Raw genomic sequence first — 115,343 nt, forward strand, 5'->3', positions numbered from 1 at the left:
AGGACCAGGTCGAGGACTACGCGAAGCGCCGGGGCCTGCCGCTCGGCGAGGTGGAGCGCTGGCTGCGCCCCAACCTCGCCTACTCGATCGACTGACCGGCGATGCGGTCGGCAGTGCTACAGATCGGCGCGGGTGACCAGGGCCCACTCGTGATCGTCGTTGGCCAGGCAGTCGGTGAGGGTGATCGGTGCCGCGGGACGGCCGGGACCGTTGCCGAACACGTCGAGGCAGAGTCCTTCGTCCGTGTGGATCAGGCGGTAGTAGCGGAATCCGCCGGCGGTGAGCTGTGGCTGCAGCCGGAACTCCTGGTTGTCCAGCGGGTCGCAGTTCAGCACCACGACGTCCACACCCGCCTCGACCGCGCCGGTCCCCTCCGCGTCGAGGCACCGGCCGGCCGTGGTGTCCCGGATGAGGTAGAGCTGGTTCCCCGAGGCGTCCTCGCCCGTGGGCACGAACACGAACTCCTGGTTGTCGGCGGCGTCCTTGATGCAGACGTCGTGAACCACCGGCTGCTTGTTCTTCCCGGCCCCGGTTCCGTCCAGGTCGGCGCAGTACCCCGTCTCGTAGTTCCTGAGGAAGAACGGCCCGTAGCTCGCCGCGGTGACATCGGCGGCCGCGACCGGCGGCTGCCCGTCCGGAGCGGACGTCGTGACCTTCGGCTTCGGGCTCTTCGAGGAGGGCTTCGGCGCCGGCGACCGCGTGGCCGGTGGCGTCACGATCGATGGCTGCGGGGAGGAGGCCATGACGGCGGCCGGGGAGGTGGGGCCGGCGACGGCCGGCACCGGGTTCTCCGGCGACGCGCCCGCGGTGACCTGTTCGTTCTGGCCGGTGTTCCGGTAGACGGTGAAACCCGCCCCGCCCATCAGGGCGAGTGCCAGGACGGCGACGGTTCCCGCGAGCACCGGCACCGCCCGCTCCCGCCGTGGGGCCAGCGACGCGGGCTGTGGTGAGGCGGGCTGTGGTGAGGCGGGCTGTGGTGAGGCGGGCTGTGGTGACGCCGGCGCTGGTGGCAGCGAGATCGACGGGAGCTGTGGCGAGGTGGCCAGGAGCTGGTCGAGCAGCTCCCGGGCGGTCGGCCGGGCCGCCGGATCCTTGGCGAGCGACCGTTCCACGAGTGCGCGCAGCGGACCGTCCGCCAGCCCGTCGAGCACCGGCGGCTGGGTGAGCATCTTCGCGAGCGTCGCCATCGGCGAGTCGGCCGTGAACGGCGGCCGCCCGGTCCCGGCGAACGCGACGACACAGCCCCAGGCGAAGACGTCCGCGGCCGGGGTGAGCGGCGTGGCGGGCTCGTCGAAGCGTTCCGGCGCCATGTAACCGACGGTGCCCATGAACTGCCCGGTCCGCGTGTGCTGGGTACCGGCCGCCGTCATGGCCCGGGCGATACCGAAGTCGATCACCTTGGGGCTGCCGGGCGCGAGCAGTACGTTGCCCGGTTTGAGGTCGCGGTGGATGACTCCGGCCTCGTGGATGACGGTCAGTGCGGTGGCGATGCCGACCGCTACCGCGTGCAGGTTCGCGGCGGTCAGTGGGCCCTTCTCCCGGACCTCGGCGCCGAGCGTGGGGCCGTCGACGTACTCGACGACCAGGTAGGGCTGGGGTGCGTCCGGGTCGGCGTCGAGGACCTCGGCGGTGCAGAACGGCGGTACCTGCCGGGCGCGGGCCACCTCGCTGCGGAACCGCCGCCGGAACTCCTCGTCGTGGGCGAGCGCGGGGTACACGACCTTGACCGCGACCAGCCGCCCGTCCCGGCCGCGCGCCAGGTAGACGACGCCCATGCCGCCCGCACCCAGCCGGCCGAGCACCTCGTACTCGCCGACCCGATCGGGGTCACCCGCCTGCAACGGCCCTGACCGCGATCCGCCCTGCTCGCTCAAACCTGCTCCACGAATTGAAATGCCTGGTCAGGGCTGTTTTTCGAAAGGTTATCCGATGGTGTCGGAGCAGGAGCCTAGCCTATGTGGAGAGTTGCCCGCTCTGGGTCGAGGTGTAGGCCCTTTCGCCGAGCCTGTTCGGCTGTGGGAGACCTGGGGCGGTCAGTCAGGAAGGTGCGGGGCGCGGGAAGGTGTCCAGCAGGCTGGACGGCATTTCAGGCGGGTTCCCGTCGGTGGGTGGCCGCCAGGTGGACCAGTCCTGGGCGAGCGGGCCCTCGCGGGCTTCGGCGAAGGCGACCGCGCGCTGGCGAGCCTGGTCGATCCGGTGGTGTTCCGCGTCGTCGATCAGGCCGAGGCGCCGGGCCTGGTCGTACTCGTCCTGGTCCTTCCAGTGCCATCGGCCGTCGGGGCGATGATCAGGTCGAGCAGGAGGTCGAAGGTGTCGATGCCGTGCGGGGTGCGGGTCACCGGGCGCTCGAAGTTGAGCTTCCAGTAGGCGGTGCCGGCGGTGATCGGCTGGTAGTACTGGAGGTTGAAGTCGGGGTCGAAGCCGACCCAGGTCAGGACCGCCGTGTCCTGCCAGATCCACTCGCCGAGCGTCCAGTTTCGGGCGGCGAGGTCGGGGATGGCCTGTTTGCGGACCGATACGTCGCCGGTGCGGAACCAGTCGATCCAGGTGGTCGGCGAGTAGGTGCGGGTGCCCGGCCAGAGCACGAACTGCAGGTGGGTGCCGTCGTCGGCCAGGACGCGATGACCGGCGGCGGTCCACACGCGGCCGTCGAGCATGTCACGCCGCGCGATCGTGCTCCCGGCAGGGAAGCGCGGGGAGGTCATGACCTAATCAGTACAGGTGTGTGACGTCGTGACGGAAGAGTGCGCTCGCCGCGCTCTGTCCTGTGTGGGGGCGGTGTGCGCACACGGACGGTGCGAGTGGGGCGATGCGTGCACGCGATCGACCGGGAGAAGGGGCGGTAGGCGACCACGATCCGCGACCGTGTGCTCGCGCAGCCGCCAGAGGGGCGCCGGAACGACTCGATCAGTGATCGAGGACACCCGCCGCCCCGGCCAGCCATGATCGTGAGCTCGGACGGCCCGCGGCATCCCCTCGGCGATCGCGAGAGCCAGGTCCTGCTCTTCGGCGTCCGCCTCGGCGGCCTCGTCGCGGCCGGCCTGCTCGGCGGCGGTCGCGGTGGCCTGATGCAGCAGGATGTCGCCGCCCCACGCGGCCTGCCGTGCCGGGAGGCCGCCGGTCAGCAGCAGCCCGACGATCGTGTCGAGCAGCCGCAGGTAGTGCGGGCCGCAGGGGCGCGGCGTCAGCACCGAACACGATCGTGGCGAACATGTTCGTCAGTTGCCCAGGAGCGCCTTGGAGACCTCGTCCGGGTGGGTCAGCAGGGCCTCGTGACCGCCGGGGACCGGGATCGGCTGCACCCCGGCGCGGGCGGCCAGCTCGGCCCCCGGTGCGGCCAGCGCGGTGTCCTTCTCGGCCAGCACGTACGTGATCGGCACGCCGAGGGTGTCCACGCCGGGGAGGTCCTGCGCGTCCAGCATGTAGCCGCCGGGCTGCGGCATCAGCTGGTCGAACACGACCCGCTGCAGCGCCTCCGGCTGGCCGGGCATCAGGCCCTGCGCGAACGTGCCGAAGTCGATGCCGATGGTGCCGTCGGGGGCGGCCGCGATCGCGTCCCGGACGAAGCCCTCCATCGGGCCCATCGCCGCGGCCATCGACTCGCCGGGCCGCGGGATGAACGCGCTGAAGTAGGCGATGCCGGCCAGCCGGTCGCCGAGGCGGTGCGCGGCGCCGGTGATCGGGATGCCGCCCCAGCTGTGCCCGACCAGGACGACGTCGCGCAGGTCGCGGCGTTCGACCGCGGCCACGATGTGGTCGACGGCGTCGGTCAGCCGCAGTCCGGCCGGGTCGTCGCCCAGGCTCAGGCCGGGCATGGTGAGCGCGGTGGCGCCGTGGCCGGCGGCGTGTACGCGGTGGCCCACCGGGTGCCAGGACCAGCCGCCGTGCCAGGCGCCGGGGATGAAGACGTAGTGCATCGGACCTCCTCGTAAGAGTGCGGCCAGACCGTAGCATGTTGATCAGAGTCGACTCTGATGAACAGAGTCGCCTGCGGCTGATCTATGATCGACCGCATGCCCACCGCGTCGTCCCCCGTCAACCGCCGGAGTGAGTACGCGCGGATGACCCGCGAGGCGATCCTCGACGCGGCCCGCTCGCTCTTCATCGAGCAGGGCTACTACGCCACGAAGGTGGAGCAGATCGCCGAGGCGGCCCGGGTGGCGCCGGCGACCGTCTACGCCGTCGGCGGCGGCAAGAGCGGCCTGCTCCGTACGCTGATCGAGACGAGCGTGCACTCCACCGAGAACGGCCGCCTGCTCGCCGAGATCGAGACCGCCACCGACCCCGGCCACCTGATCGCTCTGGTCGTCGCCGCGTCACGCGCCCGGTTCGGCCAGTGGTCCACGCTGATGCGCCAGGTCGTCGCCGCCGCACCGCAGGAACCCGCCGTCCGGGAGGCGATGGAGATCGCGCACGACGGGCTCCGCAACGGCCTGCGGGTGACCGCCGACCGCCTGGCCGCGCTGGGCGCCCTCCGCGACGGCCTGGACGCCGCCGAGGCGTCGGACATCCTCTGGCTCTACCTCTGCAACGCCGCCTACTTCGTCCGCGGCGACGACCTCGGCTGGTCCCTCGACAGGTCCGAGGCCTGGCTCACCGCCGTGCTGCGCCGCGAGCTCCTGGCTTCCTGACGTACGCGTCAGAGCTTGCGGATCTCCACGTCGAGGAAGGCGACGCTGGTGTCGTGGTCGCGCTGGTCGTCGGTCTCCAGGCCCAGCTCGACGTGGCCGGTCCGCAGGCGCTCGCCGGTGACGGCGGCCTTGCAGAATGGGGTGCCGTCCACCGAGACGGTGGCCACGGCGTCCTCGATGGTCAGGTCGACCCGGTGCTCGCCGCCGTCGGAGAAGGCCGCCGAGTGGACGGTCGCGAGGGTGGCCCGGTCGTCGTCGGAGTCGCGGGAGAGGGTGACCTGTTTCGGGCAGAGGAACAGGTTGTAGCCGAGGGTGTCGGTGACCCGGCGGAAGCCGATCCAGGCGCAGCTGTGTGGCTCCAGCAGTGCGGTGGTGACCGAGATCGACTGGTCGCCGGCCACCTGCTGCGCGGGTCCGGGGCAGGAGTTGGCGTTGGTGTCGCGGGTCGTGGCGACCATCCGGCCGCCGGTGAAGGAGCAGGTGCCCAGCTCGTCCTCGGCGCTCTCCCACCAGCCCTGCTGGTTCAGCCGGTCGCCGATCAGCAGGCGGCCCGCGGGTGCCGGGGAGGAGGACGTGGACGGGGTGGGCGGCGCGGACCGGGCGGGTGAGGCGGTGCCCGGTGCCGGAGTGGCCGCCGGTGGCGGGGCGGGTTCCGCGTTGCCGGTCAGGGCCACGACGGCGGCCAGGCCGAAGATCGCCACGGCCGCGGCGGTCATGGTCAGGCCCCGGCGCCGCCCGGAGTCCTCGACCCGGTGTGCGCCCCGGGCCCGGACCGCCTGGGCCGCGCGCTGCAGTTCCGGATGGCCGGTGAGTCCCGCCGCGCTGTGTGAACCGGTGTCCAGCAGCAGGTCCAGGAGCTGTGCCGCGGTGGGGCGGGCCGCCGGGTCCTTGTCGAGCGCGCGGGCCACGATCTCGCGCAGCGGGGACGGCAGGGTGCCCAGCTGCGGCGGCTGGGTGAGGATCCGGGCGGCGGTCGCGGCGGGGGAGTCGGCCGAGAACGGGGTGCGGCCGGTGCCGGCGTACGTGATCAGCACGCCCCAGGCGAAGACGTCGGAGGCCGGGCCGACGCCGGGCTCGTGCTCCGCGAAGCGCTCCGGGGCCATGTAGGTCACCGTGCCGACCATCTGGTCCGTGCGGGTGTGGCCGCTCGTCGCCTCGAACGCGCGGGCGATGCCGAAATCGATCACCTTCGGCGAGCCGAGGGCGAAGAGCACGTTGCGCGGCTTGAGGTCGCGGTGGATGACGCCGGCGCCGTGGATCGCGGTCAGGGCGGTGGCCACGCCGATCGCCACGCTGTACAGGTCACCATCGGTCAGCGGGCCGCGGTCGTGGATCACCTCGGCCAGGTCCGGGCCGTCCACGTACTCGACCACCAGGTACGGCGTGGCGTGCTTCGGGTCGGCGTCGAGGACCGCGGCCGTACAGAAGGAGGGTACCGCCCGGGCACGGTCGACCTCGTTGCGGAAGCGGCCCCGGAACTCGGCCTGACTCGCCAGCTCGGGACGGATTATCTTGACGGCGACGAGGCGTTCGTCGCGGCCGCGGGCCAGGTAGACGGCGCCCATGCCGCCGGCGCCGAGACGGCCGAGCAGCCGGTAATCGCCCAGCTCCACAGGGTCGCCGGGATGCAGTGGATCAATGGGCATGGGGCCGTACGGTACCGGCGCTCCCTGGAAGACGGAAGTCGATGGACCGTTCAGTCGGCGCCCGCCCTCCGGACGGACCGTACGCACCGTGATCGAACCCTTGCTAGCGATCTTTAGTTTGGTTAGCCTACCCTAAGCAATGATCGACACTAGTGATTGCGTCTGGCCGTGACGGCCTGAGGAGGTCCAGTGCGGCGGATGGTGCTGAACGGCAAAATCCATCGAGCCACGGTCACGCAGGCGGATCTGCATTATGTGGGATCTCTGACGATCGACGCGGATCTGATGAAGGCCGCGGACATCTGCGAGGGCGAACGCGTGCAGGTCGTCGACATCACCAACGGCGCGCGCCTCGAGACGTACGCGATCACCGGTCCTGCGGGCAGTGGGGTGATCGGCGTGAACGGCGCGGCGGCACACCTCATCCACCCGTCCGACCTGGTCATCGTCATCACCTACACGATGCTCGACGACGCCGAACTGGCTGTTCACACGCCCCGCGTCGTGCACGTGGACCGGGACAACCGGATCGTCGCGCTCGGCACCGACCCGGCGGAGCCGGTACCCGGAGAGGCCGGTCAGAAAACCGGCACCGTACTCGCCCGAGGGAGAGAGAAATGACCAATCCTTTCGACGACGAGGACGGCGTCTTCCTGATTCTGGTGAATGAAGAGAATCAGTATTCCTTGTGGCCGGAATTCGCCGAGGTGCCAGCCGGATGGCGCATTGTTCACGGTCCCGCCGACCGGGCCGGGGCGCTCGCGTACGTCGAGCGGCACTGGGTCGACATGCGTCCCCGCAGCCTGATCGAGGCCATGGATTCCGGTAGCGGTGAGTGACGATCCGGGTGGCCGCCGACTGCCTTTGACCGCTGCTCAGCACGGCGTCTGGTACGCGCTGCGCCTCGACCCCGGCACCACCGCGTACGACATCGGTGGCTACGCCGACGTGCGCGGCCCGCTCGACCCGGACCTGCTCGAGACGGCCTGCGCGGCGGTGGCCGGCGAGGCGGGGGCGCTGCGCGTCCGGTTCGACGACACCGGCCCGGAGGTCGTCCAGATCATCGACCCGGAACGCCGGCCACCGGTCTCCCGGGTGGACCTGAGCGGCGGTCCCGGCCCGGAGGAGGCCGCCCGCCGGTGGCTGCGCGAGTGGTTCACCGTGCCGCGCGACCCGGTCCGCGATCCGCTCGCCGAGTTCGCGCTGCTCCGGCTCGCACCGGACCGGCACTGGTGGTGCCCACGGGGACATCACCTCGTGCTCGACGGGTACAGCATGCCGCTGCTCTGCGGGCGGATCGCCGAGCTCTACACCGCCCTGCTCGAGGAGCGGACCGCCAGACAGAGCCCGTTCCGGCCGTACGAACTGCTCGTCGCGGCGGAGCGGGAGTATCCCGGGTCCGGGGCGTACGAGAAGGATCGGCTCTTCTGGCATGAGCGGCTCGCCGGGAGCGCGGCGGCGCCGACCCTGAGCGGCCGGGGTCCCCTGCCGCCCGGGCCCGTCCACCGGCGGACGATCCGCCTTCCGCGGGCCGCCACGGGCGCACCCGGCTCCTGGGGCGAGCGCACCGTCGCCGGGCTGGCCGGGTACGTCGGGCGGCTCACCGGGGCGCGGGAGCTCTGCCTCGCGGTGCCGTTCGCCGCCCGGCAGGGCGACCTGCTGCGGATCCCCGGGCACACCGCCAACGTGCTGCCGCTGCGCCTGGCCGTGCTGCCGGAGGCCACGCCGGGTGAGCTCACCGCCCTGGTCGCCGTCGAGCTGGCCGCCGCCCGGCGCCATCAGCGGTACCGCGGCGAGCAGCTGGCGCGCGAGATCGGGGACCGGTCCGGGCCCGCCGTCAACATCAAGTTCTTCGACTACCGGCTCGCGTTCGGGCCCGCCGAGGCGGTGCTGCAGAGCGTCGCCGCCGGGCCGGTCGACGACCTCACGCTCTCGGTGCGCCAGGACGGCGACGATCTCGTCCTCGACCTGGACGCGCACGCCGGTGCCTACACGGCCGCGGAGACCGAGGGCCACCTGCGCGGGCTCGGCGAGTTCCTCTCCGGGGCCGCGGACTTCGGGGGTACGGCGGGGGTCCGCGGCACCGGTGGGCACGCGCACGGACGGGTCCTCCCGGATCGTCCGGTGCCGTTCGCGGCGGCGTTCGCGGCCCAGGTACGGCGTACGCCCGACGCCGTCGCCCTGCGGGACGGCGCCCGGAGCTGGACGTTCGCGGCGCTGGACGCGGCGGCCGGGGCACTCGCGGGCGCGCTGCGCGAGGCGGGTGCGGGACCCGAGCGGCTGGTCGCGCTCGCGCTGGAGCGGTCGGCGGAGGTGGTGATCGGGATGCTCGCCACCGCGCGCGCCGGCGCCGCCTGGCTACCCCTCGACCTCGGACAGCCCGCCGGGCGGCTCGACCGGCTGCTGCGGGACGCCCGGCCCGCCGTCGTGCTGACCGCCGACCCGGCCCGGCCCGCCGTCACCCCGCCACCGGGTGCCGTCCCGCTGGCGGCCGGCGCGGTCGCCGGTGAACCGCCGGAGCCCGCGCGGGCGGCCCGGCCGGAGAACCTGGCCTACGCGATCTACACGTCCGGGTCGACCGGGGTGCCCAAGGCCGTGCAGGTGACCCAGCGGGGACTGGCCGCCCTGCTGGCGGGGCATCGGGACGGGATCATGGCGTCCGTGCCGGCCGGCCGGCGCCTGCGGATCGCGCACACCGCGCCGCTCACCTTCGACGCCGGGCTCGACCCGCTGCTCTGGATGATCGCCGGGCACGAGCTGGTGCTGGTCGGCGCGGAGACCTACCGGGACCCGGCCGCGCTGGTACGGCTCGTGCGGGCCGAGCGGATCGACTACCTGGACACCACGCCCAGCCACCTCGCGCTGCTGCTCGACGCCGGGCTCCTCGACGGCGGGCACCGGCCGTCGGTGCTGGTCTTCGGCGGGGAGGCGGCGCCGGGATCGCTGTGGGGGCGGTTGCGGGACGTCCGGGCGGTCAACGCGTACGGGCCGACCGAGTACACCGTGGACGCCCTCCAGGCCGTGGTGGCGGAGAACCCGCGGCCGGTGCTCGGTGAACCGGTGGCGGGGGCGCGGGTGGTCGTGCTCGACTCCCGGCTGCGCCCGGTGCCCGAGGGCGGCGTCGGCGAGCTGTACCTCGGCGGCCCGGGGCTGGCCCGGGGCTACGCCGGGCGGGCCGGGGAGACGGCGGCCCGCCTCGTGGCCGATCCGCACGGCCGCGGGCGACTGTTCCGGACCGGGGACGTCGTGCGCCTGCGTATCGGCGGTGGACTGGAATACCTGGGCCGCTCCGACGACCAGGTGAAGATCCGGGGCTTCCGGGCCGAGCCGGGGGAGGCCGAGGCCGTGCTGACCGGGCACCCCGGTGTGCGGCAGGCGGTGGTACTGCCCCGGCGGACCCCGGGCGGGACGGTCCTGGCCGCGTACGTGGTGGCCCGGGACGGCGAACCGGGTGACCTCACCGGGTACGCCCGGGAACGCCTTCCGGACTACCTGGTGCCGGCGACGATCACCGTGCTGGACGCGCTGCCGCTCACGGTGAACGGCAAGCTGGACGTCGCGGCGCTGCCGGAGCCGGGCACCGACGGCACGATCGGGCACCGGGAGCCGGCCACCGAGGCCGAACGGGTGGTCGCCGGACTCGTCGGCGACGTGCTCGGTGCCGCGACGGTCGGTGCCGACGACGACTTCTTCGCGCTCGGCGGGCACTCGCTGACCGCGGCGCGGCTGGCCGGGCTGATCCGGGAGCGGTTCGGCGTGGAGATCGATCTGCGCGCGGTCTTCGACGGGCGTACGGTGGCGGCGCTCGCCCGTACCGTGGAGAGCGCCCGCGGATCGGAGCGGCCCGCCCCGGTGCCCCACGCGGCGACGGGACGGGTGCCGCTGTCGGCGGCGCAGCAGCGGTTCTGGTTCGCGCACCGGCTCGATCCGGCGGACGCGGCCTACCACATCCCGTTCGTGATCACGTTCGACGGCCTTGTGGACGCCGACCGGCTGGCCGTCGCGCTCGGCGCGCTGCTGGCCCGGCACGAGACGCTGCGGACGCTGGTCGCGGAGGACGCCGACGGCGCGTGGCAGCGGGTCCTCGAACCCGGCGATCCGCTCCTCGCCGGCGTGCTGCGGGTGGGATCCGATGACCCGATTCGTGAGCCCTTCGATCTCACCCGGCAGCCGCCGGTCCGGGCCACCCTGCTTCGTGGACCGGAAGTGGACACCCTCGTGCTGGTCGTGCACCACATCGCGGGCGACCAGGGTTCGGCCCGGACGATGCTGGCCGACCTGGGTGCCGCGTACGCCGGGGCCGCGCTGGAGCCGGTGCCGCTGACCTATCGCGACTACACCGTCTGGCACGCCGAACTGCTGGAACACGCGTCGCTGGCGAGCACCCAGCTCGACTTCTGGCGGGACGCGCTGGACGGGCTGCCCGACGAGGTGTCGCTCGCCCGGAACCGGTCCACGGACGGTCCGGGGCCCGGTGGCGAGGTGACGGCCGAGGTCGGCGCGGCGGCGCATGACCGGATCCGGCGGCTCGCGCGGGAGCGGGGGGTCACCACGTTCGCGGTGCTGCACGCCGCGGTGGCGATCGTGCTCGACGCGTACGGCGCCGGTCCGGACCTGCCGCTCGGCACACCCGTCGCCGGCCGGCCCGATCCGGCGCTGGACGACCTGGTCGGGTGCTTCCTCAACACCGTGGTGCTCCGGACCGACCTCGGCGGGAACCCGACCGCCGGCGAGCTGCTGGACCGGGTGCAGCGGGTGGGGGTGGCCGCTTTCGCCCATGCCGATGTGCCGTTCGAGCGGGTCGCCGACGCGCTCACCCCGCCGCGCGTGCCGGGCCGCCACCCGCTTTTTCAGATCATGATCGTTCACGAGTACGCCGTGGCCGAGGTGCTGCGGCTGGGCGCCGTCAGCGGACCGGCCGTGCTGACCGGGACCGGCGCGGCCAAGACCGATCTCGTCGTCAAGCTCGCCGAGCGGCCGGACGGCGGCGGGATCGCGATTCGCCTGGAGTACGCCACCGCCTTGATCGACCGGGCGCTGGTCACCGGGATCGCCGCGGCGCTGCGACGGGTGCTGACCGCGTTGCCGGACCGGGTGGCGAGCCCGATCTCCCGGCTCGGCGTGCTGCCACCCGGGCTCGTCCCGGACGCCCGCGGGCCGGACGTGCCGCTCTCCCCGGCCACGGTGCCGGAGCTGTTCAGTGCCGCGGCCGCCCGGCACCCCGGCCGGGTCGCGCTGGTCGACGACGCGACCGGCGAGCAGCTCACCTACGCGGAGCTGGATGCCCGGATCGAGCGGGCCGCTGACGAGTTGCGCGAGCGTGGCACCGGGCCGGGGGAGATCGTCGCCGTTCGGCTGCCGCGGTCGGTGGAGCTGGTGGTCTCCGTGTACGCCGCCCAGCGGGTCGGGGCCGCCTATCTGCCGCTCGATCCGGAGCAGCCGGCGGAGCGGACCGCGGACATGCTCGACGACGCCCGGGCCGTCCCCGGGGTGGGGGACGCGGCGTATGTCATCTTCACCTCCGGGTCGACCGGGCGGCCCAAGGGTGTCGTGGTGCCGCACCGTGCCGTCGTCAACCGGCTGCTCTGGATGCAGGACGCGTATCCGCTCGGCGCGGACGACGTCGTACTGCAGAAGACGCCGTTGACCTTCGACGTGTCGGTGTGGGAGCTGTTCTGGCCGTTGCTGACCGGGGCGACGCTGGTGCTGGCGGCGCCGGACGGGCATCGGGATCCGGCGTACCTGATCGGGGTGATCCATCGCCGAAGGGTGACCACGCTGCACTTCGTGCCGTCGATGCTGGCGGCGTTCCTGACCGATCCTGATGTGCGCTCGTGTGAGGGCGTGCGCCGGGTGTTCTGCAGTGGCGAGGCGCTGCCGGCCACGCTGGTCGCCCGGTTCCGTGCCGCGCTCCCCGCGGAACTGCACAACCTCTACGGGCCGACCGAGGCGGCGGTGGACGTCACCGCGTGGCGGGTCACCGGTGCCGACGTGCCGATCGGGCGTCCGGTCTGGAACACCGGGGTGCACGTCCTCGACCGGTTCCTGCGGCCGGTGCCCGAGGGGGTGGCCGGGGAGCTCTACCTCAGCGGCGCGCAGCTCGCCGACGGCTATCTCGCCCGGCCGGGCCTGACCGCCACCCGCTTCGTCGCCTCGCCGTGGCACGTGGGCAAGCGCCTCTACCGGACCGGCGATCTCGCTCGCCTGCGCTCCGACGGCGCTCTCGACTACCTGGGCAGGACCGACGATCAAGTCAAGATCCGTGGGGTACGGGTCGAGCTGGGCGAGGTCGAGGCCGCGCTACGGCGTCACGCCGGGGTTCGCGAGGCCGCGGCCGCCACCCGGGTGGACGACGCCGGGAACGTGCGGCTGACCGGCTTCGTGGTTCCGGCTCCCGGGGTGACACTCGAACCGGACGAGGTGCGGGGGTTCCTGGGCACCGTGGTCCCGGCGGCGCTCGTGCCGTCGGCGGTGCGGGTGCTGGACGCGCTGCCGCTCACGCCGAGCGGAAAGCTGGACCGGCGCGCCCTGCCCACGGCGCCGCCACACCGTTCGGCAGTGCCGGTCACCGTCGGGCCGGTCGCCGTCGGGCCGGTCACCGTCGGGCCGGTTTCTGCCGGGCCGGTCGCCGTCGGGCCGCGGGGTATCGCGGACAGCGCCGAACAGGTCGTGCGGCGGGTCTTCGCGCAGGTGCTGGAGCGGGACGACGTCGACGGGGAGACCGGGTTCTTCGCGCTCGGCGGGGACAGCATCCTGGCGATCCAGGTGGTCAACCGGGTTCGCGCCGCCGGACTGCGGATTCAGGTGCGCGACGTGTTCACGCATCAGAACGCCGCCGCGCTTGCCGCCGCCGCTTCACCGGTGACGGCCCCGGCGGCGGGCGCGGTGGTCGCCGCGGCGGAGGGCGTCGTCGAGCTGACGCCGATCATGCACCGGCTCCGGGAACAGGGCGGGCTCGACGACGCGGTGCAGACCGCGAGCATCGGGCTGCCGGCCGGTACCGGACTCGACGCGCTGACCGCCGCCGTACAGGTGCTGCTGGACCGGCATCCGATGCTGCGGGCACAGCTGATCGTCAGCGGTCACGGGCACTGGACGCTCAGCGTGCCGTCGAGTGCGGACGCGGTCCCCGCCACCGACCTGGTCCGGGCCGGGGAGCGGGTCGCCCCCGATCCGCGGCGGGGCCACACCTCGCGGTGGTGCCTGCTGTCCGACGGCGGCACCCGGGTCGTCGCCGGCGTTCATCACCTCGCGGTCGACACGGTGTCGTGGGGCGTCATCGAGGCCGAGCTGCGGGCGGCGCTCGCCGGGGAGCCGCTGCCGGCCGTCTCCTCGGTGCCGTTCCGCGCGTGGGCCGCGCGGCTGCGGGAGTCGGCCGCCGACCCGGGGGTGCTCGACGAGTACGGCTACTGGCTCGCGGTGGCCGCCGACCCGCTCCCGAACCTGCCCGTTGCGACCGCGCGGGACACGGCCGCGCGGGACACGGCCGCGCGGGACACGGCCGCGCGGGACACGGCCCCGGCGGAGCTGCGGGTGCCGGGCCGGGTCTTCGCGCCGCTGTGGGAGTGGGCGGCGCGCCGGCACCGGTTCACCGGGGAGGATCTGCTGCTCGCCGCGGTGACGCTCGCGACGGCGGCGGCGCGCGGCGACGACCGTGACACCTCCGTCCTGATCGAGCGGCACGGGCGCGACGGCGACGACGTCGCGGGGACCGTCGGGTGGTTCACCACGCTGTATCCGGTGCGGGTACGGCCCGGCGGCTCCCCGGTCGCGGTGTTGAAATCGGTCAAGGAGGCGTTGCGGGCGGTGCCGGGGGCCGGGGCCGGTTTCGGACTGCTGCGCTATCTCAACCCACAGACCTCGGCCGGGCTCGCGGCGGCGGGCGAGCCGGACCTGCTCGTCAACTTCCTCGGCCACCGCTCCGGCGCGCTCGACCTCGACGGGTCCACCCCGGCGGATCCGGTGGAGTTGCTCGCCTACACCGTGGACGGCCCGGACGGGCGGGAACTGCGGGCGGTGCTGATCGGGCCGGCCGACCGCGATCTGGTCCGGTACCGGGACGCGCTGGCCGAGGCGTTCGCCGCGCTGGCCGGCGAGGTCGCCGCCGACGAGCCCGGGGGGCGCACGCCGTCCGACCTGACCCTGCCGGGGCTGGCGCAGTCCGACCTGGACGACCTGGACGCCCACGAACCCGGCTGGCTCGACGTGCTGCCCGCCACGCCGTTGCAGGAGGGGCTGACCGCGCTGGCCGAGGCCCGCTTCCGCGACGGCGGGACACACCCGGACGTCTACACCGTCCAGCTGCGACTCCGCTTCGCCGCGGTGGGCGGCGCCGGGCGGATGCGGGACGCGGTGGGTGGCGCCGGGCGGATGCGGGACGCGATGGGTGGCGCCGGGCTCGATGCCGGGCGGATGCGGGACGCGGCGACGGCGGTGTTCGGGCGGCACCTCGGGCTGCGGCTCGGGCTGCGGCCGCTCGCCTCCGGGCGGGTGGTGGCCGTACTGCACCCGGCCGGACCGGTGGACGTCGCCGAACACCGGCTCGACGAGGCGGGGCTCGCGGCACTGGCCCGGCGGCGCCGCCACGAGCCGTTCGACCTGGCGCGGCCGCCGCTGTTCCGGTTCGACCTGGTCGCCGGGGCCGAGGGCGGCGAGACGCTGATCATCACCGGACACCACGCGGCCTGGGACGGGTGGTCGGCGCCGTTGCTCGTCGGCGAGCTGCTGGCGGTCTACGCGGGACGGGAACCGGGGCCGGACGGGTCGGCGGCGCACCTGGCCTACCTGCGCGAGTTCGCCCGGCGCGATCCGGCCGTCGACCTGGCGGCCTGGCGGGACCTGCTCGGCGGGACGGCCGGTCCGACGCTGCTGTGCCCGGCGGCCGCGGCGGCGGGTGCCGCACTGCCCGCCGAGATCCGTGCCGAGTTGCCGGAACCGCTGGTGGACGCGCTGCGCCGCCGGGCCGGAGCCCGCGGCCTCACCCTCAACACGCTGATCCAGGGCGCGTGGGGGATCCTGCTGGCCGGGCGTACCGGAGAGCGGGACACGGTGTTCGGCGTGACCGTGTCCGGGCGGCCACCGCAGCCGGACGGACTGGACCGGGCCGTCGGGCTGTTCGTGAACACCGTGCCGGCGCGCTGCGAGATCCGGGCCGGGGACACCGCCGGGGACGTGCTGGCCCGGCTCCAGGATCGGCAGGCCGCGGCGGCCGACCATCACCGGGCCGGGCTGGCCGGGATCCAGCGCGCGGTGGGGCGGGGGACGCTCTTCGACACCCTGGTGGTGTTCGAGAACTATCCGCTGGACGAGGCCGCGCTGCTCGGACCGGCCGGCGGCGCGGAGCTGGGCCTGGTCGCGATCGAGGCCGACGACGCCACCCACTACCCGGTCACGCTGACCGTCTTCCCCGGCGAGCGGATCGGGCTCGCGCTCGGCTACCGCGCCGACGCCCTCGACGAGCAGGGCGCGCGCGGGCTGCTCGACGACCTGCGGGACACCCTGGAGACGTTCGCGGCGGGCCTGAACGCACCGCTGCCCACGATCCGGCTCCTGGCTGGTCCTCACGGGTCGGTCGGGGCCCTCGAGACACCCGTGGGCACCAGCCAGGAGGGTGAGGTGCGGCTTCTGGCTGGCACTCAGGGGTCGGTCGGGAGCCCCGACACACCCGTGAGGACCAGCCAGGAGGGGGAGGGGGGCGGGCGGGTGGCGGAGGTGCTGGCCGGGCTCTTCGCCGAAGTGCTGGAGGTGCCGGACGTGCGGGTGGGGGACGGGTTCCTCGCGCTCGGTGGGGACAGCATCCTGGCGATCCAGCTCGTGGCGCGCGCCCGGGCGGTGGGGCTGCGGTTCACGGCGGCGGACGTCTTCGAACACCGGACGGCGGCCGGGCTCGCGGCCGTCGTGGCCGGGAATGAGGCCGTGGCGGCCGGGGGTGGCCGGGAGCCGGTGCGGGCGGCGGCGGTCAGCTTCGCCGGGGCGCAGGTCACCCCGATCGTGCACTGGCTGCGGGAACGGGGCGGGCCGGTGGGTACGTACTGCCAGCGGATGGTGCTGCGGCTGCCCGCGGACGCCACCGGGGAGCGGCTGGTCGACGCGGTCCAGCGGGTGCTCGACCGGCACCCGATGCTGCGGGCCCGCCTCGACGGCGCGGGCCTGTCGGCGCCGCCGCCGGGCAGCGTCCGGGCCGGGGAGCTGTTCACCACCGTGCGCGGCGCGGCGGACGTGGAGGGGGCGACCGGGACGGCGGCGCGGGAGATCGATCCGGCGGCCGGGTCCTGCACCCGGTGGGTGTGGTTCGAGCGGGACCGGCAGCTGCTGGTGGTGGCGCATCACCTGGTCGTCGACGGGGTCTCGTGGCGGGTGCTGACGGCGGACCTGGCGAGCGCCTGGCACGGCACGCCGCTGCCGCCGATCGGGACCGGGTACGACGAGTGGACCCGGCTGCTGGCGGCGGAGGCCCGGACCGGGCGGCGCCGCGCGGAGCTGGATCACTGGCGTCAGGCGCTGCGGGCACCGTCGCCCTTCCCGGGACTGCGGCTCGACCCGGGACTCGATGTCGCCGCCACCCGGCGTGAGCTGAGCTTCGCCGTCGAGGGCGCCGGGGACGAGGGCGTCGAGGCGCTGCTGCTGGACGCGCTGGTGCGGGCGCTTCCCGGGGACGGTCGGGCGCGGGACGTGGCGGTGCTGCTCGAGGGGCACGGGCGGGCGGACGACGTCGTCCCGGCCGATCTCAGCCGGACGGTCGGGTGGTTCACCACGATGTATCCGGTACGCGTCGGGCCCGGTGCGGAGGCCGCCGCCGCGCTCGCCGCGGTGCCGGACCGGGGGATCGGCTACGGGCTGCTGCGGTACCTCGATCCCGGGCCCGGGGCCGGGCTGCGGGAGCTGGACGAACCGCAGGTGCGGCTCAACTACCTCGGGCGGTTCACCGCGGGCGGCGGGCGGGCGTTCGCTCCGGTCGATGCCGCGGACCCGGTCGGGGGCCATGTCGACCCGGCGCTGCCGATCCCCGTCGCGATGGATGTCACGGCCGTCGGCGGCGCGAACGGCCTGATCGTCCGGGTGGCCTGGGCCGGTCGCCACCTGGACGACGACACCGTGCGGGCGTTCGCCGACCGTTTCCGGACCGCGCTGGGCGACGCGAAGAAGGACGTGCCGGGTGACGGGGAGAAGGACGTGCCGGGTGCCGGGGAGAAGGACGTGCTGGTGGAGATCGGGGACGACGAGCTGGACGAGCTGTGGAGGAACGGGTGAACGGGATCGAGGACGTCCTGCCGCTCTCGCCGTTGCAGCACGGGCTGCTGGTCTGGGGGGCCTACGGGGCGGCGAGCACCGGGGTCTACACCGTGCAGCGCGCGTTCGGCCTGACCGGGGAGCTCGAACCGGGCGTGTTGCGCAGCGCCGGGGAAGCGGTGCTGCGCCGGCATCCGAACCTCCGTGCGGCCTTCCGGTTCCGCAGGAGCGGTGAGCCGGTCGCGCTCGTACCCCAAGGAATCGATCTTCCGTGGCGGGAGGAGGACCTGCGTGACGTCGCGGAGGCGGGGGTGCGTGCCGGGCGGCTGGCGGCGATCGCGGCCCAGGAGCGCGAGCGGGCGTTCGATCTCGGACGGCCGCCGCTGCTGAGGTTCGCGCTGGTGCGGACCGGGGACGCGGACTGGACCCTGCTGCTCACCTTTCACCACATCCTGCTGGACGGGTGGTCGGTGCCGCGGCTGGTCACCGAGCTGTTCACGCTCTACGGCACCCGGGGGGACGACGCGGTGCTCGGGAAGCCCGTACCCTATCGCCGCTATCTGACCTGGTTGTCCACAATAGACAGCGAAGTGTCGGGAAAGCGCTGGCGGGAGCAGCTCGCCGGGCTGGACGGGCCGACGCTGGTGGCGCCCGGCGCGGACCTTCGGGCACGCGGCGAGCCCGCCGAGATCACCCGGTGGCTGAGCGAGGAGGAGACCGCGGCGCTGCGGGCGGCGACCCGGCGGCTGGAGGTCACCGCCAACACCGTGCTGCAGGTCGCCTGGGCGCTGCTGCTCGGTGAGCTGACCGGCACCGCCGACGTCGTCTTCGGACTGACCGGTTCCGGACGCTCACCCGAGCTCGCCGGGTCCGCGGAGATCATCGGGCTGCTGATCAACACGGTTCCGGCGCGGGTGACGCCCCGGGCCGCGGAGAGCCTCGGCGAGCTGCTGCGCCGGGTACAGCGGGAGCAGGCGCGGCTCCTCGACCACCAGCACGTCCGCCTGGCGGAACTCTCCGGCGGCGGCGACCTGTTCGACACGTACGCGGTCTTCGAGAACTACCCGCTGAGCCGGGACGTCCTCGACGACCTGGGACGCCGGGCGGGGCTGCGGGTGCACACGGTCGAGGCGACCGAGGCGAGTCACTACCCGCTCGGCGTCATCGCCACCCCGGGCGACCGGCTGCGCCTGGACGTCCGCTACCGGGCCGACGCGGTGCCGGCCGTGCTCGCGGAACGGGCCGCGCGCCGCCTGCCCGAGCTGCTGCGGCTGATCGTTACGCGGCCCGGCCTGTCGTACGCGAAAATGCCGTTGATCTCCGAGGAGGAGCGGGACGACCTGCTGATCTCCCGCAACCGGACATCGCCGGACCCGGCTCCGGTGGACTTCGCCGGGCTGGTGGCCGGTGCGCCGGACGACCTCGCCGTGGCCTGCGGGGACGAGCGGCTGACCTACGGCGAGCTGCACGCCCGCGCCGGGCACGTCGCGGGCCGGCTCGCCGCCCGGGGCCTCGGCCCGGAGCGGGCGGTGGCGGTCGCGATGCCCCGCTCGGCCGGGCAGGTCGTCGCGATGCTGGCGGTGCTGACCGCCGGTGCCGTGTACGTCCCGGTCGACACCGACTATCCGGCGCAGCGCGTCGACTACCTGCTCGCCGACGCGCGGCCGGAACTGATCATCACCGCCGAGCTGCTGGCCGAAGTGGAGAAGGAGCCGCCCGGCGAGCCGGCGGGCGGCGCGATCCGGCCGGACCACGCCGCGTACACGATCTACACCTCCGGGTCGACCGGCCGCCCCAAGGCCGTCGTCGTCACGCACGCCGGGCTGCCGGCGCTCGCCGCGACCCTGGCCGGCGCGTTCCGGCCCGGCCCGGGGGACCGGGTGCTGCAGTTCGCGTCGCAGAGCTTCGACACCTCGATCTGGGAACTGCTGATGGCCCTGTCGACCGGGGCGGCGCTGGTCATCGCGCCACCGGAGCGTCGGCTCGGCGCCGAGCTGGGCCGGCTGCTCGCCGAGGAGCGCGTCACCCACCTGACGCTGCCGCCGTCCGCACTGGCCGAGCTGCCCACCACCGCCGTGCCACCGGGCACGGTGGTGATCGTGGCGGGCGAGGCCTGTCCGCCGGAGCTGGCCCGGCGCTGGGTGACGGCCGGGCACACGCTGTTCAACTCGTACGGGCCGACCGAGACCACCGTGGACGCGACGCTCTGGCGGGCCGGCGACCCGGCCGCGCTGGACGGCGCCGCGCTGCCGATCGGCACGCCGGTCGCCGGGAGTACGGCGTACGTGCTGGACCCGCTGCTGCGGCCGGTACCGGCCGGGGCCGTCGGTGAACTGTACGTCGGCGGCAGTGGCCTGGCCCGCGGCTACCGTGGTGCGCCGGGGCTGACCGCGAGCCGGTTCGTGGCGAGCCCGTTCGTCCCGGGCGGGCGTCTCTACCGCACCGGCGACCTGGTGCGGTGGCGCTCCGACGGGAACCTGGAGTTCCTCGGGCGCGCCGACCAGCAGATCAAGATCCGGGGCTTCCGGGTCGAGCCCGGCGAGGTGGAGGCCGCCCTCGTCGCGCACCCGGCCGTGGCGTCGGCGCTGGTGGTCGCGGCCGACGACGCGGTGGTGGGCCGCCGGCTGATCGCCTACGTGACGCCCGCCGACCCGGGGAACCCGCCCGGTCAGGGCACCCTGCGGGAGTACGCGGGCCGGGACCTGCCCGACCACCTGGTGCCCGCCGCCGTCGTGGTGCTGGACGCCTTCCCGCTCACCCCGAACGGCAAGGTGGACCGGGCCGCCCTGCCGGACGCGGTACCCACCGTGACCACCGTCCGCGCCGACGGGTCACGGCCGCGCGAGGAGCTGATGTGCGGGGTCTTCGCGAGCGTGCTGGGCGTGCCGTCCGCCGGGCCGGACGACGGCTTCTTCGAGCTCGGCGGGCACTCGCTGCTCATCGCCCGCCTGGTCGCCCGGGTCGAGGCGGTCTTCGGCGTCACCCTGTCGATGAGCGACGTCTTCGAGGCGCCCACCCCGCGGAGGCTGACCGGGCTCCTGGACGGCGGGACACGCCGGCCGCCGCTGATCGCCACCGGACGGACCGGGCCGCAGCCGCTCTCCTACGCCCAGCGCCGCCTCTGGTTCCTGCACCGCCTCGACGGGCCGAGCGCCGTCTACAACATCCCGGCCGTGCTGCGCCTCGACGGCGACCTGGACGTGGCGGCGCTGCGGGCGGCGCTCGACGATGTGGTCACCCGGCACGAGAGCCTGCGCACGGTCTTCCGGACCGGTGACGGCGAGGGAGAACAGAAGATCCTTGCGGGGGTACGCCCCACGTTCACCGTCACCGAGAGCTCCGACGAGGACCTCGACGGGTCGCTCGCCGCGGCGGCCGGGTACCGGTTCGCGCTGGACGCCGAGATACCGATCCGGGCGCACCTGTTCGTTCTCGGACCGCAGTCGTACGCGCTGCTCGTGCTCCAGCATCACATCGCGGGTGACGAGTGGTCGGTCGGCCCGTTCTTCGCCGACCTGCGCCGCGCCTACGAGGCACGCCGCCTCGGCCGGGCGCCCGGGTTCGCGCCGCTGCCCGTCCAGTACGCCGACTTCGCCGCCTGGCAGCGTGACCTGCTCGGCGACGAGGGCGACCCGGAGAGCCCCGCCGCCCGGCAGATCGAGTTCTGGCGTACCGCCCTCGACGGCAGCCCCGAGGAGCTCGCGCTGCCGTTCGACCGGCCCCGCCCGGCGCTCGCCTCGTACGCCGGCGACTACCACCGCTACGACATCCCGGCCGAGGTGCACCGGGGGCTCCTGGACCTGGCCCGGGCGTACGACGTCACGCCGTTCATGGCGGTGCAGGCCGCGGCGGCCGCGCTGCTGACCCGGCTCGGCGCGGGCGACGACCTGCCGCTGGGCTCGCCGATCGCCGGGCGCGGCCAGCCCGAACTCGAGGACCTGGTCGGCTTCTTCGCCAACACCCTGGTGCTCCGGGTGGACACCGGCGGCGATCCCGGCTTCGGTGAGCTGCTCACCCGGGTACGGCGCGCCGACCTGGCCGCCTTCGATCACGCGGACGTGCCGTTCGAGCGGCTGGTCGAGGTGCTGCGCCCGGCCCGCTCGCTGGCGCGCAACCCGCTGTTCCAGGTGATGGTCACCCACCAGCACCGGCTCGACATGGACCTGTCGGTGGCCGGGCTGACCACCACGGCGCTGCCGTTCGGCCTGGACACCGCGAAGTTCGACCTGACCTTCAGCTTCTTCGGCGACGACCGGGGCGGGCCGCTGGGCGCCGGGATCGAGTACGCCACCGAGCTGTTCGACCCGGCCACCGTCGCCGGGCTGGCCGACCGGCTGACCCGGCTGCTCACCGCGGTGGTGACCGACCCGGACGCCCCGATCGGCGACGCCGACCTGCTGGACCCGGCCGAGCGGGCCGCCTTCACCGCGCCGCCCGCCCTCCCCGCCACCGCCGTGCCTCTCGTTCCGGAGCTGTTCGCCGCCGCGGCCGCCGCGCATGCGGACCGGGTCGCGGTGGCCGACGGCGATACCGAGGTCAGCTACCGGGAGCTGGCAGAGCGGGTGGGACGACTGGCGGCCGGGCTCGCCGCGGCCGGGGCCGGACCGGAATCGATCGTCGCGCTAGCCGCGCCGCCCTCTGTCGATCTCGTCGCCGCCCAGCTGGCCGTGCTGCACGTGGGGGCCGCCTACCTGCCGCTGGATCTCGGCTACCCGGCCGAGCGGGTCGCGCTGATGCTCACCGACGCCGCGCCGATGCTGCTGGTCACCACGGCGGCGGCCCGCGACGGCCTGCCCTGGACCGGGCCGGTGCTGTCGCTGGACGGGCCGCTACCGGCAGGGGACGCGGTCGCTCCGGTGCGGTCGCCGCTGCATCCGGCGTATGTCATCTTCACCTCCGGGTCGACCGGGCGGCCGAAAGCGGTCCTCGGCACCCACGGTGGCCTCGCCGCCCGGCTGGCCTGGGGGCAGACGGCGTTCCCGCTCAGCACCGCGGACACCGTGGTCGCGAAGAGCTCGCCCGCGTTCATCGACGGGAGCACCGAGCTCCTCGGCCCGCTGATCGCCGGGGCCCGGGTGGTCCTGGCCGACGCGGAGACCCGCCGGGACGTGCACGCCCTGGCCGCGCTGATCGAGCGGGTGGGCGCGACCCGGCTGACGGTCGTACCCAGCCAGCTACGGGCGCTGCTCGCCGAGGCACCCGATCGGCTCGGTGCGGTGCGGCACTGGATCTCCAGCGGCGAGCCGCTCACCGCCGACCTGGCCGGACGGCTGCCCGGGGGAACACTCACCGACCTGTACGGCTGCTCGGAGGCGAGCGGGGACAGCCTGGCCCGGCCGTCCGTGTCGGACGCCGGGTTCACCGTCACCGTTTCCGGTACGGCGGCGTACGTGCTGGACCGGCGGTTGCGGCCGGTGCCGCCCGGTGCGACCGGGGAGCTCTACCTGGCCGGGGCGGGGCTGGCACGCGGGTACCGGGACGCCGGGCTGACCGCCGCCCGGTTCACGGCCAGCCCGTTCGGGCCGCCCGGCACGCGTCTCTACCGGACCGGTGACCTGGCCCGGCGGCTTCCGGACGGCGGGATCGCGCTGCGCGGGCGGGCCGACGGTCAGGTCAAGATCCGAGGGGTACGGGTGGAGCCGCGCGAGGCCGAGTCGGTCCTCGCGGCCCAGCACGGGGTGGCCGAGGCGGCGGTGGTCGCCCGGACGTCGGCGGTGGGGGAGACGGAGCTCGCGGCGTATGTCGTACCCGAAAAGGGTCTTGATCTGGCTGATCTGAGGAAGGCGCTGCGGCGGGCGCTGCCGACCGCTTCGGTACCCGCCGCGGTGATCGCGGTGGAGCGGATGCCGCGGCTGCCCGGTGGGAAGACGGACCGGCGGGCACTGGCCCGGCTCGGCGGCGGGGCGGACGACGCCGTGACCGATGCGGCCGGTCTCGGTGTGCGGGAGCAGCTGCTGGCGCAGGTGGTCGCGGAGGTGCTGGGCCGGGCGGTGGTCGGTGCCGATCAGGACTTCTTCGACCTCGGTGGGCATTCGCTCGCGGCCACCCGGCTGGTGTCCCGGATCCGTGCGGTCTTCGGCGTCGAGGTGCCGCTGCGGGCGATCTTCGAGGCGCCGACCGTTCGTGATCTGGCCGACCGGCTCGGCGGCGCCCCGGCGCGCCCACCGCTGCGGCCGAGGGAACGTCCGGAAAGGATCCCTCTCTCGTACGCGCAACGGCGGCTCTGGTTCCTGGACCGCCTGGACGGGCCCGGCACGGTGTACACGATTCCGCTGCTGGCCGAGCTGCGCGGGCCGCTGGACGTGCCGGCGCTGCGGGCGGCCGTGTCCGATGTCGTCGCCCGGCACGAGAGCCTGCGCACGCTGCTGGTGGAGTCGGACGGCGAACCCCGGCAGCGGATCCTGGACGTCGCGCCGGACCGGTTCACCCTGCATACGGCCGGTTCCGCCGACCCGGAAGAGCTGGCCGGGCACCGGTTCCGCCTCGACGCCGAGCCACCGGTCCGCGTCGACCTGATCGAGACCGGGCCGCAGCGGTGGCTGCTTCTGATCCTGCTGCACCACACCGCCGCGGATGCGCTGTCGACCGGGCCGCTGATCGGCGACCTCGCCCTCGCGTACGCCGCCCGCCTCGCCGGCCGCGCACCCGCCTTCACGCCGTTGCCGGTGCAGTACGCCGACTACACGCTCTGGCAGCGGGACCTGCCCGGCTCGATCGACTACTGGCGTGGGCGGCTGGACGGCCTCCCGGACGAGCTGGCCGTCCCGGCCGACCGGCCCCGGCCCGCACTGCCCGGCCACCGGGGCGGCACCGTCAGCGTGCCCCGCCCGCCCGGTGTGGACGACCGGGCCCGGCAACTGGGTGCCACCCCGTTCATGCTGCTGCAGGCCGCCGTCGCCGCGCTGCTGTGCCGGCTCGGCGCGGGCACCGACATCCCGCTCGGCGCACCGGTCGGCGGGCGTACCGACCCGGTGCTCGAACCGATGGTCGGCTTCCTGGTCGACACCGTGGTACTGCGGACCGACGTCTCCGGCGATCCGACCCTCGCGGAGCTGGTGGCCCGGGTCCGCGACGCCGACCTGACCGACTTCGCCCACGCCGACGTGCCGTTCGAGCGGCTCGTCGAGGAGTTGCGGCCGGCGCGTTCCCGGGCCCGGCACCCGCTCTTCCAGGTGATGGTCAACCAGTACCGGGCGGAGGTCGCCGGGCCCCGGCTGGCCGGGCTGGAGAGCACCCCGGTGGCCCGGCCGCCGGAGACCGCCAAGTTCGACCTGAGCTTCCTGCTGGAGGACGACGCGATCTCGCTGAACTACGCCGCCGACCTGTTCGACCCGGGCACCGCGGAGGTCCTGCTGCGCCGGCTCGGCATGCTGCTCTCCGCTCCCGACACCTCGCGGCGCGTCTCCGCACTGGACATCCTGCTGCCCGGCGAGCGGGACGCCCTGGACGAGCGGAACGCCACGGGTCATCCGGTGCCGGACGAGACCGTGGTGGACCGGCTGCTCGCGGCCGATCCGGACGCGACCGCGCTCGGGACGCTCACCTACCGTGAGCTTGCCGCGCGCAGCGGTGCCCTCGCCACCGCGCTGCGGGCACGCGGCGCCGGGACGGGCTCGGTGGTCGGCGTCCGCATTCCGCGCGGCGTGGACCTGGTCGTCGCGCTCTGGGGCGTCCTGCGGGCCGGGGCCGCGTACCTGCCGATCGACCCCGACCACCCGGACCGCCGCGCCGACCTGGTCGCCGAGGATGCCGGGGCCCTGCTCGTGCTCACCGAGCGTGAGGTGCGGGACTGGTCGGCCGGGCCGGTCGGGGAGCTGCCCCGGCCGACGGCGGACGCGCCCGCGTACGTCATCTACACCTCCGGCTCGACCGGGCGGCCCAAGGGCGTGGCGGTGCCGCACCGGGCGCTGACCAACCGGCTGGCCTGGATGCAGGACGCGTTCCGTCTCGTACCCGGCGACCGGGTCCTGCAGAAGACCCCGGCCACCTTCGACGTGTCGGTCTGGGAGCTCTTCTGGCCGGTCTACGCGTCGGCGGAGCTGGTCCCGGCACCGCCGGGCGCGCACCGCGACCCCGGGCACCTGGCCCGGCTGATCAGCACGGCGGGCGTCACGATCTGCCACTTCGTGCCGTCGATGCTGCGCGAGTTCCTGGCCGTCCTCGGCGAGGGGGACTGCCCGAGTCTGCGGCTGATCGTGGCCAGCGGGGAGACGCTGCCCGGGGAGGTCGCGGCCGACTGCCTGCGGCGGCTGCCGGGTGCACGGCTGCACAACCTGTACGGGCCGACCGAGGCGACCGTGGACGTCACCGCCGCGCGGGTCACCGGTGCCGACGTGACCATCGGGCGGCCGATCTGGAACACCCGGGCGTACGTGCTCGACCGGTGGCTGCGGCCGGTGCCGGACGGCGTACCGGGTGAGCTGTACCTGGCCGGGGTGCAGATCGCCCACGGCTACGTGCGGCGGCCCGGGCTGACCGCGCAGCGCTTCGTGGCCTCACCGTTCGGGGACGGGGAGCGGCTCTACCGCACCGGTGACCTCGCCCGGTGGCGGGCCGACGGGACGCTCGACCACCTGGGCCGCACCGATCATCAGGTCAAGATCCGGGGGCTGCGGGTCGAGCCCGGTGAGGTCGAGGCCGCGCTCACCGCCCTGCCCGGGATAACCGCGGCGGTGGTAACCGCTTTCGGGCAGAACCTTTCCGGGTACGTGATCGCGGACCGCCCGATCGACGTTCCCGCGGTACGGGAGGCGCTGGGTGCGTCGCTGCCCGAACACCTCGTGCCCGCCTACCTCACGGTGCTCGGCGAACTGCCCCGGACGAGCAGCGGCAAGGTGGACCGTGCCGCGCTGCCCGCACCGGTGGTCACCCCGGCGCCCGGCGGGGTCGCGCCGCGGGGGCCGGGCGAGGAGGTGGTCGCCGGGGTCTTCGCCGAGCTGCTCGGGGTGGCCGGGATCGGCGGCGGGGACGACTTCTTCGCGCTCGGCGGGCACTCGCTGCTCGCGGTACGCCTGGTCGCGCGACTGCGGACCCTGTTCGGGGCGCAGCTGGCCCTGCACGACGTGTTCGACGCGCCGACCGTACGGGCCCTCGCCGCCCGGGTCCGGACCGCGCGTGAGCGTCCGCCGGTCCGGCCCGCCGTACGCCCGGATCCGATACCGCTCTCCCCCGCCCAGCAGCGGCTCTGGTTCCTCGACCGGATGGACGGGCCCGCCGCCACGTACAACATCCCGTTCGCGGCGCGGATGCGCGGGCCGTTGGACCTGGCGGCGCTGCGGGCGGCCGTCGGCGACCTGGTGGACCGGCACGAGATCCTGCGGACCGTCTACCCGGAGGGGACCGGCCTCCCGGTGCAGCGGGTGCTGCCCACCGTCGGCGTGCCGTTCGCCGTCGAGAGCGACGCGTCGCCGGCCGAGGTGGCGTACCGGCCGCTCCGGCTGGCCGAGGTGGCGTACCGGCCGTTCCGGCTGGCCGAGGAGCCGCCTCTGCGGGTGCACGTGTGGGCGGACGGGCCCGGCGAGCACGTGGTCGCCGTCGTGGTGCACCACATCGCCGCCGACGAGTGGTCCGCCCGGCCGCTCTTCACCGACCTCGCCCTCGCGTACGCCGCCCGTCGTGCCGGGCACGCGCCGCGGTGGGCGCCGCTGCCGGTCCAGTACGCCGACTACGCCCTCGGGCAGCAGGAACCGCCCGGTGACCAGCTCGCGTTCTGGAGCGCCGAGCTGGCCGGGTCGCCCGCCGAACTCGCGCTGCCCACCGACCGTCCCCGGCCCGCCGTCGCCACCCACCGCGGGGAGACCGCGCGCCGGCCGCTGCCACCGGAGACCGCGGACGCGATCCGGGCTCTGGCCGCCGCCCGCGGGGTCACCGTGTTCATGGTGGTCCAGGCCGCCGTCGCGGTGCTGCTGCGCAAGCTCGGTGCGGGAACCGACGTGCCGCTGGGCACCCCGATCGCCGGGCGCGCCGACCCGGCCCTCGACGACCTGGTCGGGTGCTTCCTCAACACGCTCGTGCTGCGTACCGACGTGTCCGGGGATCCGGGCTTCACCGCGCTGCTCGACCGGGTACGCCGTACCGACCTCGCCGCGTTCGCCCACGCCGACCTGCCCTTCGAGCGGCTCGTCGAGCATCTCGCGCCGGAGCGGTCGCTGTCGCGGCACCCGCTGTTCCAGGTGGTCGCCACCCACCGGTACACCGACGAGGAGGGGTTCGGGCTGGACGGGGTCACCGTCACGCCGGAGCCCACCGGATTCGACGTCGCCAAGTTCGACCTCACCTTCGTGGTGGCCGAGCAGCCCTCCGGCGCGATGGACCTGGAGCTGACCTGCGCGCTCGACCTGTACGACCCCGGGCACGCCGCGCGCCTGCTGGACCGGCTCGCCCGGGTGCTGGACGCCGTGCTCGCCGACCCGGAGCGGCCGATCAGCCGGGTGGACGTGCTGGACGGCGCCGAGCGGGAACGCGTCCTGTGGGACTGGAACCGGACCGGGCGCGACGTGCCGTACCGGGACCTCGCCGGGCTCTTCGAGGATCAGGTCGCGATCCGGCCGGGCGCACCGGCGCTCGTGGACGGCGACCGGATGTTCACCTTCGGAGAGCTGGACGCGGCGGCCAACCGGCTGGCCCGGGTCCTGATCGCCCGCGGCGCCGGAGCCGAACGGCTGGTCGCCATCGTGCTGCGCCGCTGCGCCGCATGTGTGGTCGCGGTGCTCGCGGTCGCCAAGACCGGCGCGGGCTACCTGCCGGTCGACCCCGACCACCCGGCCGCCCGGGTCCGGGACGTGCTCGCCGACGCCCGGCCGGTGCTCGCCGTCGCGGCCCGTGCGGCGGACGTACCGCTGGAGGGTCTCGGCGTGGTGGCGGCGGCGGAGGCGTGGGGGGACGGCGACGCGACCCGTCCCGCCGTCCCGGCCGTGCATCCGGAGTCGCTGGCGTACGTCATCTACACCTCCGGGTCGACCGGCCGTCCCAAGGGCGTGGCGATCCCGCACGCCGGGCTGGCCGACCTGGTCGCCACCATGTCGGGCGGTGCGCGCAGCGGGCCCGGAAGCCGGCTGAGTCAGTTCGCGTCGTTCTCGTTCGACGTCTCCGTCGCCGAGCTGGCGATGAGCATCCTCAGCGGCGGAACCCTGGTCCTGCTCCCCGAGCACGCCCGCGCCGGTGCGGAGCTGGTCCGGTTCGCGGTCGCCCAGCGCCTCACCCACCTGGTGATCCCGCCGTCGGTGGTGTCGTCGCTGCCGGTGGAGGCCGACCTGCCGCCCGGCGTGACCCTCCTGGTCGGCACCGAGGCCCTGCGGCGGGATCTGCTGCGGCGGTGGGCGCGCGGCCGGGTCTTCGTGAACTGCTACGGGCCGACCGAGGCGACCGTCAACGCGACGCTCTGGGAGGCCGACCCGGAGTGGCCCGGCGCGGTGCCGCCGATCGGGCGGCCGGACGTGAACCGCCGTGCGTACGTGCTGGGACCGGACCTCGCGCCGGTGCCGCCCGGCGTGACCGGCGAGCTCTACCTCGGCGGATCCGGGCTGGCCCGCGGATACCGGGACCGGCCCGCGCTGACCGCCGGCCGGTTCGTCGCCTCGCCGTTCGGGGCGGGGGAGCGGCTCTACCGGACCGGCGACCTGGCCCGGTGGACGCCCGGCGGTCTGCTGGAGTACCTCGGCCGGGCCGACGACCAGATCAAGGTCCGCGGCCTGCGGATCGAACCGGCCGAGGTCGAGGCGGTGCTGCGGGACCAGCCGGGCGTCGCGGCGGCCGCCGTCGCCGCCCGCCCGGGACCGGACGGCCGCGATCGCCTGGTCGGCTACCTGGTGCCCACCGGGTCCGCCTCCGGGCCGGCCGACGGTCTCGCGGCCGTCGGCGGGTCGCTGGACACTCTCCCCGACGCCGTCGCGCGCGGGGCCGCAGCCCGGCTGCCCGCCGGGCTGGTGCCCTCGGCGTGGGTGGTGCTCGAGGAGCTGCCGCTGACCGTGGCGCGCAAACTGGACCGGGAGCGGCTGCCCACACCGGATGTCGTCACGGGAAGCGCCGGTTCCGCCGAGGGCACGGCCGACCCGGTGGAGGCGACCCTGGTCGGGCTCTTCCGGGACCTGCTCGGGCAGGACGGGCTCGGGGCCACCGACGGGTTCTTCGCGCTCGGCGGGGACAGCATCCTCTCCATCCAGCTGGTCGCCCGGGCCCGGGAGCACGGGCTGCGGTTCTCGCCGCGGGACGTCTTCGAGCATGCGACGCCCAGGGAACTCGCGGCGGTCGCCGAGTCGGCCGGTGCTGCCGCGCACGATGCGGACGGTCTCGGGGAGATGCCGCTGACGCCGATCATGCGGGCGTTCGTCACCGATCACCCTGCCGTCGACAAATTCGGTCAGGCGCTGCGTCTGAGCCTGCCGCCGGACGTGGACGTGGCCGCCCTGCGGGTCGCGCTGGACGCGGTGGTCGAACGGCATGACGCGCTGCGCGCCCGGCTCAGCGAGGACCGGGAACGGCTGGAGATCCCGGCGGCGGGGGCCGGGGCCGGCCTCACCGTGGTGCGGGAGCTGACCGATGACGTGCTCGGCGCGGCTCGGGCCGGGCTGGATCCGGGTGCCGGGGTGATGCTGCGGGCGGTGCTCGGCGAGCGCGGTTCGGGCGAGCGCGGTCCGGGCGAGCGCGCGGAACTGCTGCTGCTCGCCCATCACCTCGTCGTCGACGGGGTGTCGTGGCGGATTTTGATCGGCGATCTGGAGGACGGGTACCGGGACGCGGTCGCCGGGCGGGTGCCCCGGTTGCGGGCGGTGCCGACCGCGTTGCGTACCTGGGCGCGGGCCCTGCCGGGGATCGCGCGTACCCGGGCCGGGGAGGTCGGCTACTGGCGTGGCGTGCTCGGCGCGGTCACCCCGGCACCCGGCAGCGGGACGCTCGACGACGTCGACCGGGTCACCGTCACGGTCGCGGCGGAGGAGGCGGGGCCGCTGCTCGGGGCGGTGCCCGACCGGCTGCGGGCCCGGGTCGACGACGTGCTGCTGGCCGCGCTCGGGCTGGCGCTGGGCGCATGGCAGGGACGGGCCGGGGTGGTCGATCTGGAGGGGCACGGGCGTCGGCAGGAGCTGGTCGAGGGGGCGGATCTCACCCGTACCGTCGGCTGGTTCACCACCGTCCATCCGGTGCTGCTCGCCACCGGCGACGTGGGTCTCGACGAGGCCGAGTCCACGCCGGACGCCGCCGCCCGCGCGGTGACCGCGATCCGGGAGCACCTCGGCGCGGTGCCCGACCGGGGCTTCGGCTACGGGCTGCTGCGGCACCTGGCCGCCGATCCCGCTCTCGTCACCGCGCCCCGGCCGTGGGTGGCCTTCAACTATCTCGGCCGTCTCACCGACGCCGGGTCTTCGTCTGCTGCTCCTGCCGCCGGGTCTTCGTCTGCTGCTCCTGCTGCCGGGGATCGGGAGTGGCGGGTCGACGGGGGGATCGGCGGCACCGTCGACGGTCATCGGGTGGCGGCGCACGCCCTGACAGTGGAGATCACCGCGATCGGCACCGAGTTGCGGGTGGTTTTCGCGTACGTCCGCACCGCGCTCGACGAGCCGACCGTGCGATGCCTCGCCGACCTGTGGCAGCGGGCCGTCCACGCCGTGGCACGGGCCGCCGAGGCACCGCGGCGCCTGAGCCCGGCGGACGTCCCGCTGACCGGTCTCGACCAGTCCCAGCTCGACCGCATCCAGGCAAGGTGGTCCGCCCGATGAGCACCGCGATCGCTGACATCCTCCCGCTGTCGCCGCTGCAGGAGGGCCTGCTCTTCCTCAGCGGGTACGCCGGCGACGACGGCCCCGACCCCTACGTCGTGCAGCTGGTGCTGGACCTGTCCGGTCCACTCGACCCGGCCCGCCTGCACCGGGCCGCCACCGCGCTGCTGGCCCGGCACCCGCACCTGCGCTGCGCGTTCTGGACCGAGGACGTCGACCGCCCGGTCGCCATCGTCCCGGACCGCGCCGACCCACCCTGGACCGAAACCGACCTCTCCGAAACCGACCCGCCCGCCGTTACGTCCCCGCCGTCCCCGCCGTCCCCGCCGTCCCCGCCGTCTCCGCCGTCCTCGTCGTCCTCGTCGTCTCCGTCGTCTCCGCCCTCCATGGGGGATGCGGGGGATGCGGCGGCGGGGGCGGCGGAGGCGATCGCGGTGCGGGAGCGGGCCACCCGGTTCGACCTCGCCGACCCGCCGCTGTTCCGGTTCCACCTGCTGCGCCTGGCCCCGGAACGGCACCGGCTGCTGATCACCGGGCATCACCTGCTGCTCGACGGCTGGTCGACGGCGCCGCTCATCGCCGAACTGCGGGCGCTCTACCGCAGCGACGGCGACCCGGGGGCGTTGCCCGCGCCCGCGCGCTACCGGGACTACCTGGCCTGGCTGGCGAAACGGGACCGGTCCGCGGCCGCCGAGGCCTGGCGCGTGGCGCTCGGCGGGGCCGTGTCGTGCACGCCGTTCAGCGCGGCGACCCGGCCCGGTGCCGGAACGCTGCGGGCGTCGGCCGTGGTCGACGGCGCGGAGGTCATCGCGCTCACCCGCGAACTCGGCGTCACCCTCAACACCGTCCTGCAGTGCGCGTGGCTGATCGTGCTCGCCGGGCTGAGCGGCACCGCCGAGGCGATCACCGGGCAGGCGGTCTCCGGGCGTCCCGCCGAACTGCCCGGCGCCGGCGACCTGATCGGCCTGCTGCTGAACACGGTGCCGGTCCGGGCCCGGCTGCGCCCCCGCGAGACCGTCGCCGACCTGCTGCGGCGGCACCAGTCCGACCAGGCCGCGCTGCTCGACCACACCCACCTCGACCTGGCCGCGATCCAGGCCGAGGCGGCCCAGGGCGACCTGTTCGACAGCCTCCTGGTCGTGCAGACCTTCCCCTCATCGCTCCCGGCTGGTCCTCACGGGCCTGTCGAGGCCGCCGAGACACCCGTGAGCGCCAGCCAAGACCCGGTGGCTGGCGCTCAGGGGTGTGTCGAGGGGGGTGAGGGACCCGTGAGTACCAGCCAAGACCCGGTGGCTGGCGCTCAGGGGTGTGTCGAGGGGGGTGAGGGACCCGTGAGGGCCAGCCGAGAGCTGGTGGTGACGGCGGTGGCGGGGCACGACGGGTCGCACTATCCGGTGATGCTGACCGCGGCGCCGGGTGAGGGGCGGCTGCGGCTGGAACTCAAGTACCGGCCGGGCGCGCTGCCGGGCGACGACGGGCCGGCGCTGCTCGACCTCCTCCTGCGCGTGCTGGGCCGGATCACCGCCGATCCGGGTGGTGCCACCGGCGCGCTGACCCTGTCGGCCGGGCGGGCGGAGCTGTCCGGTGGGCCCGCCCTCCCCGGCGACCTCGCCGAACTGCTCACCGTCCGGGCCGCGCTCACCGTCGACGGGACCGAGCTCTCCGCCGCCGAGGTGAACGCCCACGCCGACCGGGTGGCCGCCGCCCTGCTGGCCCGCGGTGCCGGGCCGGAGACCGTGGTCGGGCTGGCCACCGGCTACAGCGCGGGGCTCGTCGCGGGCATGCTCGGCATCCTGCGGGCCGGGTGCGCCTTCCTGTCGCTCGACCTGGACCAGCCCGTTGCCCGCCTGCGCCACATGATCGACGTGGCCCGCCCCGCCCTGCTGATCACTTCCGGTCCGCTCGACGTTCCCGTGCCGCAGCTCGACGTCACCGGCCCATTGATCAATTCCGGTCCTCAGGCCGGTGCCGCCGCCCCGGGGAACGCCGTGCCGGGGAACGCCGTGCCGGGGAACGCCGTGCCGGGGAACGCCGCGTACGTGCTGTTCACCTCGGGATCGACCGGTGCCCCGAAAGCGGTGGTCGGCACCCGTCGTGGCCTGGCCGCCCGGCTGCGCTGGATGGTCGCCGCCGAACCGCCCGCCGCGGGGGACGTCGTGCTGGCCAAGAGCTCGATCGCGTTCATCGACGGCACCACCGAGCTGCTCGGCGCGATCGCCGCGGGCATCCCGGTGGTGCTGGCCGGGCCCGCCGAGCGCCGTGACCCGTACGCCCTGGCCGAGCTGGTGGCGAAGCACCGGATCACCCGCCTGACCGGGGTACCCACCCTGCTGCGCGCCCTGGCCGAACAGGTCGGGGAGTCCCTCGCCTCGATCCGGCTCTGGATCTCCAGCGGTGAGCCGCTGACCGGCGCGCACACGGCGGCCCTCGCGGCGGCCCGGGTGATGAACCTCTACGGCTGCTCGGAGGCGAGCGGCGACAGCACGGCCCAGCCCGACGCCCGGAACCGGCCCACGCTCGGTGCACCGATCGCGGGGACCGCGCTGCGCGTACTGGATGCCTGGCTGCGGGCGGTCCCACCGGGGGGTACCGGCGAGCTGTACCTGGCCGGTGCCGGGCTGGCCCGGGGCTACCGGGGCGATCCCGCCGGTACCGCCGCCCGGTTCGTCGCCGATCCGGAGGGCGCGCCCGGTGACCGGCTCTACCGCACCGGGGACCTCGTCCGGGTGCTGCCCGGCGGGGTCCTGGAGTTCGCCGGGCGCGCCGACGACCAGGTCAAGGTCCGCGGCTTCCGGATCGAACCGGCCGAGATCGAGGCCGTCCTCGCCACCGCTCCCGGCGTGTCCGCGGCAGCGGTCGCCGTCCACGACGGCCGCGTCGTGGGCTATCTGGTCGCCGCGGCGGGGGCTTCGATCGAGATCTCCCGGGTACGTGACCACGCCGCCCGGTCCCTGGCCGACCACCAGATCCCGGCGTTCCTCGAGGTTCTCGACCGGCTGCCGGCCACCCCGACCGGCAAGGTGGCCCGCCGTGACCTGCCCGCCCCGGACCGGTCGCGGCTGGCCGGGGCGGACCGTCCGCGTACCCCGGACGAGCGGACCCTGGCCCGGATCTTCGCCGAGGTGCTGAGCCTGCCCGCGGTCGGCGTGCACGACGGCTTCACCGAACTGGGCGGTGACAGCATCCTCTCGATCCGCCTGGTCAGCCGGGCGCGGGCGGCCGGGATCGCGCTGACCGCCCGCGACGTGTTCGAGCACCGGACGGTGGCCGCGCTGACGGCGGCGGCCCGGTTGCGTACGGCGGAGGGCGACGACGGGGGCGAGGCCGCGCTGACCGCCTGGCGGGACCGGCACGCCGCGCTCGCCCGGGACGCGGAGGACGTCCTGCCGCTGACCCCGCTGCAGTCCGGCATGGTGTTCCTGTCGGGGTACGACGACGGCGACCAGCCCGACGTCTACACCATGCAGCTCACCCTGCGGATCCGTGGCCACGTCGACGCGGCCCGGCTGCACGCCGCCGCGAACGCCGTGGTGGCGCGGCACCCGGCGCTGCGGGCCGGGTTCACGCACCACGAGGGCGAGCCGGTGCAGGTGATCCACGCGGGCGCGGCACCCGAGTGGCTCAGCACCACCGCGTCCGAGGCGGAGTTCGCGCGGCTGCGCGCCGAGCGCCGGGAGCGCCGGTTCGACCTGGCCCGGCCCGCGCTGCTCCGGCTCGACCTGGTCCGGGTCGGCGACGAGCACCGGCTGGTGATCACCAACCACCACCTGATCCTGGACGGCTGGTCAGTGCCGTTGCTGGCCCGCGAGCTGTTCGCCACGTACGCCGGGATCACCGGCGGCCGTGCCCCGGTCAACGGTCACCGGGAGCATCTGCGCTGGCTGGCCGCCCGGGACCGGAGCGCCGCCGAGACCGCGTGGCGTGCCGCGCTGGACGGGCTGGCCGGTCCGACCCTGCTGGCCGGGCCCGCCGCCGACGCCCGGCCGAGCGCGGGTGGCGCCCGCCTGCTGCCGCTGCGCCTGCCCACGGCGCTCGCCGCCGATCTCGCCGGGCTGGCCCGGAGCAGCGGGGTCACCCTGAACACCGTCCTGCAGCTGGCCTGGAGCGTGGTCCTGGCCCGGGCCACCGGCCGCGACGATGTGGTCTTCGGGGCCACCGTCTCCGGCCGGGACGCCGGGTTCCCGGAGGCGGAGCAGACCCTCGGACTGCTGATCAACACGGTGCCGGTCCGTGTGCGTCTGGGGCGCGGGGAGCGCGTACGGGAAACTCTCGATCGTCTGCAGCGTGAGACGGCCGCCCTGCTGGAACACCGCCATGCCGGGCTGGCCGAGGTGCTGCGGTGGAGTGGGCAACGGGAACTCTTCGACACGCTGCTGGTCTTCGAGAGCTTCCCGGTCGACGAGGCGGGGCTGCGGGCGGCCGAACGGTCCGCGGGGCTCGAGGTGGCGGCGCTGGCCGGCGAGTCGGTGACGCACTATCCGCTGACGCTGACCGTGCTGCCCGGCGACGACCTGGACCTGGTGCTGGAGTACCGGCCGGATCTCTTCAGCGAGCAGGCCGCGGCCGGGATCGGCGAACGGCTGCACGCGGTCCTCGACGCGATGGTCGCCGGGCCGGACCGGCCCCTCGCCGCGCTGCCGTCGGCCGCCGCCGCGGAGCGGGACCGGGTGCTCGGTGCCTGGAACGACACCGCGACGACGGCGGACGGGCCGCTGCTGCCGGAGCTGTTCGCCGATCGGGTACGCCGTCACCCGGGTGAACCGGCGCTGGCCGGCGACGGCCGTACCTGGACGTTCGCCGAGGCCGGAGCCGCGGTGGACCGGCTGGCCGGCGCGCTGCGGGCGGCCGGAGCGGGCCCCGAGGAGATGGTGGCGGTGCTCGCGTCGCGGACCCCGGAGGCGATGATCGCCATGCTCGCGGTGCTCGCCGCCGGGGCCGCCTACCTGCCGGTCGACCCCGCCTACCCGGCCGAGCGGATCCGCTGGATGCTCGGCGACGCCCGCCCGGTCGCGGTGCTGCATACCCCGGACGTGGCACCGCCGCCGTTCGCCGGTCCGATTCTGGACACGAACGCCGACGGCGGGACGGCCGGGCCGGTGCCGCTGGACCCCGGGCATCCGGCGTACGTCGTCTACACCTCCGGGTCGACCGGCACCCCGAAGGGCGTGGTGATCCCGCACGGCGCGATCGCCAACCTGTACCGCAGCCACCGCCGCCATCTGCACGAACCGGCCCGGCGCCGGGCCGGGCGGGACCGGCTGCGGGTGGCACACGCGTGGCCGTTCTCGTTCGACGCCGCCTGGCAGCCGCAGCTGTGGCTCTTCTCCGGCCACGCGGTGCACGTGGCCACCGACGACGAGCGCACCGACCCGGGCGCGCTGGCCGCGCTGATCCGGGATCGCGGCATCGACTTCATCGAGGTCGCCCCGGCGATGCTGGCGGCGCTGGACGAGCTCGGCACGTTCGACGGCGAGCCCCGGCCGGTGATGGTCGGCTTCGGCGGCGACGCGGTGGGGGAGCGGCAGTGGCGGCGGCTGGCGGCGACGCCGGGGCTGGACGCGGTCAACCTCTACGGGCCGACCGAGTGCACGGTGGACTCCCTCGCCGCGTTCGTCACCGAGGCGCCGCGTGCGGTGATCGGGCGGCCGGTCGACAACGCGCGCGCCTACGTGCTCGACGCGAACCTGGCGATCCTTCCGCCCGGCGTCCCGGGCGAGCTCTACCTGGCCGGTTCCGGTCTGGCGCGCGGCTACCTCGCCGCACCGGGCGTCACGGCCGCGCGCTTCGTCGCCGATCCCTTCAACCCCGGAGGGCGCCTCTACCGTACGGGAGACATCGCGCGCTGGACGGCCGACGGCATCATCGACTACCTGGGCCGGGCCGACGACCAGGTGAAGATCCGCGGCTACCGCGTCGAACTGGGCGAGGTCCGCGCCGCGCTCGCCGCCCACCCGGACGTCGCGCAGGCCGAGGCCGCGGCCGCCGAGGTGCCGCCCGGGTCGGGCCGCCGGATCCTGACCGGTTACGTGGTGGCCCGCGACGGGCGGGCGCCGGACCCCGCCGCGCTGCGGTCCTGGCTGGCCGGGCGGCTGCCGGAGTTTCTGATCCCGGCCTCGGTCGTGCCACTCGCCGCGCTCCCGCTGACCGGGAACGGCAAGGTGGACCGGGCCCGGCTGCCCCTGCCCGAGCCGGACGCCGCCACCGCGTACCGGGCGCCGCGGACCGTCGCCGAGACGGTGCTCTGCGACGCGTTCGCCGAGGCGACCGGGGTGGCCCGGTCCGGTCTGGACGACGACTTCTTCGCGCTCGGCGGCGACAGCATCGCGACGCTGCGCCTGGTGGCGCTCGCCCACACGGCGGGTGTCGCGCTCTCCCCCCGGCAGGTCTTCACCCACCGCACGCCCGGCGCGCTCGCCCGCGTCGTCACCACCCTCGCCCGCAGCGTCACCACCCCCAGGGAGTCCGCATGAATCCGATACCCGACCCGCACGTCACCCGGCGGCGGCTGATCGCCGGCAGCATCGTGACCGGTGTCAGCGGCGCCGCGCTGCTCGGCAACCGGCAGTTCCAGGAGTACCTCGCCGGTGATCCGGCCGCCGCCGCGCCGCGGCTCGTCCCGGTGGCCGACACGGTCCGGCTGCCCGGCCGCAACACCCCGTCCGGGCCCGGCGCGGGCAGTGTCGCGGGCACGTCGGTGACCGCGCCGGACTACCCGACGCCGCTGGAGCCGTACCGGGACGCGCTGCCGGTGCCGCGGGTGCTGCGCCCGGCGAAGGACGGCCGGCTGACCGTGCCGATGCAGGTCGCGAAGCACCGGTTCCACTCCCAGCTCGGCACCTCCACGGTGTGGGGTTTCGGCGGCACCGTGCCCGGCCCGACGATCGAGGTGCACACCGGGCAGCGGACGCAGATCCGCTGGGTCAACGCGCTCTCCGGGAGGATGCCGCTGCGCGCCTGCGCCCCGCCGATCGCCTGGGCCGACCCGCCGCTCTGGGACCGGCCCGGCCGGGACGGCGCCCCGCTGCTGGAGGACGTGTCGAACCTGCCGCCGTGGACCGTGGTGCACCTGCACGGCGCGGAGACCGGGATGGACAACGACGGCTGGCCGGAGGCGGGGATCCCGCCCGGGCAGGCCCAGCTCGCCGAGTACCCGAACGCGCAGCGGGCCACCGCGCTCTGGTACCACGACCACGCGATGCCGATCTCGCGCTGGAACACCATCGCCGGGCTCAGCGGCCTGTACCTGATCCGGGACGACACCGAGGCGGGGCTGGCGTTGCCCGGTGGCCGGTACGAGATCCCGCTGCTGCTCTGCGACCGCAACTTCGACCTCGACGACGCCGGGCGGCTGGTCCCGGTCCAGCTCTACAAGACCGTGCTGTACGCCACCGAGCCGGAGCTGCAGGCCACCTCGTTCTCCGGGCCGTTCACCACGGTCAACGGGGTGATCTGGCCGCACCTGGACGTGGAGCCGCGCGCCTACCGGTTCCGGATCGCCAACCTCTCCAACGTACGGCCGTATCACCTGACCCTGGCCCTGGAGGACGGCACACCGGTGCCCGAGGGCGCGATCCGGCTGATCGGCACCGACGGCGGGCTGCTGGCCGCGCCGGTGGTCACCGGTACGGTCAGCGTGCTCGCCGCCGAACGGGCCGACGTGCTCATCGACTTCGCCGCGTTCCGGGGCCGCCGCCTGGTGCTCGCCAACGCCGACTACGACCCGGGGCCGTGGCCGCAGGTCATGCAGTTCCGGGTCGGCGGCGGCAAGCCCGTCACCGTCGCGCCGCCCGCCGTGCTCGACGCGAGATTCCCGAAGCCCGCGACCCCCTCGGCCCGGCGCATGATCATGTTCCCGCCGCTGGGCACCGGGCAGATCGAGCAGTGGGAGATGGCGGAGACCGCCTCGCCCGGCGGCCCGCTGCCGATCGACGGGATCGTGCAGGTCAAGGGCGCGGACGCGGTGGTCCGGACGTACCGGAGAACGGCTCGTGGTTTTCATGATCCGGCGACCTTCATGGTCAGGACCGGGGACTGGGAGGAGTGGACCTGGATCAACCTGGACGTCGGCGGCTGGCCGCACCCGCAGCACGTGCACGCCACCCACTTCCGGGTCGCGCGGCGCGATTACTACGACGTCGCCGACAGGTGGCGGTTCTTCCTGGACGACGCGGGCCGGACGATCGGCGGCGGCACGGTCACCCCGATCGAGTACGTCGAGGCGCTACCCGCGGCGGACTCGGACGCCGGGTGGAAGGACGTGGTCTCGGTGAACAACGGCGAGGCGGTGACGATGACCGCGCACTTCGCGTACAGCGGCCGCTTCCTGCACCACTGCCACATGCGCGACCACGAGGACATGGGGATGATGCGCCCGTTCGTGGTGATGCCCGCCGAGGTGATGAAGATCGAGGACCAGGCCGGGCATCCGATGGAGAACCCCGGGCACGGCGGGCACTGATCGGCAGCGGTCAGCTGCGGCGCCAGTAGCCGCAGAAGTAGACACGGTCCTTGGCGAATCCGCGATCGGTGCACAGGTGGCGCCGGACGGTGGTGACCATCGCGGATTCGCCGGCCAGGAAGGCGTACGGCGTACCGGGCGGCAGGTCCAGGTCGCGGACGGTGCGCAGGGTGAGGTCGCCGGCGCCGGGCTCGGTGTCGCCGCGGTGCAGCCAGTGGAGGGTGGTCCCGGACGGCGCGTCGATCGGGATCTCGCAGTCCGGGCCGGTCACCTCGATCAGCGCGATCGCGGGGACGTCCGGGGGCAGTGCCTCCAGGGCGGCGGCGATGGCGGGCAGCGCGGTCTCGTCGCCGACCAGCAGCTGCCAGTCGGTGCCGGCCGGTGGGGCGTACTCGGCGCCGTCGCTGAGCACGCCGATCCGGTCGCCGGGTGTCGCCTTCCGCGCCCAGGCCGAGGCGGGGCCGTCGTCGCCGTGCAGCACGAAGTCGATGTCCATCTCGGCCTTCTCCGGGCGCAGCTCGCGCACCGTGTAGTTGCGCACCACCGGCCGGACCTCCGGCTCCATCGCCTGCACGGCGGGGTACCAGCCGTCGGCACCCTCCGGCAGCAGCAGGGCGGCGCCGGGGCGGGGCGGCAGGAAGATCCGGACGAGATGGTCGGGCCCGTCGTAGCCGAAGTCCTCCAGTCCCGGGCCGGTGAGGGTGATCCGGGCCAGGTGCGGGGTGAGCGCGCGGACGGCGACGACCTCGGCGGGCAGCGGGCGCCGGATCAGTGTCATGAAGACGCTCCTCGATGGACGGACTGTTCCTCCCGGAATCTAGTTAGGTTAGCCTGACCTGACTAGATCGTGTGGCGTGAGCGGTTGCGAGAAGGGGGAACGAGTGACCGCGCTCGATACAACGCGAACCCGGGGTGGCGCCGTGCTGCTCCCCGGACTCCTCGTCGCGATCGCCGTGCTGGCCGTGACGGCCGTGCTGAGCGTGGCGGTCGGCGCCAAGTCGATCTCCCCGTCGGTGGTCCTCGACGCGCTGCTGCACTACCGGCCGACCGATGACGATCACCTGGTCGTGCACACCATGCGGCTGCCGCGCACCGCGGTCGGGCTGCTGGTCGGCGCGGCCCTCGGCGTGGCCGGCACGGTCATGCAGGGCATCACCCGCAACGCGCTCGCCGACCCCGGCCTGCTCGGCATCAACGCCGGCGCCGCGCTGCTGCTGGTCGTCGGGATCAGCGTCTTCGGCGTCACCAGCCTCACCGGGTACGTCTGGTTCGGCTTCGCCGGGGCCGCCGCCACCGCGGTCGTGGTCTACGCGATCGGCGCCCTCGGCCGGGACCGCGCCACCCCGGTCAAGCTGGCCCTCTCCGGTGCCGCGGTCAGCGCCGCCCTCGCCTCGGTCACCACCGCGATCCTGCTCAGCGACAGCGACGCGTTCGACCGGCTCCGGCTCTGGCAGGTCGGCTCGCTGGCCGGCCGGGACGCCGCCCTGATCGGCCAGGCACTGCCGTTCCTGCTGGCCGGGGCGGTCCTCGCGATTCCGTGCGGCCGGCTGATGAACGCGCTCGCGCTCGGCGACGACGTGGCCCGCGGGCTCGGCCAGAGCGTCGGCACCGCCCGGGCGCTCGGCGCCGCCTGCGTGGTGGTGCTCTGCGGCACCGCGACCGCGCTGGCCGGGCCGGTCGCCTTCGTCGGCCTCACCGTCCCGCACATCGCCCGGGCGATCACCGGGCCCGACTACCGCTGGATCCTGCCGTACTCGGCGGTGCTCGCCCCGGCGCTGCTGCTCGCCGCGGACGTGCTCGGCCGGGTGGTGGCCCGCCCCGCCGAGATCCAGGTCGGCATCGTCACCGCGGTGATCGGCGCGCCGGTCTTCGTCGCCCTGGTCCGCCGCCGCGACCTGGTGGAACTGTGAGCGCCCTGACGCTGCCCGAGGCGGTCGCCCGGGTCCGGACGGTCCGGCACCGCGGCGCCCGGCGCGCGGTGATCGTCGGGATCCTGCTGGTCGCGCTCCTGGCCGGGCTCTTCTGCCTGGCCCTCTCCACCGGCGCGTTCCGCATCCCGCTCCCGGCGGTACTGGACACCCTCGCCGGGCACGGCACCCGCCGGGACACCTTCGTCATCCGGGGCGTACGCCTGCCCCGGGTCCTCTGCGGACTGCTGGCCGGCGCCGCGTTCGGGCTCTCCGGGGCGCTCTTCCAGCGGCTGGTACGCAACCCGCTGGCCAGCCCGGACGTGATCGGCGTGACGATGGGTGCCAGCGCCGCCGCGGTCACCTGCACGGTCGTGTTCGGGCTGGTCGGCACGGCGGTCTCGGTCAGCGCGTTCGCCGGGGCCCTGGTCACCGCGGCGCTGATCTACGTGCTGGCCTGGCGGCGCGGCGTCACCGGCTACCGTCTCGTGCTGGTCGGCATCGGGGTCGGCGCGGTGCTGGGCAGCGTGGTGTCGTACCTGATGTCGCGGGCCGAGGTGACCAGCGCCCAGCAGGCCCTGGTCTGGCTGACCGGCAGCCTCAACGCCCGCTCCTACGACCATGTCCGCCCGCTCGCCGTCGCCCTGGCCGTGCTGCTGCCCGCCGCCCTGCTGCTCACCCGCGGGCTGCACGTGCTCCGGCTCGGCGACGAGACCGCCCGTGGCCTGGGCGCCCGGATCGAGTCGCTGCGCCTCGGCGTGCTGCTCACCGGCGTCGCGCTGGCCGCCGTGGCGACCGCGGCCACCGGGCCGGTGCCGTTCGTGGCGTTCGTGGCCGGGCCGATCGCCCGCCGCCTGGTCCACGACCGCGGTCTCGCCCTGGTGCCCGCCGCCCTGGTCGGCGCGGTCGTGATGGTCGCCTCCGATCTCATCGCCCAGCACGTGCTCGCCGACCGGCAGCTGCCGGTCGGCGTGGTCACCGGCCTGCTGGGCGCGCCGTTCCTGCTCTGGCAGCTGGCCAGCGCCAACCGGGAGGGTCGTGGTGGCTGAACTCGAGGGACTCCGCGCCGAGGGTGTCACGCTCGGCTACGGCGACCGGCCGGTGGTCCGGCAGTTGTCGGTCCGCATCCCGTCCGGCCGGATCACCGTGATCGTCGGCCCCAACGCCTGCGGCAAGTCCACCCTGCTGCGTGGTCTGGCCCGGCTGCTGCGCCCGGGCGGCGGCGACGTCGTCCTCGACGGCAGAGACATCAACACCCTTTCCTCCCGTACGGTGGCCCGCAGGCTGGGCATCCTCCCGCAGACCCCGGTCGCGCCGGACGGCATGCGCGTCGCCGACCTGGTCGGACGCGGCCGCTACCCGCACCACGGGATGTTCGACCGGTGGGGCGACGCCGACGACGAGGCGGTCGCCGCCGCACTGCTCGCCACCGGCACCGCCGAACTCGCCGACCGGATCGTCGACGAGCTCTCCGGCGGGCAGCGGCAGCGGGTCTGGATCGCCATGGCGCTCGCCCAGCACACCGGGATCCTGCTGCTCGACGAGCCGACCACGTACCTGGACGTCACCCACCAGATCGAGGTGCTCGACCTGCTCACCGACCTGAACCGGCGGGACGCGGTCACCCTCGTGCTGGTCCTGCACGACCTGCACCTGGCCGGCCGCTACGCCGACCACCTGGTGGTCATGAAGGACGGCCGCCTGGTCACCGAGGGCGCCCCCGCCGACGTCATCACCGAGGCCACCGTCGCCGACGTGTTCGGCCTGGCCAGCCGGGTCATCCCCGACCCGGTCTCCGGCACACCCCTGGTCCTGCCGATCGGCCGCCACCACGGCGGCCCGCAACCTGTCGCATCCATGGCCGCGCCCGAGGGCGCGGAGAAAGGTTGACACCATGCCGCAGCTCCTGCTCGACCGGCCGGCGTTCACCCGGACGGCGTTCGACCCGGTGGCGGCGCTCCGCCGTCGCTCCCTCCTGATCGGGGGCGCCGGCCTCGGCGCCGGGATCCTGCTCGGCGGGTGCGGCACGGACGACGGCGAGCCCGCCGCCTCCGGCTCCTCCGCGCCGGCCGAGCGCCAGGTGCAGACCGACCAGGGGCCGGTCACCGTGCCGGCCAACCCGTCCAAGGTGGTCGCCGCCGACTACTACGGCGCGTTCGCCCTGGTCGACCTCGGTCTCATCCCGGTCGGGGTGGGCGGCGGCAACTACGAGACCACCGGCGCGTACTACGGCGACAAGCTCAAGTCGGTGCCGGTCACCGGCGACTACACCGAGCCGGACGTGGAGAAGATCGCGGCGGCCGGGCCGGACCTGATCCTGCGCACCATCGACACCCCGGCCGCCCTCTACGAGCAGCTCACGGCGATCGCGCCGACCGTGGTCATCTCGTTCCAGAAGCTCTCGCTGCTCGAGGTCGCCAACCGGCTCGGTGAGGTCCTCGGGCGCACCGAGCAGGCCACGGCGCTGCTCGACTCGTACGATCAGAAGACCAAGGGCGTGGCGCAGAAACATGCGGAGGCGCTGGCCAAGTACACCTTCTCGTTCGTCCAGGTCGCCTCGGACACCACGTTCTGGACCCTCGGCCCGGCCTGGACCGACACCACCGTGCTGCTCGACTGCGGCGTCCGGCTCGCCGAGCCCTCCAAATCCCAGACCGAGCAGACCGAGGAGTACTCGTTCGAGAAGGTCGGTGTGCTCGCCGACAGCGGCGTGCTGCTGATCCCGGCGGGCCCGGACGGCGTCACCGCGTCACCCGACAACGCCGCCCTGACCGGCACGGCCGCCTGGAAGAACCTGGCCGCGGTGAAGGCGAACCACGTCTACCCGATCGTCTCCGGGGCGTCCTCGCTCGGCACCGGCATCCAGCTGGCCGAGCGGATGGACACCGTGCTCACCCAGCTCGCCACCGCCTGACGGCATGGCCGGCGACGACGGCACGACCGGCTCACCACCGCCCGACGGCCCGGCCGGCTCACCCGGCTCGCCACCGCCCGACGGTACGACCGTGCTCCGCCGCGCCCTGCGCCGCCAGCGGGCCCGGGTCGCGGCGGGGGTGGCCCTGCTCTGCACCCACCAGGCGGCCGAGGCGCTGGTCCCGGTGGCGATCGGCGTCGTCATCGACCGGGCGGTGGCGACCGGCTCCACCCGGGCGTTCCTGCTCTCGCTCGCCGGCCTCGCCGTGCTCTTCACCGTGCTCGCGCTCGCCTGGCGGTTCGGCGCCCGCAACGCCTACGCCGCCGTCGAGCACGAGGCGCACCTGACCCGGGTCGAGCTGGCCGGGCGGGCGCTCGACCCGCGCGGCCTGCACGGCGGCCCGCGCCGCGGCGAACTGCTCTCCATCGCCGCCTCCGACGCCGAGCTCTCCGCGCTGGTGGTCCGGGCCTGCGGGCTCGCCGCCGCCGCGGTCACCGCGCTGCTCGTCGCCGCGATCGCCCTGCTCGTCATCGACCTGCCGGTCGGCGCGGGGGTGCTGGCCGGCGTACCCCTGCTGGTGTGGGGCCTGCAGCGGCTCGCCCCACTGCTCACCCGGCGCGGCGCCGCCCAGCAGGCCGCGCTCGCCGGTGCCACCGCGTCCGCCGTCGACCTGGTGGCCGGGCTACGGGTGCTGCGCGGGATCGGCGCCCAGCACCACGCGGCCCGCCGGTACGCCACGGCCAGCCGGAACGCGCTGGACGCGACCCTGCGGGCGGCCACAGCCAAGGGGCTGCACCTCGGGCTCGTCACCACGGTCAACGGGCTGTTCCTGGCCGTGGTGGCGGCGGTCGCGGGATGGCGGGCACTGCACGGGCACCTGACCATCGGGGAGCTGGTCGCCGTGGTCGGGCTGGCCCAGTTCGCCGCCGAACCCGTGCAGACCCTCGGCTTCTGCGTCCAGCTGCTGGCCGCCGCGAAGGCTTCGGCGGGGCGGGTCGCGGGCGTACTGGAAGCTCCGTCTCTTGATCCTGGTGGGGAATCTCCCGCGCCGCCGCCCGCGGCGACCAGGCTCTCCCTCGACGACGTCGGCCACGGCAGCCTGCGGGGGCTCACGCTGCACGTCGACGCGGGGGAGGTCGTCGGCGTCCTCTGCCCGCCGACCGATGCGGACGCCCTGGTCAGGCTGCTGACCGGGCAGGTTCCGCGCGGCGACTACCGGGGTACGGTCCGGATCGACGGCGTACCGATGGAGACGCTGGAGCTGGACGCCGTCCGGGGCGTCCTCCTGGTCGAACAGCACGATCCGGCCCTCTTCGCCGGGTCGCTGCGCGCCAACCTGGTCGCCGCCGGGGACGACGACCGGCTCCGGCGGGCCCTCGCGGCGGCCGGAGCCGAGGATGTGCTGACCGCTCATCCGGACGGGCTCGACCATCGGCTCACCGAACGCGGCGCCAACCTCTCCGGTGGGCAGCGGCAGCGGGTCGCGCTGGCCCGGGCGCTCGCCACCGACCCGCCGCTGCTGGTGCTGCACGAGCCCACCACCTCGGTCGACGCGGTCACCGAGGCGCTGGTGGCCGAGGGGCTGACCGCTCGCCGGGGCGCCGGGCCACGCGGCACGCTGCTGATCACCAGCAGTCCGGCGCTGCTGCGGGCCGCCCACCGGGTCGTCGTGCTCGACGGTGGACGGGTGAGCGCCGAGGGCAGCCACGAGGAGCTGGCCGCGATGCGGCCCGAATACCGGCAGGCGGTGCTCCGATGACCCGGCTGCCGACCGCGACCGCCGGGCAGACCTGGGCGGCTCTGCGTACCGAGTTCGCCCGGCGGCGGGGGCTCTGCGTCGCCACCGCCGTCCTGCTGGTCGGCGCGGCCGCGTCCGGGCTGGTCGCGCCCTGGGTGCTCGGCCGGCTCGTGGACGACGTGACGGCCGGGAACGACCGGGTGTGGTTCCGGTTCGGGGTGCTCGCGGCGGTCGCCGTGCTGGCCGGACTGCTCACCGCCGCGGGTGCCGCCGTCGCCGCGCGGCTCGGCGAGACGGTCCTCGCGCACCTGCGGGAACGCGTCGTCGACCGGGCGCTGCACCTGCCGTCGTCCACCCTGGAACGCGCCGGGACCGGGGACCTGGTGTCGCGGGTCGGGGACGACGTCGCCGTGGTGGCGAACGCGATCACCGGGAGCGGGCCGGCGCTGGCCGGGGCGGCGCTCGCCGTGCCGCTCACCCTGGGCGGGCTGGTCACCCTGGACTGGCGGCTCGGGCTGGCCGGACTGGTGGCGGTTCCCGCGTACGCTCTGGCACTGCGCTGGTACCTGCCGAGGTCGACGCCGTACTACGCGCGGGAGCGGGTGGCCACCGGGGAGCGGTCGCAGGCGATGGCCGAGGCGCTGCACGGGGCCTGGGCCGTGCGGGCGTACCGGCTGGAGGAGACCCACGTGGGGCGGATCGCCGATCGGTCGGCGGCCGCACGGGATCTCGCGCTGGACGTGTTCGGGGTCTACACGCGGTTCGGGTCGCGGATCAACCGGGCCGAGTTCGCGGGTCTGGCGGCCGTGCTGGCCACCGGGTTCCTGCTGGTCCGCGCGGACGCGGTCACCGTGGGGGCGGCGACGGCGGCGGCACTCTACTTCCACCGGCTCTTCAACCCGATCGGCCTGCTGCTGCTGGAATCGGACACGGTGCTGCAGTCGGGCGCCGCCCTGGCCCGCCTGGTCGGGGTCGCCTCCCTGCCGGCGTCTCCATCTCCGGCCCCGGACCCGGCCGCGTCTCCGTCTCCGGCTCCGTCTCCGTCTCCGGCCGCGTCTTCGTCTCCGGTCTCTGCTCCGGCTCCGGCTTTCGTGTCGGCCGTGCCCGGCACTCGCGGCCGTGCCGCCTCCGTCGTCGGTGCCGCGCTGGCCGTGACCGTGCCGTGGCACCGTTATGACGACGGGCCGGTCGTGCTGACGGACGTCACGCTCACCCTGGCGCCGGGAGAGCACGTGGCGCTGGTCGGGGCGAGCGGTGCCGGGAAGTCCACACTCGCCGGTATCGCCGCCGGGGTCGTGACGGCCGCCGCCGGGCAGACGCTGCTGCGGGGCGTACCGCTGAGTTCGCTCGGTGAGGACCGGGTACGCCGCGAGATCGCCCTGATCAGCCAGGAGGTGCACGTCTTCGCGGGCACCCTCGCCGACGACCTGCGTCTCGCCCGCCCGGACGCCACCGACGCGCAGCTCGCGGCGGCCCTGGACACGGTCGGCGCGACCGGCTGGCTGGACACGCTGCCGGACGGGCTCGGCACCGCGGTGGGGGAGGGCGGTCACCACCTGACCACGGCGCGGGCCCAGCAGGTGGCGCTGGCCCGGCTGATCCTCGCGGACCCGGCGGTCGCGGTGCTGGACGAGGCGACCGCCGAGGCGGGCAGCGCCGGTGCCCGTGACCTGGACCGTGCCGCCGCGGCCGCGACCGCGGGCCGGACCACGCTGATCGTCGCGCACCGCCTCACCCAGGCGGCCGCCGCCGACCGCATCGTGCTGCTCGACCACGGCCGGATCGCCGAGGAGGGCACCCACGCCGCCCTGCTCGCCGCCGACGGCCGCTACGCCCACCTCTGGCGCGCCTGGAGCCCATAGCGTCGCGTGGGTGGGGGTCAGCGGGGGTCGAGGTGGGTCAGGCCGGGGATGGGCCGGCCGGTGGTGGAGTGGGAAGGGTGGCCGAGGAGGGTGTGGATGTGGCGTTCGGCGCGGTCGGTGAGGACGTGGACCCAGCGGGGGGCCTCGCGGGTGGCCTGATCCGGGGGTAGGCCGATGATCTCGACCAGCAGGAGCTCGGCCAGGCGGTGTTTGCGGAGAGCGGCGACGGCGAGGCGCCGGCCCGGGCGGGTCAGGATCAGGCGGCGGTCCGGGGCCAGGCGGACCAGGCCCCGGCGTTCCAGGCGGGTGATGTTCTGGCAGACCAGGGGGAGGCTGTTGGCGGTTCGCTCGGCGAGGCGGGCGCGTAGCGGTGGTATCCGGTCCTCCTCGAGTTCGAGGATCACCCGGAGGTAGGTCTCGGCGACGTGGCCGGCCGTCACGGCGTACGGCCTGCGGGAGTTTGCCCTTTTCTTCCTGCCTGTCGGATCCGGCGATGCGCGGTCATCGGCACTCCTGTGGGCACGTGGACACGCGGAGAGGAAAGGCTAGCCTTACCAAACAAGGACATCCACTTGTTTCGATCTTCCCCAATAACTTAGCTTAGGCTTACCTAACTAAGGGGTGCGGTTGTCATGTCCTTGACAAAGGATTCCTGAGTTGTCCTCGCGCGAAGTCACCGAAGGACTGGCCGCGGCCGTGGTCGCGGCGGGACCACCACCCCGGCCCGTGCCGGCGGAGCCCTGGTCGGTGCGGGCGCTGGTCCCGTACGACGGTGACCCGGAACTGGTGAGCCGATGGATGAACGAGCCGCACGTGGCGCTCTTCTGGGAGCAGGACTGGTCGCCCCGGCGCTGGGCCGAGACCATCGCCGAGCAGCTGGCCGGCGACTGCACCCGTCCCTACCTGGTGTCCCGGGAGGGCACCCCGCTGGCCTACGTCGAGGTGTATCGCACACCCCGGGACGTGGTCGGGCGGCACTACCCGGCCGACCCGTACGACCTCGGCCTGCACCTGGCGATCGGCGACCGGGCGCAGACCGGCCGCGGACTGGGGCGGGAGATGGTCCGCGCCCTGGTGACCGCCCTGCACCGGGCCGACCCGCGCTGCCGCCGGGTGCTCGCCGACCCGGACGAGCGGCACACCATCGCCCGCCGGATGTTCACCGGCGCCGGCTTCGGACTGCTGGGCGTCCGCGACCTGGGCCACAAGAGGGCCGCGCTCTACGCCTACGACCTGACGCTGTCGTCCACACGAGGAGGAAGTCGCGCATGACCGCACCCCTGAGCCTGGAACGCGTACGCCACGACGTCGCCGAGGTGCTCGACGAGGAACCGGGCAGCTTCACCGACGACGAGAACCTGCTCGACCGTGGTCTCGACTCGATCCGGCTGATGAGCCTCGCGGTCCGCTGGCGGGAGGCCGGCGCCGACACCGGATACCTGGAGCTGGCCAAGGAGCCGACGGTCATCGCCTGGTACCAACTGCTGGAGGGCACCCGTTGAACGGCACCGCGGAGAAGACCGACGTCGTCGTGATCGGCGGCGGACCGGGCGGGTCGACCACCGCGACCCTGCTCGCCAAGCGCGGCCACCGGGTCGTACTCCTGGAGAAGGAGACCTTTCCCCGTTATCAGATCGGCGAGTCGCTGCTGCCGTCCACCGTGCACGGCATCGGGCGGCTGCTCGGCGTGACCGAGGAGCTGGAGCGGGCGGCCTTCACCGTCAAGCGCGGCGGCAGCTTCCGCTGGGGCACCAACCCGGTGCCGTGGAACTTCCTGTTCGCGCTCGCCCCGGAGCTCTCCGGGCCGACCTCCTACGCCTACCAGGTCGAGCGGATGAAGTTCGACGACATCCTGCTGCGCAACGCGGCCCGGTGCGGGGTGGACGTCCGGGAGCAGAGCCCGGTCACCGAGGTCCTCGCGGACGGGGAGCGGGTCCGCGGGGTGCGCTACACCTCGCCGGACGGCGTGCCGCGCGAGGTACACGCCGCGTTCGTGGTCGACGCCTCCGGCAACCGCAGCCGGGTGCACCAGCACGTCGGCGGCGAGCGGATCCACTCGGAGTTCTTCCGCAACATCGCGCTCTTCGGGTACTTCGAGGGCGGCCGGCGGCTACCGGCCCCGGACAGCGGCAACATCCTCTGCGCGGCGTTCGACGAGGGCTGGATCTGGTACATCCCGCTGTCACCGACCCTGACCAGCGTCGGCGCGGTGATCAGCCGGGAGCACGCCGCGCGGCTCCGGGGCGACCAGGAGAAGGCGCTGCTCGGGTTCGTCGACCGGTGCGCGATCGTCCGGGACTTCCTGAGCGAGGCGACCCGGGTCACCGAGGGCGTCTACGGCGAGATCCGGACCCGCAAGGACTACTCGTACACCAACTCGACGTTCCACCGGCCCGGGATGGTGCTGGTCGGGGACGCCGCCTGCTTCATCGACCCGGTCTTCTCCACCGGGGTGCACCTGGCCACGTACGCCGGCCTGCTCGCCGCCCGGTCGATCAACAGTGTCCTCGCCGGTGACCTGCCCGAGGACCGGGTCTTCGCCGAGTTCGAGGGCCGGTACCGCCGCGAGTACCGGGTGTTCTACGAGTTCCTCTCCGCCTTCTACGACATGCAGAGCGACGAGGAGTCGTACTTCTGGAAGGCCCGGAAGGTCACCGACATGGACGCGACCGACCTGGAGGCGTTCGTGACCCTGGTCGGCGGCGTGCACTCCGGCGAGCAGGCGTTCCTCAACGCCTCCGCGGACCTGTCCGAGGCGGTCGAGCGGACCGGGAGCATGCAGACCGCGACCGGCGACGAGATGCACCACCTCTTCGGTACGCCCGTCGTCCGCGAGGTCATGCAGGAGATGAACAACGTGCAGGTGCGCGGGGTGCTCGGTGCGTCCGTCAAGGAGGAGCCGCTGTTGCCGGACGGCCTGGTGCCCGCCTCGGACGGGCTGTCCTGGGTGGACCCGGCCGCGGCCCGCTGACCGCCATGCCGGTGATCGACGTCGGCGGCGTCCGACTGAACTACGACGAGCAGGGTGCCGGGCCGGGCGTGCTGATGCTGGCCGGCACCGGCGCCCGCGGCCGGACCTGGCACCTGTACCAGGTCCCGGCGCTGGTGCGGGCGGGATTCCGGGTGGTCACCTTCGACACCCGGGGCATCCCGCCCTCGGACACCCCGCCGGTGGTGACCATGCCGGACCTGGTGGCGGACGCGGCCGGGCTGATCGAGCGGCGCGGCCTCGGCCCGTGCCGGGTGATCGGCTCGTCGATGGGGTCCCGGGTCGCCGCCGAGCTGTGCCTGCGGCGCCCGGAGCTGGTCGACCGGGCGGTGCTGATGGCCACGTTCGGGCGCCCCGGCGCGTTCCTCGACGCGATGTCGGCGGGGGAACGGGCCCTGGAGAGCTCCGGGGTGAAGCTGCCGGCCGAGTACCGGGCGGCGATGCGGGCGGCGGTCAACCTGTCGCCGCGCACGCTCGCCGACGACCGGGCGGCCCGGGAGTGGGTGGAGGTGTTCCAGGTGCCGCTCGCGGGGGAGCCGGACGGCGCCGCGTCGCGGATGGAGACCGACGACGGCGTGGACCGCCTGGCGGCGTACCGGAAGATCGCGGTCCGCTGCCTCGTCCTCGGCTTCGGAGACGACCTGATCGCCGCGGCGAGCGGTTGTCGCGAGGTCGCCGGGACCATCCCGGGCGCGCGGTACGCCGAGATCGCCGACGCCGGTCACTACGGCTACCTGGAACGACCAGAGCCGGTCAACGCGGCGATTCTGCACTTCTTGACAGAGGAGCGTGCATGAGCACCGTATCCGTGCCCGACACCGGCGCCGAGCTGATCCTCGGGTACCGGCCGGGCGAGTCGTCGCTGTTCGCGTCACCCCGCGGCACGATGCTCGCCGAGGGCGCCTACTTCGCCGTCCCGCCGTCCGGCCGCCCCGACGGACAGGCCGACCTGGCCCGCCGGGTCCGCGCCGCGCTCGGTGTCGCCGACGCGGCCGGTCACCCGGTCCGGACCGTGGTCGGCGCGGTCCCGTTCGCCGCCGGCGCCGACGCGTGCCTGATCGTTCCCCGGCGCCTGCACCGGGGCGGCGCACCGGCCGCCGCCGCGTACCGCGTCCTGCCGTCGGGTATCCGCGCGCTGCGCCCGGTCCCGGAACCGGAGCGGTACCGGGAGGCGGTGGCCCGCGCGGTACGGCAGATCCGGGCCGGGGCGTACACCAAGACCGTGCTGGCCCGGTCGCTGCGGGTGGAGGCGCCCGGCTTCGACCCGGCACCGTCCGTCCGGGCCCTGGCCGCCCGCGATCCGGGTGGCTACACCTTCGCCGTGGACCTCGGTGCCGGGCGTACCCTCTTCGGCGCGAGCCCGGAGCTGCTGGTCTCCCGGCACGGCCGTACGGTCACCGCCAACCCGCTCGCCGGTTCGGCGGCCCGCAGCGCCGACCCGGCCGAGGACCACCTGCGGGCCGCCGCGCTGCTCGCCTCGGTCAAGGACCGGCACGAGCACGCCATGGTCGCCGATCAGGTCGCCGCGGTGCTCGACCGGTACTGCACCTCGCTGACCGTGCCGCCCACCCCGTCGGTGACCGGCACCGCGACCATGTGGCACCTCTCCACGCTGATCACCGGGGAGCTCGCCGACGACGCGGTCACCGCGCTCGAGCTGGCCACCGCGCTGCACCCGACCCCGGCGGTCTGCGGCACGCCGACCGGGGCCGCGCGGGCCGCGATCGCTGAGCTGGAGGCCTTCGACCGGGGCTTCTACACCGGCATGGTCGGCTGGGTGGACGCGGACGGCGACGGCGAGTGGGCGGTCACCATCCGCTGCGCCACCGCCGATCCGGACGGTCTGGACCTGTTCGCCGGTGCCGGGGTGGTGGCCGATTCCGATCCGTCGGCCGAGCTCGCGGAGACGACCGCGAAACTGCGCACCCTGCTCGCCGCGCTGGGCCTGGAGGAGTCCGATGTGGCCTGAGGACGTCGCGGCCCGCTATCGCGAGCGGGGCCACTGGACCGGGCGGACCCTCTTCTCGCTGCTGGCGGACCGGGCCGCCGACGCCGCCGACCGGGTGGCGGTCATCGACGGCGAGCGCGAGGTCACCTATGGCGAACTGTATGGCCGCGCGTTGCGCTCGGCGGCCGGTTTCCAGGCGCTCGGGGTACGCCCGGCCGACCGGGTCGTCGTCCACCTGCCCAACTGTGCCGAGTTCTACGAGGTCGTCTTCGGGCTGTTCCGGCTCGGCGCGGTGCCGGTCTTCGCGCTCCCGGCCCACCGGGCGGCCGAGATCGGCTACTTCTGCTCGCACACCGCCGCGGTCGCCCTGGTGACCACCGGCGCCGGTCCGGCCGAGGCCGCCGGTGACGCCGCGGTGATCACCGACATCGCCGCGATCGACGGTGACCCGGACCTGCTCCCGGCCGGGCCGGACGCCGGGGACCTCGCGTTCCTGCAGCTCTCCGGGGGCAGCACGGGGCTGCCGAAGCTGATACCGCGGACACACGACGACTACCTGTACAGCGTCCGGGAGAGCGCCCGGATCTGCGGGCTCACCGCGGACAGCGTCTACCTGGTGGCGCTGCCGATCGCGCACAACTTCACCATGTCGTCGCCCGGCATCCTCGGCGTCATGCACGCGGGCGGCCGGATGGTGCTGGCCCGGCGGCCCGACCCGGAGACCGTGTTCCCGCTGATCGCGCGGCACGGCGTCACCATCACGGCCGTCGTCCCGCCGCTGGCCCACCTGTGGCTGGATGCGTACCGTAAGCCGGTTTTCGACAGTCTCGAAGTGCTTCAGGTCGGCGGCGCGAAGCTCTCCAGTACCGTCGCCGCGCGGGTCGGGCCGGTGCTCGGGTGCCGGCTGCAGCAGGTCTTCGGGATGGCCGAAGGCCTGGTCAACTACACCCGCCTGGACGACCCGGACGAGATCGTGCTGCACACCCAGGGACGGCCGCTCTCCCCGGACGACGAGATCCGGATCGTCGACGACCGGGATCGCCCGGTGCCGGACGGGACCGTCGGGCATCTGCTGACCCGGGGGCCGTACACGATCAGGGGCTATTGGCACGCCGACGAGCACAACCGGGAGGCGTTCACCGCCGACGGCTTCTACCGCACCGGTGACCTGGTACGCCGTCGCCCCGACGGCTACCTCGTGGTCGAGGGGCGGGCCAAGGACCAGATCAACCGGGGTGGCGAGAAGATCGCCGCCGAGGAGGTGGAGAACCACCTGCTCACCCACCCGGCCGTGCACGACGCCGCCGTCGTCGCGGTGCCCGACCCCTACCTCGGCGAGCGGACCTGCGCCTACCTGGTCGCCCGCGCCGGCGAGACCGCGCCGACCCCGTCCGAGATCCGGGCCTACCTGCACGACCGGGGTCTCGCCGCTTTCAAGATCCCCGATCGGGTACGGATACTGCCCGCGTTCCCGGTCACCGGGGTCGGCAAGGTCAGCCGCCGGGAGCTGCGGGCCGCGCTGCGAGCCACCGCTGAGCGGGGCTGACCCCGTGCTGCCGCGGATCACGCCGTACCCGATCCCCACCGGGTTCGGCATCGACAAGGCCCGCGCCGGGTGGCGACCCGATCCGCGGCGGGCCGCGCTGCTCATCCACGACATGCAGAACTACTTCCTCGCCCCGTACGGCACCGCCGACCGCGCCCTGCTCGCCCGGGTGGTGGAGAACATCCGCCGGCTGCGCGGACACGCCGCCGAGCACGGCATCCCGGTCTTCTACTCGGCCCAGCCCGGCGGCCAGAGCCTCACCGAGCGCGGCCTGCTCCAGGACTTCTGGGGTGACGGACCACCACCCGACGAGCGGGCCCTCGCCATCGTCGACGCGCTCACCCCCGGCCCCGGCGACATCCGGCTCACCAAACGCCGGTACAGCGCCTTCGTCGGCACCCCGCTCGCCGGGCTGCTCGGCGAGCGCGACCAGCTCATCGTCACCGGCGTCTACGCGCACATCGGAGTGCTCGCCACCGCCCTCGACGCGTTCATGCGCGACATCCAGCCGTTCGTGGTGGCCGACGCGGTCGCCGACTTCAGCCCCGCGTACCACCGCGACGCGCTGCGCCACGTCACGCAGAGGTGCGGCGTGGTCGCCACCACCGGGGAGATCGCCGAGAGCCTGGCCGTCGCCTCCGCCACCACCGAGAGGGTTCCCATGATCCCGCAGGAGACTGACGTGTACGACCTGGTCGGCATCGGTTTCGGCCCGTCCAACCTGGCCCTGGCGATCGCCGTCGAGGAGCACAACGCCCGCTGCCCGGAACCCGGCGACCGGCTCCGCGCGATCTTCCTGGAGCGGCAGGACAGCTTCGGCTGGCACCGGGGCATGCTCTTCGAGGACGCCACCATGCAGGTCTCGTTCCTCAAGGACCTGGTCACCATGCGGAACCCGGCCAGCGACTTCAGCTTCGTGTCGTACCTGCACGCGCACGACCGGCTCGCCGACTTCATCAACTACCGCAGCATGTACCCGCTGCGGATCGAGTTCCACGACTACCTCTGCTGGGCCGCCAACCGGATGCGGGGGAACGTCCGGTACGGCCACACCGTCACCGACGTGGTCCCGGCCGCGGACGGCACGCTGCTCGACGTGATGGTCGACGGGCGGCCGTTCCGGGCCCGCAACGTCGCGGTCGCCGTCGGCCTCGAGTCCAGCCTGCCACCCGAGGTCCAGCCCGGCGTCCGGGTATGGCACAACCTGGACATCCTGCACCGGGCCGCGAAGTTCGAGGTGGCCGAGCCGCAGCGCTTCATCGTGGTGGGCGCCGGCCAGAGCGCCGCCGAGAGCGTCTCCTTCCTGCATCAGCGCTACCCGAGCGCGGAGATCTGCTCCGTCTTCCACCGGTACGGCTACAGCCCCGCCGACGACAGCAACTACGCCAACGGCATCTTCGACCCGGAAGCCGTCGACCTCTACTTCGACGCGCCCGCCGACGTGAAGCGGATGCTCTTCGACTACCACCGCAACACCAACTACTCCGTCGTCGACGGCGAGCTGATCACGGATCTGTACCGCCGCGCGTACCGGGAGAAGGTCCTGGGCCGGACCCGGCTGCGGATGCTGAACGCCTCCCGGGTCGCCGCCCTGGCGCCGCGCCCGGACGGCGTCACCGCCGTGGTCGAGCACCTGCCGACCGGGCGCCGCACGCCGCTTGCGGCCGACGCGATCGTCTTCGCCACCGGGTACCGCCCGGTCGACACCGCCCGGGTGCTGGGCGCCGCGGCCCGCCACTGCGCCCGCGACGAGGAGAACCTGCTGCGGGTCGCCCGGGACTACCGGGTGGCGACCGAGGGCCTGACGGCGGGCATCTACGTCCAGGGCGGCACGGAACACGCCCACGGCATCACGTCGACGCTGCTCTCGGCGGTCGCGGTCCGCTCCGGCGAGATCGTCGCGTCGCTCGCGGCCGGCCACCGCGGCCCGCCCGCCGTGGCGGCTTCGTTCGTGAGTCCCGGTACACGGGCGTGAGATCGTTGACGGGTGGATGTGCGGGCGGCGGTTCTCGGCGATGAAGGCGGCTTCATGGCACTGGCGGCGGGCGTGGAGCCGTGGTTCGGCCCGATGGTCGCGGATCCGGGCTTTCGCGAGGCGTTGCACCGGAACATCGGGCGGGGCAGCGCGTTCGTCGTCCGTGGGGCGGGTGATCATCTGCTCGGCGGCATCCTGACCGGTGGCCGATCGCCGGCGTACCGCATCAACTGGCTGGTCGTGGACGAAGCAGCCCGGCGAGGCGGGGTGGGGAAGGCCCTGGTCGATCACGTGACGAGCCGGTGCCCGCGTCCCGGCACCGTGGAGGTGGTGACCTTCGGCGACGACCATCCGGCGGCTGACCCGAGCGGCGCCCGAGCCTTCTACGAACGACTCGGTTTCACCGCCGCGGGCACCGCACCTGACGGCCCCGAGGGCGGCAGCCGCCAGCGCTTGCGTCTCCCGCTCGACTGAGCGCGGGATGGGCGTTCTCGGTCGTTGCCCGTGTTGGGGGTTATCCACAGCCGGGGTTTGTCCACAGGGTCTCGGGTCAAGATCGCTGTTTTGTGCCACTGTTCCGTTAGGGATGGGGGTTTCCCCCGGTCGGGGTGGGCCCCGACTGGCCGGACTTGATCAACATTTCATGATCAACTGCGGGGATGATCTTGGTAGCTGGTGCTCTGGGGTGTGTCGGCGGGCTTGAGTGACCCGTGAGTTCCAGCTTTCCCGGGGTGGCTGGTGTTCAGGGGTCTGTCGGGCGCCTGAGACACCCCGGATCGCCAGCCGACGGGCCTGAGACACCCCGGATCGCCAGCCGACCGGGGCCGAGGCACCCCGGATCGCCAGCCGACCGGCCGAGGCGCCCTGGGCCAGCCCGGGAGATCACGCCTGCGCTGCCGTTCCGCCCGTGGGCCGGCGCCGAGTCCGTGCGTCGCTCGCGTGCCTCACCCGGGTGACTAGTGTGCCCAGCATGAGCGAATCCGGTCTGGTGGCGCGACGGCAGGCCGAACTGCGGCTGCGGGTCGGTGAACATCTCCGCGGCGGCGAGGAGTGCGGGGCGGCGCTCTGGGTCGCTCGCGTCTCCGGGCTTCCGATGGTCGCCCGGGTCACGCGGTGGCAGGGTGCCCCGCAGGGCGTGCTGGGCTTCGGCGGCTCGGTGCTGCCGGAGAACCCGGAGAGCGGGTTGTCGGGAACCGCCGCCGACCTGCACCGGCACCTCCCGGAGAACGACGCGGCGGCCGCTCTGGCGCTGACCGGGGACCGCGTGATGCTGCTGCTCGCGGCCGATTCCCCGCCGCCGGAACCGGCCGGATGGGTGCGGCGGCTGGTCGGCCGGGGTGCACCCGAGCCGCTGCCCGCGTTGACGCCGGTCTGGGAATGCCCGCGGTCCGGTCTGGCGGGCGCCGAGGCCGGTGACCCGGAGGGCGAGTTGCGGCTGCGCTTCGCGGACGGGTCGGGCCTCGCGGTGGCCGCTCCCGCGATGCTGGCCCTGCCGTTCGCCACGCAGGTGTCCCGATGACCCGGATGACCCCGATGACCCCGGGGACGCCGGTCGCCGCGGTCCGGCGTGATGCGGTCGCCGCCGTCCTCGCCGCCGAGAGCGACGTCGTCCTCTCGTGTGTCGTATCCGTACGGGACGAGACCGGTTCATGGACGGAATCGGACGCGGCGAGCGGATTCGGCATCGGCGACGACGGGTTCGGCGTGGCGCTCCGGACGAGGGAGGTCTGGCGGCACTACGACCGGGCCGAGCCGTGGGACGGCGAGGTCTGCTGCATCCTGATGCACTGCCCGGCCGGTGCGGTACGGCTGCGCGCCACCGACGCCCGCGGCGGGTACCTCGCGGAGGTGTCCGAGACCGGTCTCGCCCTCCTGCTGTCGCCGGTGGGAGCGTACGTCGAGGTGACCGTCGAGTACGGCGACGAGCGGCCGCCGGAGCACCTCACTTTGCACGTCCTCGACGCGGAGCAGGACGCGCTGCCGCCCTGGGAGCGGTCGTCGTAGCCGGAGGTGCCGGTGTCAGGGCCGGGGCTCGTGGCGTACCGGGAAATTGACCGAATTGGCGATGAAGCAGACCTTGTGGGCGCGCTCGTGCAGCTCGTCCAGGAGCCCGGCCTGGGACGGGTCGGCGAGGGCGACCCGGGGGTGCAGAACCACCTCGTCGAAGCTGCCGCTGCCGTCGGCGGTCGTGGTCATCGTCCCGGTCGGCTGGTCCGAGTACGCCGTGACGACGACCTTCGCCCGGGCGCACTCGTGCAGGAACGACAGCATGTGGCACTGGGACAGCGCGGTGAGCAGCAGCTCCTCCGGATTCCACCGGGCCGGATCACCCCGGAACGTCGGGTCGGCGCTTCCCGCGATCGGCTCCTTGCCCGCGGCGGTGACATCGTGGGCGCGGGAGTAATCGCGGTAGCCGCTGGTCCCCGTCCCGGTGTTCCCGGTCCAGGTCACGCTCACCTCATACCGATGACTCTTCGACATGCTCCTCCTCGGTGTGGTGAGACCGAGTCTATGCGGGCTCGCCGGAGGAGAGGTCCGTGTCCTACTTCCGGCCTCGGGTCAGGAACACGACGCCGAGGAAGAGGACGGCCAGGCCCAGCGACGCCCAGCCCCAGATCAGGATGTCGGCCCCGGTGGGCCGGTGCTGGCCGCGGAGGTACCAGAAGATCCCGCCGCCGACGATCATCAGGAACACCGTCGTCACGCCCGCGACGACGGCCCGCTGTCCGGGGGTCATCGCCGCCTCCGCTGGTAGGGCGGCGTGCGGAGGGCGCCGCCGGGGTCGGCCATGATGTCCGCGACGCTGCGGCCGCCGATGGTGATCCGGCCGAGCACCGCCGTCCGGGCCTGCTCCGCCTGTTCCTCGGCGGCCTGGATGGCGTCGCGGACGTGTTCGCCGAGCGTGAGGTTGTCGATGGTCCGCCGGGCGTTCGCGGCGATCCGCACCTCGCGCAGCGTCCCGTCCGGGCCGACGACGGCGGTGACGGCACCGTCGGCGACCACGGCCTCATGCGGCTCGGTGGGCGGGTTCTCGGCGGCCTCCGCGGCGTCCGGGTCGGGCGGGGCCTGGCCGGAGACGTCGGCGAGCACTTCGGCCAGTGCCTGCCCGGCGCGGGCCCGGGCGTCCGCGACCGCGGCCACGCACGCCTCGCCGAGGGCCGTGGCGTCGAGGTCGCGCAGCGCGTACGGGGTGTCCCCGAACGCTTTCCCATCAGCGCTGATGTTCTTCCCGGCCGTCCGCATCGTCTCCGTTTCGAGCGACGTCACCGCGTCCCCTCTCGACACTCCGGTCCCCGGACTCCGCAGTATTCTGCCAGACCGCCGCGCCCCGCGTGGCCCGCGACAGTCCACCACATCGGCTCACGGAGAAAACTTCCCGCCCACCGCCCCACCGCATCATGATCAATTGAGCACGAACGATGTCAGATCGAATGCCAAACCTTTTTCGCGTACGCCGGAAATGCGGCCGGTCGTGACGCCGTGGGAGGCCGGTTCACCGGTGGTCGAGTTCCTTCTCGAAGTCGATGGCGTCGGGGGCACCGCCGAACTCGTCGGCGACCTCGCCGGCCACCTCGTCCGGGTCGGTGTGCCGGTCGCCGGCGGCCATCGCGGCGTCCGCGGCGGCGAGCGGCCGGTGGCCGGTGGTCAGGACCGCGACGCCGATCAGCACGGCGACGGCGCCGACGACGAACGGGACGTGCATGTTCCAGTGGTCGACCATCTTGCCGGCCGCGTACGGGGCGAGCCCGCCGCCGATGAAGCGCACGAAGCCGTAGGCCGCGGAGGCGACCGGCCGCTCGACCGGGGAGACCAGCATGACGGCCTGGGTGGTCAGCGTGTTGTTGATGCCCGCGACGACGCCGGACGCGATCACGCAGACGATGACCGTCCAGCGGTTGCCGGTGAAGAGGCCGATGATCAGGATCAGGACGGCGAAGAGGCTCAGTGCGCCGTACAGGGAAGGTGCCGTTCCGAATTTTCGCTGCAGCCAGGGTGCGCCGGTGATCGAGAAGAACGCGAGCAGCAGGCCCCAGGCGAAGAAGACGAAGCCGAGCTGGGTGGCGTCGAGCTCCATCGGGTACGGGGCGTACCCGAGCATGGTGAAGAAGCCCCAGTTGTAGAGCAGCGCGGTGACGCCCATGGTGAGCAGACTCCGGTGCCGCAGCGCCTTGATCGGCGCGGAGAGCGGGGTCGGTACGGCGGGTTTGGGCAGCGGCTCGACCAGCACGACCGTGGCCAGCAGGGCGATCGCCATCAGTACGGCGACGCCGAAGAACGGGCCGCGCCAGCTGATGTCGCCGAGCAGGCCGCCGATCAGGGGTCCGGCGGCGATGCCCAGGCCGAGCGCGGCCTCGTAGAGCACGATCGCGCCGGCGAAGCCACCGGTGGCGGAGGCGACGATGACGGCGAGGCTGGTGGCGATGAACATCGCGTTGCCCAGGCCCCAGCCGGCCCGGAAGCCGACGATGCCGTCGATCGAGCCGGAGAGGCCGGCCAGCGCGGCGAAGACCACGATGAAGGCGAGGCCGGTGATCAGGGTGGCCTTGGCGCCGATCCGGCTGGCGATCCAGCCGGTGAAGAGCATGGCGACCGCGGTGACCAGCAGATAGCTGGTGAACAGCAGGCTGACCTGGCTCGGGGTGGCGTTCAGGTTGGTCGCGAGCGCGGGCAGGATCGGGTCGACCAGCCCGATCCCCATGAAGCTGACGACACAGGCGAACGCGACGGCGAAGACCGCCCGGGGTTGTCTGAACAGGTTCTGACCGGGAGAGGCACTCACCGGATCACCTCCACTGAGGGAAGGGATATCAGCGGGTGCCACTCTAAGATCCATAACGAGATTATGCAAATTTCCGCCACGGTGACACCTCCGTCGCCGACCTCGTGCTGCAGGTGCCGGCCACGGCGCGGGTGCTGCGGACCGTACGGGAGAAGGTGGCATCCTCCCGAAGCGACGGGCCGCGTGCGGCACGCTCAACTTGACGTTCATCCCTGGCGGCGACGTCTGGTGCCCGGCGGCGACCAGCACACGGATCTGGGTGCAGGTGAGAGTGGTCAGGTCGGCGGCCGGTGGTAGCCGGACGGCGTCGAGCAGGGCGGTCCAGGAAGTGCGGCCGGGTTCCAGGGCTGCGATGAACGAGTACGGCCAGCCCGGGATCATCCGGTGCTCGTCCTTGCCCACGGCCGTAGGCGTGGCAGAACGACCGGTCCGGGCTGGTGTCCGCGTCCGGGTGCAGCCACGGCGACACGTCCACGGCAAGCATCAACCGGCCATCGACGGCCCGTGGCAGTGGCAGCCCGGCCAGATCACGGCGCAGCGCCTGCACGTCGAGCCGGCCGCAGTTGAGCGCGTCGTACATCGCGCCGTGACCCCGGCGGCGCTCCGGGACCGGGCACGGCCCGACGAGGGTCTTGACCGGCCCGTCGGCGCACAACAGGGCGTCGGCCGGCTCGAACAACACGTCCGCCCGCCGGGTCATGCACCGGTAGTACCGTTCCCGGAACCCCGCCAACACCTCGATCGCATCCGCTCGATCCGCCACGATCATCACAACGGCCATCGATCGCTACCGGCCACAGCCCGATCACGCCCATCGCCGCGCAGACGACGCTGCGTGACTGCAGGCCCGGCGCAGGCACGCTCCACGCACGCCCGGATCTGCCGATGTGAGCGCGACCGGAACGACAACTTCGGTGCGCAGGAGGACCAGATCAGTATTCGACGCCGGCTCGGGCTATCAGGCCGATCGCGGTGTCGATGGTGATTGCCCGGGAGAGCGTGAAGGCCAGGCCGGCCGCCTCCGCCTGGTCGCGTTCGGCGCCTTTCTTCTCGGACGCCGTGCGCCCGGGAACCGGAAGGATGTCGCCGTGATGCTGCATCGCGGCCACCGCGGCGAAGACCGTCCAGGAACCCCATGGAGAGTCGTCCATGCGGCCCACCCTATTGGTGACGGCATCGACGCGGATTTGTCTTTGCCGCATCCGTGAGGCCGAGGTCCCGTACGCGGAAAGGACCTCCTCCGACGCCGTGGCATAGTGCTCTCGGAGCCTGCGCAGTGGCTCCGGAACGTCCGGGAGGGTTCTCGTCGGCGGGCAGGACGACAGCGGTGTTTCCGGCAGTGCGGCGTCATGGCGGCGACGCAGTTCCTGGCTGATCGGAAACATCACCCCGAGGGCGAAGGGCGCCGAATACAGCTGTGGTTCCGGAATTCCGGGCTCCAGGACGCTGACCATTTCCTTGACATGCAATGCCAGCAGGTTCTCGAAGACGAACAGCCAGGTGGCTCCGGTGGTCCGCTCCACTCCGGGCAGCAGCGAGCAGACGGTGTCCGTGACGTCCCGGCGTACCGTCCGGGCCAGCCACCGGGCCCGCAGCGGTGGCACACCGAAGTGTTCCAGGCCCTCCGCGTCTTCATCGTGCGGCAGGATCGAGTTTACCAATCGGGCCAAAGCCACGTGCGCGCTCTCCATCCATTGTCGGCAAGGTGCCGGCCCGTCAGTGTAGACGTGGGGTGCCCGACCTCAGGTCGTCCGAAGCTGCTCCTGAAGGTGGCACCCTCGATGGCCCGAGAGGCGTCGATATACAGCCGGGCCTCACGGGCGGGTGCGGTTCGGTTGTCGAAGAGCCCGACGAATGGCCACACCTGCCGGATTCCGATTCTGGCCCCGCCGCGATCGCCGATTGCGTGCCTCGTCGGTCCTTCGGTGGGCAGTCGGCGGAGGTTGAAGGACAAGGTCAGTCGCCGGCGAAGACCAGTTCGCCCTCCTGTTCGGCGCAGTACTCGGCCATCGCGCGAAGCCGCATCACCCCACGACGCTCGGAGCCGTCCGCCGCCCGGGTGAGCAGCACCTCCACCTCGGCGACGAGCGCCCGCATCCGGCTCGCACCGAACCGGGTCTCGCCGTGCGGGTCGACCGCGCCGAGCAGCCCGGGTACCGGATCCGCGCGGGACAGCAGCCGGTCGAAGTCCCCGGCGGCGTCGAAGAGCCCACCGCTCGGATCCGGTAGCCCGTGTACTCGCCGACCGCCCACGTACAGCTCGACCTGAAGTCCCATCCGCCGATGATCCAGCACGCCCCCGGTTCTCGGCGACCGTGCCGAGGGGAGGACGATCAGGACACCCGCGTGGACGTCGAAGACCCGGCCGGGATCCACCGTGCCGGAGAGGGCGTCGGTGAGCGCCTGCGGATGCGGCCGGCTGGGCGGCCCCGCGAGCGCCGTTGACGACGAGGCCGTGTATCGACGTCCGGCCGGGGCTGCCGGCGTGGCCAGGAGCGCGCCTGGCAGCGGCCGGACTTCGATACACGGCCTAACGCCTGACTTTCTCCGAGGTCCCGGCGCTCGCCAACGGCCCGAGCCGATGCCGCAGCGCCCGGCGCAGGCCGTCCGGATCGGGGTCGCCGGTGGTGCCGATCCACGCGGCGTGGCCGTCCGGTCGCAGCAGCACGGCGCGCAGTCCGGGGTGCTCGGGACAGGCCGCGTGGACGACGTCGACGCCCTCCCCGGCGAGGTCGCCCGCCGGGCTCAGGTCGAGCAGCAGCCACCGGCCGGTCCGCTGCAGGGTGACCAGGTCGGTGGGGCCGTCGGCGGTGGTCAGGGCGAGGTTCGGGACCAGGCGGCCCAGCCAGGGGTGACCCGTCTCGGGGACCGTGTCGTAGCGGGTGTCGAGTCCGGTGAGGACCTCGGTCAGGGCCCGGTTCCCGTACGGGTGCGCGGCGACCCGGGTGAACAGGTCGATCAGCGGTCCGAGGCGCTCGTCCGCGTCCCCGAACAGGACCTGGGCCCGCGTGTTCGCGAGCAGGTGGGCGCCGGCCCGGTGACGCTCGGCGTGATAGCTCGCCAGCAGGCCCGTGGACGGATCGCGCAGTGTCGCGGCGAGTTTCCAGCCGAGGTTGAACGCGTCGTCGATGGCGGCGTTCACCCCGATCGCCCCGGCCGGCGGATGGATGTGCGCGGCGTCCCCGGCGAGGACGACCCGTCCGCGTACGTAGTCGGTGGCCTGCCGGGCGGCGTTGCCGAACCGGGTCACCCAGCGCGCGGCGCGCAGCTCCACGTGACGGCCGAGCGCGCCGTCGACCACGGACTGCAGCCGTTCGAGGGTGACCGGGGTGTCCCCGTGGTCCTCGACGAGGACGCGGACGTACCCGTCACGGGGGATGACGATCACGGTGCCGCCCGGGCCGGCGGTGGGGCCGAACGGCAGCGCGGCCGGATCGGCGAGCTCGACGTCGCCCAGCAGCCAGAAGCGGGTGGACGGCGTACCGGGGAAGTCGATGCCGGCCTGCTTGCGGACCGTGCTGCGGCCACCGTCGCAGCCGGCCAGGTAGGCCGCGCGCAGCCGGTACTCGCCGTCACCGGTGGCGACGGTCGCGGTGACGCCCTCGTCGTCCTGCTCCAGGGTGCGCAGGTCGTGGCCGCGCCGGATGTCCGCGCCGAGCTCGCGGGCGTGCTCCTCCAGGACCTCCTCCACCCGGGTCTGCGGGATGCCCAGGGTGTACGGGTGATCGGTGTGCGTGCCGGCGAGGCCGAGCGTGACCGGCAGCCCGGAGGACGCGGCGTGCGGTACCGGCCAGCCCTCGGCGATCAGGGGTTCGGCGAGGCCGCGCCGGGCGAGCAGGTCGAGCGCGCGGGCGTTGAGGGTGAACGCCCGGCAGAACTCCGGTCGCCGCGGTTGCCGTTCCACCAGCACCGTGGTGACCCCGGCGTGGCGCAGTTCGACGGCGAGCAGGAGTCCGGCCGGTCCGGCCCCGGCGATGAGTACCTCGGTCATGCGGTGGGCTCCGTCCAGGTCCACCCGGTCGCGGTGCGTTCCACCCGCGGCCAGGACAGGGTGCCGCCGGTGATCTCGGCGAGGGTGTGCCGTACCCAGTCGAGCTCGGCCCGCCAGGTGTGCAGCCCGTACTCGACCTCGATCATGAAGAGCCGGGGGACCGTGCCGGCGCCGACGGTGGCGGCCAGCGCGGATTCGGCCTCCTCGATCCGCGTGGTCAGGTGGCCGGCGCGTTCGGTCAGCGCGTCCGTCGCGCGTTCCGGGCCGAGCGCGCCGAGATAGGCCACCGCGGCGAGGAACTTCGGATATTCCGGTACGGGCACGCGCACGAGCTCGTCGATCCAGCCGACGAACTCGGTCTGGCCCGTCGCGGTCGGGGCATAGACGGTGCGCTCCGGACGGCGGCCGTCCCGTCCGGTCTCCACACTCTCGATCCAGCCGTGCCGGACGAGCGCCGCGACCGTGTCGTACAGGGAACCGGTGTTGATCTTGAAACTGCCGCCCTTGTAGCGCTCGCGCAGGGTGGTGGCCATCTCGTAGGGGTGCATCGGCTGCTCCTGGAGAAGCCCCAGGACGGCCAGTGCCAGCGTGTTGGTGATCTTCCGCTTCGCCATGTGATCGGTTTCTAATAGTAGGATCCGACTATCCGAAACCGACTATGGCGGATCGACGCGGCGTGCGCAACCGGGTTCAGTCGAGACGGAAGCGATCGCGGTACGCGCTCGGCGTCAGCCCGGTTCGTCTCCGCAGCTGAACGCGGAGGTTGGCGGTCGTGCCGAGGCCGGTGGCGCGGGCGATGACGTCGAGCCGCCGCTCGCCGCGCTCGATCAGGCGGCAGGCCAGCGACACGCGTTCGGCGGTGAGCCAGGCCAGCGGCGTGGTGCCCAGCTCGGCCTGGAAACGGCGGTGCAGGGTGGCCGGGCTGACCACGGCGCGTGCCGCCATGGCGGTGACGGTCAGTGGCTGATCCAGGTGCTCCTGCGTCCAGGCCAGCAGAGGAGCGAGGGACGTCTCCGGTACGACCGGAACGGGCCGCTCGATGAACTGGCGCTGCCCGCCGTCGCGGTGCCCGGCGAACACCAGCCGGCGGCTGACCGCGGCGGCGATCTCGGCACCGTGGTCGCGCCGGATCAGGTAGAGGCCGAGGTCGAGCGCGGCGGCGCTGCCGGCCGAGGTGAGCACGTCGCCGTCGTCGATGAAGAGCACATCGGGATCGAGGCGGACCCGCGGGTACCGGGCGGTGAACAGCTCCGCCCAGCGCCAGTGCGTGGTCGCCCGGCGCCCGTCGAGGACACCGGCGGCGGCCAGCGCGAACGCCCCGGTGCAGAAGCTGACCAGGCGGGCGCCCCGGCGGGCGGCATCGCGGACGGCGGTCAGCACGGCGTCGTCCGGCGGCGTCTGCGGGTCGGGGCGGTTCGGGACGATCACGGTGTCGGCGCCGTCCAGCGCGTCGAGGCCCGCGACCTCACTCAGCGTGAACAGTCCGGCGTGCATGCTCACCGCGGGTGTGTGGGAGCAGAGCGTGAAGTCGTACCAGGAACGCTCCAGCTCGGGGCGGCGCAGCCCGAACAGCTCGGTGGCGACGCCGAGCTCGAACGGGTTCGACCCGTCGTCGACGATCATGGCGATCCGGTGCGAGGATCCTTGCGGCATTCGCGATTCATAGCACTCCTACCGGGCGTACGCGGTCCGCGAGGATCGATCGCATGACCGAGAACCCGATCGACCTGACGGCCGCGCTGGCCGCCGTCGACGAACTGTGGAGTCCCCGGATCGTGGCGAGCGTCAACGACTACGACGTGCGTATCGCCAAGATCGAGGGGGAGTACATCTGGCACGAGCACAGCGACACCGACGAGTTCTTCCTGGTCCTCGACGGCACCCTGCACATCGCCCTGCGCGACGGCGACGGGGGAGCGCAGCGGTCGGTGGTCCTCGACCGCGGCAGCGTCTTCGTGGTCCCGGCCGGCACCGAGCACCGGCCCTCGTCACCCGGCGGCGCGTCGATCCTGATGTTCGAGCCGAACGGCACCCCGAACGTCGGCGACCACCACGACCCGCTCCCGGACCACATCACGGTCTTCACCGGCCGCGAGGGTTAGCCCGTGGCGGCCTCGGAGACGGCCCAGAGGCGGGCGGCGTTGTCCGGGTTGAAGACGCGCGGGTTCAGGCGCATCGGCTCGCCCCGGCCGTAGAGGGCGCCGTTCGTCAGGGTCCCCGCCGGTGCCGTGGCGAGCCGGACGAGGCGCCGGGCCGACCTCTCCGGGGTCAACAGGAAGGGCGCGTAGCGGAAGAACGGGCGCAGTGGGGTGTCCCGGCCGATGTCGGTGCGGGCCACGCCGGGATGCAGGCTGAGGCTCAGGATGTCCGGCCAGCGGTGGGCCGCCTCCATCGCGAAGAGCACGTTGGCGGCCTTGGAGGTCTGGTAGGAGGCGATGCCGTGGTAGCGCTGCGGGCCGGGGTCGAGGCGGTCCGGGTCGATCCGTACGTTGGGCGCGGGGCCGACCGCGGTGTTGACGATCCGGCCGCCGCGCAGGCGTTCCCGCAGCAGGTGGCTGAGCAGGAAGTGCGCCAGGTGGTTGGCCTGGATGGTGGCCTCCTGGCCGTCCTCGGTGAGCCGGTGGGACATGGTGACCATGCCGGCGTTGTTGGCCAGCACGTCGATTTTCGGGTACGCGTCGAGCAGGTGATCCGCGAGCGCCCGGACCTCGGTCAGCCGTTCGAAGTCGACGGCGCGGTCTCCCGGTGCGGTGCCGCCGCCGGCCGCCGTGACCCGTGCGACGGCGGCGGCGAGGCGAGTCTCGTCCCGGCCGATCAGGACGAGCCGGTGTCCCGCGGCGGCGAGCTGTTCCGCGGCGGCGAGCCCGATGCCCGAGCTCGCGCCGGTGATCACGATGGTGCGTGGTTCCGTCATGTCCGCCTGTCTCTCGAGGACGCCGCCGAGTGCAGACATGACGACGGTGCGGAGGGCGCCGGGGTTCAGTCGCGTTCGGTACCGCCGGTTCACCAGAGGCGTGTACGGGGCCCGGCCGGTCGGCCGTCGCGTTGCGGTGGATCACGTCGAGCAGTCGCCGGAGCTCCGCCCGGTCGTCGGCGGAGAGGCCGTCGACGACCTGTCGCTCCGAGCGGCCGGCCAGCGTGATCAGGCGGTCGCCTGATCGTGTACACCGCCGAGCCGGGCTCCCCGACGTGGACGGCGTTCCAGCGCCTCGGTGCGACCACGGTGCGCTGATCCGGGCGTACCCGGGGCCCGCGGGTCTTCGTGGTCCGGCATACCTGGGGAAATCCCTAGGTATCGGGTAACCGACGGAGGGTGAAACTGGCATTGAAGCCCACTGTGGAGTCACCTACCGTCGGTCTATGCGCACCGGGGGGCTGGCATTGTACGGTCGCCGGGCGGAGTGTGCACGCATCGATACGATCATCACGCGGGTCGGTACGCGTTCCGGTGCGGCGCTGCTGCTGACCGGGGAGCCCGGCATCGGCAAGACCGCCCTGCTGCGGTATGCGCACGGGCACTCGGCCGGGGTCCGGGTGCTCTCCGCCCGGGGCGTGCCGGCCGAGGCGTCGCTGCCCTTCGCCGGGTTGCACGAGCTGTTGCGACCGGCCCTCGGTCTGCTTCCCCGGATCCCACCGCGCCAGGCCGAGGCGCTCTCCGCGGGTCTGGCCCTCTCCCCGGCGGCCGACGTCGACCACCTCGCCGTCGCGGCCGGAACGCTCAGCCTGCTCACCGCCGCCGGCGCGGAGAAGCCGCTGCTGGTCATCGTCGACGACCTGGAACTGCTCGACCCGACTTCGCGGGAGGCGGTGCTCTTCGCGGCCCGCCGCGCCGGTGACGACGTGGGCATGCTGCTGAGCAGCGCCACCGGCCACGACGCCGCGCTGCCCGCGCACCCGATCACCCCGCTCGACCCGGACGACGGACTGGAGATGCTGCGCGCCACCGGCCGCCGCCGGATCGCACCCGGCGTCGCCGCGCAGCTGGTCGCGGAGACCGGCGGTACGCCCCTGGCGCTGCTCGAGGTGATCGAGGTGCTCACCGAGGGCCAGCTCACCGGAGTGGAGCCGCTGCCCGATCCGCTGCCGGCCGGGCCGCTGGTGCTGCGGGCCTTCGGGCCCCGGCTGGAGGCGCTCTCCGCCGAGCGACGGCTGGCGCTGCTGACCGCCGCGGCCGCCGGTGACCTGGGACTGGCCCCGGTGCTGGCCGCGTCGAGCCTGCTCGGCGTCTCGCCGGAGCTGCTCACCGACGCGGCCAGCGAGGAGTTCGTCGCGGTGTCCCGGGACCGGCTGATCTTCCGGCATCCGCTGCTGCGCGCCGTGGTCTACCACGCGGCACCGGTCGCCCAGCAGCGCGCGGTGCACCGCGCGCTCGCCGAGACCGCGCCGTCGAGGCTGCGCCCCCGGCATCTCGGCGCGGCCAGTCTCGCCCCCGACGAGGCCGCCGGGGACGAGCTGGAACGCAGCGCCGCGGGCGGGGAGCCGCTGGAGGCTCAGGAGGCGGCCCGGCTGATGGAGCGGGCCGCCGATCTCTCCGGCACCGGCGGGGTGCAGGCCCGGCGGTGGGTGGCCGCCGCCGAGCTGTGGCAGCTGGCCGGCGCCTCGGGCCGGTGCCAGGGGCTGCTCGACCGGGCCGGGCGGCTCACCCTGGACCTGCGGGTCCACGCGCACGCGCAGGTGGTGCGCGGCAGGTCGGAGCGCCGCCGCGGCCGCCCGGCGCAGGCGCGGCACCTGCTCGACCGGGAGGCCGCCAGGGTGCACGGCACCGACCCGGCCGGCGCGGTCACGCTGCTGCTGGACGCGGCCGAGGCGGGATGCCTGGCGGATGACACCCGGGCCGCGCTGGCCGCGATCCACCGGGCCCGGGCGCTCGGCGGGCGGGCCCCCGGTCCACTGCCGGTGGTGACCACCGCGGTGCACGCGTCGGTGCTCGCCCGCTGCGGTGACCTGACCGGAGCGCGGGCCCTGCTCGACGGCTGCCGGGGGGAGGTGGAGCGGGTCCTGCTCGGCGACCGGTTGCCGACCGGCTGGCGGGGTACGGCCTGGGTGGCGTACCCGGCGCTGCTGGCCCGGCTGGGACTCTTCGGCGCGGCCGGCGCCCTCCTCGAGGAGGCGATCCTCCGGGCCCGGCAGCGGGGCACGACCGCCCTGCTGCCGGGTCTTCTCGTGGAGCGTGCCCAGGTGAGCACCCGGATCGGTGACTGGGACGGCGCGCACGCGGCCGCGGCCCAGGCGGCCGAGCTGGCCGGGCGCACCGGGCAGGACACGGACCTGGCCGGCGCCCTGGTCTGCCTGGCCCGGCTCGCCGCGGCCCGTGGGCGCCGGGCCGAGTGCACCGGTTTCCTGGACCACGCCCGGCGGCTGCTCCGGCCCGGCCGGTACGACGGTCTGGAACCGGCGATCGCCGCCGTCGAGGGACTGCTGGAGCTGGGCGCCGGTGATTTCGAGACGGCCTACCTGCGGCTGGAACGGCTCGCCGCGAAGGTGGAGGCCGGTGGCGCGGCCGACCACGGCCGGACGGCGTGGGCGGCCGACTTCGCCGAGGCCGCGGCCCGGCTGGGGCGGCCCGGCCGGGCGCGGCGGCTGCTGGCCGAGGCGGGACGGCACGCGGGTGGCTCCGCGGAGCTGCCCGCCATCCTGGCCAGGGGTACCGCGCTGCTGGCCACCGATCCGGTCTTCGCCGAGGCGTTGCGCGGTGGCCCCGAGGACCCGTTCGAACGGGCCCGCACCGAGCTCTGCTTCGCCGAGTGGCTGCGCGACCAGGGCCGCGACGGCGAGGCGGCGGCCCACTCGGCGACGGCGGCCACGGTCTTCGAGCGACTGGCCGCCGACCCGTGGACCGCGCGGGCGCGGTCGGTGACCACCGGCTGCCCGAAACCGCGCGGCACCGGGGAGGGCGAGCCGATGGCGGCCCTGACCGACCAGGAGCGCCGGGTCACCGAGCTGGTCGGGCGGGGCGCCACCAACCGGGAGGCGGCCCAGGCGCTCTTCGTCAGCACCAAGACCGTCGAATTCCACCTGCGCGGCGTGTACCGCAAGCTCGGGCTGCGGTCCCGGGTCGAGCTCGCGGTGCTGATGGGCCGCTCCGGGGCGGCACCCCAGGGTGGTCCCGGGCCCGCGGACTAGGGAGTTCATCGGCGCGCCCCGGCACCCCCGCTGCCTACCGTTCTTGCCGTCCACGGCGAAGGGGGTTGCCCGGTGGGGAACTACGGCGTCATCGCCGACGTCTCCGAGATCATCAGGGATGCGCTGTCCACCGCGCTGCGGGACCTGCTGCCAATCCGGACCGAGGCCGAGCTCAACGACCTCTCCGACACCGTCTCACCGGATCCGCCCAAGCTCACCATCTTCCTGTACGAGATAGCCGAGGATGCCGCCTCCCGCAATCGGGCTCCGGTCCGCTCGGACCCGTCGCAGGGCGCGCCGACCGTACGGAAACCGCCGATGGCCCTGGTGCTGCGCTATCTGATCACCGCGTGGGGCGGTGACGCGCCGACCCAGCAGCGGATGCTCGGCAAGGCCCTGGAGACGTTCTACGACAACGCGATCCTCGCCGGCGCGCAGCTCTCCGGCACGCTGGCCGCCGGCACCGACGCGCTGCACTTCATGCTGACCCCGCTCAGCCTCGATCAGAAGGCCTGGGTCTGGTACGCGATCCAGAAGCCGTACCGGCTCTCGCTCAACTACGAGGTCCGGGTGGTCAACCTGGACTCGGCCGTGGATCTGCCGGTGGTACCGGTCAGCAGCCGCACCGTGGTGCCGGCCCGCCTGGAACGGGCGGCGCCGTGACCACCCTGATCCGGCGGCCGCTCCCCGACGAGCGGCGCCTCCTGGTCAGCCCCGCCTGGCTGGCGCTGGTCGACGACCACCGCCGGCAGCCGTACGACACCGGCCCGCTCGCGGCCCACCTGGAGCGCTGGGACCAGCGGGTCTGGGTGCCGGAGACGGCCCGTGCGGTGCGTACCGCCTCCGGCGTGGTCGCGTACCCGGGACTGGGACGGCGGCGGGAACCGGCGAACGCCGAGCCCGCGCTCTACCGGGTCCGGCTGGAGGCGCCCGGCTACCGGGTCCTGTACACCCCCGACGACCAGCTCGACCGGTTCACCGCCGACGAGACCGGCCGGGAGTTCCTGGCGTACCCGTACGACGACCGGACTCCGCCCGAGGTGAGCGCGGTCCCCGAGACGATCCGGCTGCTGCCCGGGGTGGCGTACGGCTACACCCCCGGCACCCGGGTGATCGCCGGGGTGGTGCGCCGTCCCGGATCCGGCGTTCCGGTCGCGAACGTGCTCGTCGCGTCCGAGGGCCGGACCGCCGAACCGGACGACGCGCCGTGGCGGGAGCGGACGCTGACCGACGAGGCCGGCGCGTTCCGTCTGGCCCTGCGCTGGGCCGGCACCCCGGTCGCCGGCGATCCGCCCGCCGAGGAGTTCACCGTCACCGCCACCGAGCGTCCCGGGCGTGCCGGGCGTCTGACCCTCCGGCTCCCCGACGAACTGGGCCGGGTCCACGTCATCGAGATCAGCGAATAGCCAGCGGGATCAGCGAACAGAGCAGCGGAAGGGAGCCAGGGATGCCCGAGTACCTCAGCCCCGGGGTCTACATCGAGGAGACGGTCGCCGGTCCCCGGCCCATCGCCGGGGTGGGCACCCGCATCGCCGGCATGGTCGGGGTGACCGTACGCGGCCCGGCCACCGGCAAACCCGTGCTGGTCACCAACTTCCTGGACTTCCAGACCCGGTTCGGCGGATTCCTGCCCACCCCGCCGCCGCCGGTCACCGACCGCTGGGAACGGGACGCGGGGGAGGGCGGCCGCTGGTGGGACTTCGCCCTCTCGGTGAAGGGGTTCTTCGACAACGGCGGCACCCAGCTCTACGTGAAACGGGTGGTCAGCTCCGGTGCCGTCGCGGGGGCCGTGTCGCCGGTCCCGGCCACCGTCACCGAGGTCACCCGGGACGCCGCGGCCGGCGCCGACACCCTCGCGGTGCGGCACCTGATCGGGTTCACCGGCGCGAACCCGGCCGTCACCGTGGTCCGTGGCGACGACGGCACCGAGATCGTGACCAGCACCGTCGCGTCGTACTCGCCGCTGGGCACCGAGCTGACCCTCGCCGACGCGCTGCCCGCCGAGGTCCGCGCGTCCCGCGGCGACCACGTCCGGTTCGGACCGGCGGGACCGGCCGACCCGCCGGAGGGCGGCACGCTCACCTTCACCGCGGTCAGCCCCGGCGCCTGGGCGAACGGCACGCTGGTGCGGGCGCGCCCGGTGGCCGCCGCGACCCTCCCGCTGCTGCCGGCGCCGGCCGAGGGGCAGATCTTCCTGACCCGGGTCGCCGAGGCCGCCGACGAGGACTCCCGGACCGTGGTGGTGGCGCCCGCGGCCGGGCTCGCCCCCGGCGAGGTGTGGGTGCAGATCGGCGACGGCGGGTTCCAGGCGACCGTCGGCGACGACGAGACGCTGACCTTCGCCGCCGGCACCACACACCCGGCCTGGCCGGTCGGCACCGCGGTCCGCCGGGTGCGGCGGGTCAACCCGGACGACGGCCCGTTGCTGGTCGGCGGCGCGTCCCGGCTCTACCCGGGCGCGGTCGTGCAGCTCGACACCGGCGCTCAGCTCTCCCTGCACCGGGTCACCGCGCTGAGCGGCCCGGAGGTGACCCTGGACCCGGTGCCCGGCGACGTGTTCTTCGAGACCGACACCCTGCAACTGGTCGAGGCCGAGGTGGCGGTCACCACCGCGGACGGCTCCACCGAGACGATCGGCGGCCTGCGGCTCTCCGACGAGTTCGCGAGCGCCGTCGCCACCCGCTCGGGGCTGGTCCGGGCCACCCCCGGCGACGACCTGACCGGCACCTCGGAGGCGGCCGCCTACCTGGCCGCGCTCGGCGGGACCGCCCGGCTGCTGGACGGCGGCGACGACGGCTACCAGGAGCTGAGCGTCGCGGACTTCGCCGGCACCGACGGCGGCAGCGGGGCCCGGACCGGCATCGTGGCCCTGGAGGACATCGACGAGATCGCGATCTGCGCGGTGCCCGGCGTGTGGTCCGGCACGGTCCAGTCCGCGCTGATCACGCACTGCGAGTTCATGAAGGACCGGTTCGCCGTCCTGGACCCGCAGAACGACCTGGACATCGCGGGGATCCAGGCGTTCCGGGAGGTCTACGACACCAGCTATGCGGCCCTGTACCACCCGTGGATGTTCACCCGGCACCCGGACACCGGCCTGGACGTGGAGATCGCGCCCTCCGGGCACGTCGCCGGGATCTACGCCCGCACCGACGCCGAGCGGGGGGTGCACAAGGCCCCGGCGAACGCGGTGATCCGCGGCATCCGGGCCCGCGACGGCCTGGCCCAGGACATCACCCGGCGCCAGCAGGACCTGCTGAACCCGCGCAACATCAACGTGCTGCGGTTCTTCCCCAACCAGGGATACCGGGTGTGGGGCGCGCGGACCCTGTCGTCCGATCCGGCGTGGCGCTACGTCAACGTACGCCGTCTGTTCCTGTTCCTGGAGGAGTCGATCGAGGAGGGCACCCAGTGGGTGGTCTTCGAACCGAACAACGAGTCGCTCTGGGCGCTGGTCAGGCAGACCGTCGGCAACTTCCTCACCGGGGTGTGGAACTCCGGCGCCCTGGCCGGGACCACCCCGGACGAGGCGTTCTTCGTCGCCTGCGACCGCACCACGATGACCGAGGACGACCTGCTCAACGGCCGTCTGGTCTGTGTCGTCGGGGTGGCGCCGGTCTTCCCGGCCGAGTTCGTCGTCTTCCGGATCCAGCAGATCACCCAGCAGAACCTCTAGGAGGGGTGCCCCCATGCCGCCGGTCATCCGGGACGACCCGTACGCCGTCTACAACTTCCAGGTCATCGTCACCAACGTCAGCGACGACGGCACCGCCGCCAGCGGCGCGTTCAACGAGGTCTCCGGCCTGGAACTGGAGATCCCGCCGATCGAGTACCGGACCGGTGCCGAGGACATCACCGTACGCAAGATCCCGGGTTTGAAGAAGTTCACCAACATCACGCTGAAGCGGGGGATCACCGGGTCGGTGGTCTTCTTCAACTGGATCGTCGAGGCGCTCAACGGCAAGGTCCGCCGCACCTCCGGGGCGATCGTCATGCTCGACGAGAACCGGCAGGAGGTCATGCGCTGGAACTTCGACCGGGCCTGGCCGACCAAGTACACCGGGCCGACCCTGAGCGCCGGCAAGAACGAGATCGCCATGGAGACGCTCGTGCTGAGCGTCGAGAGCCTGACCATCGCGTAGCCGACGATGACGGTCACCCTGCCCGGCCTCACGGTCACCGCCGTCACCGCGCCGGCGTCCGCCGGACCGCTGCGCACCGACGTGGTGGTCCTCCTGGGCCGGACCACACGCGGCCCGGTCGGCGTGCCGGTACGGCTCACCGGCTGGGACGACGCGCTGCTGGCGCTCGGCCCGCCCGGTGACGCGGCGACACCGCACGCGCTGCACGGGTTCTTCGAGAACGGTGGCCGGGTGGCCTGGGTGATCCGGGTCAGCGGACCCGGCACGGCCGCCGCGGCGCAGTGGATCCCCGGCACGCCCCGGGCGGGCTTCGGGTTCACCCGGTACCGGGTCGTCGCGTCCAGCCCCGGCGCCTGGGCGAACGGCACCAGGGTGTCGATCCGGTTCCAGGCCAGCACCGTCGCGGGCCCACCGGCGGTCACCGTCCGGGTCGCCGCGCCGGGCGAGCCGGCCACCGTCGCCGCCTTCCCCGGCGATCCGCGTCTCATCCGGTTCGAGCCGCTCGGCGATCCGGCGCCCCCGCCCGAGCCGTCCGGCCCGCTGACCGCTCGCTGGGACCTGGTGCTCACCGGCGGCGCCGACAGCCCGCCGACCCGGGACGACTACCGGGCGGCGATCGAGACCCAGGCCGAACTACCGGAACCCGCCCTGGTCGCGCTCCCCGACCTCGGCGGGCTCCCCGACGGCGACTGGACCGACACGGTGCTCGACCTGCTCGCCGAGATCGACGACCGGCACGACCGGCTCGCCCTGCTCGACCTGCCGGAGCGCGCCGCCACCCCGGACGAGGCGGCGTCCTGGCTGGCCCGGCTCACCGCGAACCGCGGCGACCCGGTCCTGCGCGCGGCGGCCGTCTACCACCCGTGGCTGGTCATGCCGGACCCGGCGGCGGGCCGCGACCGTACGCTCACCGTCCCGCCCAGCGGCCACGTCGCCGGACTGATCGCCCGCCTCGACGCCGAACGCGGCGCCCACCACACCCCGGCGAACGCCACCCTGCTCGACGCGGTCGACCTGGCGCCGCACCTGCCCGAGGCACAGCAGTCCCGGCTCTTCGCGGCCGGGGTGAACCTGCTGCGCTGCGCGCCCGGCCGGGGCCTGCTGGTCTGGGGCGGCCGGACCCTCGACGCCGGGTTCGTCGCCCACCGGCGCCTGATCCACCTGCTGGTCCGGGCCATCCACGGCACCGCCGACCCGCTGGTCTTCGACGTGAACGGGCCCGAGCTGCGGCTGGCCCTGGTCCGGGCGGTCACCTCGGTGCTGCTGACCGCGTACCGGTCCGGTGCCCTGGCCGGCGCCCGCCCGGAGGAGGCCTTCCGGGTGCGGTGCGACCAGGAGAACAACCCGCCCACCGCGGACCCGTCCCGGGTGGTCTGCGACATCGGCGTCGCCCCCGCGAACCCGATGGAGTTCATCGAGATCCGCCTGGTGCTCGGGCAGGACCGCGGGCTGGAGGTGCTGGAGGCATGAGCGACGGCACCGAGCGGCACCCGGCCGGCGGTCGGCGACGGCCTTGCGGGCGAGGGCCGGGACGGCATGCCGGAGGGGGCACAGCATGACGGCCCCGCTGGATCCGCTCACCAGGTTCCGGTTCTTCGTGACCCTGGACCCGGGCGACGCGTACCTGCCGCCCGCGCAGGCGCAGCTGCTGCCGATGGTCGCGGCCGGCGCGTTCCAGGAGGTCACCGGTCTCGGCGCCACCCTGGACGTGCTCGCCTACGCCGAGGGCGGCCGCAACGACACGGTCCACCAGCTGCCGGTCCGGCACTCCTGGAACCGGATCGTCCTCAAGCGCGGCCTGATCCGGGACCCCGGCCTCTGGGCCTGGTACGCCGCCGGCCTCGCCGGTTCGCTGGGCGCCCGCCGCGACGGCGCGGTGGTGCTGCTCGGCGCCGACGGCGTACCCGCCTTCGCCTGGGCGTTCCGGGCCGGCCTGGCCGCCAAGTGGACCGGCCCCGACCTGCACGCCGAGCAGAGCGCGGTCGCCGTCGAGTCGCTGGAGATCGCACACGAGGGGCTGGACCGCGCCGGTCCGGCCGGACGGGGGTAGCCGCGGATGGCATCGGTGACGATCCACAACCTGGAGGTCCGTTTCCAGGTCGACGGCGACGACCACGCGGTCTTCCGGCAACTCTTCGAACGGCACATCCAGGCCTGGATGCGCGCCTACGAGCAGCAGTGCCGGCAGAGCGAGCGCAGCCGCCACGAGCGTGCCCTCGGCGACCGGGAGGCCCGGTGACCACCCCGATCGCCGCGGCCGGGCAGGCCGTCGCGCAGGCCCGCCTGGAGATCGTCCGGCCGCGGATCGCCGACGAGCGGCAGCGCCGCATCCCGCTGCGGTTCAACCCGACCGACTACAAGGTGAGCAAGAGCAACACCTTCGCCGAGATCGGCATCCCCGGCCTGGAGACCCCACCGCTGCAGTACGTCCGCGGCGGCTCCGAGGAGCTCTCCCTGGAGGCCCTGGTCGACACCTCGGACACCCTCGAGGACGTCCGGGAACGGTACGTCGACCGGCTGCGCTCGCTGATGACCCCGGACAGCCGTGAGCACGCCCCGCCGATCGTCCGGTTCGTCTGGGGCCGGTCGGTCTTCACCGGCGTGGTCGCCAAACTCGACATCACCTACCAGCTCTTCCTGCCCGACGGCGTACCGCTGCGGGCCAAGCTCGACCTCGGTCTCAAGGAGTACCGGTCGGCGGCCGCGCAGGCCCAGGACCCGCCGCGGTCCTCGCCGACGGTGGAGAAGAGCTATCAGGTCCGCGCCGGCGACACGCTCACCAGCATCGCCGCGGCCCTGTACCGGCGGCCGGACGCGTGGCGTGAGCTGGCCCGCGCCAACGGCATCACCGACCCGCGTGAGGTGCGCCCGGGCCGGATCCTCACCGTGCCGAGGCTGCGATGACCAGCCCGGCCAGCCGGGCGCTGGTGGCACCGGCGGACCGGTACGCCCCCGAGTTCCGGGTCGACATCGAGGGCCTGGAGCTGGACCCGGCCACCAAGAACGACGTCCTGGAACTGAAGGTGTACCGCGACGTCGAGGACATGTCCGGTTTCGACGTCACCCTGAACAACTGGGACGACACCACGCTCACCTTCAAGCACAGCGACTCGCCCCGGTTCACCGTCGGCCAGCGGGTGGTGGTCCAGATCGGGTACGCCGACCGGCTCTGGACCGTGGTGACCGGCACGATCAGCACGCTGAGCCCGCAGTTCCCGGACAGCGCCGCCTCCACGGTCGCGGTCAGCGGGGTGGACGGCATGCAGAGGCTGAAGGACAGCAAACCCGCCGAGGGCGTCCCGAAGATCTACACCGACCGCACCGACGCGGAGATCGCCGCCGAGATCGCCGCCCGTAACCAGCTGCGGATCGTCGCCACCGCGTCGGCGCCCCGCTACGAGCAGGTGGTCCAGAAGAACCAGGACGACGCGACGTTCCTGATGGAGCGCGCCAAGCGGATCGACTTCGACTGCTTCATGCTGCCCGACGAGGGCACCGGCGCGGACACCCTCTACTTCATCCGGCCGACCGACGGTCGCGACGGGACCCCGGTCACCCTCTGGCGACTGGCGTACGGCCCGGGCCTGGCCACCGGACCGTCGTCGCAGCCCGCCGGCCTGGTCCCCAACCTGATCAGCTTCACGCCGACGCTGACCCTGGCCAAACAGGTCGGCAAGGTCACCGTGCGCGGCTGGGACCCGCGGACCAAGCAGGCGATCACCGCGACCGCCTCGGCGGCGGACCTGCCGCGCCCGGCCGACGCCTCGGGCTCCGGTGACAGTGGCCCGCAGGCGGCCGACTCGGCGTTGCAGGGCCGCCAGGACGTGGTGATCGACGCGCCGGTGGACAGCGACGAGGAGGCCCGCGAGCTGGCGATCAGCCTGCTGCGCGAGCGGGCGTACGAGTTCGTCACCGGCACCGGCCGGATCGCCGGGCTGCCCGAGCTGCGCCCCGGCGACAACGTGGAGATCGCCGGGGTGGGCCGCCGTTTCTCCGGCACCTACTACGTCAAGCGGGTCGAGCACTCGCTCGGCTCGGGCGGCTTCTTCACCGACTTCACGGCCCGCCGGATCTACGACGGAGGCACCGCATGACCAGGGTCGAACCCCGTTCCCGCAGCACCGACCAGCGCTACTACGGCGTCGTGCCGGCCCTGGTCGAGGAGATCGACGGCGACGACGAGGGCCGGGTCAAGCTCCGGTTCCCGTGGTTCGACGACGGCACGGTGACCGACTGGTGCCGGGTCAGCCAGCTCTACGCCGGCAACGGCTACGGCGCCTGCTTCGTCCCGGAGAAGGGCGACGAGGTGCTGGTCGCGTTCGTGCACGGCGACATGCGGTTCCCGATCGTGCTCGGCGGCCTCTACAACGGACAGGACAAGCCGCCGACAAGCCGCCGGGAGGGCCGGGACCGCAAGATGATCCGGACCCGGCACGGCCACCAGCTGATCTTCGACGACCAGGAGAAGCAGGCTGCGGTTCAGGTGATCTCCGCGGCCGGGCACCGGGTCGAGCTCGACGACGCGGGGAAGGCGGTCCGGATCACCGCGGCGCCCGGCGGGACCATCGCCGTCGAGGCGGACGGCGCGATCACCCTGAAGTCCCGGCAGAGCGTCACCATCGACGCCCCGCGCATCGCCCTCGGTAACGGCGCCACCGAACCCGTCGTGCTCGGCACCCAGCTCACCACGCAGTTCGCCGCGCACGTGCACGCCACCCCGGCCGGGCCCAGCTCGCCGCCGTCCACGCCGCTCACGGTGACCTCCGGGACGGTGAGCACCCGATGACCGACCCGGGTTTCCTCGGCGCCGGCTGGCGCTTCCCGATCGCGCCGGACGAGGCCGGCCGGCTCTCCTACGCGGTCGGCGAGGAGAGCATCCGCAGCTGTCTGCTCGCCCTGGTGCAGACCGGCCTCGGCGACCGGGTGATGCGGCCCGACCTGGGCACCCGCGCCCCCGACCTGGTCTTCGCGCCGCAGAGCGTGCAGAACCTGCGCGACCTGGAGGACTCGCTGCGCGAGGCGATCCGCCAGTTCGAGCCGCGGGTCGAGGTCGACGAGATCGCCGCCGAGTCGGTGCCCGGCGACGAGACCACCGTGACCGTCACGGTCCGCTACCGGATCCGGCGGACCAACACCAAGGGCAACCTGGTCTTCCCCTACTACCTGGGATTGGCGTGAGATGACCTCGCCGGTGCTGGACGACCTCACCTGGGACACGCTCATGGAGGCGGTCCGGCAGCAGATCCCCGCCGAGTCCGGCGGCCGCTGGACCCTGCACGCGCCCGCCGACCCCGGCATCACCCTGCTCGAGCTCTTCGCGTACCTGCTCGAACAGCGCGTCTACTGGCTCGACCAGATCCCGGACACCCTCGTCGTGGCGATCCTGAGGCTGCTCGGCCTCGACCCGCCGCGCCCGGCCCGCATCGCCGGGACCGTCCTGCAACTGGCCGCCCCGCAGCGCCAGGAGGTGCCGGCCGGGACCCGTTTCAGCCGTGACCTGACCGTTTTCACCCTGGACGACGACGTCACCGTGCTGCCCGTGAACGGTCCACCGCGGCTCTGGGCGGGCGGCCGCGAACGCACCGGGGACCTGGCCGCCGGGCGGAGCGTGCCGCTGCTCGGCACGCACGGCGGCGCCGACGAACTGCGGATCGCCCCGAACCTGGCCGCGGGTGCCGAGGCCGCGGGTGCCGGGAACCCGGGCGCCGGGAACGCCACGCTGTCGCTGCTGCTGAGCCTGGAGTCCGGATCGCCCGGGCAGTGGTCGCCGGAGGCCGTGGACGACGTGCCGCCCCCGGCGACGCTCACCTACGAATGGACGGAGGCCGCCGAGGACGGGAGTCCGGGCCGATCGCTGGGCGCGCCCGCGGCGGTGGCGGACGGCACCGCAGGGCTGCGCCGCCCCGGCCTGCTGCGGCTCGCTCTCCCCGCGTCGCTTCCGCCCGGTGGTCCGTTTTTGATCGTACGCACCTCGCGGGCCTCCTACGCGTCCCCGCCGCTGCTGACCGCCCTCGCCGTGAACTGCGGGATCGCCCGGCACCGGGAGACCCGGACCGTCGACGCGGCCGACCAGATCCTGGACTGGCTACGCCTGCCCGGCCAGCGGCTGCTGCTGCCGGACGCCCGCGACCAGCTGCTCGACGCGACGGTCCGGATCCGCCGCGACGGCGTGGTCACCGACTGGCGGCCGGTACCGGACCTGACCTTCGCCGGCCCGGCCGACCCGGTCGTCGTCCTCGACCGGGCGGACGGCGCGGTCTGCTTCGGCGACGGGCTCACCGGCGCGATCCCGGTGCCCGGCGACGGCCCCGGCGCGGTCACCGTCGACTACCTGCTCGGCGGCGGGACCGGCGGCAACGGTGGCCGTACCGGAAATTGGTTTCCTCTGGAACCGGCACCGCCCGGCGTGACCGCGAGCAACCCGGTGCCCGCCGAAGGCGGCGCCGACCCGGAGACGATCGACGAGGCCCGGCTGCGCGCCGGCGGGGAGCTGACCGCCACCGGCCGCGCGGTGACCGCCGCCGACGTCACCGACCTCGCCGTCACCACGCCGGGCGCCGCCGTGGCCCGCGCCTGGGCCGGCGTGGCCGAGCACCCCGGATACCCCGGCACCCCGGTGCCCGGCGCGGTCACCGTCCGCGTCGTGCCGCGGGTCCCGCGCACCGCCGGCGACCTGGCCGCCGACGACTACATCGCCGCCGTCCACCCCGACCCGGGCCTGCTCGACGCGGTGCGGCGACGGCTCTGCGCGGCCCGGCTGATCGGCACCGAGCTGTTCACCCTGCCACCCCGCTACCGGCCGGTGGCGCTGCGCGTGGAGGTCGCCGGCCCGCTCGCCGACCCCGGCGCCACCGAAGCCGCGCTGCGCACCGGGCTGCGCCGCTACCTCGACCCGCTGACCGGCGGCGACGACGGCACCGGATGGCCGTTCGGCGACCCGCTGCGCCCCTCCGGACTGCTCCGGGTCGCGCAGGACACCACCGGGGACGCGGCGGAGGTCACCGCCGTCGCCATCGGCCTGGACGGCGCACCACCCACGCAGAGCTGCGACGACGTTCGGTTGCGCCCCGGCGAACTGCCCGCCCTCACCACGGTGTCGACCGGAGGGCCGTCATGAGCGACCCGGTGTGGTGGGAGCGGGCGGCCGGCCCCGGCGCGCCCGGCCGGATCGTGCCCGGCCCCGGCCCCGCCGGCGTGCAGCCCGAACTGGTCACCGCCACCAAGGAGGCGGTCCGCGCCGAGATCAGCGCGCTGATCCCCGCCTACACCCCGGACTGGTCCAACCCGGACCCCTCCGACGCCGGGGTGGCCCTGGTCCGGCTCTTCGGCACCCTCGCCGAACCGGTCCGGACCCGCCTCAACCGGTTCCCCGAGAAGATCCTCGCCGAGCACCTCGCCGTCGCCGGGATCGGCGGCCGTCCGGCCACCCCGGCCACCGCGCTGGTCCGGTTCACCGCCGCGCACCCCGACGGCGCGTCGGTGCAGGTCCCGGCGGGCACCCAGATCAGCGCGCCGCCCCCGCCCGGCGAGCGCGACCAGGTCTTCTTCGAGACCCGCGACGACCTCTTCGCCGCCTCGGCCACCGTCTCCGCGATCGCCGTCGCGGACGCCGGGCGCCTGGAGCCGAAGGCCGCCGGGACCGCGTTCGCCGCCTTCGGTGCCCGGCCCCGGCCCGGCAACGCGCTCTGGCTCGGCCTCGCCGGTGGCACCACCGCGCCGTACCCGTCGCTCTCGCTCGGCCTCGTCCTGGAGGCCCGCGCCGGGACGGCGCCCGGCCCGCTGCTGCGCTGGGACGTCCTCTCCGGCGACCGTCTGGTGCCCGTCCCGGTGGAGGCGGACGGTACCGAGGGGCTGCGCGGCACCGGCGTGGTCCGGCTGCGGCTGCCGCGCACCTGGGATCCGGGCCGCCCGCCCGGTTCCCGCCCGCTGCCGCTGCTGCGCTGGCTGCGGGTGATGGTGGCGGACGGCGCGTTCACCGTCCCGCCGGTGCTGGGCGCGGTGCTGCTCAACGCGGTCGACGCCGACGCGGTCCGCACCGTCCGCGGCGAGGTGCCGCAGCCGGTCACCGGCGGGTCGGCCGGGGGGCGTACCCGGTTGCGGCTCAGCCAGGTGCCGATCGTGCCCGGCAGCGTCCGGCTCACCGTCCGTGACGACACCGCCGGCGGGGTCTTCGGCACCACCGCGGCGGCCGCCACCGTCTGGACCGAGGTGCCCAGCCTCGCCGACCGGGGCCCCGCCGATCGGGTCTTCACCGTCGAGTACGCCACCGGCCTGCTCACCTTCGGCGACGGGGTCCGCGGCGCCCGGGTGCCGCAGGGCTTCCGCAACGTGGTCGCCGACGCGTACCGGGTCGGTGGCGGCACGGCCGGTGCGGTGGCGGCGGGGGCGATCCGCTCGCTGGTCACGTCCCTGCCGAACCTGTCCGGGGTGACCAACCCGTTCCCGGCCGGCGGCGGCACCGCCGCCGAGCCCGCGGCCGACCTGCTGCGTGACGGGCCCGGGCTGTTGCGTACCGGCGGACGGGCGGTCGCCCCGGACGACTACGGCCTGCTCGCCCGGCAGGCGCCCGGTGCCCTGGTGGCCCGCGCGCACGGCATGCCCGGCACCGACCCGGCCCGGCCCGGACGTCCGGTGCCCGGCGTGGTCGGTGTCCTGGTGGTGCCGCTCGTCCCGGAGAGCGACGACCCGCCGGTGCCGGACCGGGCCACGCTGCGGGCGGTCGAGGAGTTCCTCACCGGATCGGTGGCGCCGGCCGGTGTCCGGGTGGTCGCGGCCGCCCCGCGCTACCAGCGGGTCACCGTGGAGGCGTCGGTGGTGCTCGACCCGTCGCGGGACCGGGCCGCGCTGCTGGCCGAGGCGACCGACCGGCTCCACGACTACCTGCACCCGGTGCGCGGCGGCCCGGACGGCGCGGGCTGGCCGTTCGGCGGCCCGCTGCGCCACACCGTGCTGGTCCGCCGCCTGCTCGCGGTGCCCGGGGTCCGCGCGGTGCCGCGGCTGAGCCTGACCGTGGACGGGCTGGCCGTGCCGCGCTGCACCGACCAGCCACTGCGGACGGCGGCGCTGCCCTGGCCACAGCGTCCGGTGCTGATCCCGGTCGAGGACACCGGGGAGGCGGCATGAGGTGCGTGACCGGTCCGGCGGTGTTCCGGCTCCTCGACCCGTACGTCGGCTGGGACGCCACCGAGGTGACCGGAGTGACCGGCCTGGGTGACCCGGCGGGCCTGCGCCTGGACCGGTCCGGCGGCGCCGCGGCCCGCCAGGAACTGCTGCCGTGGTTCCCCGACCCGCGTCTGGCCCTGCCGCCGTGCCGCCCCTACTACCTGCTGACCGGGCACGGCGTCCGCCGCCTCGACCCCGGCTCCACCGCGTGGCGACCGATGGCGTCTCCGCCGGTGCGCGAGCCGGTCGCCGTCGCGGCCGCCGGGCACTGGCTCGCGGTGGCCGACCGGCACGGCGTCCGGGTCTGGTGGCGCGCGGGCGAACACCTGGTCACCCACCTGAGCTCGCCCGGCGCGGCGATCCTCGCGCTCACCCCCGGCGGCGGGGTCTACCTCGCCGCGCGGGAGGGCACCGATCTGCGGTACGCCCGTCCCGGTGCCCCCACGGCCACCGTGATCAGGACCGGTCTCCCGGGCACCGTCGAGGGGCTGCGCACCGGCCCCGGGCACACCCTCTGGCTGCTGCTGCGCACCGGCGGCACCCTGGACACGTGGCGCTCGGCCGACCACGGCGCCACCTGGGAGCGGGCCGACCCCACGACGCTGCCCGCGAGCCCCCTGACCGCGACCGGCGACGACGGGTTCTCACTCGACGGGATCGGCGCGTTCACCTGGGACGGCGCCCCCACCGGCAGCCCGGTCCGCGCCGCCCCGGCCCTGCTCACCGAGGGTGGGCTGGACACCGCCCCGATCGACAGCGGCATCTCCCGCTGCCGGTGGCACCGGGTCGGCGCCGACGCGACGGTGCCCGCCGGCACCGCGGTCACGATCGCGGTCGCCGTCACCGAGGACGCGGCCACCGTCCCCGACCCCGCCGACTGGCAGCAGGCGCCGCCCGGCTCCCGCGACTTCCTCGTCCAGCAGCCGCCCGGCCGCTACCTGCACCTGCGGCTGGGGCTGACCGGCGACGGCACCGCCACCCCGGAGGTCCGCCGGATCCGCCTGGACTTCCCGCGGTCCACCAGCGCCGAGTTGCTGCCCCCGGCCTACCTGTCGGACCGGGCCGACCCGGCCGCCGAGGACTTCACCCAGCGGTTCCTGGCCCTCTTCGACACCGTGATCGGCGGCCTGGACCGGGTGATCGAACGCTACCCGGCGCTGCTCGACCCGTCCGGCGTCCCCGACCGGGCGCTGCCCTGGCTGGGCGGCCTGCTCGGGCTCGCCTTCGAGGCCGGGTGGAGCACCGCGGTGCGGCGCGCGCTGCTGGCCGCCGCCCCCGAGCTGTACCGGCGGCGCGGCACCCCGTGGGCGGTCCGCGAGGCGGTGCGGATCGTGCACGGCGTCGAGCCGGGCCTGGTGGAACAGGGCACGACCCGCTCCTGGGTACGCCTCGGCGCGGACGGCGCGCTCGGCGGCGCCCGGCTCTTCGGCCGGTCCACGGCCCGGTTCCGGGTCGGTACGTCGGCGCTCTCCACCGCGCCGTTGCGCAGCGCGGGCGACCCGCGGCAGGACCCGCTGACCGTGGACGCGTACCGGTTCCGGGTGGTGCTGCCCGCCGGCGCCGCCGGGGTGGACGTCGCGGCGCTGGAGCGTCTGGTGACCGCGCACGCCCCGGCGCACACCCGGGGCCGGGTCGTGCCGCCCGGTCCCGGCTGGGTGGTGGGCCTGCACTCGGCGGCCGGGGTGGACACCGTGTTCACCGCGCCGCCGCCGATCGTGCTCGGCGCCGCCACGGCACGGCTGGGCGGAGCGAACGTGGTGGCGCCGAGCCGGGCGGGCCGGCGGATCGGCGTGGTGGTCGGGGAGCCGGCCGGAGAGAAGAGCGTGGCGTGGTGACGACGGGAGGAGAGAGAACGATGACGGAGACGGAGACCGGGTTCACGGTCCCGCGACTGCGCCGGCTGCGGTACTTCCACGGGCAGCTGCTGAGCGCCCGCGACCTGCAGCGGGAGCAGTCCTACCTGCGGGCGAAGGCGGCCCTGCCGGTGCGCTACCTGCTCGGCTACGGCGTGGTCTGCGGCCTGCTGGTGGAGTCCTGCGGCGGCCCGGAGGAGCGGGCCTCGGATGCGGGCGCAGCGCCGGACGCGGGCGCGAAACCGGGCCCGGAGAAGCACCGGCAGGCCCGGATCACGATCACCCCGGGACTCGGCGTGGACGCCTGCGGCGAGCACGTCGTGGTCCGCGAGCCGTGCGAGGTGGACCTCTGGGAGGCGCTGCCGCCGGAGGAGCGGTCGTCGGCGGGCCGCGAGTGCACCACGGTCTGGGTGGGTGTCGCGTACGACGAGGAGCCGGTCGAGCCGACCCGGACCGTCTTCACCTCGGGATGCTCGGAGAGCGCGGACTGCGAGTTCGGCTGGACCGACGAACGGCACCGGATCGTGGTGACCAGCCGCGCCCCGGAGCCGGACCGGCGCTGCGACCTCTGCGCCGACCCGGCGGGCGGCTGCGGCGACTGCGACCACCCGGTGCTCTGGCTGGCCCGGATCGACGAGATCGACTGGTTCCGGCCGGTCCCCGAGGGCCGGATCGACAACGCGGTACGGCGCCCGTTCGGCCGCCGGGTGCCGACCGTGATCACCGGGATCAACTGGCGGCACGGCCACACGTACACCATCGAGGAGGCGTCCGCGCTGCTCGGCACGCACCAGGAGGACGGCGGGCTGCGCGTGGCGTTCTCCGGGGACGTGCGGACCGACGGGCTGCGCCGCGGTGTCGTCGACATCCAGGTGATCGAGGGTGGCGCCGGGCGCAACGCGGACAGCTGGTTCATGGGCGGCCGTTTCGAGGGCCTGCCCGACGAGGAGTACGTCCGCGACTTCCGGTGGCGGCAGACCACCCGCGAGGTGCTCCAGGACGACGACCGCGTGATGATCACCGTACGGACCGCGTTCCTGCTGGACCGCTGCTGCCGCCCGGTCGACGGCACCCACGTCGGCGGCCGGGTCCCGCTGATCGGTGGCCACGACGACTACCACGACGACGACCGCCCGGGATCCTGTCCGGTTCCGCCCGGCGGCACCGGCCCGTGGACCTCCGGCACCGGCGCGGGCGGCGACATCTTCGAGAGCTGGTTCTTCGTCCGGGAGGACCGGTGAGCACGACGGCCACCACGACCACGACGTCCCGCTGCGGCTGCGGCGGGTCCGCGTCCACCGGCACCGGCGGGTACACCCGGCCGGACTTCTTCGCCGGGCAGCTGCTCACCGAGGACGACCTGCGGGCCCTCACCGGATACCTGACCGGCAAGAACCGGCTGCACAACCGGATGCTGGCCGGGCCCGGCGTGGTCTGCGGCCTCGAGGTCACCTGTGATCCGTGCGGCGGCGGCCGGGTCGCGGTCGCTCCCGGGTACGCCCTGGACAGCCGCGGCAACGACCTGGTCGTCACCTGCGCCGAGCGGGTCGACGTCCCGGCCCTGCTGCACGACCTGCGGATCGCCGGCTCCGGTGTGGACTGCGGCGACGACTGCGACGACGCGAACCGCCGTTACGGCCTCTACCTGCGCTACACCGAGGTCCCGGCCGAACCGGTCGCGGCGTACCCGTCCGAGGACGGCCCGGCGATCGGCTCGTCGCCGACCCGGATCCGGGAGACGTACGCCTTCACCCTCGACCACGCGGCGACCGCGGACCACGCGTACCGCCCGGCCACCGCGCTCGACGCCCGGCTGGGCGAGGCGACGGAGGCCGCCGCGGTCCGGGCGAGCGACGCGCACCTGGCCCGCTACCACGCACCGCTGATCGCCACGGTCCGCGCCGCCGGTACGGCCGTCCCGTTCGACCAGGCCGCCGACGACGCCCTCACCAGCGGGCTCACCGACCTGCGGGACGCGCTGGGCGAGGGCCGGGACACCATCCCGGCCGCCGACGTACCCCGGGTCACCGAGCTGACCCGGAACCTGGCCGCCGCGGTCGCCCGCTGGGAGGTGGCCGAGCGCCCCTCCGGCCCGGCCGACCGCGCCGGGCAGGCGAGGGAGCTGCTCGGCGCCGCGCTGAACCGGCTCGACGGCACCGCCACGCCGGAGATCTGGGGCGACCCGTCCCGCCGGGCCCTGGCCGCCGCGGTGCTCGACGAGACCCGCGCGCGGCTGCTGGGCGAGAGCGACGGCGCGGCCCCCCTGGAACTGCGGATGCTCGCTCAGGGCGCCCCACTCCCGTACGCGCTGCGCGTCACCCTCCAGGCGCACCTGAACCGGCTCCGGCACTGGCTGCTGGCCCGCTACGACACCGTCGCGGGCCGGACCGCCTGCACCGTCGACGACACCGTCACCGGGCTCGCCCTGCCCGCCCCGCTGCCCGCCGAACCGGCCGGTGACCGCCTGCACCCGTCCGCCACCGAGTTGAGCACCACGTCGGAGGCGCTGCGGGTGCTCGACGGCGCGCTCACCGCCTTCCTCGCCGAGAGCGCCTGCGCCGTCCTGCACCCGCCGGTCCCGAACGGCGCGGCCGACGACGTGCTGCTCGCGGTCCTGACCGTCGACGGCTGCGAGGTCCGCGAGATCTGCACGGCCGGTCGCGAGCAGGTCCGGCCGGGCGGCAGCGCGTATGCGGCCTGGCTGCCGCTGCTGCCGCGCGCCACCGAGCTGGCCGCCACGGTCTGCTGCCCGCCGCCGCCCGGCCCCGCCGGGCAGCCCGCCGAACCGCTGCCGCACCTGCCGAACCTCTTCGACGTACCGCCCGGCGGCGATCTGGACGAACTGCTCACCCTGATCACGTCCACCGCGGCCCGGCAGCCCACCCGGATCCGGGCACGGGAGACCACCGCCCCGGAGGTCGCCGAGCTGCGCGAGCAGGTCGCGGCGCTGACCGGCACCCTCACCGCCCTGCGTGACGAGATCGCCGCGCTCTCGCCGTCTCCGCAGGAGGAACCGCCGCCGCCCGCCACGACCACTCCCGCCAAGCGGACCCCGGCCAAGAGGTCCACCGCGTCCCGGCGTGACGATTCCGGCGAGCAGAAGGGCGGAAAGACCACATGACAACCCCTTCTCCGGGTACGGCGGAACCTCAGCGACCCGTCTACTACGAGGCGCAGATCCTCGCCGCGGCCGACCTCACCGCGGCCGTGGAGCACGCCCGGGACCACGCCGCCCGCCACGACCGGCACCTGCACGACTGGGGCATCGCCGCCGGGCTCGGCCTGAGCGTGCAGCCCACCGGCGAGGACGACGCGGTCACCGTGACCCTGCAGCCCGGGGTCGCGATCGACGGGACCGGCCGGGAGGTCGTCGTCCCCGGGGCGGTCACCCTCTCCGAGGCCCAGTTCGCCGAGAGCGTCGGCTCCGGCTCGGCCGACGGCGCGTCCCACCCGGTCTTCCTGTCCGGCCTGGACCGGGCCCCGGTCGCCGGGTCGTTCCTCGACGACGGCCAGGCCGACCGGGTCGACGAGTCGTACCAGCTCCGGTTCCGCCGGGCCGGTGACGAGCGGCTGGTCACCGAGCAGCAGGCACCCGAGAGCGCGGCCGGACCGGGCGACGGCACCGACCCGTGGCTGATCCTGATCGGCTACGTGACCTGGCGCGCCGGGCACTTCACCGGGCTCGGCACGGCCGGCTCGGTCCCGGTCCGCTTCGCCGGGGTCCGCGCCGACACCGTCGCGGCCCGCTCCGGCACGCTCGCGTTGCGGGCCCGTCCGGAGCCGGCGCAGGGCGGCGCGGTGCTGACCGTGGCCGACACGTCCGGCCTGGTCTTCGGCCGCTACCTCGCCGACGGGTCGGTGGACCCGCTGCTGACCGTCACCCCGGACGGCGACCTCACGGTCCGCGGCACCGGGGCCGCCCAGCGGCCCGGCGCCACCGCGGTCGTCTCCGGCGTCGCCACCGACGGCACGATCCTGCCGTTGCCGGCCGGCGTCGACCCGGCCAAGGTCACCTCCGGCACGACCGTCCTGCACGTCACGGTCACCCCGCACACCGACGGCACCCCACCCTCCGCCGACGGCGTCTGGCTGCCCGGACAGGTCGAGTGCGGGGTGGACGACGCCCGCCGGGTCCGCTGCCGGACCCGCTGGCTGCGCATCGACACCGACGCCCGGACCTGGCGGGACCTGCCCGGCGCGGCCTCGTTCACGGTGATCGCGACCGCCGCGGAGCAGGGGAGTGGTGCCTGATGCGGCCGCTCGTCGTCTACGCCGGACACACCGCGCACGTGCTGGCCGTCCTCGCCCGGACCGGCCCGGAACAGCTCGCCCCGGACTCCGCCGAGCCGCTGGTCGGTGACGCGCTCACGCTCTGGGCGGGCGGCTCGGACGAGGCGCCCGGCGACCCGGTGCCGCTGCCCGTCCCGGCGGGCGACCTGGTCCCGGCCGTGGTCGAGGAGCAGCCGGGCCTGCTCACCGTCCCGCTCGCCTTCGGCGTCCAGGTGATCGGCGGCGAGGCCGGACCGGACCTGCGGCTCCTGCAGCCGGGCGACCCGGACGGCGGCCCGCTGATCCCGCCGGCCGGCAACGTCACGGTCACCCTCGCCGCCGACCGGGTGGTCGTCACGCTGCCCGCCCCCACGACCGTCGCCCTGCCGGTGCTGCTGGTGGTGGGCGGCGAGCGCACCCGCCCGGCGGTCCGGGACCAGATCGACCAGGGCGCCAGCGTGAAAGAGTTCCGGATGAACCTGGAGCCCGGCACGTACGGCGTCCTCGCCCTGGTCGCGTCGTGGCGAGGGGTGATCCACCGGGGCGTCCTGTCGTGACCGGCCCGGACGGCGGGGAGGTCGTGGTCCGCCGGTGCACCGTGACCGTGGTGCGCCGGGGCGGCTGGAGCTGGGGGCCCGACCCGGCGCGTCTGCCCGGCCGGGTGGTCGCGCTGCTCACCGCGGCACTCGCCGACCGGTACGCCCAGGACCTCGCCGGGGACACCGATCTCGAGATCACCGAGCCGGTCCGGATCGACCTGCGGATCCCGCTCGCCGCGCTGCTCGCCGGGGAGGCACCGGCGGGGGCGGGGTTCCGGGCGTACCCGCACGGTGTGGTGGAGACGGCGATCGCCGCGGGCCGGGTGGTGAGCCCGGCCACGACGGACCCGGCCCGCCTCGGCGAGCGGGCACCGGCGGCGGGCGAGCGGGGCGACGACGGGGTCCGTGCGGAGGAACCGGTCGCGGCCGCCGCGGCGTGGCGGGCGGGGATGACCCCGGCGATCGGCCTCGACCTGCTGACGCGGGCGCTGCCGGACCTCGATCCGGCGACCGCGCGGGCGATCCTCGCGGCCCTGACCGGCGACACGGCCGCGCCGCCAATGACCGAACCCGATCAGAACAGCGCGACACCGGCCGGTGCGCCGCCGCCGGACGTGTCCGCGGCGGACGTCCCGGGACCGGTGCCGCCGCCGAGGGACTCCGCCGCGGTGCCGTCACGGCGTGCCGGGGACGTCGAGGTCGGCTCCGCGCTGCCGTTCCTGGTCGCGGCCGCCCTGGACCGGGTCGGGCTGCTGCCCTCGATCGGGCCCGCCCTCGCCGCCGCGGGCCTCGACCGGGACGCGCCGCTGGTCGCGTTCGCCCTGGCCACCCAGGTCCTCGGCCCGCTGCGGCACGGCTGGCTGCGCGAACCCGCCGCCCTCGCCGACGCGGCCGCCTTCGCCGGGCTGGCCGAACCGCCCGACTCCGGCGCGGTCACCGGCGCCGCCCACCGCCTCGCGCCGGTGCTGCCGTCACTGACCGGACTGATCGGTCTGCTTCTGTGCCGCGGCCACGAACCCGGACGGCCGCTGCTGCTCGCCGCGGTGCATCCCCGGCACGGCGGCGGACTGCTGCTGACCGATCCGGACGGACTGTTCCCGATCGCCTGGCTCACCGAACCGGGCCCGGTGGCGCCGCTGTGGCGGGCGGCCGGCGCCCCCGCGGTGCTGGTCGCGGGGGCGGGTGCCGGACCCGGCGCCGCGCTCGCGCCGATCCCGGTGCCGGTGCTGGCCGCGCTCGCCGACGACGGCCTGCCGCTGATCTGCGACGCCCCACCCACCCGCGGCGACGGCCGCTGGCACCGGCTCGGCGGCACCCGGCGGCTCTGGGCCACCGGCGGGGTGCCCGGCGTGCCGCCCGGCACCGACCTGACCGGGCCGGCCGGCCAGCTCGACGAACTCCTCACCGTGCTCGCCGCCCGCCGCCCGGTGCCCCGGGAACGCGCCGGCGGGTTCGGCCGTGCCGTCGCGCTGCTCGCCGCGCTCGGGCTCGGCACCATCGCCTGGCAGCTGTGGCGTCACCGGGAGGCCCCCGACCCGCAACTGGCCCTGGCCCGGCTCGGCGACCTCGGCGCCACCGTCCGGTTCGGATCAGAGCGGGTCGAGGTCCGGCTGCCGCTCGGCCGCCGCTTCCAGGACCTGCGCGACCGGGGAGCTCTCCGCGACGTGCCCGCCGTCGCCTGGCTCGACGGCCGTACCGTCACCTTCAGCGGGGGATGAGCGACGATGAGCGCCCACTACGAGCCGGCCACCGCGCACCTGCGGATCCGCCTGCGCGCCCTCCACCGGGCCCTGCGCGCGGCCGCCGACCGGCAGAAGGCCCGCGCCGCGGCGCTCACCCGGCCCGACCTGGCCGCCTACTGCGTCACCGCCGAGCACGCCGACCTGCTCCTCGGCCAGGTCGACGCGATGGCCGAGGGCCTGCCCGGCACCGCCGAGCCGCAGGCCGCGCCCACCACCCGCACCGAGCGGATGGCCGAACAGGGGTTGCGCCGGCTCGCCGCCTCCACCGGGGCCACGCTACCCCTCGACGACCTGGCCGCCCGGTTCCGCGTCGGCCGGGCCGAACAGGACACCCTGCTGCTGGTCGCCGCCCCCGACCTGGACCGGGCGTACGAGCGGATCTACGCGTTCCTCGCCGACGACCTCAACCAGCGCCGTCCCGGCACCGATCTGGCCGCCGCGGTGCTGGGCGGCACCCCCGCCGCGGCGCTCGCGGTCCGCCGGATGCTCGCCCCGTCCGGCCCGCTGCGCCGCCACGGCCTGCTGCGCGGCCCCGGCGCCGCGCTCACCCTCGCCCCCGGCCTGCTCGACTTCCTGCTCGGGGCCGGTGGTGAGGCTTCCCTTCTCGGGTACGACCCCGGCGAGATCCCCACCCCGCCGGGGTTCTCACCGCCGATGGACGCCGACACCCTGGACCGGTTCGCCACCGCGATCGCCAGCGGCCGCCTCGACGTGATCGGTGTCTGGCAGGGCGGCCCACCGGCCCAGCGGGACGCGGCGCTCGCCCTGGCCGGGCGCACCGGACGGCCGCTGCGCCGGCTCACCCCGAACGCCGGCGACCCGGATGCGACCACCGCCGAGTTGCGCACCGCCGCGGCGCTCGGCGCGCTGCTCTGGGTGCCCCTCGACGACCTGCCCGCCGAACTGCCCGCCGGTCATCCCGCCGGCCAGGGGCTGGCCGCGCTGCTGGGCCGCAGCCGGGTGCCGACGGTGCTCAGCGGTGCCGTGCCGTGGCGGCCCGTGACGTTGCTCGCCGATCGGGCGTACGCGGAGATGGAGTTGACCCTCCCCGATGTCGCGACCCGCCGCCGGAGCTGGCAAACCGCACTGCCCGACCTGGACGGCGAGGTGATCGACGAGCTGTCCACCCGCTACCGGCTCAGCAGCGACGAGCTCGGCGCCGTCGCGGCGGTGGCCCGCGCCGGAGCACGCTTCGCGGGGAACGGGCGACCCGCGCCGCTGGCCGAGCACGTGCCGCCCGCCGCGGCCGTCGTCGCCCGGGCCCGCACCTCGGGGTACGCCCGGGCCCTGCGCCCCCGCCGTACCCTAGATGACCTTGTACTTCCGGACGAGCAGTTCCGCTCCCTGACGACAGTGATCAGCGCGTTCCGGGCCTGGCCGCGGATCGCCGACGAGTGGGGCTTCCGGCGGCGTACCGGCGACGGCGGCATGAAGGTGCTCTTCACCGGCGAGCCCGGCACCGGCAAGACCCTCTCCGCCGAGGTGATCGCCGGCGTGCTCGGCCTCGACCTGCTGATCGTCGACCTCTCCCGGATCGTCTCCAAATGGGTCGGCGAGACCGAGAAGAACCTGGACTCGGTCTTCGACCAGGCCGAGGAGGGGCACGCGGTGCTCTTCTTCGACGAGGCGGACTCCCTGTTCGGCAAACGCGGCGACGTCAAGCACGGCACCGACCGGTACGCCAACCTCGAGGTCGGCTACCTGCTGCAACGCCTGGAGACCAGCCCGGCCACGGTGGTGCTCGCCAGCAACCTGCGGGAGAACATCGACGCGGCCTTCACCCGCCGGTTCCAGTTCGTGATCGGCTTCCCGCGCCCCGGTGTCCCGGAACGTCGCCGGCTGTGGCGGCTGGCGTTCCCGCCGGAGGCGCCACTCGGGGAGGACGTCGACCTGGACGCCCTCGCCCGGCTCGACATGACCGGGGCCGCGATCGTGTCGGCGGCCCGGGATGCGGCGCTGGCCACCGCGGGCGCGGGCGAGGCGGCGATCGGGATGCGGGCGGTGGTCGCGGGCGTGGTGCAGCAGTACCAGCGGGAGGCCCGGCTGCTGCGGCCCAGCGACCTGGGGGCGTACGCCTCCCTGGCCGGCGGCCGGGAGCCCTGATGGCCGGGGTTCCCGCGAAGGTCGCCGCGGTACGGGTGCCGTCACCCGCGACCGTGCCGGCGCCGGTCGTGGTGACGGCACCGGCGGCGGCGGTGACCGGCGGTTCCGCCCGCGGCGCGCCGTCGCCGTCACCGGGGGAGCCCCTGGCGCGGGTGTTGCAGGCGCAGATGCTGATGGGCAACGCGGCGGTGGCGGCGTCCCTGCTGGGCGCCCCGCGCGACGGGATTCCCCCCGGTGGCGTGGCCTCTCCTATCGTCCCCGCGTCTTCTCTCGCCGCACCGCCCGCTCCTGCCGTTCCGGTTCTGCGGCCTGCGGTTCCTCCTCCTGCTACTCCCGCCGCTGCCGCTTCGGCCAAGCCTGTTGTCGCCGACGCCACCAAGGATGCGCTTGCCAAGGCCGCCGACCCCGCGGCGCTCGCCGTCACCGGTCCGGAGAAGACCAAGGCCGCCGGGGCCCCGCCCGCCGAGAGCGGTGGCGCGCCCACCGCCCGGCCCGGCGCCGCGCAGACCCCGAAGTTCACGGCGCTCAGGCAGGACGTCCACGCGAAGAAGCGGAAGATCGCCGCCAGCCACCCGCCCGCACGTACCGAGTCCGGTTCTGCCCAGTCCGCCGCGGTGCCGCCCGGCGACGACAGGGAGGCACAGGGCAAGGTCGCCAACGCCGACAGGATGAACGACGCGAAGCCGAAGAGCTTCGACAAGAAGGCGTTCGTCGACGCGGTGAAGAAGGCCATCGCCGACCAGGCCCCGAAGAACCTGGAGGAGGCCGACGAGTACGCCGACTCCGGCAAGCCCGAACAGGTCAAGCAGAACGTCCAGGGCCACGTCGATCAGGGTAGGGAGGAGTCCGGTGAGGAGATCGAGTCGACCACCGGCGCCCCGCCCGACACGTCACACGCGGTGGAGAAGAAGGTCGTCCCGATGGCGCCGGACCGCCCGCCCGGTGCCCCGGCCGCCCCCGACGCGGCGGCCGCCACCCCCGACAGGCTGCCCCCGTCGGCCACCGACCTCTCCGCCGGCCCGCGTCAGGTCGACCGGGAGATGGCCGACGCGCAGATCACCGAGACCCAGCTGCAGAAGTCGAACGAGCCGGCGTTCCAGGGCGCGGTCAAGGCCAAGAAGGGCATGGAGGAGGACTCCGCCCGGGCGCCGGGGGAGATGCGCGCCCGCGAGTCGAAGGAGCTGGCCGCCACCCGTACCGAGGCAGGCGCCGCCGGCGCCACCGGCATGGCGGGCCTGGCCGCCGCCCGGGCCGCCACCGGAGCGGCGGTCGGAGCCGGGAAACAGGGCGCCAAGGGCGCCGACGAGACGAAGCGCGCCCAGGTCACCGCCGCGCTGCAGGCCGTCTTCGACGCCACCAAGAAGGACGTCGAGGACATCCTGAAGGGCCTCGACAAGACGGTCGACGAGCAGTTCACCCGCGAGGAGAAGCGGGCCCGCGACGCGTTCAAACGCGAGCACACCGTGGCCATGGCGAGGTACAAGGCGGACCGGTACGGCGACTGGAACGGCGGCTTCCTCTGGGCCAAGGACAAACTCCTCGGCCTGCCCGACGAGGCGAACCGGATCATCGACGTCGCCCGCCAGCACTACGTGGACCGCATGGAACTGGTCATCTCCGACGTGGCCGACACGATCGGCCGCGAGCTGGACCGGGCCAAGGCCCGCATCGTCCAGGGCCGCGAGCAACTGCAGGACCTGGTCCGCAGACTCCCCGCCGACCTGCGATCGATCGGTCAGGAGGCGGCCGCCGAGTTCACCGACCGCTTCGACGAGCTGACCGCCGGCGTCGACGAGAAGAGCACCGAGATGGTGCAGACCCTCGCCACGAAGTACAACGAGGCGCTGAAGTCGGTCGACGACGAGGTGGCCGCCGCGAAGGAGGCCAACAAGGGCCTGGTCCAGAAGGCGGTCGATGCCGTCAAGGGCGTCATCAAGACCATCAAGGAATTGATGAACCTGCTGCTCAACGTCCTGGCGAAGGCCAGCAGCGCGATCTCCCTGATCATCAAGGACCCGATCGGCTTCCTGAAGAACCTGGTCGCCGCGGTCGGCGCGGGCCTGAACCTGTTCCGGAAGAACATCGTCCGCCACCTGCAGCAGGGCATGCTCTCCTGGCTGCTGGGCGTGAGCTCCCAGGCGGGCCTGCAACTCCCGAAGACCTTCGACGCCAAGGGCGTCCTGCTCCTGATAGCCGGTCTGCTGGGTCTGACGTGGAGCTTCATCCGCTCCCGCATCGTCCGCAAGATCCCGGAGAAGGCGGTCGCCGCCGTCGAGACGGCCATCCCCCTCATCCAGAAGATCCGGAAACAGGGCATCGCCGGCATCTGGGACGAGATCAAGGCCCAGATCGGCGACCTGAAGAAGACCCTGGTCGACAAGATCATCGAATACCTGGTCCCCACGATCATCGTCGCCGGCGTCACGTGGGTCCTGTCGCTGCTGAACCCGGCATCCGCTTTCATCCGCGCCTGCAAGCTCATCATCGACATCGTCAAGTTCGTGGTCGAGCGCGCCCGCCAGATCCTGGACTTCGTCAACGCCGTCCTCGACGCGGTCATCGCCATCGCCAAGGGCGGCACCGGCGGCGTCCCCGCGATGATCGAGAACGCCCTGGCCCGCGCCCTCCCCCTGCTGATCGGCTTCCTGGCGGCGCTGCTGGGCATCGGCGGCATAGCCGCCAAGGTCAAACAGATCTTCCAGGCCCTCTCCAAGCCGGTCGCCAAGGCCCTCGACTGGATCATCGGAAAGATCGTCACCCTGGCCAAGAAGCTCTGGACCAAACTCAAGGCCAGGCTGAAGAAGGCCAGAGACAAGCTCAAGAAGGCCGCCGACAAGGTCAAGGGCACGGCCCGCAACGTCCGTGACCGCCTCCGCGGCGGCGACGACAGTCCGGCGGGCAAACGGAACCGCCTCGCCAAGGGCCTGGCCGCCGCGGTCGCGGTCGCGAAACGCCTCAAGGGCAAGGGCAGGGTGACCCACGCGATTCTGCGGGCCGCGTTCACCGTCATCCGGGTCCGTTACGGCATGACCACGCTGGACCCGGTCCTGGAGGGTAACCGCTGGGTCGCGGTCGGCGTCGTCAATCCCCTCGACAAGCGCGACCTCAACCTCGCCGCGGACGAGAACCCAGTACACGGTCCTCTCACCGAGAAGGACGCCGCCAACGTAGAGAAGATCGCAGCGGAGCTGCCCAAGATGGGTGACAGATTCGCGGAGGAGTTCCGGGAACACTGGAACAACGCACTGAAGAAACGGGCGATCGAGGGCCACCTCATCTGGCCCGACGAGCCGGTACCCTCGCTGCGGTTGCCCGGGCGGAGTCGCGCGTTCCTCTCCGAGAACCGCACGCATCGCATGCTGCTTCCCTACTTCGAGAGGACGCGCACCGGCGCAGCCTTCAGCGACAACTTCTATCTCTGGGCTTTCAGCAGGCCGGTCATCCGGGCGCCGCTGGTCGAAGCCCTCGGTGCGGACGCGCTCGGCCAGATCCAGAGGCCGCACCCCGGCAGGGACGCCGAGCTGCAGAAGGAGCTGGAGAATGTGACGTTCTCCAGCAGCGGCCGGTGGGGCACGTTCGAGGCGTTGCCGACGGACAGAAGCGAGGTCGATCCTGATCTCGTGGCCGCGGTGGAGAAAGCCGAGAACAACATCGTCAAGTTCTTCAAGATGGTTGTCAAAGAGAACGTTCGGCCGTGGAACGAGAAGATCTTCGTTGTCTGGAAACACGGGCCGTCGCACGACTTCATGGAGAACAGGTTCCGCCGCGCGTCGCGAGGTAAGCACGAATGGATCCCCACCAACTTCATCCCCGAGGTACTCCGCCGAGGGCTTGACCGGCAGAAGAACGGAGATGTACTCGACGGCGTGCGGTGGGTGGCCCTGCACCACGAGCTACGCTCCGACTCGCACCGCGTGATCTGGAAACTCGAGGGCGTCACACCGCACGGGCACTCCGGCGCGCTGTGGGAGGAGTACGTGGACAAGAAAGGAAAGAATGCCTACAAGTTCACTCTCACCAACGGCCAGGACAAATTCCATGATGAACTGCGCGATGAATTTACGAACTGGGGGAGCGGGGCGGCCCCTGATTACGTGCAGCACCTGCTAGGAGAATTGCCGAGACTTATGTGGGACGGTGTCCTGGCGGAGGATCATGGTCCGTTTTTGGACATGAATATCGCTGCGTTGGTAAAGACTGATACCGGACTCGCGACGATGACAGTGAGGCGCCTCGGTATTCAGCAGGAGGCCAACTTTAAACAAATTAGAAAAGATTTCCGCGATGCGAAAGAAGCAGTGATGAATGAGAAGGTCTGAGTCATGCCTGCAGACGACCCCGCTGTCATTGAAGCCATTGAGCACCAGCTGCAAAAGGGGGAACCTTTTAGTGACGGGGAACTCGCCTCGATTGACGTTCTTGCCGTCGTATTTCCTGCCAGTCTCGCCGGTATCGAGCGGATTTCCGGTCTCCAAACGCTGGTGATCCTCGGGTACGGCGGTCGTTCCCTCGATGTGCTGGCCGGCCTGGGGCTGGGTGTCCTGGATGTCAGAGTGAGCTCCGTGGACAGCCTCGATGTCGTAACCCAGTTGCCGCAACTGCGCACCCTGTCGGTGAATAACTGCGCGGTGGAAGAGATCGATGTTCTCGCTGACGGCGAGCACATCGTCGACGAGCTGGATCTAACGGGCAACCCGCTCTCCGATCGTGCCTATAACGATGTCCTGCCGCGACTGCGCGAGCGGATCTCCGAAAGCCTGGTGTTCTCGGGCGAGCGTGAATGGCGGCTCACCCGGAGGTTGTACGCGGCTGGTTTGCCGTTCGACTACTACTATCACCGGCGTGCCGGCGGATACCGGCTCTGCAGGCCAGGTCTTGCGTACACCAGCGCTCCTGACGCTGATCACCTGCGGATCGAGCCGGACGACCTAGAGGCCATCCTCGATCGCAATCCGTCGGAGTTGCTCGGTATGTTTCCGACGTACGACCGCTGACCAGCGTGGATGAGGCGACCTGAGCGTTGCGGCCGTTTGCGGAAGGCAGCGTCAACGTGATGTTGTGAGCGCTGCCATCGATGGACTGCTGTGTGTTCGAGCCACTCGTCCTCCGTCGGCCGGCAGTTCCCGTCCCGGCAGTCCCAGATGGCCAGCCGTAATGTCGGGTATCCCACTGCCGCGGCATGGCTGCAGCGTGCCCAGCGTCCGCCGGGGGAGGGCATCGCCGTTTGGCGCAGGTCGTCACCGAGGCCTCTGCGCAGGCAGAATCCTCGGCGTCCGCCGAGGCGCAGCCCGGCGTGACCGACAAGATTCTGGATCTCGCTTCCAACCTGGCCTCCTCCGTGATCCAGCGTGGCCGGCCGACGGCGCAGCCCGCGATCGCCGCGCAGCCTGACGTTGTCGAGCAGTTGACGAAGCTCGCGTCGCTCCGCGACGCCGGCATCCTCACGAACGAGGAGTTCGCGGAGAAGAAGGCGAAGCTGCTGGAGCACCTCTGACGCTTGATGGCGGGCTACCTGAACCGTCTGGATCCGGTCAGGGTCGGGGGACGAAGACGATGCGTCGGCGGCTGGCGCGGGCGCGGCTCCAGGTCTGTTCGACGTCGGCGAGCGGGACGGGCTCGGTGTCGATGGTGAAGGAGCCGCCGGTGATGGCCGCGGCGATGTGCGGGAGTTCGGCGAGGATGTCGCGGGTGGGGACCGAGCCCTGGCCGCTGCCGACGATCTGCAGGCGGCTGGCGCGCAGGGCGGCCGACGGGATCGCCGCGGTGGGGCCGGCGACCGCGCCGATCTGCACCCAGGACAGGGGCTTGCCGCGGTCGGCGCGGCCGGTGACGACGGCGGTCATCGCGGCGGCGGTGGGCGCGCCCCAGACGTAGTCGAGCACCACGTCGACGTCGGCGGCGGCCGTGCCGAGCCGGGACGCGACGTCGGCGGGGTCACCGTCGAGCGGGACCGTGCCGGTGGCGCCGAGCGCGGTCAGTGTGGCGAGCCGGCTGGTGTCGCGCCCGGCGGCGATGATCCGGTTCGCGCCGAACAGCTTCGTGACCTGCACGGCCAGCTGTCCGGCGCTGCCGGTGGCGCCGAGGATCAGCACGTTCTGCCCGGGTTCGAAGGTGATCCGGCGGCGCAGCGCGACCCAGGAGGACATCGCGGGGTTCATCGCCGCGGCGACGGCGACCGGGTCGGTGTCTTCCGGAAGCAGAACACTTCGCCGTACGTCGATGACCGTGCGCTCGGCCATCGCCCCCAGCGCGGTGTCCGGCAGGACGAAGTAGCGCAGGTTCCCGTCGGCGTCGCGGCCGACCCCGTCGATGCCCGGCACCAGCGGCAGCTCGTCGGTGCTGGTGTAGTGCGAGCCGTCGGCCTGGGACAACACCCTCGGGTGCAGTCCGGCGGCGAGTACGTCGACGACCAGTTCGCCCTCGCCGGGCGTGGGCAGCGGGAACTCCTCGTAGCGGGGGGTGGAGTCGAACGAGGAGACGACGGCGGCTTTCACGATGGCCCTCCAGGCGGTGAATTTTTGGTTCGTTACACCAACCAAATTAGGTTGGAATACAAACCAAGTCAAGGGCGGTTTAGTTGGTAATCGCAACCATGTGCCGTACGATGGGGGCATGCCGTCCGACGCCCGCCTGGAGACCCTGGTGGACTCCCTGGTGCAGACCTCGTTCCGGATCACCAGCGTGCTCACCCGCATCGGCGCCGAGCACGACATGTCGCTCACCCAGATGCGGATGCTGGGGATCCTCGTCGACCGCCGCGTGCGGGTGACCGACCTCGCCGCCCACATGGGCCTCGACAAGTCGACCCTGTCCGGCCTGATCGACCGGGCCGAGCGCCGCGGCCTGGTCCGCCGGGAGAAGAACCCCGACGACGGCCGCGCGGTCGACGTGATGATCGACGCGGCCGGGCTCGAACTGGCGCGGGCGGCCTACCGCGAGGTCCATGAGGCCATCGCCCCCGCCACCGGCCGCCTGGACCGCCGCCAGATCGAGTCGCTGACCCGCCTGCTCGGCATCATGCTCGAGGCCCCACCGCCCGCGCCCGCCCGTCGCTGATCCCCGTGCCGCGCGGTGGGGCTGATCCCGTGCCGCGCGGCGGCGGTCAGATCGTGTCGTGCCGGATGGCGTCGGCGATCAGCTCGCCGATGAGTACGGCGGTGCAGGCCGGGCCCCGGTGCGGGGCGTCGGGTAGCAGCGAGGTGTCGGCGATGCGCAGGCCGGGCACGCCGTGCACCCGGCCGTACTGGTCGGCGACGCCGTCGCCGGGCGGTCCCATCGGGGCGGTGCCGCAGGTGTGCTGTGCCGTGCCGAGGTGGTCCCGGATCCAGCCGTCGAGGGCGCGGTCGTCACGGAGGACCGCGGGCGGCGGTCCGATCGGGCCGTCCACCAGTTCGGCGGTGACCCGGACCGCTTCCCGCAGCCGGCCGCGGCTCGCCGGGGTGCTCAGGTAGCCGTAGTCGATGACCGGCGGGTGGTCCGGGTCGGCCGAGCGCAGCCGCAGGGTCCCGGTCCGGCTCGGCGTCTGGTCGGCGACCAGGAACGCCGTGCCGCGGTCGCCGGGCGCGGGACCGTCGGCCAGCGCGCTCAGCGGTACCAGGGACTGGAGGATCTCCAGGTTCCCCGGGCCGCCGGTGGCGTCGGCCGAGTTCAGGTGCAGACAGCCGCCGAGCCACGAGCCGCCCGGGCTGTCCCACGGTTGGCATGGCGACGAAATCGGCAGCGCGAGCTGGGGATGGTCGCTGAACCGGGCGCCGACGGCCGGCGCGTCGCGGACCACCGGGATGCCGAGGCGTTCCAGGTCGGCGCGTGGCCCGATCCCGGAGAGCAGCAGCAGGTGGGCCGTGGCGAACGCGCCGGCACTGAGCACGACCGTGCGGGCCGGAACCGTGCCGCGGTCGGTGACCACGCCGGTCACGCGGCCGCGTTCGACGGCGATCCGCGTCGCCCGGCACTGCCCGACGACGCTCAGATCGGGGCGGGCGCTCAGGTAGGCGAGCCCGGTGTTGTACCTGATCCCGGCGTTGACGTTGCACGGCACCGGGCCGAAACCGGGGTGGGCCTGGTCGTTCTTGTCCAGGTCGAGGGGGAAGCCGAGCGCGGTGGCGGCCTCGCGGAACGCGGCGACGGCGGGATGGTCCAGGCCGGTCCGGGTGATCGGGATCGGACCGTCGCCGCCGTGGAGTTCGCCCGCCGGGTGGTCCCGGTCCGACTCCATCCGGCGCAGGAGCGGCAGCATCCTCTCGTACGCCCACGCCGGGTTCGCCGGCGCCGACCAGCGCGCGAAGTCCTCGCGCCGGGCGCGGATGAAGTAGCCACCGTTGACGGTCGTCGAGCCGCCCAGGATCCGGCCGCGCGGGACGGTCCAGGGCCGGCCGGGCACCAGGGTGGCCCGGTAGCCGACCGTGGCCGGGTGGCCGGGCCGGGCGCCGGGCACCCGCCGGGCGTCGAGCAGGCCGGGGGAGACGTCCAGGGGGCCCGCTTCGAGGACGACGACCGTACGGCCGGGGTCCTCGCTCAGGCGGGCGGCGAGCGCGGCACCGGCGGCACCGGCACCGATCACCACGACGTCGGCAGGTTCGCTCATCTCCACCCTTCCATTTTGGCACCGCATGCCATTAATCTGCGAGGGTCGTCGTTCACCCTGGTAGAGGAGGAAGTCATGGAGGAACAGAAGGCTGTCGACGCCCCGGCGGAGATCGTCGTCGAGCAGGTTCCGGCCGAGAGTCTCATCGAGGCCGACGACCTGGTCGAGGAGGTCTCCATCGACGGCATGTGCGGCGTCTACTGAGCCCGCGCCATGTCCTTCGACCTTGACCGCGCCTGGGACCTGCACCCGCAGGTCTCGGTGCGGCCCGAGCCCTTCGGCGCGCTGCTGTACCACTTCGGCACCCGCAAGCTCTCCTTTCTCAAGGACCGCGGGCTGCTCTCCGTCGTCCAGGCCCTGGCCACCGCGCCGACCGCGCGGGCCGCCTGCGAGGCCGTCAGCGGCGGCGATGTCTCCCGAAGCGATGTCCTCCGATACGAGCGGGCCCTCGCGGTGCTCGCCCGGTCGTCCATGCTGACCGAGAGGAGCCCGCGGCCATGACCGCCCTGGTGGACCTGTTCGAGCTGGGCCTCGACGCACCCATCTGTCTGACCTGGGAACTCACCTACGCGTGCAACCTCTCCTGTACGCACTGCCTGTCCAGCTCCGGCCGCCGCGACCCGCGCGAGCTGACCACCGCGGAGGCCAAGGCGGTCATCGACGAGCTGGAGGCGATGCAGGTCTTCTACGTCAACATCGGCGGCGGCGAGCCGACCGTGCGGCCGGACTTCTGGGAGCTGCTCGACTACGCCACCGAGCACCACGTGGGCGTCAAGTTCTCCACCAACGGGATCCGGATCACCCCGGAGATCGCACGGCGGCTGGCCGCGAACGATTACGTGGACGTGCAGATCTCCCTCGACGGCGCGACCGCGACGGTCAACGACGCCGTACGCGGAGAAGGCTCCTATGACGTTGCTCTTCGGGCGATGCAGAACCTGGCCGACGCCGGGATGACGAACTTCAAGCTGTCCGTCGTCTGCACCCGGCACAACCTCGGTCAGCTGGATGAATTCAAGACCCTTGCGCTTCGGTACGGCGCCCAGCTGCGACTCACCCGGCTACGGCCCTCCGGACGCGGCGCCGACGTCTGGGACGATCTGCACCCGCTGCCGCACCAGCAGCGCGAACTCTACGACTGGCTGAAGGCCAACGGTGAGAACGTGCTGACCGGCGACTCGTTCTTCCATCTGTCCGCTTTCGGCGACCCGCTGCCGGGGCTGAACCTGTGCGGCGCGGGGCGGGTGGTGTGCCTGATCGACCCGGTCGGGGACGTCTACGCCTGCCCGTTCGCCATCCACGACGAGTTCCTCGCCGGCAACACCCGCACCGAGGGCGGCTTCGCCGGAGTGTGGCGCGACGCGGCGCTGTTCCGGCGGCTGCGGGCGCCGCAGCAGGGCGGGGCGTGCAGCTCGTGTGCGTTCTTCGACACCTGCAAGGGCGGCTGCATGGCGGCCAAGTTCTTCACCGGGCTGCCGCTGGACGGGCCGGACCCGGAGTGCGTCCAGGGGTACGGCGAGGCGCTGCTGGCCGACCGCGGCGAGGTCCCCAAGCCGTCCGGCGACCACTCGCACCGCAAGGTCCGGGTCACCATCGGCCGGCCACCGGTGAGCGCCTGCGAGGAGTCCCCACTGGCCGGAGCGGACCTGCGCTGATGTGGCGCAACCCGTGGTTCGAAACGGTCGCCGAGGCGCAGCGCAGGGCCGAGAAGCGATTGCCGTACGCGGTCTACGGCGCCCTGCTGGCCGGATCCGAGGCCGGTCGCACGGTCGCGGACAACGCCGGCGCGTTCGGCGAGCTCGGCTTCGCGCCACGGGTGGTGGGCCATCACGCGGTCCGTGACCTGAGCACCACGGTCCTCGGCATGGCCACGTCGATGCCGGTGCTGATCTCGCCGACCGGGGTGCAGGCCGTGCACCCCGACGGCGAGGTCGCGGTGGCCCGGGCCGCCGCGAACCGGGGCGTGATCATGGGACTCAGCTCGTTCGCCTCGAAACCCGTCGAGCAGGTGGTGGCGGCGAACCCGGACACCGCCTTCCAGATGCACTGGATCGGTGGCCGCGACGCCATGCTGCGGCACACGGAGCGCGCCCGTGCGGCGGGCTGCCGGGCGCTGATCCTCACGCTGGACTGGTCGTTCTCGCACGGCCGGGACTGGGGCAGCCCGGCGATCCCGGAACGGATCGACCTGCGGACCGCGGCGCGCCTCGCGCCCGACGTACTCCCGCGGCCCCGCTGGCTGTGGCGGTTCGTCCGCGCGGGCCACCTTCCGGACCTGACCACGCCGAACATCCAGCCGTCCGGCACGTTCTTCGCCGCCTACCGCGAGTGGATGCGGACACCGCCGCCGACCTGGGCGGACGTCGCCTGGCTGGCGAAGGAGTGGGGCGGCCCGTTCCTGCTCAAGGGCGTCAGCCGGGTCGACGACGCGCGCCGGGCCGCCGACGCGGGCGTCACCGCGCTCTCCGTCTCCAACCACGGCGGCAACAACCTGGACACCACCCCGGCCACCATCCGCCTGCTGCCCTCGATCGCCGAGGCGGTCGGCGACCGGATCGAGGTGCTGCTCGACGGCGGCATCCGGCGCGGCGGAGACGTCGCGAAGGCCCTGGCCCTGGGCGCGAAGGCGGTGCTGATCGGCCGTGCCCACCTCTGGGGGCTCGCCGCGAACGGCCAGGCCGGCGTCGAGAACGTGCTGGACATCCTGCGCGGCGGCCTGGACTCGACGGTGCTCGGCCTCGGGCGCGCCACACCCGGCGAACTGAGCCCGGACGACCTGGTGATCCCGCCCGGGTTCACCCGTACGCTCGGGGCGGTGTCGTGATCGGCCTGGCCCGCGCGGTGTGGCCCGAGGTCCCCTCGTCCGGCGCGCTGGTACTCGTCCCGGTCGGCTCGACCGAGCAGCACGGCCCGCACCTGCCGTTCACCACCGACACCGTCATCGCCCGCGCGGTCGCCGACCGGGTAGCGGCACGGCTGCCCGGCGGCGCGCTGGTCACTCCGGCGATCAGTTTCGGTAACAGCGGCGAGCACGCGGGCTTCCCCGGGACGATCTCGATCGGTCACGAGGTGCTGCGGCTGGTGCTGATCGAGACGGTCCGGTCGCTGGCGCTGTGGGCCGGGCGGATCGTGTTCGTCAACGGACACGGCGGCAACGTGCGCACCCTCGACGACGCGGTCGCGATGCTGCGCGACGAGGGGCATCACGTCTCCTGGACACCCTGCGCCCTCCCCGGCGGGGACGCGCACGCCGGGCGGACCGAGACCTCGGTGATGCTGCACCTCGCCCCGGACGAGGTGCGCCTCGCGGCCGCGGCTGCCGGGGACGTCCGTCCGATCGGCGAGCTGATGCCGCTGCTCGTCGAGCACGGCGTGCGGGCGGTGGCACCGAACGGGGTGCTCGGCGACCCGGCAGGAGCGTCCGCGGAGGAGGGCGCCGCGCTGCTGTCCACGCTGGTCACGACCACGATCAAGAGGCTGTCATGACCGCTCTCCCGATGGGGTTCGTCGTCGAACTCGACCCGAAGACCCGGATCGTCGACCGGGGGCGGGCGCTGCTCGGCGGCGCGCCGACCACGCACCTGCTGCGGCTCACGCCACGGGCGCAGCGGCTCCTCACCGGGCGTACGCTGCGGGTCCGCGACGCCGCGAGTGCCCGGCTCGCCGACCGGCTCCTCGACCTGGCGATCGCGCATCCCCGGATCGACGAGTGCCCGGCACACCCCGATCCGCGCTGTACCTACGTCATCCCGGTGCACGACCGTCCCCGCCCGCTCGACCGGCTGCTGACCAGTATCGGTCCCGGCCAGCAGGTGATCGTGGTCGACGACGCCTCCGCGGACCGGGCCGGGATCGCGGCCGTCGCGGCCCGGCACGGCGCGCGCCTGATCGCCCTGCCGCAGAATCTCGGACCGGCCGGTGCGCGCAACGCGGGTCTGCGGGCGGTCCGCACGCCGTTCGTGGCCTTCGTCGACTCCGACATCGTCCTCGACAAGGACACCGTTCCCACGCTGCTGAAACACTTCCTCGACCCGCGTACGGCGGTGGCGGTGCCCCGGATCACCGGGCTGCACACGCCGTCGTCGCGGACCTGGATCGGCCGGTACGAGAACACGCGGGGCTCCCTGGATCTGGGCGCGCGGCCCGCGTCGGTGCGACCCGGCTCCTACGTCTCCTGGGCCTCGACCGCCTGCTCGGTCGCGCGGGTCTCCGCGATCGGCGGCGGGTTCGACGAGGAGATGCGGGTGGCCGAGGACGTCGACTTCGGCTGGCGGGCGGTCGCCGGCGGCTGGCGGGTGCGCTTCGAACCGACGGTGACCGCCGCGCACGAGCACCGCGCGGCGTTCGGCGACTGGTTCGTGCGCAAACTGGAGTACGGTACCGGCGCGCACCCGCTCGCGGTCCGCCATCCACGGTCGGTGGCCCCGGCGATCGTCGCGCCGTGGAGTGCCGCGCTGACCGTCGCCCTGCTCGCCCAGCGCCGCTGGTCGATTCCGGTCGCGGCGGCGATCGGCGGGGTGACCGCGGTCCGCATCGCCCGTAAGCTCGACGTCGAGGGCGCGGCCGGTCTCGGCGCCCGGCTCACCGCGGGCGGCGCGGTCGGCGCGCTGCTGCAGACCGGCGCGCTGATCACCCGGCACTGGTGGCCGGCGGCGGTGGCGGGCTGCCTGGTCTCGCAGCGGGTACGCCGGGCGACCGCGCTGGCGATGGTCGCCGACGTGGCCCTGGAGTACGCGAACGGCGGCCGCATCGACCTCGACCTCCCCCGATACTGGCTGGCCCACCGCTTGGACGACGTGGCCTACGGCGCCGGGGTCTGGCTGTCGGCCCTGCGCGGCCGCTCGGCGCGCGCCCTGCTGCCTCAGCTACGGCGCGCGGCCACCCAGCCGTAGGCGCGTGCGCTGATCACCCGGCTGGCGTGTGCGCTGGTCACCCGGCTGGCGTGTGCGCTGGTCACCCGGCTGGCGTGTGCGCTGGTCAGTTGGCTGGCGCTGAGAGGTGCCTCGGGCATGCGGACACACCCGTCAGTACCAGCCAGGACCCGGCGGCTGGGCACCTGGGGTGTCTCCGCGGGACTCGGGCACCCGTGAACGCCAGCCGAGGGGGGAGGGAAGGAGGGGGCGGCCGAGTCGTGAGGCGGGCGGCGGTGGAGATCCGATTTTTCGGGTATGGGCGGTGAGGCCGGCCGCCGTCATGGTTCTGGAGGATGCGCGGCGGCTCCTGGTCAGGCGGGAGTGCCGGTGGGGAGCTCGGGGATGTCGCGGAAAGCGCCCGCGAGGCGGGTGAAGAGGGTGTCGAGCAACTCGGTGAGGTCGGCGGACGAGTCCTCGAGCCAGAGTTCGTAAGCCGTGACGCTGGTGGTCAGGGCGAGGTTGCCGGCCAGGCGGGGTACCGGGCCGTCGGCGGGCCGGCCGGTGCGGGCGGCGATGAACTGGGTGATCAGTTTCTGCCATGAGGTGTAGCGCAGGGTCGAGTCTGCCCGGAGCGCGGGTACCCGCAGGATCAGCTCCATGCGGCGGCGGTGCCAGGGGACGACGTGGCTGTCGAAACGGTTGAACTCGATCACCGCGTGGCGGATCGCGTCCATCATCGGGACGTCGGCGGGGACCTCGTCCAGCAGGATCTGCAACCGGCTGAGCTGTTCCTCGAACTCGCCCCAGACCAGGTCGTTCTTGGAGGCGAAGTAGCGGAAGAAGGTGCGCCGGCCGATCCCGGCGGCGGCGGCGATGTCGTCGACCGTGGTCTCCTCGAAGCCCTGCCGCTCGAAGAGGGCGAAGCCGATCCGCTCCAGCTCGGCGCGGGACGCGACCCGCGGGCGGCCACTGCGGATCGCACCGGTCGCCGGATCCGCCACGCTGACTCCCCTTCCCTCGGCCACGCCCGTCCGGTGCATCCTCGCACGAGGACGGATCCGGTCTTCAGTGGCCGCGGGTGAGGGCTCCGGGCGTACCCGAAAGGGGTTTGAAAGGGTTTAAAGGGCGAAGCCTGAAGGGACGATGACGTCGTCGCGGTTCACCTCGTGCACGGACGATCGGCCCAGGCCGAGCAGGGTCTCGCTGATGCCCTGGCGCATGATCTCCAGGACGTTGGTGACGCCGCGCTGTCCGCCGGCGGCCAGGCCCCAGAGGTACGCGCGGCCGATCATGACGGCCTTCGCGCCGAGCGCCAGGGCCTTGACCACGTCGCCGCCGCGCCGGATGCCGCCGTCGAGCAGCACCTCGATCTCGCCGCCGACCGCGTCCACGATGCCGGGCAGGTTGCGGATGCTGGCGGGCGTGGAGTCGAGGTTGTTGCCGCCGTGGTTGGAGACGGAGATCGCGGTGGCGCCGATGTCGACGGCCCGGCGCGCGTCGTCCGGCCGGGTGATGCCCTTGATCATGAAGGCGCCGCCCCACTGTTCGCGCAGCCAGGCGAGGTCCTTCCAGGTGGGCTGCGGTGAGCCCATCCACTGGCCGTAGGCGCCGAAGAAGGTCGGTACGGCGGCCTCGCGGGCGCCGAGGTTGGGCACGCCGAGGTCGGGCAGGTGGCCGCTGCGCAGCCAGGTCCAGAGGTAGCCGGGCTTCGGCGCGACCTGTGGGGCGTACCGCATCATGGCCTTGAGGTCGATCTTCTCGGGAATCCAGGGGCTGCCCCAGTCGCGGCGGTAGCCGAAGACCCAGTCGACGGTGACGATCAGGCCCTTGGCGCCGGCCGCACGGGCACGCTCGGCGCGGGCCAGCACGTCCTCGCGGGAGCCCACCCAGTACGACTGGAAGAGCATCTTCTCGTTCTCCGCGCCGACCTCCTCGACCGGCTGGGAGGCGAACGAGGAGAGCCCGATCGCGGTGCCGGCGTCGCGGGCGGCCCGGGCGACGGCCAGTTCGCCGTCGGGGTGCACGGCCTGCACGCCGGTGGGGGAGATGAGCACCGGCATGCTCACGTCCAGGCCCATCACCGTGGTGGCCAGGCTCCGCTCGGCGGGCAGGTCGGCGATGTGCGGGCGGAACCGCAGCTCGTTGAAGGCGGCGACGTTGTCGTCCATCGTCACGCCGGCCTCGGCGCCGGCCACCAGCGCCAGGTAGACGCCCTTGGGCAGCCGCCTCTTCGCCCTGCGCTGTGCCTCTGCGACCGTTTCGAACCAGTCCTTGGTGCTCGCCATGTGGTCCTCTTTTTCAGCACTGAGTGCCATGAATGGTTTCAGAGGCGCCTGCTGAAGGGCAGGCGCCTCGGGGAGCGGGCAGGGTCAGGCGGGGACTCCGGCGTCGGAGACCGGGCCGAGCTGGCCGCCGTCGAGCTTGAGCTGCTGGCCGGTGACCCAGCGGGACTCGTCGCAGGCGAAGTAGAGGACGGCCTCGGAGATCTCCGACGGCTCCAGCCACGGGACGCCCATCGGCGACTTGTCGACCAGGGCCGGGATCATGTCCTCGCGGGCCGGCTCCGGCAGGTCGGGACGGAACGCGTGGTACATGAAGTCGTTGTCCATCATCCCGGAGCGCACGTTGGTCGGGTGCACCACGTTGACCCGGATCCGGCGGCTCGCGAAGACCCGGGACAGGTCGTGCCCGAGGCGCGCGACCTGCCGCTTGGCGTGCGCGTAGCCGAGGCCGCCGGCGCCACCCCGGTCGACCGTGCCGACCAGCAGCGCGGCGGTCGAGCCGGTGAGGACGATCGAGGAGCCGTCGGGCAGGTGCGGCTCGGCGGCCGTCACCGTGTTGAGCACGCCGACCAGGTTCACGTTGACGACGTCGAGGAAGGCCTTCGCGGTGTCCGTGCCCATGGTCAGGATGCCGGCGTTGGCGACCACGATGTCGAGACGGCCGAGCTCGGTCACGCCCGCGTCGACGGCCGCCCGCAGGTCGGCGAGCACTCGCACGTCGGCCGGGTGGGTCACGATGCGGCGGCCGAGGGCCTCGACCTGGCGTACGGTCTCCTCGAGGTCGTCCTTGGTCGCGAGTGGGTAGGGGACCGTGTCGATGGCGCCGGGCAGGTCGACCGCGATGATGTCCGCGCCCTCCCGGGCCAGGCGGACGGCGTGGGTCCGGCCCTGCCCGCGGGCGGCGCCGGTGATGAGGGCGACTTTGCCCGTGAGACGTCCTGACATGTGCTTCTCTCCTGCTCAGTAACCGGTGGGGATCTGGTCGAGGATCACGCTCTTGGGCTCCAGGTACGGGAGCAGGCCGTCACGGTTTCCCTCGCGGCCGAAGCCGGACTGCTTGAATCCGCCGACGCCCATCCGTGGGTCGCTGCGGAAGCCGTTGTGCCCGACCGTGCCGGAGCGGATCCGCCGTGCGGCGTGGTACGCGCGATCGACGTCGTTGGTGAAGACCGAGGCGTTGAGCCCGAAGTCGGTCTGATTGGCCAGTTCGAGCGCGTGCTCCTCGCTGTCGGCGGGGATGACGCTCAGCACCGGGCCGAAGATCTCCTCCTGGGCGATCGCCGACAGGTTGTCGACGCCGGCGAAGACGGTCGGTTCGATGTAGAAGCCGCGGTCGAAGTCCTTCGGCCGGCCGCCGCCGCTGACCAGGCGCGCGCCGTCGGCGAGGCCCTTCGCGATGTAGCTCTCCACCCGGTCCCGCTGGCGTTCCATCGCGAGGGGGCCGAGCTGCGCCTCCGGGTCGAAGGGGTTGCCGATCCGCGCCGCGCCGAAGTGCGCGCCGAGCGCCTCGGCGAACGCGTCGTGCCGGTCCCGGGTGACGATCACCCTGGTCAGCGAGGCGCAGACCTGGCCGTTGAGGGTGCACTCGGCGGCGGCGAGCGCCCGGGCGGCGGTGTCCAGGTCGTAGTCGTCGAAGATGACCGCCGGGGACTTGCCGCCGAGCTCCAGGGTGTACCGGGCGATCCGTTCGCCGCAGATGCTCGCGATCCGCTTGCCGACCGCGCTGGAGCCGGTGAAGGCGATCTTGTCGACCCGTGGGTCGCGGACCAGAAGCTCGGAGGCCTCCCGGTCGGCGGTCAGCACGTTGAGCACGCCGGCCGGCAACCCGATCTCCTCGGCGACCTCGGCCAGCACGTACGCCTCGCCGGGGGCCTCCGGCGGCGCCTTGACGACCACCGTGCAGCCGGCGACCAGGGCCGGGGCGACCTTGTAGGCGATCAGGGACGCGGGCGTGTTCCAGGCGACGATCGCGCCGACGACGCCGATCGCCTCGCGGACCACGACGCCGAAACCGCCCTGCATCGGCGTGTGCCGGACCTCCCAGTCGAAGTCCGCGGCCAGGTCGGCGTAGAAGTCGTAGGTCGCGCCGACCCGGGCCATCGAGGCGACGGCCATGGTGTGCAGCACGCCGACCTGCCGGGTCCAGAGCTGTCCGGCGTCGTCGGCGCGGCGGCGCAGCCCCTCGGCGAGCCGGTGCACCCACGCGGCGCGCTCGGCGGGCGGCAGCAGCGACCAGCCGGTCCGGTCGAAGGCGGTGCGGGCCGCGCCGATCGCGCGGTCCATGTCGGCCTCGCCGGCCAGCGACACGGTGTAGTAGTGCTGCTCCGTGGCCGGGTCCACGATGCCGAAGCCCGCCGTCGAGGCGGGCGTGACCCATCGCCCGTCGAGGAAGAACCGATCCGGGTGCCGCAGCGGCACGTCAGCGCTGAGGTGGCTGGACATTGAGCCTCCGATCGCCGCCACGCGTTCCATTGAAAGGAACGGGCGTTGCATTGGAAATGTGAACAGCATCGGACGGGTGTCGGCGGCTGTCAAGGACAAGTGGACCTTCCCTGTAACCCGCGCTTGACAGTGTTTGTTACCTCGAACACACTCGTCACGTTGTATGGATCAGCTGTTCTGCTTAACGAAACGCTTTAGAGGGGAAGAATATGAGAACCCCACGTCCGGCGGCGCTCCTCATCGTGATCCTGATACTCGCCGCGGTCGTCAGCTCGTTCGAGGCGACCATGATGTACACCGCGCTGCCCGGGATCATCGAGCAGTTCCACGCCACACCCAGCTCGGCCGGCTGGATCCTCACCGGGTTCCTGCTGGTCGGCGCCGCGTCCGCGGCGATCAGTGGCCGCCTCGGCGACGCGTTCGGTCGCCGCAACGTGCTGATCGTCGTGTTGCTGGCGTCGGTCGCCGGCTCGGTCGTCAGCCTGCTCGCCGACAGCCTCGGCGTACTGATCGCCGGCCGCTCGATCCAGGGTCTCGCCGGTGGCCTGGTGCCGCTCTGCGTCGGCATCCTGCGGGAGAACCTGCCGCCGAAGAACCTGCCGGTCGCGGTCGCCACGGTGGCCGGCGCCGCGATGTGCGGCGGCGCGGCCGGCAACATCGTGGCCGGCAACATCTACGACGCGTGGGGCTGGCACTACATCTTCGTGGTCTCCCTGGCGCTGGCCCTGGTCACCGCGGCCGGGGCGTTCCTGCTGCCCCCGGCGGTCGAGCGGACCGGATTCGACCGGATCGACTGGCTCGGTGGCATCCTCTTCGCCCCCGGCATCGCGCTCGCGATGTACGGCATCAACGAGAGCAGCACCTGGGGCTGGGGGAGTGGAAAGACCTGGGCGTTCATCGGGGGTGGACTCCTGGTGCTGGCGGCCTGGGTGGGCTGGGAGCTGTACACCGAGAAGCCGCTGCTCAACGTCCGCTACTTCGCCTCGCGCAAGATCGGCCTGACCCTGCTCGTCACGATGCTGGTCTCCTTCGGCACCCTCGGCATCTCCGGTTTCCTGGGCCAGATCGTCATGCAGATGCCGACGATCGCGCCGGTCGGCCTGGGTCTGAGCGCGGGCGTCGCGGGCGACATCTCCTTCGCCTGCTCCCTGCTCGGGTTCGCGATCGCGCCGCTCAGCGGCCGGATCTCCCGGGGCGGCCGGTCCCGCAACGCGTTCCTGTTCGGCGCGGCGTTCGGCCTGGCCGCCGCGATCCTCTCCGCGCTGCTGCTCGACACGGTCGCCGGGTGGATCGTCTCCCAGCTGGTGCTGACCTGCGCGACCGGCTTCATGCTCAGCTCGCTGCCGAACCTCATCGTCGAGGGCGTGCACGGCGAGAACACCAGCGAGGTCTCCGGCTTCTACATGGTCACCCAGAACGCCTTCGCGGCCGTGGGCACCAGCGTGGGCACCGCGATCCTCTCCCGCAACCTGATCGCGGGCACCCCGTTCAGCACGCACGCCAGCTACGACACGCTCTTGCGATCATCGGGGTCTGCGCGGTGCTGGCCTTCGTGGTCGCGCTCTTCATCCGGACGGGCACCCTCGCCGACCGTACGTCGTCTGATTTAATCTCAGTAGCTTAATATCGGTGAGCGCGTAGCCCGTCCAGGACCAGTTCCAGCCAGCGCGGGACGGACTCCGCCGCGGACGCCGGCGCCGCGAGCACCCACGACACCAGACCCAGTACCTCCTCCGTGCCGACGTCCGCACGGATCGAACCCTCGCGCCGTGCGTCGTTCACCAGGGTCTCGAGCGCGGCCATCATCTCGTCGTGGATCTCGCGGGACTCCGACGCCGAGTGCACCCGCGTCCAGGTGTGCGGGGAGAGGAAGGCCAGGTGGACGGTGAGCCGGAGGTTCTCCGAACCGGACAGCAGCCGGGT

81 protein-coding genes and 1 pseudogene (1 of these 82 running past the window's edge) are annotated in these 115,343 nt (G+C 73.8%); 56 read left to right on the plus strand and 26 right to left on the minus strand.

Going from position 1 to position 115,343, the window contains the following annotated elements; genetic code table 11:
- Positions 1-116 precede the first annotated feature (116 nt).
- The 4 genes from AB0M08_RS20955 to AB0M08_RS20970 form a co-directional block, all read right to left on the minus strand.
- Positions 117-1,874, minus strand: coding sequence for a serine/threonine protein kinase (locus AB0M08_RS20955; RefSeq protein ID WP_364495563.1), 1,758 nt, complete (start codon positions 1,872-1,874; stop codon positions 117-119).
- A gap of 342 nt (positions 1,875-2,216) precedes the next feature.
- Positions 2,217-2,705 carry a hypothetical protein gene (locus tag AB0M08_RS20960; RefSeq protein WP_364495566.1) on the minus strand — a complete coding sequence of 163 codons (489 nt, stop codon included), beginning with the start codon at positions 2,703-2,705 and terminating at the stop codon, positions 2,217-2,219.
- Positions 2,706-2,708: 3 nt separating this feature from the next.
- Complete coding sequence (locus AB0M08_RS20965; protein ID WP_364495569.1) at positions 2,709-3,191, minus strand: hypothetical protein; 483 nt, start codon at positions 3,189-3,191, stop codon at positions 2,709-2,711.
- A 27-nt stretch (positions 3,192-3,218) separates the two neighbouring features.
- A complete protein-coding gene (locus tag AB0M08_RS20970) occupies positions 3,219-3,917 on the minus strand; it encodes an alpha/beta hydrolase (protein WP_364495571.1) in 699 nt (232 codons plus the stop codon).
- Between the two features lie 96 nt (positions 3,918-4,013).
- Here AB0M08_RS20970 and AB0M08_RS20975 point away from each other — a divergent pair, with 96 nt between their 5' ends.
- Positions 4,014-4,631, plus strand: coding sequence for a helix-turn-helix domain-containing protein (locus tag AB0M08_RS20975; RefSeq protein WP_364495574.1), 618 nt, complete (start codon positions 4,014-4,016; stop codon positions 4,629-4,631).
- A gap of 8 nt (positions 4,632-4,639) precedes the next feature.
- Here AB0M08_RS20975 and AB0M08_RS20980 read toward each other — a convergent pair whose 3' ends face one another.
- Entirely contained in the window at positions 4,640-6,277 is a 1,638-nt protein-coding gene (locus AB0M08_RS20980; RefSeq protein WP_364495577.1) for a serine/threonine-protein kinase, read from the minus strand.
- A gap of 189 nt (positions 6,278-6,466) precedes the next feature.
- On the opposite strand from AB0M08_RS20980, the gene panD reads away from it, so the two are divergent.
- From panD to AB0M08_RS21010, 6 genes are read left to right on the plus strand one after another with little or no spacing between them, the layout of a single operon-like run.
- Positions 6,467-6,898, plus strand: coding sequence for an aspartate 1-decarboxylase (panD, locus tag AB0M08_RS20985; RefSeq protein ID WP_364495580.1), 432 nt, complete (start codon positions 6,467-6,469; stop codon positions 6,896-6,898).
- Positions 6,895-7,116: an MbtH family protein gene (locus AB0M08_RS20990; protein WP_364495582.1), complete on the plus strand. Its 222-nt coding sequence runs from the start codon at positions 6,895-6,897 to the stop codon at positions 7,114-7,116. Before panD ends, AB0M08_RS20990 begins: the two co-directional genes overlap by 4 nt.
- The gene (locus AB0M08_RS20995; RefSeq protein WP_364495585.1) at positions 7,109-17,527 is read left to right on the plus strand and encodes an amino acid adenylation domain-containing protein; all 10,419 of its coding nucleotides are present in this window, start codon (positions 7,109-7,111) and stop codon (positions 17,525-17,527) included. The genes AB0M08_RS20990 and AB0M08_RS20995 overlap by 8 nt, the downstream gene beginning before the upstream one ends.
- Positions 17,524-31,218 (plus strand): amino acid adenylation domain-containing protein, encoded by a 13,695-nt coding sequence (locus tag AB0M08_RS21000; protein WP_364495588.1) that lies wholly within the window; start codon positions 17,524-17,526, stop codon positions 31,216-31,218. Before AB0M08_RS20995 ends, AB0M08_RS21000 begins: the two co-directional genes overlap by 4 nt.
- Complete coding sequence (locus AB0M08_RS21005; protein WP_364495591.1) at positions 31,215-37,688, plus strand: amino acid adenylation domain-containing protein; 6,474 nt, start codon at positions 31,215-31,217, stop codon at positions 37,686-37,688. The genes AB0M08_RS21000 and AB0M08_RS21005 overlap by 4 nt, the downstream gene beginning before the upstream one ends.
- Entirely contained in the window at positions 37,685-39,676 is a 1,992-nt protein-coding gene (locus AB0M08_RS21010; RefSeq protein WP_364495594.1) for a multicopper oxidase domain-containing protein, read from the plus strand. Before AB0M08_RS21005 ends, AB0M08_RS21010 begins: the two co-directional genes overlap by 4 nt.
- Positions 39,677-39,686: 10 nt before the next feature.
- Here AB0M08_RS21010 and AB0M08_RS21015 read toward each other — a convergent pair whose 3' ends face one another.
- The gene (locus AB0M08_RS21015) at positions 39,687-40,454 is read right to left on the minus strand and encodes a siderophore-interacting protein (protein WP_364495596.1); all 768 of its coding nucleotides are present in this window, start codon (positions 40,452-40,454) and stop codon (positions 39,687-39,689) included.
- Between the two features lie 169 nt (positions 40,455-40,623).
- Here AB0M08_RS21015 and AB0M08_RS21020 point away from each other — a divergent pair, with 169 nt between their 5' ends.
- The 6 genes from AB0M08_RS21020 to AB0M08_RS21045 are packed head-to-tail and all read left to right on the plus strand — an operon-like array spanning position 40,624 to position 48,097.
- The gene (locus AB0M08_RS21020; protein ID WP_364495822.1) at positions 40,624-41,586 is read left to right on the plus strand and encodes an iron chelate uptake ABC transporter family permease subunit; all 963 of its coding nucleotides are present in this window, start codon (positions 40,624-40,626) and stop codon (positions 41,584-41,586) included.
- A complete protein-coding gene (locus AB0M08_RS21025; RefSeq protein WP_364495598.1) occupies positions 41,583-42,632 on the plus strand; it encodes an iron chelate uptake ABC transporter family permease subunit in 1,050 nt (349 codons plus the stop codon). The genes AB0M08_RS21020 and AB0M08_RS21025 overlap by 4 nt, the downstream gene beginning before the upstream one ends.
- Entirely contained in the window at positions 42,625-43,473 is an 849-nt protein-coding gene (locus tag AB0M08_RS21030; RefSeq protein ID WP_364495601.1) for an ABC transporter ATP-binding protein, read from the plus strand. The genes AB0M08_RS21025 and AB0M08_RS21030 overlap by 8 nt, the downstream gene beginning before the upstream one ends.
- A 4-nt stretch (positions 43,474-43,477) precedes the next feature.
- The gene (locus AB0M08_RS21035; RefSeq protein ID WP_364495603.1) at positions 43,478-44,497 is read left to right on the plus strand and encodes an ABC transporter substrate-binding protein; all 1,020 of its coding nucleotides are present in this window, start codon (positions 43,478-43,480) and stop codon (positions 44,495-44,497) included.
- A gap of 4 nt (positions 44,498-44,501) precedes the next feature.
- Positions 44,502-46,256 (plus strand): ABC transporter ATP-binding protein, encoded by a 1,755-nt coding sequence (locus AB0M08_RS21040; protein ID WP_364495606.1) that lies wholly within the window; start codon positions 44,502-44,504, stop codon positions 46,254-46,256.
- Positions 46,253-48,097: an ABC transporter ATP-binding protein gene (locus AB0M08_RS21045; protein WP_364495608.1), complete on the plus strand. Its 1,845-nt coding sequence runs from the start codon at positions 46,253-46,255 to the stop codon at positions 48,095-48,097. Before AB0M08_RS21040 ends, AB0M08_RS21045 begins: the two co-directional genes overlap by 4 nt.
- A gap of 17 nt (positions 48,098-48,114) precedes the next feature.
- Here the strand turns inward: AB0M08_RS21045 and AB0M08_RS21050 are convergent, their stop codons facing one another.
- Complete coding sequence (locus tag AB0M08_RS21050) at positions 48,115-48,537, minus strand: metal-dependent transcriptional regulator (RefSeq protein ID WP_364495611.1); 423 nt, start codon at positions 48,535-48,537, stop codon at positions 48,115-48,117.
- Positions 48,538-48,754: 217 nt separating this feature from the next.
- On the opposite strand from AB0M08_RS21050, the gene AB0M08_RS21055 reads away from it, so the two are divergent.
- From AB0M08_RS21055 to AB0M08_RS21100, 10 genes are all read left to right on the plus strand, one after another.
- Positions 48,755-49,369, plus strand: a complete 615-nt coding sequence (locus tag AB0M08_RS21055; protein ID WP_364495614.1) for a GNAT family N-acetyltransferase — start codon at positions 48,755-48,757, stop codon at positions 49,367-49,369.
- The gene (locus AB0M08_RS21060; RefSeq protein WP_364495616.1) at positions 49,366-49,599 is read left to right on the plus strand and encodes a phosphopantetheine-binding protein; all 234 of its coding nucleotides are present in this window, start codon (positions 49,366-49,368) and stop codon (positions 49,597-49,599) included. The genes AB0M08_RS21055 and AB0M08_RS21060 overlap by 4 nt, the downstream gene beginning before the upstream one ends.
- On the plus strand, positions 49,596-51,068 hold the full coding sequence (locus tag AB0M08_RS21065; protein ID WP_364495618.1) for an FAD-dependent oxidoreductase: 1,473 nt from the start codon (positions 49,596-49,598) through the stop codon (positions 51,066-51,068). Before AB0M08_RS21060 ends, AB0M08_RS21065 begins: the two co-directional genes overlap by 4 nt.
- A gap of 5 nt (positions 51,069-51,073) precedes the next feature.
- On the plus strand, positions 51,074-51,883 hold the full coding sequence (locus AB0M08_RS21070) for an alpha/beta hydrolase (RefSeq protein WP_364495621.1): 810 nt from the start codon (positions 51,074-51,076) through the stop codon (positions 51,881-51,883).
- The gene (locus tag AB0M08_RS21075; RefSeq protein ID WP_364495623.1) at positions 51,880-53,055 is read left to right on the plus strand and encodes an isochorismate synthase; all 1,176 of its coding nucleotides are present in this window, start codon (positions 51,880-51,882) and stop codon (positions 53,053-53,055) included. The genes AB0M08_RS21070 and AB0M08_RS21075 overlap by 4 nt, the downstream gene beginning before the upstream one ends.
- The gene (locus AB0M08_RS21080) at positions 53,045-54,580 is read left to right on the plus strand and encodes an AMP-binding protein (RefSeq protein ID WP_364495626.1); all 1,536 of its coding nucleotides are present in this window, start codon (positions 53,045-53,047) and stop codon (positions 54,578-54,580) included. Before AB0M08_RS21075 ends, AB0M08_RS21080 begins: the two co-directional genes overlap by 11 nt.
- 4 nt (positions 54,581-54,584) lie before the next feature.
- Complete coding sequence (locus AB0M08_RS21085) at positions 54,585-56,555, plus strand: isochorismatase family protein (RefSeq protein ID WP_364495629.1); 1,971 nt, start codon at positions 54,585-54,587, stop codon at positions 56,553-56,555.
- Between the two features lie 12 nt (positions 56,556-56,567).
- Positions 56,568-57,029 (plus strand): GNAT family N-acetyltransferase, encoded by a 462-nt coding sequence (locus AB0M08_RS21090; RefSeq protein ID WP_364495632.1) that lies wholly within the window; start codon positions 56,568-56,570, stop codon positions 57,027-57,029.
- A gap of 496 nt (positions 57,030-57,525) precedes the next feature.
- On the plus strand, positions 57,526-58,074 hold the full coding sequence (locus AB0M08_RS21095; protein ID WP_364495634.1) for a hypothetical protein: 549 nt from the start codon (positions 57,526-57,528) through the stop codon (positions 58,072-58,074).
- Positions 58,071-58,559, plus strand: a complete 489-nt coding sequence (locus AB0M08_RS21100) for a hypothetical protein (protein WP_364495637.1) — start codon at positions 58,071-58,073, stop codon at positions 58,557-58,559. The genes AB0M08_RS21095 and AB0M08_RS21100 overlap by 4 nt, the downstream gene beginning before the upstream one ends.
- Before the next feature lie 15 nt (positions 58,560-58,574).
- Here AB0M08_RS21100 and AB0M08_RS21105 read toward each other — a convergent pair whose 3' ends face one another.
- The 10 genes and pseudogenes from AB0M08_RS21105 to AB0M08_RS21150 all read right to left on the minus strand — a co-directional run bounded on the left by AB0M08_RS21105 (position 58,575) and on the right by AB0M08_RS21150 (position 66,979).
- Complete coding sequence (locus AB0M08_RS21105) at positions 58,575-59,036, minus strand: OsmC family protein (protein ID WP_364495640.1); 462 nt, start codon at positions 59,034-59,036, stop codon at positions 58,575-58,577.
- Positions 59,037-59,097: 61 nt separating this feature from the next.
- Complete coding sequence (locus tag AB0M08_RS21110) at positions 59,098-59,292, minus strand: hypothetical protein (RefSeq protein ID WP_364495643.1); 195 nt, start codon at positions 59,290-59,292, stop codon at positions 59,098-59,100.
- Entirely contained in the window at positions 59,289-59,822 is a 534-nt protein-coding gene (locus AB0M08_RS21115; protein WP_364495646.1) for a YbaB/EbfC family nucleoid-associated protein, read from the minus strand. Before AB0M08_RS21115 ends, AB0M08_RS21110 begins: the two co-directional genes overlap by 4 nt.
- Positions 59,823-60,048: 226 nt before the next feature.
- Positions 60,049-61,335 carry an MFS transporter gene (locus tag AB0M08_RS21120; RefSeq protein WP_364495825.1) on the minus strand — a complete coding sequence of 429 codons (1,287 nt, stop codon included), beginning with the start codon at positions 61,333-61,335 and terminating at the stop codon, positions 60,049-60,051.
- Between the two features lie 231 nt (positions 61,336-61,566).
- Positions 61,567-62,116, minus strand: a pseudogene (locus AB0M08_RS21125) (transposase); the annotation flags it as partial.
- A 151-nt stretch (positions 62,117-62,267) separates the two neighbouring features.
- Complete coding sequence (locus AB0M08_RS21130) at positions 62,268-63,026, minus strand: hypothetical protein (protein WP_364495649.1); 759 nt, start codon at positions 63,024-63,026, stop codon at positions 62,268-62,270.
- A gap of 265 nt (positions 63,027-63,291) precedes the next feature.
- Positions 63,292-63,612 (minus strand): hypothetical protein, encoded by a 321-nt coding sequence (locus tag AB0M08_RS21135; RefSeq protein WP_364495652.1) that lies wholly within the window; start codon positions 63,610-63,612, stop codon positions 63,292-63,294.
- 253 nt (positions 63,613-63,865) lie between these two features.
- Entirely contained in the window at positions 63,866-65,326 is a 1,461-nt protein-coding gene (locus AB0M08_RS21140) for an FAD-dependent monooxygenase (RefSeq protein WP_364495655.1), read from the minus strand.
- Positions 65,323-65,940 (minus strand): PadR family transcriptional regulator, encoded by a 618-nt coding sequence (locus AB0M08_RS21145; RefSeq protein ID WP_364495657.1) that lies wholly within the window; start codon positions 65,938-65,940, stop codon positions 65,323-65,325. Before AB0M08_RS21145 ends, AB0M08_RS21140 begins: the two co-directional genes overlap by 4 nt.
- Before the next feature lie 76 nt (positions 65,941-66,016).
- A complete protein-coding gene (locus AB0M08_RS21150) occupies positions 66,017-66,979 on the minus strand; it encodes a helix-turn-helix domain-containing protein (RefSeq protein ID WP_364495660.1) in 963 nt (320 codons plus the stop codon).
- Positions 66,980-67,032: 53 nt separating this feature from the next.
- On the opposite strand from AB0M08_RS21150, the gene AB0M08_RS21155 reads away from it, so the two are divergent.
- Positions 67,033-67,428 (plus strand): cupin domain-containing protein, encoded by a 396-nt coding sequence (locus AB0M08_RS21155; protein WP_364495662.1) that lies wholly within the window; start codon positions 67,033-67,035, stop codon positions 67,426-67,428.
- Here the strand turns inward: AB0M08_RS21155 and AB0M08_RS21160 are convergent.
- Positions 67,425-68,240, minus strand: a complete 816-nt coding sequence (locus AB0M08_RS21160; RefSeq protein ID WP_364495665.1) for an SDR family NAD(P)-dependent oxidoreductase — start codon at positions 68,238-68,240, stop codon at positions 67,425-67,427. The two genes, AB0M08_RS21155 and AB0M08_RS21160, sit on opposite strands and share 4 nt — an antisense overlap.
- A 446-nt stretch (positions 68,241-68,686) precedes the next feature.
- On the opposite strand from AB0M08_RS21160, the gene AB0M08_RS21165 reads away from it, so the two are divergent.
- The 24 genes from AB0M08_RS21165 (at position 68,687) to AB0M08_RS21280 (ending at position 100,753) form a co-directional block, all read left to right on the plus strand.
- Positions 68,687-71,449, plus strand: a complete 2,763-nt coding sequence (locus AB0M08_RS21165; protein ID WP_364495668.1) for a LuxR family transcriptional regulator — start codon at positions 68,687-68,689, stop codon at positions 71,447-71,449.
- A gap of 72 nt (positions 71,450-71,521) precedes the next feature.
- A complete protein-coding gene (locus AB0M08_RS21170; protein ID WP_364495670.1) occupies positions 71,522-72,112 on the plus strand; it encodes a DUF4255 domain-containing protein in 591 nt (196 codons plus the stop codon).
- Entirely contained in the window at positions 72,109-72,855 is a 747-nt protein-coding gene (locus AB0M08_RS21175; protein WP_364495673.1) for a hypothetical protein, read from the plus strand. The genes AB0M08_RS21170 and AB0M08_RS21175 overlap by 4 nt, the downstream gene beginning before the upstream one ends.
- 41 nt (positions 72,856-72,896) lie before the next feature.
- Complete coding sequence (locus AB0M08_RS21180; protein ID WP_364495675.1) at positions 72,897-75,125, plus strand: phage tail sheath C-terminal domain-containing protein; 2,229 nt, start codon at positions 72,897-72,899, stop codon at positions 75,123-75,125.
- Positions 75,126-75,138: 13 nt separating this feature from the next.
- Positions 75,139-75,591 (plus strand): phage tail protein, encoded by a 453-nt coding sequence (locus AB0M08_RS21185; protein WP_364495677.1) that lies wholly within the window; start codon positions 75,139-75,141, stop codon positions 75,589-75,591.
- Between the two features lie 6 nt (positions 75,592-75,597).
- The gene (locus tag AB0M08_RS21190; RefSeq protein WP_364495679.1) at positions 75,598-77,061 is read left to right on the plus strand and encodes a phage tail sheath subtilisin-like domain-containing protein; all 1,464 of its coding nucleotides are present in this window, start codon (positions 75,598-75,600) and stop codon (positions 77,059-77,061) included.
- An 85-nt stretch (positions 77,062-77,146) separates the two neighbouring features.
- Positions 77,147-77,641, plus strand: coding sequence for a phage tail protein (locus tag AB0M08_RS21195; protein WP_364495681.1), 495 nt, complete (start codon positions 77,147-77,149; stop codon positions 77,639-77,641).
- A 6-nt stretch (positions 77,642-77,647) separates the two neighbouring features.
- Entirely contained in the window at positions 77,648-77,830 is a 183-nt protein-coding gene (locus AB0M08_RS21200) for a putative phage tail protein (protein WP_364495684.1), read from the plus strand.
- Positions 77,827-78,495, plus strand: a complete 669-nt coding sequence (locus tag AB0M08_RS21205; protein ID WP_364495687.1) for a LysM peptidoglycan-binding domain-containing protein — start codon at positions 77,827-77,829, stop codon at positions 78,493-78,495. The genes AB0M08_RS21200 and AB0M08_RS21205 overlap by 4 nt, the downstream gene beginning before the upstream one ends.
- Positions 78,492-79,685 (plus strand): hypothetical protein, encoded by a 1,194-nt coding sequence (locus AB0M08_RS21210; RefSeq protein WP_364495690.1) that lies wholly within the window; start codon positions 78,492-78,494, stop codon positions 79,683-79,685. The genes AB0M08_RS21205 and AB0M08_RS21210 overlap by 4 nt, the downstream gene beginning before the upstream one ends.
- The gene (locus AB0M08_RS21215) at positions 79,682-80,377 is read left to right on the plus strand and encodes a phage baseplate assembly protein V (RefSeq protein ID WP_364495693.1); all 696 of its coding nucleotides are present in this window, start codon (positions 79,682-79,684) and stop codon (positions 80,375-80,377) included. The genes AB0M08_RS21210 and AB0M08_RS21215 overlap by 4 nt, the downstream gene beginning before the upstream one ends.
- On the plus strand, positions 80,374-80,769 hold the full coding sequence (locus AB0M08_RS21220) for a GPW/gp25 family protein (protein ID WP_364495695.1): 396 nt from the start codon (positions 80,374-80,376) through the stop codon (positions 80,767-80,769). Before AB0M08_RS21215 ends, AB0M08_RS21220 begins: the two co-directional genes overlap by 4 nt.
- Position 80,770: 1 nt before the next feature.
- Positions 80,771-82,708 (plus strand): putative baseplate assembly protein, encoded by a 1,938-nt coding sequence (locus AB0M08_RS21225; RefSeq protein WP_364495698.1) that lies wholly within the window; start codon positions 80,771-80,773, stop codon positions 82,706-82,708.
- The gene (locus AB0M08_RS21230; protein WP_364495701.1) at positions 82,705-84,714 is read left to right on the plus strand and encodes a putative baseplate assembly protein; all 2,010 of its coding nucleotides are present in this window, start codon (positions 82,705-82,707) and stop codon (positions 84,712-84,714) included. The genes AB0M08_RS21225 and AB0M08_RS21230 overlap by 4 nt, the downstream gene beginning before the upstream one ends.
- Entirely contained in the window at positions 84,711-86,588 is a 1,878-nt protein-coding gene (locus tag AB0M08_RS21235; protein ID WP_364495703.1) for a phage tail protein, read from the plus strand. The genes AB0M08_RS21230 and AB0M08_RS21235 overlap by 4 nt, the downstream gene beginning before the upstream one ends.
- Positions 86,589-86,608: 20 nt before the next feature.
- Positions 86,609-87,847 (plus strand): hypothetical protein, encoded by a 1,239-nt coding sequence (locus AB0M08_RS21240; RefSeq protein WP_364495706.1) that lies wholly within the window; start codon positions 86,609-86,611, stop codon positions 87,845-87,847.
- Positions 87,844-89,727 (plus strand): hypothetical protein, encoded by a 1,884-nt coding sequence (locus AB0M08_RS21245; protein ID WP_364495709.1) that lies wholly within the window; start codon positions 87,844-87,846, stop codon positions 89,725-89,727. Before AB0M08_RS21240 ends, AB0M08_RS21245 begins: the two co-directional genes overlap by 4 nt.
- Entirely contained in the window at positions 89,724-90,857 is a 1,134-nt protein-coding gene (locus AB0M08_RS21250) for a hypothetical protein (protein WP_364495712.1), read from the plus strand. The genes AB0M08_RS21245 and AB0M08_RS21250 overlap by 4 nt, the downstream gene beginning before the upstream one ends.
- The gene (locus AB0M08_RS21255) at positions 90,857-91,432 is read left to right on the plus strand and encodes a hypothetical protein (RefSeq protein WP_364495714.1); all 576 of its coding nucleotides are present in this window, start codon (positions 90,857-90,859) and stop codon (positions 91,430-91,432) included. Before AB0M08_RS21250 ends, AB0M08_RS21255 begins: the two co-directional genes overlap by 1 nt.
- Complete coding sequence (locus AB0M08_RS21260; RefSeq protein ID WP_364495716.1) at positions 91,429-93,132, plus strand: hypothetical protein; 1,704 nt, start codon at positions 91,429-91,431, stop codon at positions 93,130-93,132. Before AB0M08_RS21255 ends, AB0M08_RS21260 begins: the two co-directional genes overlap by 4 nt.
- A gap of 6 nt (positions 93,133-93,138) precedes the next feature.
- Positions 93,139-95,259: an ATP-binding protein gene (locus AB0M08_RS21265; protein ID WP_364495718.1), complete on the plus strand. Its 2,121-nt coding sequence runs from the start codon at positions 93,139-93,141 to the stop codon at positions 95,257-95,259.
- Positions 95,259-99,578 carry a hypothetical protein gene (locus tag AB0M08_RS21270; RefSeq protein ID WP_364495720.1) on the plus strand — a complete coding sequence of 1,440 codons (4,320 nt, stop codon included), beginning with the start codon at positions 95,259-95,261 and terminating at the stop codon, positions 99,576-99,578. Before AB0M08_RS21265 ends, AB0M08_RS21270 begins: the two co-directional genes overlap by 1 nt.
- Positions 99,579-99,581: 3 nt before the next feature.
- Positions 99,582-100,253 carry a hypothetical protein gene (locus AB0M08_RS21275; RefSeq protein ID WP_364495721.1) on the plus strand — a complete coding sequence of 224 codons (672 nt, stop codon included), beginning with the start codon at positions 99,582-99,584 and terminating at the stop codon, positions 100,251-100,253.
- 230 nt (positions 100,254-100,483) lie between these two features.
- On the plus strand, positions 100,484-100,753 hold the full coding sequence (locus AB0M08_RS21280; RefSeq protein ID WP_364495723.1) for an SHOCT domain-containing protein: 270 nt from the start codon (positions 100,484-100,486) through the stop codon (positions 100,751-100,753).
- A 37-nt stretch (positions 100,754-100,790) separates the two neighbouring features.
- Here AB0M08_RS21280 and AB0M08_RS21285 read toward each other — a convergent pair whose 3' ends face one another.
- Positions 100,791-101,753 (minus strand): zinc-binding alcohol dehydrogenase family protein, encoded by a 963-nt coding sequence (locus tag AB0M08_RS21285; RefSeq protein WP_364495725.1) that lies wholly within the window; start codon positions 101,751-101,753, stop codon positions 100,791-100,793.
- Positions 101,754-101,871: 118 nt separating this feature from the next.
- Between AB0M08_RS21285 and AB0M08_RS21290 the strand changes: the two genes are divergently transcribed.
- Positions 101,872-102,315 (plus strand): MarR family transcriptional regulator, encoded by a 444-nt coding sequence (locus AB0M08_RS21290; RefSeq protein ID WP_364495726.1) that lies wholly within the window; start codon positions 101,872-101,874, stop codon positions 102,313-102,315.
- A 46-nt stretch (positions 102,316-102,361) separates the two neighbouring features.
- Here the strand turns inward: AB0M08_RS21290 and AB0M08_RS21295 are convergent, their stop codons facing one another.
- Positions 102,362-103,843 (minus strand): GMC family oxidoreductase N-terminal domain-containing protein, encoded by a 1,482-nt coding sequence (locus AB0M08_RS21295; RefSeq protein ID WP_364495728.1) that lies wholly within the window; start codon positions 103,841-103,843, stop codon positions 102,362-102,364.
- Between the two features lie 75 nt (positions 103,844-103,918).
- On the opposite strand from AB0M08_RS21295, the gene mftA reads away from it, so the two are divergent.
- Genes mftA through mftF form a run of 6 tightly spaced genes read left to right on the plus strand, consistent with a single transcriptional unit; the run spans position 103,919 to position 108,735 of the window.
- Positions 103,919-104,047 carry a mycofactocin precursor MftA gene (gene mftA, locus AB0M08_RS21300; RefSeq protein WP_364495729.1) on the plus strand — a complete coding sequence of 43 codons (129 nt, stop codon included), beginning with the start codon at positions 103,919-103,921 and terminating at the stop codon, positions 104,045-104,047.
- Between the two features lie 9 nt (positions 104,048-104,056).
- Positions 104,057-104,344 (plus strand): mycofactocin biosynthesis chaperone MftB, encoded by a 288-nt coding sequence (mftB, locus tag AB0M08_RS21305; RefSeq protein ID WP_364495730.1) that lies wholly within the window; start codon positions 104,057-104,059, stop codon positions 104,342-104,344.
- A complete protein-coding gene (gene mftC / locus AB0M08_RS21310) occupies positions 104,341-105,498 on the plus strand; it encodes a mycofactocin radical SAM maturase (RefSeq protein ID WP_364495732.1) in 1,158 nt (385 codons plus the stop codon). The genes mftB and mftC overlap by 4 nt, the downstream gene beginning before the upstream one ends.
- Positions 105,498-106,667, plus strand: a complete 1,170-nt coding sequence (gene mftD / locus AB0M08_RS21315) for a pre-mycofactocin synthase MftD (RefSeq protein ID WP_364495734.1) — start codon at positions 105,498-105,500, stop codon at positions 106,665-106,667. The genes mftC and mftD (AB0M08_RS21315) overlap by 1 nt, the downstream gene beginning before the upstream one ends.
- On the plus strand, positions 106,664-107,329 hold the full coding sequence (gene mftE / locus AB0M08_RS21320) for a mycofactocin biosynthesis peptidyl-dipeptidase MftE (protein WP_364495736.1): 666 nt from the start codon (positions 106,664-106,666) through the stop codon (positions 107,327-107,329). The genes mftD (AB0M08_RS21315) and mftE overlap by 4 nt, the downstream gene beginning before the upstream one ends.
- Positions 107,326-108,735, plus strand: coding sequence for a mycofactocin biosynthesis glycosyltransferase MftF (mftF, locus tag AB0M08_RS21325; RefSeq protein WP_364495738.1), 1,410 nt, complete (start codon positions 107,326-107,328; stop codon positions 108,733-108,735). Before mftE ends, mftF begins: the two co-directional genes overlap by 4 nt.
- Here the strand turns inward: mftF and AB0M08_RS21330 are convergent.
- The 5 genes from AB0M08_RS21330 to AB0M08_RS21350 all read right to left on the minus strand — a co-directional run bounded on the left by AB0M08_RS21330 (position 108,705) and on the right by AB0M08_RS21350 (position 113,420).
- A complete protein-coding gene (locus AB0M08_RS21330) occupies positions 108,705-108,854 on the minus strand; it encodes a hypothetical protein (RefSeq protein ID WP_364495741.1) in 150 nt (49 codons plus the stop codon). The two genes, mftF and AB0M08_RS21330, sit on opposite strands and share 31 nt — an antisense overlap.
- Before the next feature lie 213 nt (positions 108,855-109,067).
- Positions 109,068-109,697 carry a mycofactocin system transcriptional regulator gene (mftR, locus tag AB0M08_RS21335; protein WP_364495744.1) on the minus strand — a complete coding sequence of 210 codons (630 nt, stop codon included), beginning with the start codon at positions 109,695-109,697 and terminating at the stop codon, positions 109,068-109,070.
- A 117-nt stretch (positions 109,698-109,814) separates the two neighbouring features.
- Positions 109,815-110,981 (minus strand): pre-mycofactocin synthase MftD, encoded by a 1,167-nt coding sequence (gene mftD, locus AB0M08_RS21340; RefSeq protein WP_364495746.1) that lies wholly within the window; start codon positions 110,979-110,981, stop codon positions 109,815-109,817.
- Positions 110,982-111,065: 84 nt separating this feature from the next.
- Entirely contained in the window at positions 111,066-111,923 is an 858-nt protein-coding gene (locus AB0M08_RS21345; RefSeq protein WP_364495749.1) for a mycofactocin-coupled SDR family oxidoreductase, read from the minus strand.
- A gap of 15 nt (positions 111,924-111,938) precedes the next feature.
- Positions 111,939-113,420, minus strand: a complete 1,482-nt coding sequence (locus AB0M08_RS21350) for an aldehyde dehydrogenase (RefSeq protein ID WP_364495752.1) — start codon at positions 113,418-113,420, stop codon at positions 111,939-111,941.
- A 209-nt stretch (positions 113,421-113,629) separates the two neighbouring features.
- Between AB0M08_RS21350 and AB0M08_RS21355 the strand changes: the two genes are divergently transcribed.
- Positions 113,630-115,030: an MFS transporter gene (locus tag AB0M08_RS21355; protein ID WP_364495755.1), complete on the plus strand. Its 1,401-nt coding sequence runs from the start codon at positions 113,630-113,632 to the stop codon at positions 115,028-115,030.
- Positions 115,031-115,040: 10 nt separating this feature from the next.
- On the opposite strand, the gene AB0M08_RS21360 is transcribed toward AB0M08_RS21355, so the two are convergent.
- On the minus strand, positions 115,041-115,343 hold the 3' portion of the coding sequence (locus AB0M08_RS21360; protein WP_364495758.1) for a helix-turn-helix domain-containing protein. It continues 267 nt past the right edge of the window; the window shows 303 of its 570 coding nt (coding positions 268-570); its start codon lies beyond the right edge, outside the window — the gene reads right to left on this strand; its stop codon occupies positions 115,041-115,043.

Source organism: Actinoplanes sp. NPDC051851, from assembly GCF_040681165.1.
GTDB lineage: Bacteria > Actinomycetota > Actinomycetes > Mycobacteriales > Micromonosporaceae > Actinoplanes.

What these genes read in the sequence shown, in the direction of transcription:
- AB0M08_RS20960 (WP_364495566.1), bottom strand. Translation starts at nt 2,705, where the DNA reads ATGACCTCCCCGCGCTTCCCTGCCGGGAGCACGATCGCGCGGCGTGAC.
- AB0M08_RS20970 (WP_364495571.1), bottom strand. Translation starts at nt 3,917, where the DNA reads ATGCACTACGTCTTCATCCCCGGCGCCTGGCACGGCGGCTGGTCCTGG.
- AB0M08_RS20975 (WP_364495574.1), top strand. Translation starts at nt 4,014, where the DNA reads ATGCCCACCGCGTCGTCCCCCGTCAACCGCCGGAGTGAGTACGCGCGG.
- AB0M08_RS20980 (WP_364495577.1), bottom strand. Translation starts at nt 6,277, where the DNA reads ATGCCCATTGATCCACTGCATCCCGGCGACCCTGTGGAGCTGGGCGAT.
- AB0M08_RS20990 (WP_364495582.1), top strand. Translation starts at nt 6,895, where the DNA reads ATGACCAATCCTTTCGACGACGAGGACGGCGTCTTCCTGATTCTGGTG.
- AB0M08_RS21005 (WP_364495591.1), top strand. Translation starts at nt 31,215, where the DNA reads ATGAGCACCGCGATCGCTGACATCCTCCCGCTGTCGCCGCTGCAGGAG.
- AB0M08_RS21010 (WP_364495594.1), top strand. Translation starts at nt 37,685, where the DNA reads ATGAATCCGATACCCGACCCGCACGTCACCCGGCGGCGGCTGATCGCC.
- AB0M08_RS21015 (WP_364495596.1), bottom strand. Translation starts at nt 40,454, where the DNA reads ATGACACTGATCCGGCGCCCGCTGCCCGCCGAGGTCGTCGCCGTCCGC.
- AB0M08_RS21035 (WP_364495603.1), top strand. Translation starts at nt 43,478, where the DNA reads ATGCCGCAGCTCCTGCTCGACCGGCCGGCGTTCACCCGGACGGCGTTC.
- AB0M08_RS21040 (WP_364495606.1), top strand. Translation starts at nt 44,502, where the DNA reads ATGGCCGGCGACGACGGCACGACCGGCTCACCACCGCCCGACGGCCCG.
- AB0M08_RS21045 (WP_364495608.1), top strand. Translation starts at nt 46,253, where the DNA reads ATGACCCGGCTGCCGACCGCGACCGCCGGGCAGACCTGGGCGGCTCTG.
- AB0M08_RS21060 (WP_364495616.1), top strand. Translation starts at nt 49,366, where the DNA reads ATGACCGCACCCCTGAGCCTGGAACGCGTACGCCACGACGTCGCCGAG.
- AB0M08_RS21070 (WP_364495621.1), top strand. Translation starts at nt 51,074, where the DNA reads ATGCCGGTGATCGACGTCGGCGGCGTCCGACTGAACTACGACGAGCAG.
- AB0M08_RS21075 (WP_364495623.1), top strand. Translation starts at nt 51,880, where the DNA reads ATGAGCACCGTATCCGTGCCCGACACCGGCGCCGAGCTGATCCTCGGG.
- AB0M08_RS21080 (WP_364495626.1), top strand. Translation starts at nt 53,045, where the DNA reads ATGTGGCCTGAGGACGTCGCGGCCCGCTATCGCGAGCGGGGCCACTGG.
- AB0M08_RS21095 (WP_364495634.1), top strand. Translation starts at nt 57,526, where the DNA reads ATGAGCGAATCCGGTCTGGTGGCGCGACGGCAGGCCGAACTGCGGCTG.
- AB0M08_RS21100 (WP_364495637.1), top strand. Translation starts at nt 58,071, where the DNA reads ATGACCCGGATGACCCCGATGACCCCGGGGACGCCGGTCGCCGCGGTC.
- AB0M08_RS21105 (WP_364495640.1), bottom strand. Translation starts at nt 59,036, where the DNA reads ATGTCGAAGAGTCATCGGTATGAGGTGAGCGTGACCTGGACCGGGAAC.
- AB0M08_RS21110 (WP_364495643.1), bottom strand. Translation starts at nt 59,292, where the DNA reads ATGACCCCCGGACAGCGGGCCGTCGTCGCGGGCGTGACGACGGTGTTC.
- AB0M08_RS21130 (WP_364495649.1), bottom strand. Translation starts at nt 63,026, where the DNA reads ATGGAGAGCGCGCACGTGGCTTTGGCCCGATTGGTAAACTCGATCCTG.
- AB0M08_RS21135 (WP_364495652.1), bottom strand. Translation starts at nt 63,612, where the DNA reads ATGGGACTTCAGGTCGAGCTGTACGTGGGCGGTCGGCGAGTACACGGG.
- AB0M08_RS21140 (WP_364495655.1), bottom strand. Translation starts at nt 65,326, where the DNA reads ATGACCGAGGTACTCATCGCCGGGGCCGGACCGGCCGGACTCCTGCTC.
- AB0M08_RS21145 (WP_364495657.1), bottom strand. Translation starts at nt 65,940, where the DNA reads ATGGCGAAGCGGAAGATCACCAACACGCTGGCACTGGCCGTCCTGGGG.
- AB0M08_RS21150 (WP_364495660.1), bottom strand. Translation starts at nt 66,979, where the DNA reads ATGCCGCAAGGATCCTCGCACCGGATCGCCATGATCGTCGACGACGGG.
- AB0M08_RS21155 (WP_364495662.1), top strand. Translation starts at nt 67,033, where the DNA reads ATGACCGAGAACCCGATCGACCTGACGGCCGCGCTGGCCGCCGTCGAC.
- AB0M08_RS21160 (WP_364495665.1), bottom strand. Translation starts at nt 68,240, where the DNA reads ATGACGGAACCACGCACCATCGTGATCACCGGCGCGAGCTCGGGCATC.
- AB0M08_RS21165 (WP_364495668.1), top strand. Translation starts at nt 68,687, where the DNA reads ATGCGCACCGGGGGGCTGGCATTGTACGGTCGCCGGGCGGAGTGTGCA.
- AB0M08_RS21180 (WP_364495675.1), top strand. Translation starts at nt 72,897, where the DNA reads ATGCCCGAGTACCTCAGCCCCGGGGTCTACATCGAGGAGACGGTCGCC.
- AB0M08_RS21185 (WP_364495677.1), top strand. Translation starts at nt 75,139, where the DNA reads ATGCCGCCGGTCATCCGGGACGACCCGTACGCCGTCTACAACTTCCAG.
- AB0M08_RS21190 (WP_364495679.1), top strand. Translation starts at nt 75,598, where the DNA reads ATGACGGTCACCCTGCCCGGCCTCACGGTCACCGCCGTCACCGCGCCG.
- AB0M08_RS21195 (WP_364495681.1), top strand. Translation starts at nt 77,147, where the DNA reads ATGACGGCCCCGCTGGATCCGCTCACCAGGTTCCGGTTCTTCGTGACC.
- AB0M08_RS21200 (WP_364495684.1), top strand. Translation starts at nt 77,648, where the DNA reads ATGGCATCGGTGACGATCCACAACCTGGAGGTCCGTTTCCAGGTCGAC.
- AB0M08_RS21210 (WP_364495690.1), top strand. Translation starts at nt 78,492, where the DNA reads ATGACCAGCCCGGCCAGCCGGGCGCTGGTGGCACCGGCGGACCGGTAC.
- AB0M08_RS21215 (WP_364495693.1), top strand. Translation starts at nt 79,682, where the DNA reads ATGACCAGGGTCGAACCCCGTTCCCGCAGCACCGACCAGCGCTACTAC.
- AB0M08_RS21220 (WP_364495695.1), top strand. Translation starts at nt 80,374, where the DNA reads ATGACCGACCCGGGTTTCCTCGGCGCCGGCTGGCGCTTCCCGATCGCG.
- AB0M08_RS21225 (WP_364495698.1), top strand. Translation starts at nt 80,771, where the DNA reads ATGACCTCGCCGGTGCTGGACGACCTCACCTGGGACACGCTCATGGAG.
- AB0M08_RS21230 (WP_364495701.1), top strand. Translation starts at nt 82,705, where the DNA reads ATGAGCGACCCGGTGTGGTGGGAGCGGGCGGCCGGCCCCGGCGCGCCC.
- AB0M08_RS21235 (WP_364495703.1), top strand. Translation starts at nt 84,711, where the DNA reads ATGAGGTGCGTGACCGGTCCGGCGGTGTTCCGGCTCCTCGACCCGTAC.
- AB0M08_RS21240 (WP_364495706.1), top strand. Translation starts at nt 86,609, where the DNA reads ATGACGGAGACGGAGACCGGGTTCACGGTCCCGCGACTGCGCCGGCTG.
- AB0M08_RS21250 (WP_364495712.1), top strand. Translation starts at nt 89,724, where the DNA reads ATGACAACCCCTTCTCCGGGTACGGCGGAACCTCAGCGACCCGTCTAC.
- AB0M08_RS21255 (WP_364495714.1), top strand. Translation starts at nt 90,857, where the DNA reads ATGCGGCCGCTCGTCGTCTACGCCGGACACACCGCGCACGTGCTGGCC.
- AB0M08_RS21265 (WP_364495718.1), top strand. Translation starts at nt 93,139, where the DNA reads ATGAGCGCCCACTACGAGCCGGCCACCGCGCACCTGCGGATCCGCCTG.
- AB0M08_RS21270 (WP_364495720.1), top strand. Translation starts at nt 95,259, where the DNA reads ATGGCCGGGGTTCCCGCGAAGGTCGCCGCGGTACGGGTGCCGTCACCC.
- AB0M08_RS21275 (WP_364495721.1), top strand. Translation starts at nt 99,582, where the DNA reads ATGCCTGCAGACGACCCCGCTGTCATTGAAGCCATTGAGCACCAGCTG.
- AB0M08_RS21290 (WP_364495726.1), top strand. Translation starts at nt 101,872, where the DNA reads ATGCCGTCCGACGCCCGCCTGGAGACCCTGGTGGACTCCCTGGTGCAG.
- AB0M08_RS21295 (WP_364495728.1), bottom strand. Translation starts at nt 103,843, where the DNA reads ATGAGCGAACCTGCCGACGTCGTGGTGATCGGTGCCGGTGCCGCCGGT.
- mftA (WP_364495729.1), top strand. Translation starts at nt 103,919, where the DNA reads ATGGAGGAACAGAAGGCTGTCGACGCCCCGGCGGAGATCGTCGTCGAG.
- mftB (WP_364495730.1), top strand. Translation starts at nt 104,057, where the DNA reads ATGTCCTTCGACCTTGACCGCGCCTGGGACCTGCACCCGCAGGTCTCG.
- mftC (WP_364495732.1), top strand. Translation starts at nt 104,341, where the DNA reads ATGACCGCCCTGGTGGACCTGTTCGAGCTGGGCCTCGACGCACCCATC.
- mftD (WP_364495734.1), top strand. Translation starts at nt 105,498, where the DNA reads ATGTGGCGCAACCCGTGGTTCGAAACGGTCGCCGAGGCGCAGCGCAGG.
- mftF (WP_364495738.1), top strand. Translation starts at nt 107,326, where the DNA reads ATGACCGCTCTCCCGATGGGGTTCGTCGTCGAACTCGACCCGAAGACC.
- AB0M08_RS21330 (WP_364495741.1), bottom strand. Translation starts at nt 108,854, where the DNA reads ATGCCCGAGGCACCTCTCAGCGCCAGCCAACTGACCAGCGCACACGCC.
- mftD (WP_364495746.1), bottom strand. Translation starts at nt 110,981, where the DNA reads ATGGCGAGCACCAAGGACTGGTTCGAAACGGTCGCAGAGGCACAGCGC.
- AB0M08_RS21345 (WP_364495749.1), bottom strand. Translation starts at nt 111,923, where the DNA reads ATGTCAGGACGTCTCACGGGCAAAGTCGCCCTCATCACCGGCGCCGCC.
- AB0M08_RS21350 (WP_364495752.1), bottom strand. Translation starts at nt 113,420, where the DNA reads ATGTCCAGCCACCTCAGCGCTGACGTGCCGCTGCGGCACCCGGATCGG.
- AB0M08_RS21355 (WP_364495755.1), top strand. Translation starts at nt 113,630, where the DNA reads ATGAGAACCCCACGTCCGGCGGCGCTCCTCATCGTGATCCTGATACTC.